The organism is Streptococcus equinus, assembly GCF_900104225.1.
In the GTDB taxonomy this organism is placed as follows: domain Bacteria; phylum Bacillota; class Bacilli; order Lactobacillales; family Streptococcaceae; genus Streptococcus; species Streptococcus equinus_D.
In genome coordinates this window covers 346,028-461,370 of sequence record NZ_FNJK01000001.1, presented here as the reverse complement: position 1 = coordinate 461,370, position 115,343 = coordinate 346,028, and the positions used below count along the sequence as shown (strand labels likewise).

General features: G+C 36.9%; 113 protein-coding genes, 2 tRNA genes, 4 pseudogenes and 2 other annotated features (1 of these 121 cut by a window edge). Of the genes and pseudogenes, 15 read left to right on the top strand and 104 right to left on the bottom strand.

The annotated features are described in order from the left end of the window. Positions 1-76 carry the 5' portion of an ABC1 kinase family protein gene (locus tag BLP98_RS02235; RefSeq protein ID WP_074481704.1) on the bottom strand. Its footprint begins 1,493 nt before the window's first position, so 76 of the gene's 1,569 nt are visible here — the first part of the coding sequence; its start codon is at positions 74-76; its stop codon lies beyond the left edge, outside the window. A gap of 15 nt (positions 77-91) precedes the next feature. Further along, on the bottom strand, positions 92-379 hold the full coding sequence (locus BLP98_RS02230) for a phasin family protein (RefSeq protein ID WP_074481703.1): 288 nt from the start codon (positions 377-379) through the stop codon (positions 92-94). Between the two features lie 433 nt (positions 380-812). Here BLP98_RS02230 and BLP98_RS02225 point away from each other — a divergent pair, with 433 nt between their 5' ends. Further along, positions 813-1,718, top strand: coding sequence for a helix-turn-helix domain-containing protein (locus tag BLP98_RS02225; protein WP_074481702.1), 906 nt, complete (start codon positions 813-815; stop codon positions 1,716-1,718). A 122-nt stretch (positions 1,719-1,840) separates the two neighbouring features. Here the strand turns inward: BLP98_RS02225 and BLP98_RS02220 are convergent. From BLP98_RS02220 to BLP98_RS02145, 16 genes and pseudogenes are all read right to left on the bottom strand, one after another. Next, positions 1,841-2,212 (bottom strand): annotated as a pseudogene (locus tag BLP98_RS02220) (CAT RNA binding domain-containing protein); the annotation flags it as partial. A 202-nt stretch (positions 2,213-2,414) separates the two neighbouring features. Continuing rightward, the gene (locus BLP98_RS02215; protein WP_074481701.1) at positions 2,415-3,947 is read right to left on the bottom strand and encodes a ClC family H(+)/Cl(-) exchange transporter; all 1,533 of its coding nucleotides are present in this window, start codon (positions 3,945-3,947) and stop codon (positions 2,415-2,417) included. Positions 3,948-4,093: 146 nt separating this feature from the next. Continuing rightward, entirely contained in the window at positions 4,094-5,167 is a 1,074-nt protein-coding gene (locus BLP98_RS02210) for an ABC transporter substrate-binding protein (protein ID WP_074481700.1), read from the bottom strand. Further along, entirely contained in the window at positions 5,160-5,951 is a 792-nt protein-coding gene (locus BLP98_RS02205; RefSeq protein WP_074481699.1) for an ABC transporter permease, read from the bottom strand. Before BLP98_RS02205 ends, BLP98_RS02210 begins: the two co-directional genes overlap by 8 nt. Beyond that, a complete protein-coding gene (locus BLP98_RS02200) occupies positions 5,948-6,739 on the bottom strand; it encodes an ABC transporter permease (protein ID WP_074481698.1) in 792 nt (263 codons plus the stop codon). The genes BLP98_RS02205 and BLP98_RS02200 overlap by 4 nt, the downstream gene beginning before the upstream one ends. Further along, positions 6,726-7,877, bottom strand: a complete 1,152-nt coding sequence (locus BLP98_RS02195; RefSeq protein WP_074481697.1) for an ABC transporter ATP-binding protein — start codon at positions 7,875-7,877, stop codon at positions 6,726-6,728. Before BLP98_RS02195 ends, BLP98_RS02200 begins: the two co-directional genes overlap by 14 nt. A gap of 27 nt (positions 7,878-7,904) precedes the next feature. Next, entirely contained in the window at positions 7,905-8,807 is a 903-nt protein-coding gene (murB, locus tag BLP98_RS02190) for a UDP-N-acetylmuramate dehydrogenase (protein WP_074481696.1), read from the bottom strand. Between the two features lie 174 nt (positions 8,808-8,981). After that, a complete protein-coding gene (gene folK, locus BLP98_RS02185; protein ID WP_074481695.1) occupies positions 8,982-9,461 on the bottom strand; it encodes a 2-amino-4-hydroxy-6-hydroxymethyldihydropteridine diphosphokinase in 480 nt (159 codons plus the stop codon). Next, the gene (gene folB, locus BLP98_RS02180) at positions 9,458-9,820 is read right to left on the bottom strand and encodes a dihydroneopterin aldolase (protein WP_074481694.1); all 363 of its coding nucleotides are present in this window, start codon (positions 9,818-9,820) and stop codon (positions 9,458-9,460) included. The genes folK and folB overlap by 4 nt, the downstream gene beginning before the upstream one ends. A gap of 66 nt (positions 9,821-9,886) precedes the next feature. Beyond that, complete coding sequence (gene folP / locus BLP98_RS02175) at positions 9,887-10,687, bottom strand: dihydropteroate synthase (protein WP_074481693.1); 801 nt, start codon at positions 10,685-10,687, stop codon at positions 9,887-9,889. 26 nt (positions 10,688-10,713) lie between these two features. Next, a complete protein-coding gene (folE, locus tag BLP98_RS02170) occupies positions 10,714-11,277 on the bottom strand; it encodes a GTP cyclohydrolase I FolE (protein WP_074481692.1) in 564 nt (187 codons plus the stop codon). A gap of 36 nt (positions 11,278-11,313) precedes the next feature. Continuing rightward, positions 11,314-12,567: a bifunctional folylpolyglutamate synthase/dihydrofolate synthase gene (locus BLP98_RS02165; protein ID WP_074481691.1), complete on the bottom strand. Its 1,254-nt coding sequence runs from the start codon at positions 12,565-12,567 to the stop codon at positions 11,314-11,316. 184 nt (positions 12,568-12,751) lie between these two features. Then, entirely contained in the window at positions 12,752-14,467 is a 1,716-nt protein-coding gene (pabB, locus tag BLP98_RS02160) for an aminodeoxychorismate synthase component I (RefSeq protein ID WP_074481690.1), read from the bottom strand. A 12-nt stretch (positions 14,468-14,479) separates the two neighbouring features. Then, positions 14,480-15,364 (bottom strand): EamA family transporter RarD, encoded by an 885-nt coding sequence (gene rarD, locus BLP98_RS02155; RefSeq protein WP_074481689.1) that lies wholly within the window; start codon positions 15,362-15,364, stop codon positions 14,480-14,482. Further along, on the bottom strand, positions 15,351-16,217 hold the full coding sequence (gene thrB / locus BLP98_RS02150; RefSeq protein WP_074481688.1) for a homoserine kinase: 867 nt from the start codon (positions 16,215-16,217) through the stop codon (positions 15,351-15,353). The genes rarD and thrB overlap by 14 nt, the downstream gene beginning before the upstream one ends. A 55-nt stretch (positions 16,218-16,272) precedes the next feature. Beyond that, positions 16,273-17,559 carry a homoserine dehydrogenase gene (locus tag BLP98_RS02145; protein ID WP_074481687.1) on the bottom strand — a complete coding sequence of 429 codons (1,287 nt, stop codon included), beginning with the start codon at positions 17,557-17,559 and terminating at the stop codon, positions 16,273-16,275. A gap of 220 nt (positions 17,560-17,779) precedes the next feature. Here BLP98_RS02145 and BLP98_RS02140 point away from each other — a divergent pair, with 220 nt between their 5' ends. Continuing rightward, on the top strand, positions 17,780-18,724 hold the full coding sequence (locus BLP98_RS02140) for a polysaccharide deacetylase family protein (protein WP_074481686.1): 945 nt from the start codon (positions 17,780-17,782) through the stop codon (positions 18,722-18,724). Between the two features lie 543 nt (positions 18,725-19,267). After that, positions 19,268-19,813, top strand: coding sequence for a TetR/AcrR family transcriptional regulator (locus BLP98_RS02130; protein WP_234792771.1), 546 nt, complete (start codon positions 19,268-19,270; stop codon positions 19,811-19,813). 34 nt (positions 19,814-19,847) lie between these two features. Here the strand turns inward: BLP98_RS02130 and BLP98_RS02125 are convergent, their stop codons facing one another. The 3 genes from BLP98_RS02125 to rplJ all read right to left on the bottom strand — a co-directional run bounded on the left by BLP98_RS02125 (position 19,848) and on the right by rplJ (position 21,261). After that, a complete protein-coding gene (locus BLP98_RS02125) occupies positions 19,848-20,174 on the bottom strand; it encodes a hypothetical protein (protein ID WP_074481683.1) in 327 nt (108 codons plus the stop codon). Between the two features lie 147 nt (positions 20,175-20,321). Then, complete coding sequence (gene rplL / locus BLP98_RS02120; protein WP_009854351.1) at positions 20,322-20,690, bottom strand: 50S ribosomal protein L7/L12; 369 nt, start codon at positions 20,688-20,690, stop codon at positions 20,322-20,324. Between the two features lie 67 nt (positions 20,691-20,757). Next, positions 20,758-21,261, bottom strand: coding sequence for a 50S ribosomal protein L10 (gene rplJ / locus BLP98_RS02115; protein ID WP_074481682.1), 504 nt, complete (start codon positions 21,259-21,261; stop codon positions 20,758-20,760). Between the two features lie 29 nt (positions 21,262-21,290). Then, positions 21,291-21,427, bottom strand: a sequence feature (ribosomal protein L10 leader region). Positions 21,428-21,827: 400 nt separating this feature from the next. Between rplJ and BLP98_RS02105 the strand changes: the two genes are divergently transcribed. Together BLP98_RS02105 and BLP98_RS02100 are read left to right on the top strand one after the other, a co-directional pair. Further along, positions 21,828-23,936 carry an ATP-dependent Clp protease ATP-binding subunit gene (locus tag BLP98_RS02105; RefSeq protein WP_074481681.1) on the top strand — a complete coding sequence of 703 codons (2,109 nt, stop codon included), beginning with the start codon at positions 21,828-21,830 and terminating at the stop codon, positions 23,934-23,936. Positions 23,937-24,153: 217 nt separating this feature from the next. Continuing rightward, the gene (locus BLP98_RS02100) at positions 24,154-24,822 is read left to right on the top strand and encodes a DUF1275 family protein (RefSeq protein WP_074481803.1); all 669 of its coding nucleotides are present in this window, start codon (positions 24,154-24,156) and stop codon (positions 24,820-24,822) included. A 33-nt stretch (positions 24,823-24,855) separates the two neighbouring features. On the opposite strand, the gene mmuM is transcribed toward BLP98_RS02100, so the two are convergent. The 6 genes from mmuM to BLP98_RS02070 form a co-directional block, all read right to left on the bottom strand. Then, on the bottom strand, positions 24,856-25,800 hold the full coding sequence (gene mmuM, locus BLP98_RS02095; RefSeq protein WP_074481680.1) for a homocysteine S-methyltransferase: 945 nt from the start codon (positions 25,798-25,800) through the stop codon (positions 24,856-24,858). Positions 25,801-25,810: 10 nt separating this feature from the next. Beyond that, positions 25,811-27,187: an amino acid permease gene (locus BLP98_RS02090; RefSeq protein WP_074481679.1), complete on the bottom strand. Its 1,377-nt coding sequence runs from the start codon at positions 27,185-27,187 to the stop codon at positions 25,811-25,813. Positions 27,188-27,323: 136 nt separating this feature from the next. Further along, positions 27,324-27,917, bottom strand: a complete 594-nt coding sequence (gene yihA / locus BLP98_RS02085; RefSeq protein WP_074481678.1) for a ribosome biogenesis GTP-binding protein YihA/YsxC — start codon at positions 27,915-27,917, stop codon at positions 27,324-27,326. 10 nt (positions 27,918-27,927) lie between these two features. Then, positions 27,928-29,157, bottom strand: coding sequence for an ATP-dependent Clp protease ATP-binding subunit ClpX (gene clpX, locus BLP98_RS02080; RefSeq protein WP_074481677.1), 1,230 nt, complete (start codon positions 29,155-29,157; stop codon positions 27,928-27,930). A gap of 226 nt (positions 29,158-29,383) precedes the next feature. Next, positions 29,384-29,878 carry a dihydrofolate reductase gene (locus tag BLP98_RS02075; protein WP_074481676.1) on the bottom strand — a complete coding sequence of 165 codons (495 nt, stop codon included), beginning with the start codon at positions 29,876-29,878 and terminating at the stop codon, positions 29,384-29,386. 83 nt (positions 29,879-29,961) lie between these two features. Then, positions 29,962-30,801, bottom strand: coding sequence for a thymidylate synthase (locus BLP98_RS02070; RefSeq protein WP_074481675.1), 840 nt, complete (start codon positions 30,799-30,801; stop codon positions 29,962-29,964). Between the two features lie 328 nt (positions 30,802-31,129). Between BLP98_RS02070 and BLP98_RS02065 the strand changes: the two genes are divergently transcribed. The 4 genes from BLP98_RS02065 to trhA all read left to right on the top strand — a co-directional run bounded on the left by BLP98_RS02065 (position 31,130) and on the right by trhA (position 34,803). Next, positions 31,130-32,305 carry a hydroxymethylglutaryl-CoA synthase gene (locus BLP98_RS02065; protein WP_074481674.1) on the top strand — a complete coding sequence of 392 codons (1,176 nt, stop codon included), beginning with the start codon at positions 31,130-31,132 and terminating at the stop codon, positions 32,303-32,305. Then, positions 32,295-33,569, top strand: a complete 1,275-nt coding sequence (locus BLP98_RS02060) for a hydroxymethylglutaryl-CoA reductase, degradative (RefSeq protein ID WP_074481673.1) — start codon at positions 32,295-32,297, stop codon at positions 33,567-33,569. Before BLP98_RS02065 ends, BLP98_RS02060 begins: the two co-directional genes overlap by 11 nt. A gap of 144 nt (positions 33,570-33,713) precedes the next feature. Then, entirely contained in the window at positions 33,714-34,157 is a 444-nt protein-coding gene (locus tag BLP98_RS02055) for a DUF1836 domain-containing protein (RefSeq protein WP_074481672.1), read from the top strand. Next, positions 34,147-34,803, top strand: coding sequence for a PAQR family membrane homeostasis protein TrhA (trhA, locus tag BLP98_RS02050; RefSeq protein WP_074481671.1), 657 nt, complete (start codon positions 34,147-34,149; stop codon positions 34,801-34,803). The genes BLP98_RS02055 and trhA overlap by 11 nt, the downstream gene beginning before the upstream one ends. 24 nt (positions 34,804-34,827) lie before the next feature. Here the strand turns inward: trhA and fni are convergent, their stop codons facing one another. The 13 genes and pseudogenes from fni to BLP98_RS01985 form a co-directional block, all read right to left on the bottom strand. Then, on the bottom strand, positions 34,828-35,826 hold the full coding sequence (fni, locus tag BLP98_RS02045) for a type 2 isopentenyl-diphosphate Delta-isomerase (protein WP_074481670.1): 999 nt from the start codon (positions 35,824-35,826) through the stop codon (positions 34,828-34,830). After that, positions 35,823-36,821 carry a phosphomevalonate kinase gene (locus BLP98_RS02040; RefSeq protein ID WP_074481669.1) on the bottom strand — a complete coding sequence of 333 codons (999 nt, stop codon included), beginning with the start codon at positions 36,819-36,821 and terminating at the stop codon, positions 35,823-35,825. Before BLP98_RS02040 ends, fni begins: the two co-directional genes overlap by 4 nt. Then, on the bottom strand, positions 36,808-37,758 hold the full coding sequence (gene mvaD / locus BLP98_RS02035; protein ID WP_074481668.1) for a diphosphomevalonate decarboxylase: 951 nt from the start codon (positions 37,756-37,758) through the stop codon (positions 36,808-36,810). Before mvaD ends, BLP98_RS02040 begins: the two co-directional genes overlap by 14 nt. Further along, positions 37,740-38,618, bottom strand: a complete 879-nt coding sequence (mvk, locus tag BLP98_RS02030; protein WP_074481667.1) for a mevalonate kinase — start codon at positions 38,616-38,618, stop codon at positions 37,740-37,742. The genes mvaD and mvk overlap by 19 nt, the downstream gene beginning before the upstream one ends. Positions 38,619-38,784: 166 nt before the next feature. Then, the gene (locus tag BLP98_RS02025) at positions 38,785-39,660 is read right to left on the bottom strand and encodes a cysteine ABC transporter substrate-binding protein (protein WP_074481666.1); all 876 of its coding nucleotides are present in this window, start codon (positions 39,658-39,660) and stop codon (positions 38,785-38,787) included. A 32-nt stretch (positions 39,661-39,692) separates the two neighbouring features. After that, positions 39,693-40,457: an amino acid ABC transporter ATP-binding protein gene (locus BLP98_RS02020; protein ID WP_074481665.1), complete on the bottom strand. Its 765-nt coding sequence runs from the start codon at positions 40,455-40,457 to the stop codon at positions 39,693-39,695. Next, positions 40,445-41,121 (bottom strand): annotated as a pseudogene (locus BLP98_RS02015) (amino acid ABC transporter permease). The gene BLP98_RS02020 and the pseudogene BLP98_RS02015 overlap by 13 nt, the downstream one beginning before the upstream one ends. Further along, entirely contained in the window at positions 41,081-41,764 is a 684-nt protein-coding gene (locus tag BLP98_RS02010; protein WP_074481664.1) for an amino acid ABC transporter permease, read from the bottom strand. Before BLP98_RS02010 ends, BLP98_RS02015 begins: the two are co-directional and overlap by 41 nt. Positions 41,765-41,901: 137 nt before the next feature. After that, entirely contained in the window at positions 41,902-42,660 is a 759-nt protein-coding gene (locus BLP98_RS02005) for an amino acid ABC transporter ATP-binding protein (protein WP_074481663.1), read from the bottom strand. Between the two features lie 20 nt (positions 42,661-42,680). Further along, entirely contained in the window at positions 42,681-43,361 is a 681-nt protein-coding gene (locus BLP98_RS02000) for an amino acid ABC transporter permease (protein ID WP_074481662.1), read from the bottom strand. A gap of 10 nt (positions 43,362-43,371) precedes the next feature. Beyond that, complete coding sequence (locus tag BLP98_RS01995; RefSeq protein WP_074481661.1) at positions 43,372-44,064, bottom strand: amino acid ABC transporter permease; 693 nt, start codon at positions 44,062-44,064, stop codon at positions 43,372-43,374. A 9-nt stretch (positions 44,065-44,073) separates the two neighbouring features. Then, a complete protein-coding gene (locus tag BLP98_RS01990; protein WP_074481660.1) occupies positions 44,074-44,952 on the bottom strand; it encodes a transporter substrate-binding domain-containing protein in 879 nt (292 codons plus the stop codon). A gap of 60 nt (positions 44,953-45,012) precedes the next feature. Further along, entirely contained in the window at positions 45,013-46,038 is a 1,026-nt protein-coding gene (locus tag BLP98_RS01985; RefSeq protein ID WP_074481659.1) for a uroporphyrinogen decarboxylase family protein, read from the bottom strand. A gap of 573 nt (positions 46,039-46,611) precedes the next feature. Between BLP98_RS01985 and BLP98_RS01975 the strand changes: the two genes are divergently transcribed. Together BLP98_RS01975 and BLP98_RS01970 are read left to right on the top strand one after the other, a co-directional pair. Next, a complete protein-coding gene (locus tag BLP98_RS01975; RefSeq protein WP_074481657.1) occupies positions 46,612-47,526 on the top strand; it encodes a LysR family transcriptional regulator in 915 nt (304 codons plus the stop codon). Positions 47,527-47,592: 66 nt separating this feature from the next. Then, complete coding sequence (locus BLP98_RS01970; protein WP_074481656.1) at positions 47,593-48,438, top strand: aldo/keto reductase; 846 nt, start codon at positions 47,593-47,595, stop codon at positions 48,436-48,438. A gap of 46 nt (positions 48,439-48,484) precedes the next feature. On the opposite strand, the gene BLP98_RS01965 is transcribed toward BLP98_RS01970, so the two are convergent. The 9 genes from BLP98_RS01965 to gdhA form a co-directional block, all read right to left on the bottom strand. After that, positions 48,485-49,711: a sensor histidine kinase gene (locus BLP98_RS01965; protein ID WP_074481655.1), complete on the bottom strand. Its 1,227-nt coding sequence runs from the start codon at positions 49,709-49,711 to the stop codon at positions 48,485-48,487. Between the two features lie 8 nt (positions 49,712-49,719). Then, positions 49,720-50,400, bottom strand: a complete 681-nt coding sequence (locus tag BLP98_RS01960; protein WP_074481654.1) for a response regulator transcription factor — start codon at positions 50,398-50,400, stop codon at positions 49,720-49,722. A 5-nt stretch (positions 50,401-50,405) separates the two neighbouring features. Continuing rightward, positions 50,406-51,038: a GTP pyrophosphokinase gene (locus BLP98_RS01955; RefSeq protein WP_074481653.1), complete on the bottom strand. Its 633-nt coding sequence runs from the start codon at positions 51,036-51,038 to the stop codon at positions 50,406-50,408. A 383-nt stretch (positions 51,039-51,421) separates the two neighbouring features. Beyond that, positions 51,422-53,194 (bottom strand): ABC transporter ATP-binding protein, encoded by a 1,773-nt coding sequence (locus tag BLP98_RS01950; protein WP_074481652.1) that lies wholly within the window; start codon positions 53,192-53,194, stop codon positions 51,422-51,424. After that, positions 53,184-54,998, bottom strand: coding sequence for an ABC transporter ATP-binding protein (locus tag BLP98_RS01945; RefSeq protein WP_074481651.1), 1,815 nt, complete (start codon positions 54,996-54,998; stop codon positions 53,184-53,186). Before BLP98_RS01945 ends, BLP98_RS01950 begins: the two co-directional genes overlap by 11 nt. A 3-nt stretch (positions 54,999-55,001) precedes the next feature. After that, on the bottom strand, positions 55,002-55,442 hold the full coding sequence (locus tag BLP98_RS01940) for a MarR family winged helix-turn-helix transcriptional regulator (protein ID WP_074481802.1): 441 nt from the start codon (positions 55,440-55,442) through the stop codon (positions 55,002-55,004). A 153-nt stretch (positions 55,443-55,595) separates the two neighbouring features. Beyond that, positions 55,596-56,006, bottom strand: a complete 411-nt coding sequence (locus BLP98_RS01935) for a peptide deformylase (protein WP_074481650.1) — start codon at positions 56,004-56,006, stop codon at positions 55,596-55,598. Beyond that, a complete protein-coding gene (locus BLP98_RS01930; RefSeq protein WP_074481649.1) occupies positions 56,003-56,512 on the bottom strand; it encodes a GNAT family N-acetyltransferase in 510 nt (169 codons plus the stop codon). The genes BLP98_RS01935 and BLP98_RS01930 overlap by 4 nt, the downstream gene beginning before the upstream one ends. Before the next feature lie 155 nt (positions 56,513-56,667). Further along, positions 56,668-58,017 carry an NADP-specific glutamate dehydrogenase gene (gene gdhA, locus BLP98_RS01925; RefSeq protein ID WP_074481648.1) on the bottom strand — a complete coding sequence of 450 codons (1,350 nt, stop codon included), beginning with the start codon at positions 58,015-58,017 and terminating at the stop codon, positions 56,668-56,670. Positions 58,018-58,253: 236 nt separating this feature from the next. Here gdhA and BLP98_RS01920 point away from each other — a divergent pair, with 236 nt between their 5' ends. Continuing rightward, positions 58,254-58,751 carry an HdeD family acid-resistance protein gene (locus tag BLP98_RS01920; protein ID WP_074481647.1) on the top strand — a complete coding sequence of 166 codons (498 nt, stop codon included), beginning with the start codon at positions 58,254-58,256 and terminating at the stop codon, positions 58,749-58,751. 39 nt (positions 58,752-58,790) lie between these two features. Here BLP98_RS01920 and queF read toward each other — a convergent pair whose 3' ends face one another. From queF to BLP98_RS01780, 28 genes are all read right to left on the bottom strand, one after another. Further along, entirely contained in the window at positions 58,791-59,282 is a 492-nt protein-coding gene (gene queF / locus BLP98_RS01915) for a preQ(1) synthase (protein WP_074481646.1), read from the bottom strand. 151 nt (positions 59,283-59,433) lie between these two features. Next, the gene (queE, locus tag BLP98_RS01910; protein WP_074481645.1) at positions 59,434-60,147 is read right to left on the bottom strand and encodes a 7-carboxy-7-deazaguanine synthase QueE; all 714 of its coding nucleotides are present in this window, start codon (positions 60,145-60,147) and stop codon (positions 59,434-59,436) included. Then, complete coding sequence (queD, locus tag BLP98_RS01905) at positions 60,148-60,585, bottom strand: 6-carboxytetrahydropterin synthase QueD (protein ID WP_074481644.1); 438 nt, start codon at positions 60,583-60,585, stop codon at positions 60,148-60,150. It abuts the gene before it with no gap. Next, positions 60,585-61,235: a 7-cyano-7-deazaguanine synthase QueC gene (queC, locus tag BLP98_RS01900; RefSeq protein ID WP_074481643.1), complete on the bottom strand. Its 651-nt coding sequence runs from the start codon at positions 61,233-61,235 to the stop codon at positions 60,585-60,587. Before queC ends, queD begins: the two co-directional genes overlap by 1 nt. A 171-nt stretch (positions 61,236-61,406) precedes the next feature. After that, positions 61,407-63,176 (bottom strand): ABC transporter ATP-binding protein, encoded by a 1,770-nt coding sequence (locus BLP98_RS01895; protein WP_074481642.1) that lies wholly within the window; start codon positions 63,174-63,176, stop codon positions 61,407-61,409. A 2-nt stretch (positions 63,177-63,178) separates the two neighbouring features. Continuing rightward, entirely contained in the window at positions 63,179-64,918 is a 1,740-nt protein-coding gene (locus BLP98_RS01890; protein WP_074481641.1) for an ABC transporter ATP-binding protein, read from the bottom strand. A gap of 47 nt (positions 64,919-64,965) precedes the next feature. Further along, the gene (locus BLP98_RS01885) at positions 64,966-66,834 is read right to left on the bottom strand and encodes an ABC-F family ATP-binding cassette domain-containing protein (protein ID WP_074481640.1); all 1,869 of its coding nucleotides are present in this window, start codon (positions 66,832-66,834) and stop codon (positions 64,966-64,968) included. After that, a complete protein-coding gene (locus BLP98_RS01880; protein WP_074481639.1) occupies positions 66,831-68,036 on the bottom strand; it encodes a CCA tRNA nucleotidyltransferase in 1,206 nt (401 codons plus the stop codon). Before BLP98_RS01880 ends, BLP98_RS01885 begins: the two co-directional genes overlap by 4 nt. Continuing rightward, a complete protein-coding gene (dapB, locus tag BLP98_RS01875) occupies positions 68,033-68,800 on the bottom strand; it encodes a 4-hydroxy-tetrahydrodipicolinate reductase (protein ID WP_039696742.1) in 768 nt (255 codons plus the stop codon). Before dapB ends, BLP98_RS01880 begins: the two co-directional genes overlap by 4 nt. A gap of 25 nt (positions 68,801-68,825) precedes the next feature. After that, on the bottom strand, positions 68,826-69,674 hold the full coding sequence (locus BLP98_RS01870; RefSeq protein ID WP_074481638.1) for a DegV family protein: 849 nt from the start codon (positions 69,672-69,674) through the stop codon (positions 68,826-68,828). Then, positions 69,674-70,054 carry a DUF1149 family protein gene (locus tag BLP98_RS01865; RefSeq protein ID WP_074481637.1) on the bottom strand — a complete coding sequence of 127 codons (381 nt, stop codon included), beginning with the start codon at positions 70,052-70,054 and terminating at the stop codon, positions 69,674-69,676. Before BLP98_RS01865 ends, BLP98_RS01870 begins: the two co-directional genes overlap by 1 nt. Positions 70,055-70,172: 118 nt before the next feature. Next, complete coding sequence (locus tag BLP98_RS01860; protein WP_074481636.1) at positions 70,173-70,832, bottom strand: glucosaminidase domain-containing protein; 660 nt, start codon at positions 70,830-70,832, stop codon at positions 70,173-70,175. Positions 70,833-70,943: 111 nt separating this feature from the next. Further along, positions 70,944-72,704 (bottom strand): 1-deoxy-D-xylulose-5-phosphate synthase, encoded by a 1,761-nt coding sequence (locus tag BLP98_RS01855; protein WP_074481635.1) that lies wholly within the window; start codon positions 72,702-72,704, stop codon positions 70,944-70,946. Positions 72,705-72,757: 53 nt separating this feature from the next. Continuing rightward, on the bottom strand, positions 72,758-73,228 hold the full coding sequence (locus BLP98_RS01850; protein ID WP_074481634.1) for a flavodoxin: 471 nt from the start codon (positions 73,226-73,228) through the stop codon (positions 72,758-72,760). 241 nt (positions 73,229-73,469) lie between these two features. Beyond that, complete coding sequence (locus tag BLP98_RS01845) at positions 73,470-75,326, bottom strand: bifunctional homocysteine S-methyltransferase/methylenetetrahydrofolate reductase (RefSeq protein ID WP_074481633.1); 1,857 nt, start codon at positions 75,324-75,326, stop codon at positions 73,470-73,472. 13 nt (positions 75,327-75,339) lie between these two features. Next, positions 75,340-77,574 (bottom strand): 5-methyltetrahydropteroyltriglutamate--homocysteine S-methyltransferase, encoded by a 2,235-nt coding sequence (metE, locus tag BLP98_RS01840; protein ID WP_074481632.1) that lies wholly within the window; start codon positions 77,572-77,574, stop codon positions 75,340-75,342. 270 nt (positions 77,575-77,844) lie between these two features. After that, on the bottom strand, positions 77,845-79,773 hold the full coding sequence (locus BLP98_RS01835; RefSeq protein ID WP_074481631.1) for a PTS fructose transporter subunit IIABC: 1,929 nt from the start codon (positions 79,771-79,773) through the stop codon (positions 77,845-77,847). After that, positions 79,770-80,681, bottom strand: coding sequence for a 1-phosphofructokinase (pfkB, locus tag BLP98_RS01830; RefSeq protein WP_074481630.1), 912 nt, complete (start codon positions 80,679-80,681; stop codon positions 79,770-79,772). The genes BLP98_RS01835 and pfkB overlap by 4 nt, the downstream gene beginning before the upstream one ends. Then, positions 80,678-81,430: a DeoR/GlpR family DNA-binding transcription regulator gene (locus tag BLP98_RS01825; RefSeq protein WP_327084533.1), complete on the bottom strand. Its 753-nt coding sequence runs from the start codon at positions 81,428-81,430 to the stop codon at positions 80,678-80,680. The genes pfkB and BLP98_RS01825 overlap by 4 nt, the downstream gene beginning before the upstream one ends. Positions 81,431-81,596: 166 nt before the next feature. After that, a complete protein-coding gene (locus BLP98_RS01820) occupies positions 81,597-82,598 on the bottom strand; it encodes an NAD(P)/FAD-dependent oxidoreductase (RefSeq protein ID WP_074481628.1) in 1,002 nt (333 codons plus the stop codon). Then, positions 82,599-83,111 carry a GrpB family protein gene (locus BLP98_RS01815; RefSeq protein ID WP_074481627.1) on the bottom strand — a complete coding sequence of 171 codons (513 nt, stop codon included), beginning with the start codon at positions 83,109-83,111 and terminating at the stop codon, positions 82,599-82,601. Positions 83,112-83,171: 60 nt separating this feature from the next. Beyond that, positions 83,172-83,900 carry a tRNA (guanosine(37)-N1)-methyltransferase TrmD gene (gene trmD / locus BLP98_RS01810; protein ID WP_074481626.1) on the bottom strand — a complete coding sequence of 243 codons (729 nt, stop codon included), beginning with the start codon at positions 83,898-83,900 and terminating at the stop codon, positions 83,172-83,174. Continuing rightward, positions 83,890-84,408: a ribosome maturation factor RimM gene (gene rimM / locus BLP98_RS01805; RefSeq protein ID WP_074481625.1), complete on the bottom strand. Its 519-nt coding sequence runs from the start codon at positions 84,406-84,408 to the stop codon at positions 83,890-83,892. The genes trmD and rimM overlap by 11 nt, the downstream gene beginning before the upstream one ends. An 85-nt stretch (positions 84,409-84,493) precedes the next feature. Then, positions 84,494-84,565, bottom strand: a tRNA-Glu gene (locus BLP98_RS01800). Positions 84,566-84,590: 25 nt separating this feature from the next. Next, positions 84,591-84,662, bottom strand: a tRNA-Gln gene (locus BLP98_RS01795). 259 nt (positions 84,663-84,921) lie between these two features. Beyond that, a complete protein-coding gene (locus BLP98_RS01790) occupies positions 84,922-85,170 on the bottom strand; it encodes a KH domain-containing protein (RefSeq protein ID WP_003065320.1) in 249 nt (82 codons plus the stop codon). A gap of 17 nt (positions 85,171-85,187) precedes the next feature. Further along, a complete protein-coding gene (rpsP, locus tag BLP98_RS01785; RefSeq protein WP_074481624.1) occupies positions 85,188-85,460 on the bottom strand; it encodes a 30S ribosomal protein S16 in 273 nt (90 codons plus the stop codon). A gap of 136 nt (positions 85,461-85,596) precedes the next feature. After that, complete coding sequence (locus BLP98_RS01780) at positions 85,597-86,346, bottom strand: class I SAM-dependent methyltransferase (protein WP_074481623.1); 750 nt, start codon at positions 86,344-86,346, stop codon at positions 85,597-85,599. A gap of 6 nt (positions 86,347-86,352) precedes the next feature. On the opposite strand from BLP98_RS01780, the pseudogene BLP98_RS09640 reads away from it, so the two are divergent. Next, positions 86,353-86,418: pseudogene (locus tag BLP98_RS09640) on the top strand (hypothetical protein); the annotation flags it as partial. On the opposite strand, the pseudogene BLP98_RS01775 reads toward BLP98_RS09640, so the two are convergent. The 19 genes and pseudogenes from BLP98_RS01775 to BLP98_RS01685 form a co-directional block, all read right to left on the bottom strand. Beyond that, a pseudogene (locus BLP98_RS01775) lies at positions 86,416-86,955 on the bottom strand (VTT domain-containing protein); the annotation flags it as partial. The pseudogenes BLP98_RS09640 and BLP98_RS01775 sit on opposite strands and share 3 nt — an antisense overlap. An 86-nt stretch (positions 86,956-87,041) precedes the next feature. After that, positions 87,042-88,271, bottom strand: a complete 1,230-nt coding sequence (locus BLP98_RS01770) for an ABC transporter permease (RefSeq protein ID WP_074481621.1) — start codon at positions 88,269-88,271, stop codon at positions 87,042-87,044. Positions 88,272-88,283: 12 nt separating this feature from the next. Further along, a complete protein-coding gene (locus tag BLP98_RS01765) occupies positions 88,284-88,994 on the bottom strand; it encodes an ABC transporter ATP-binding protein (protein WP_074481620.1) in 711 nt (236 codons plus the stop codon). 14 nt (positions 88,995-89,008) lie between these two features. Then, positions 89,009-90,223 (bottom strand): efflux RND transporter periplasmic adaptor subunit, encoded by a 1,215-nt coding sequence (locus BLP98_RS01760; protein ID WP_074481619.1) that lies wholly within the window; start codon positions 90,221-90,223, stop codon positions 89,009-89,011. A gap of 207 nt (positions 90,224-90,430) precedes the next feature. Next, on the bottom strand, positions 90,431-93,610 hold the full coding sequence (carB, locus tag BLP98_RS01755) for a carbamoyl-phosphate synthase large subunit (RefSeq protein ID WP_074481618.1): 3,180 nt from the start codon (positions 93,608-93,610) through the stop codon (positions 90,431-90,433). A 106-nt stretch (positions 93,611-93,716) separates the two neighbouring features. Continuing rightward, positions 93,717-94,805: a carbamoyl phosphate synthase small subunit gene (locus tag BLP98_RS01750; RefSeq protein WP_074481617.1), complete on the bottom strand. Its 1,089-nt coding sequence runs from the start codon at positions 94,803-94,805 to the stop codon at positions 93,717-93,719. Positions 94,806-94,877: 72 nt separating this feature from the next. After that, entirely contained in the window at positions 94,878-95,804 is a 927-nt protein-coding gene (locus BLP98_RS01745; protein ID WP_074481616.1) for an aspartate carbamoyltransferase catalytic subunit, read from the bottom strand. A 4-nt stretch (positions 95,805-95,808) separates the two neighbouring features. Further along, entirely contained in the window at positions 95,809-97,041 is a 1,233-nt protein-coding gene (locus BLP98_RS01740) for a solute carrier family 23 protein (RefSeq protein WP_074481801.1), read from the bottom strand. A gap of 61 nt (positions 97,042-97,102) precedes the next feature. Beyond that, positions 97,103-97,624, bottom strand: coding sequence for a bifunctional pyr operon transcriptional regulator/uracil phosphoribosyltransferase PyrR (pyrR, locus tag BLP98_RS01735; RefSeq protein WP_039696718.1), 522 nt, complete (start codon positions 97,622-97,624; stop codon positions 97,103-97,105). 287 nt (positions 97,625-97,911) lie between these two features. Continuing rightward, positions 97,912-98,808: an RluA family pseudouridine synthase gene (locus BLP98_RS01730; protein WP_074481615.1), complete on the bottom strand. Its 897-nt coding sequence runs from the start codon at positions 98,806-98,808 to the stop codon at positions 97,912-97,914. Then, positions 98,792-99,265 carry a signal peptidase II gene (gene lspA / locus BLP98_RS01725; RefSeq protein ID WP_074481614.1) on the bottom strand — a complete coding sequence of 158 codons (474 nt, stop codon included), beginning with the start codon at positions 99,263-99,265 and terminating at the stop codon, positions 98,792-98,794. Before lspA ends, BLP98_RS01730 begins: the two co-directional genes overlap by 17 nt. Next, entirely contained in the window at positions 99,262-100,179 is a 918-nt protein-coding gene (locus BLP98_RS01720; protein ID WP_074481613.1) for a LysR family transcriptional regulator, read from the bottom strand. The genes lspA and BLP98_RS01720 overlap by 4 nt, the downstream gene beginning before the upstream one ends. A gap of 148 nt (positions 100,180-100,327) precedes the next feature. After that, positions 100,328-100,621, bottom strand: a complete 294-nt coding sequence (rpmA, locus tag BLP98_RS01715; RefSeq protein WP_004232221.1) for a 50S ribosomal protein L27 — start codon at positions 100,619-100,621, stop codon at positions 100,328-100,330. A 21-nt stretch (positions 100,622-100,642) separates the two neighbouring features. Then, complete coding sequence (locus BLP98_RS01710; RefSeq protein ID WP_074481612.1) at positions 100,643-100,978, bottom strand: ribosomal-processing cysteine protease Prp; 336 nt, start codon at positions 100,976-100,978, stop codon at positions 100,643-100,645. 12 nt (positions 100,979-100,990) lie between these two features. Then, positions 100,991-101,305 (bottom strand): 50S ribosomal protein L21, encoded by a 315-nt coding sequence (gene rplU / locus BLP98_RS01705; RefSeq protein WP_004232223.1) that lies wholly within the window; start codon positions 101,303-101,305, stop codon positions 100,991-100,993. A 35-nt stretch (positions 101,306-101,340) separates the two neighbouring features. Beyond that, positions 101,341-101,416: a sequence feature (ribosomal protein L21 leader region), on the bottom strand. Positions 101,417-101,500: 84 nt separating this feature from the next. Then, positions 101,501-102,046 carry a GNAT family N-acetyltransferase gene (locus tag BLP98_RS01700; RefSeq protein WP_074481611.1) on the bottom strand — a complete coding sequence of 182 codons (546 nt, stop codon included), beginning with the start codon at positions 102,044-102,046 and terminating at the stop codon, positions 101,501-101,503. Further along, positions 102,037-103,242, bottom strand: coding sequence for a CapA family protein (locus tag BLP98_RS01695; protein ID WP_074481610.1), 1,206 nt, complete (start codon positions 103,240-103,242; stop codon positions 102,037-102,039). The genes BLP98_RS01700 and BLP98_RS01695 overlap by 10 nt, the downstream gene beginning before the upstream one ends. Before the next feature lie 125 nt (positions 103,243-103,367). Further along, a complete protein-coding gene (thiI, locus tag BLP98_RS01690; protein WP_074481609.1) occupies positions 103,368-104,582 on the bottom strand; it encodes a tRNA uracil 4-sulfurtransferase ThiI in 1,215 nt (404 codons plus the stop codon). A gap of 41 nt (positions 104,583-104,623) precedes the next feature. Further along, a complete protein-coding gene (locus BLP98_RS01685; RefSeq protein ID WP_074481608.1) occupies positions 104,624-105,769 on the bottom strand; it encodes a cysteine desulfurase family protein in 1,146 nt (381 codons plus the stop codon). A gap of 196 nt (positions 105,770-105,965) precedes the next feature. Here BLP98_RS01685 and BLP98_RS01680 point away from each other — a divergent pair, with 196 nt between their 5' ends. Then, the gene (locus tag BLP98_RS01680; protein ID WP_074481607.1) at positions 105,966-106,418 is read left to right on the top strand and encodes a DUF6556 family protein; all 453 of its coding nucleotides are present in this window, start codon (positions 105,966-105,968) and stop codon (positions 106,416-106,418) included. A 69-nt stretch (positions 106,419-106,487) separates the two neighbouring features. Continuing rightward, a complete protein-coding gene (locus tag BLP98_RS01675; protein ID WP_074481800.1) occupies positions 106,488-107,732 on the top strand; it encodes a bifunctional folylpolyglutamate synthase/dihydrofolate synthase in 1,245 nt (414 codons plus the stop codon). A 30-nt stretch (positions 107,733-107,762) separates the two neighbouring features. On the opposite strand, the gene BLP98_RS01670 is transcribed toward BLP98_RS01675, so the two are convergent. From BLP98_RS01670 to BLP98_RS01635, 8 genes are all read right to left on the bottom strand, one after another. Next, complete coding sequence (locus BLP98_RS01670; RefSeq protein ID WP_074481606.1) at positions 107,763-108,680, bottom strand: L-lactate dehydrogenase; 918 nt, start codon at positions 108,678-108,680, stop codon at positions 107,763-107,765. A gap of 92 nt (positions 108,681-108,772) precedes the next feature. Further along, positions 108,773-109,111 (bottom strand): YlbF/YmcA family competence regulator, encoded by a 339-nt coding sequence (locus tag BLP98_RS01665; protein ID WP_020916975.1) that lies wholly within the window; start codon positions 109,109-109,111, stop codon positions 108,773-108,775. 11 nt (positions 109,112-109,122) lie between these two features. After that, a complete protein-coding gene (locus BLP98_RS01660) occupies positions 109,123-110,229 on the bottom strand; it encodes a prephenate dehydrogenase (protein WP_074481605.1) in 1,107 nt (368 codons plus the stop codon). 81 nt (positions 110,230-110,310) lie between these two features. Next, the gene (gene aroC, locus BLP98_RS01655) at positions 110,311-111,477 is read right to left on the bottom strand and encodes a chorismate synthase (protein WP_074481604.1); all 1,167 of its coding nucleotides are present in this window, start codon (positions 111,475-111,477) and stop codon (positions 110,311-110,313) included. Between the two features lies 1 nt (position 111,478). Continuing rightward, positions 111,479-112,546 (bottom strand): 3-dehydroquinate synthase, encoded by a 1,068-nt coding sequence (gene aroB / locus BLP98_RS01650; protein ID WP_074481603.1) that lies wholly within the window; start codon positions 112,544-112,546, stop codon positions 111,479-111,481. Between the two features lie 19 nt (positions 112,547-112,565). Continuing rightward, positions 112,566-113,435, bottom strand: coding sequence for a shikimate dehydrogenase (locus BLP98_RS01645; RefSeq protein WP_074481602.1), 870 nt, complete (start codon positions 113,433-113,435; stop codon positions 112,566-112,568). Continuing rightward, positions 113,425-114,102 carry a type I 3-dehydroquinate dehydratase gene (gene aroD, locus BLP98_RS01640; RefSeq protein WP_074481601.1) on the bottom strand — a complete coding sequence of 226 codons (678 nt, stop codon included), beginning with the start codon at positions 114,100-114,102 and terminating at the stop codon, positions 113,425-113,427. Before aroD ends, BLP98_RS01645 begins: the two co-directional genes overlap by 11 nt. After that, entirely contained in the window at positions 114,099-115,262 is a 1,164-nt protein-coding gene (locus tag BLP98_RS01635) for a class I SAM-dependent rRNA methyltransferase (protein ID WP_074481600.1), read from the bottom strand. Before BLP98_RS01635 ends, aroD begins: the two co-directional genes overlap by 4 nt. Positions 115,263-115,343 lie beyond the last annotated feature (81 nt).

Genomic DNA, 115,343 nt, shown 5'->3' with positions numbered 1-115,343 from the left:
TTCCTTTTTCAATTAAAGAGGTTAGCCCTACTGAACTGAAGGCACCAATGATTTCTCTTAAACGTCTCCCTGACATAACCCACCAATATTTCTAATGTAAGATATTTGATTGCTTCAAAAGTGCATCAATTTTGTCTTCAAGACGAGAAACATCTTCTTTGGTAGCGTATTGAACGTTTTTAGTTTTAGCATCTAATTGACTAAGAAATTCTTGAGCTTCATCTTCACTTTTACGTTTTAGCTCAGATTGCAATTCTTTTCCTTCATCAACAGTGAGGCGACCTTTTTCAACTAATTCTTTTACAAAAGCATCTGCTTTTTCCAAAGTCATAGACGTCAAACCAATACCAGCTAAGAGAACATTTTTCAATTCTTCCATGATTAATTCCTCCTTGAATGACTAAATAGTATTATGTTTACCCTTTCATTCTACTACTTTTACTATAAAATTTCTAAAAGAAACAGTTGTTTCATAAAAGAATACTTTTTCAAATCAAAAAGCCCCACAGCAAACAAAGGAAAGGAAATCGTACTGTGGAGCTCTCTAAAAAGTAAACAATTGTGTCAAGAACACTATAAAATCATTATCTAGTTCGATCTAATTAAGGTCTTACTATCTGATTTTATAGGCTTATTATAATCGCTTGGTTTGCGACATTCTAGCATTATCCTTCTCAATTATAATACTTTCATCTGATATTTTTTGATGTTTTTTATGAAAACCTTTTCTAGTATACGCTTCCATTTTTAAACCAATTGTGCTACAATATAGAAGAACTATAATACTATGATATGATTAGAAGGGTTATTATATGAAACAACCAGACTCCGCACAAGAAATAAAAATAGATGAGAACAAACACCTTCTCCCTTATGATTATTACAGTACAGTGGTTGAAAATGGCCGTCCTGACGTGCTTTTTCACTGGCATCCAGAAATTGAAATCAATTATATCTACGAAGGTTCTGCTCGCTTTCACATTGATTATGATTACTTTAATAGTCAAGCAGGTGATATTATCCTCATAAGACCCAATGGCATGCACTCTATTCATCCTTTAGAAAATCAAAGACATGTCACTGATACTTTCCGATTTCACTTAGATATGATTGGCTATTCTATTGTTGACCAGGTAAGCTTGCGTTACTTACAACCTTTGCAGACTAGCCTTTACAAATTTGTTCCGCGTATTCAACCAGGAATGGAAGGTTATGAAGAAATCAAAGAGTGCCTCTTCACGATTTTTGAGCTTTCAAAAAACGAAGGACGTCACTTTGAACTCATGCTTAAATCAAAACTCAATGAGTTCCTCTATCTACTCTTTTATCATCATTACGTCTTACGAAAAAATACCGATGATACCTACCGAAAGAATGAACAAATTCGTGAACTGATAGATTTTATTAATAATAATTACCAAAAGAATCTATCGATTGACTACCTTTCTCAGTTTATGGGATATAGTAAAACACACTTCATGGCAGTCTTCAAACAACATACTGGAAGTTCGTGCACTGAATTTATCATTCAAGTACGTTTAAACAAGGCTTGTGATATGTTGATTAATACCTCAGATCCAGTCCTTGAAATTGCTACAGCTGTTGGATTTAATAACTTATCAAATTTCAATCGTCAATTCAAACGCTACTATGAATTGACACCAAGTCAATACCGGAAACAATTTAAAAAGAAGCATTATATTGGCCTACATCCATAAAAATTAAAAAAAGCTAAGCATATCAATTCTTGCTTAGCTTTTTGATACACCAGTAATCCTTCTTGTAAAAAGCCAATTATAACAAGAAAAGAAGCTAGGCATTTTGCCTTAGCTTCTTTCTATTTGCGAATTTCCCAAGACAAAGGGTTTTGAATAACCAAATTTTCACGAGTTCTCTGCAGCGTGTAGTGCAAATGGTCAGCAAGAGCAATATAAAAAGCTGTATCAAATGTCATTTTTAATACTTCTTGCCCATGCTTAATAATATCAAGAACTACTTCTGTCTCTAGTGGTGACAAGTCAATGTAGACACGCGTTAATTCATTTGTAGCAGTACTATCTTGCATAACAAATGTTTTTTCAACTAAAGCAGGCTCAATTTCATCGCCAGATTTCTTTTGAAAACCAAGACCTCTTCCCATAACAATGATTTCTTCTCCTTGGTCACCTTTAGCCAAGACAACATTGTTATTATAGACTTTATCTATCTTCATTATATCTACTACTCCCTCAAAAATTTCGGAAAGAAAAGGCAAAACTAGCGTACACAAAAGGTAATGTGTTTCGAAACACAATGACTTCATATGTACACTAGGTTTTGCCTGCTTAACCAGTAACAATCCTCTTACTGATATCCATTGTACCAAAACTCCCTTCAAAATGAAAGGGGATACAAAAAAGATTTTATAACTCAAATTACATTAACAATTTTCGAACCTTACCAATTTCTGGCTCATTAACGACTAAGAAAATCGTATCACCAGCATTTAAAATAGTACTTCCACAAACCACTTCTGATTTTTTGTGATGAATTTGTGTTGTAATGAGCACATTCTTAGGCAAGGTTAAATCACGAACACGTTTACCTGCAATTTTACCTGATACAGTTAATTCAATTAACGTTGGTTCAATCACTTCACGATCTTTTGGAACTGATAATTTTGCTAACATTGCTTCATAGATTGGTTCACCTTTTAGCACATCCATAATGATATAAGCCACAAGCGTCACAATCGCAATCGTCATCAATTGACGGAAATCTCCCACCATCTCAGTCACCAAAATAATACCGGTTAGCGGAGCTTTAGAAATAGCCCCAAAGTACCCAGCCATACCAAGAACAATAAAATTAACCAAAACCGATGTTTCAATTAAACCTAGTTGCTGCGCACCAAGACCAAAAGCAAATCCTAATAGTGACCCCAAGGTCAAAATGGGAAGGAAAATACCGCCTGGTAAACCACTAGCATAGCTGAGCGTGCTCCATACAAAACGAATAATGAAGTAAAGACAAACAACTGCTAAGGTTAAATGACTTGTCGAAAGAGAAGTAATTAAGCCATTTCCACCACCCAATAATTGTGGGTAAAAATAACCAATTGGTAAAATCAGAACCGCTGCAAAAATACCATAAAAATAATTTGGAAGATGGCAGATTTTACCTAAGAAATCATAAAAAATACTTCCATTCAAAGTTACTTTTTCATAAAAATAACCCATTACTCCTAAAAAAGCACCCAGTAACAAAAGAATCCAATAATCATTTAAGGGTAAAATGGCAAGATCGCTTGGCATTGCAAGAACAGGAGTTAAACCAAAAATGTTCAAAGAAATAAAATTAGCCACCAAACTAGCAACAAGAGCTGAAATCCAGACCAATCGTGAAAATTGATGATAAATTTCTTCAACCACAAAAAGTAAGCCAGCAATTGGGGCATTGAAAGCAGCTGACAATCCTGCTGCCGCACCACTTGCAATAAAAACACGTTGTTCTATTCGTTGAGCTTTCAATGATTTTGCCACACCTTTTCCTGCCATGGCACCTAATTGAATACTTGGACCTTCACGCCCTAGCATAAATCCCATTGAAATCGCAAGGACACCACCGACAAATTTTTTCCAAAGCACAGACCACCAGTCAGGGTGAAGCAAGCCTTTTAACTCACCTTCGACATGCGGAATTCCGGAACCTTTTATATCCGGATCTGACTTAACTAGAAAGCCAATGATTATAACAATAACGACACTGACTAGCAAAATCAAGCCTAACAAGGCCGGCTGTTCATGTGATAGCTCATAACATTTTACAACTTGTGCAAAAATTTTAGCAATCAAGAGACGAAAGAGACTGACCACACTTCCTGAAACACAGCCTACAATAACACCACGCCATACAAAGCTTAAAATTGAGGACAGTGAAAATTCGTACTCTCTACGATAACTTTCCATTTTAGACTCCTAACTAATCCTATTGAAAATGCCAAAATAATTTCAAACTTTTTTCAAAAAATATCTCACTACTATTTTATCAAAACTTTAAGCTGATTTCGACCTCATCAAAAAAAGAGCTTGGAAAAATCCAAACTCTTTAATAATCATTTACGATACATCTTAAATTGTAAGTACAAATCATTGTAAATACCAAGCCATTTTTGGCCAAGATTATCATAAACCTCTAAATGTTTAAATGTTTCTGTTGGCGGATAAAATGCTTTATCTTCCTTAACCTCATCAGGTAAAAGCTTTTTAGCCTCATCATTTGGAGTGGCATAGCCAATGTATTCCGCATTTTGTGCAGCATTTTCAGGTTTTAACATGAAGTTAATGAAAGCATAAGCTTCTTTGATGTGTTTAGCTGTTTTTGGAATCACCAAATTATCAAACCAAAGATTTGATCCCTCGCTAGGCACCACATAATGCAAATGCTCATTAGAATCAAGCATTTCACTAGCTTCACCGGAGAAAGTAACGCCAATTGCAGCATCACCATTTATCATATAACCTTTCATCTCATCACCAACAATAGCTTTGATATTTGGCGTAAGATCATCTAATTTCGCTGAAGCTGCATTTAATTCTTTCATAGACTTGGTATTTAAGCTATAGCCAAGTGTTCCAAGACCGATTCCCATCACTTCTCGAGCACCATCGACAAGCATGATGTCATTCTTATATTCTGGCTTCCACAAATCTGACCAATGTTCTGGAGCTTTATCAACCATGGTATCATTGTATACAATACCAAGCGTTCCCCAGAAATATGGGACTGAATAATCATTATTCTTATCAAAACTCATGCCAAGATATTCTTGACCAATATTATCTAAACCAACAATTTTTGATTTGTCCAATTTGATCAGAAGATTTTCTTTGCGCATCTTATCAATCATATAATCAGACGGAACGGTAATATCGTAAGTTGTTCCGCCTTGTTTGATTTTAGTGTACATTGATTCATTGGAATCAAATGTCTCGTACTGCACTTCAATTCCAGTTTCTTTGGTGAATTTTGTAATTAAATCTGGGTCAATGTAATCTCCCCAGTTGTAAATCACTAATTTATCAGATTGACTTGAAGAACTTGAGGTCTTTTGCATGTATATTGAAACACCAAATAAGATAAGGGTTACCGCAATAAGTCCAAAAACAAATGAATATAATCTACGCATCACGTTCTCCCTTCTTATCTTGTGAAATAAAGTAATAGCCAATTACAAGCAAGACACTAAAGATAAAGACAATCGTTGAAAGTGCATTGATTTCAAGGGAGATTCCTCGTCTTGCACGTGAATAGATTTCAACAGAAAGCGTTGAAAATCCATTACCAGTAACAAAGAAGGTCACGGCAAAATCATCTAGTGAATAAGTAAACGCCATGAAGAAACCTGATATGATACCAGGTGTAAGATATGGCAACATAACCTCTTTAAGCATTTGCCATGGTGTTGCCCCTAGGTCATAGGCAGCATTAATCATATCATCATTCATTTCCTTAAGTCGTGGCAAGACCATAAGCACGACAATTGGAATTGAAAAGGCGATATGACTAAGCAAGACTGTCATAAATCCAAGATTGAAATGGAAAATATCAGCCAAACGAGTAAAGAGAATCAAGAAACTTGCACCAATCATAACATCCGGTGCCACCATCAAGATATTATTCATCGAAAGAATTGATTGTTGGTGTTTACGACGTGCTTGATAGATGAAGATTGCTCCAAATGTTCCAATCGCTGTTGCAATAATCGAACTCAAAAAGGCTAGAAAGAAAGTTTGCACCAAAATCAGCATCAAACGATTATCAGCAAACATTTCTGAATAGTGTTCCATGGTAAAACCAGTGAAACCATTCATATCACCGCCTTGATTGAATGAGTAGAAAATCAGATAAGCAATTGGAATGTATAGGATGATAAAGACAAATGTCAAATATAAATTCGCAAATTTTTTCATTTTCGTCTCTCCTTAGTCATCCACATAATCACAAGCATTGCCATGATCAAAATCACACCAATGGTTGAACCCATTCCCCAGTTTTGTGTTGTTAAAAAGTGTTGTTCAATAGCCGTACCAAGAGTAATGACTCGGTTACCACCAATCAAACGTGTCAACATGAACAAACTCAAACTAGGAATAAAGACTGACTGAACACCACTTCTTACACCATTTAATGATAGTGGAAATATAACCTTAGTAAATGTTTGGAAATTATTCCCACCCAAATCATGGCTGGCATTGATAAGATTATCATCGATGTCATCCAATGCATTAAAAATCGGTAAAATCATAAATGGAATTTCAATGTAAGAAGCAACAAAGATAAATGAAAAATCTGTGAATAAAATTTGTTTTGGACCAATACCGACAAATGATAAGAAGGCGTTAACGCCACCATGTTGTCCAAAAATCCCCATAAAAGCGTAAGCTTTTAACAAGAGATTAATCCAAGTTGGCAAAACCACAAGCATTAACCATAACTGTTTGTGCTTTAGCTGCGTTAAAAAATAGGCAGTTGGGTAAGAAATCAACAAAGTTACTAAGGTAATAATAGCTGCGTACAAAATCGAGTTAAAACTCATTCTTAGATAAGTCCAAGAACTAAAGAAAGTCTTGTAATTAGCCAAAGTAAAATGACCTTGAATATCAAAGAAAGACTGCCATAAAATCAAAATGACTGGAGCAATAACAAACAGCAGCAACCATAAAATATATGGAATCGAGAAGAAACTATTTTTCTTCATTTCGCTCCTCCTCAATTGCATGAATCAAACCATCTTCATGCTCTTCCATTTCAACATATTCCTCAAGACGGGCATCAAATTCTTCTTCTGTTTCATTAAGGCGCATGATGTGAATGTCCTCAGGTGTAAAATCAAGACCAATCACTTCGCCCTCAATCGCCTTACGAGTTGAATGAATCATCCATTCATTGCCAAGCTCATCATGTGCGATAATTTCATAATGCACACCACGGAAAAGCTGTGTATCAACTTTAACACGTAATTTTCCTTCTTCTGGCATGGTAATTTGCAAATCTTCTGGACGAATCACCACTTCAACGGCCTCATTTGGTCGCATACCACCATCAACAGCCTCAAAACGTTTTCCATTAAATTCAACCAAGTAATCTTCAATCATCTTACCTGGTAAGATATTTGATTCTCCAATAAAGGTTGCTACAAAATGGTTAATTGGTTCATCATAAATATCAACTGGTGTACCAGATTGTACGATTTCGCCATCGTTCATGACAAAAATCCAGTCTGACATTGCTAGAGCTTCTTCTTGGTCGTGTGTAACAAAGACAAAAGTAATACCAAGACGTTGTTGCAATTCACGAAGCTCGTATTGCATCTCTGTACGTAGTTTTAAATCCAAGGCTGATAAAGGCTCGTCCAGCAAGACAACACGAGGCTCATTGATAATAGCACGCGCAATCGCAACACGTTGACGTTGACCACCAGATAACTTCTGAATTGGACGTTTCTCAAAACCAGCCAAACGTACCATTTTTAACGCTTCACCCACACGTCGTTCGATTTCTTTTTTGTCAACTTTTTTTAATTTTAGAGGAAAAGCGACATTTTCAAAAACATTCATGTGTGGGAAAAGAGCGTAATTTTGAAAAACGGTGTGAACATCACGCTTATTAATGGGAATATCATTGATACGTTCTCCATCAAGGAAAACATCACCAGTTGTTGGTTTTAACAAACCAGCAATGATATTTAAAATCGTTGATTTTCCTGAACCAGAAGCACCAAGTAAGGTATAAAATTTTCCTTCTTCAAGTTCAAAATTAATGTCCTTTAAAACAACAGTACCGTTATCTTCAAATACTTTTGATACGTTTTTAAATGCAATAATTGGATTAGTCAATTCTCATAAAACCTCCATGGAGCTTCTTTAATCTTTTTTCTCGCCGATAATGCGAACTTCACGTTCTAAGCGAACGCCTGAATTTTTCTCAACAGTGTCAATAACGTAAGCAATCAAGTCTTCATAATCTTGAGCTGTACCGTCAGCGACATTTACCATAAATCCGGCATGTTTCTTACTAACTTCAACACCACCGATGCGATGTCCTTTCAAATTAGCTTCTGTAATTAATTGACCGGCAAAGTGTCCCACAGGACGTTTAAATACTGAACCGCAAGATGGATACTCAAGAGGCTGTTTTAATTCACGTAAGTGAGTCAAACGTGCCATTTCTTGTTCAATCAAGACATAATCACCTGGTTTAAGGCCAAATTTCGCTGAAATCACAACATCTCCGCTATCTTGAACAGCTGAATGACGATAACCAAATTTCATATCACGTGCTTCAATTGTCTTAATTTTACCTTCTTTGGTAAGGACTTGTGCTGAAACCAAAACGTGTGAAATTTCACCACCGTAAGCACCAGCATTCATAAAGACAGCACCACCAACGCTACCTGGAATACCACAAGCAAACTCAAAACCTGTTAAGCTATGGTATTTGGCAATACGTGTTGTCTCAACCAAGTTAGCACCAGCTTCTGCTTCAATAACATAACCGTTCACTGTAACGGTATTTAATTTATCAAACATGATAACAAAACCACGGATACCACCATCACGAACAATGATATTACTAGCATTTCCAAGTACCATCCATGGAATATCATTTTTGTTAGCGAATTCAACAATACGAATTAATTCATAACGATTACGTGGAAAAGCGAGATAGTCTGCTGGACCTCCCACTTTAGTGTACGTATATTTTTTTAAAGGTTCGTTAACACGAATATCAATTCCTTTTAGTTCATCATTTAAAAATTCTAACATTTTCTTCCAACTCTAAAACTATTAATCAAAATTATAGTAACCATTTGATTAAAATCAACTAATACCTTGAAAATATTATTAGCTCATTTACGATCAAATGATTTTTTTATTTACTAAAAAAGTCGGCATAAAGCCGACCTTAATTATAACAAAAAAATCAGCTTTTGACGATATTTAAGACTGAAGTTTTCGCACTTCTTCAAGATTTAATGTTTTTAAATAAGATGTAATCGATTCGCCACAAAGCTTAAGTGATGGGGCAATCTCATGAAGAGGCACAAGAACAAATGCACGCTCTGTCATATATGGGTGCGGTACTTTAAGATTATCTGTTTCAATACGTTCTGTACCATACAAAAGAATATCAATATCAATCGTACGTGGACCCCAATGTTCATGGCGAACACGATCCAAGTCTTTCTCAATTTGCTGGCAATCTAACAATAACTGCTGCGCAGATAAGCTTGTCTCTAATTCACAACAGATATTCAAAAAATCATCTTGGTCAGTCTTACCCCAAGCAGCTGTTTCATAGAATGAAGAAACAAGTGTAACCGATGTTTGGGGAAGTTGATTTAGTCTATCAAGAGCCGCATCAAGATAAGCTTTTTTATCTCCTATATTGCTACCTAAACTCAAATAAACTTTAGTCATGCTCGCTCCCGTTCTAACTCAACCCCAACAGAATCATAATGTCCGTTAATCGGCGGATTTTCTTTAGAGATTTTTAAGGTGATTGCTTGAACAGGTGGAAATTGATCAAAGATATCTTGGCAAATCGCACCAGCTAAACGTTCAATTAATGCATATTTGTTTTCTTCCACCTGCTTTTTGATGGCTTCAAAAACTAAGCCATAGTGAACAGTATCTTCAAGATGATCTGATTGTGATGCCTTTTGTAAATCTACAGATAACGTACAATCAATAACAAAAATTTGACCCAAAGTCTGTTCTTCCTTAAAAGCCCCGTGATATCCGTAAAATCGGCAACCCTTTAAATGAATTTTATCCATATTCTTGCTAACAAAGAAGAAAGTCTGAGAAAGCTTCTCAAACTTACCCTTCTTCTCTTACTCCTTTCAAACGAGTTGACTAATCACTTTAACGATGTCTCGATTGACATCAACATTATGAACTCGGACAATTTGGCAACCCTTAGCAATCGCCCAAGCAGATAATGCTGCTGTTCCCATATCACGTTCTGTTGCAAGAGTGCCACCACCTAGCAGATAATCAACTGTGCGTTTACGTGAAATACCAAAAAGAACTGGATAACCAAGCTGACAAACAGCCTCTAAACCTTGTAAAAGTTCAATGTTTTGTGCTTCATTTTTAGCAAAACCAAAACCAGGATCAATCCAAATATTTTCACGTGCAACTCCAGCATCAAGTGCTGCCTGAGCACGCTCAGTCAAGAAATCACAGACTTCTTTGGTGATATTGTCATATTTTTCTTCTTCCTGATTATGCATCAAGATAATTGGAACATTTTTTTCGGCGGCTAGTGCCAGCATCTGACCATCATAAAGACCTGCCCAAACATCATTTAAAATATCGGCACCAGCTTCTAAGGCTGCACGGGCTGTTTCAGTCTTATAAGTATCAATACTAACCAAAACATCAAATTTTTCTTTTAATGCTTTGATGACTGGTACAACACGATCGATTTCTTCTTGAGCTTCAACAAAGGTATAACCTGGACGTGTTGATTCGCCACCAACATCAATGATTTTAGCTCCTTCAGCAATCATTTTTTCAGCTTGAGCAAGGGCTTTCTCAACCGATGTATACGACCCACCATCAGAGAATGAATCTGGAGTAACATTTAAAACGCCCATAATACAAGCTTTTCCATCAATATCGTGTTTACCAATTTTCATAACAGTCCCCTTAGCAATCTATCTAACTATTTTCCTAAAATCAAAGATAAAATTTCTTTACGTTCTTCACGATCTTCTTTAAAAATACCTTTAGCAACGGTTGTCACTGTTTTGCTGCCTGGTTTTTTAATACCACGCATTGTCATACACATATGCTCAGCTTCAATCATCACAAAAATACCTTTTGGGTGAAGCGCTTCTTCCAAAGCTGTAGCTACTTGCTCAGTCAAACGTTCTTGCAACTGAGGACGTTTACTAGCCACTTCAACAGCACGCGCTAATTTACTAAGACCAGTTACACGACCATCACTTGGCAAATAAGCAACATGAGCTTTCCCATAAAAAGGAACCAAGTGGTGTTCGCACATTGAGTAAAACGGAATATCTTTAACGAGAACAACTTCATCATGATTTTCAGTAAATACGGCTGTAAATTGATCTTTTGGATCTTGATTTAACCCTGAAAACATCTCTTGATACATTTTTGCAACACGTTTAGGAGTATCTAATAACCCTTCGCGTTTTGGATCTTCTCCTAAAGCTTCTAAAAGTTGGTAAACTGCTGCTTCGAGTTTTTCTTGATTTGCCATTTTCTTTTCCAATCTTTTTATTTTTTCTATTATAGCTTAATTTTGCTGTCTTGACAAAAGTACAGGACGTACTTGAGAAATGAAGTAAAGTGAGCCAGTAATAAGATAAAAATCTTCTTGACTACCAAAGTCAATCTGATCAATCCAATCTTGCCATTTAGCAACTTTATGGTATTGACTTGGGTATTTTTCTAGCGGTAAAGCATTGTGATAAACAAAACTTGTCACATCAACATCAGATAACTGACTGAGTAATTCAAGCATTGAATCAATAGGCTTGGTATCGATCGCTGCAAATAAAATATGCAAGTGTTTATCTTTATATTTTTGCATAACATTAACAAGAGCTTGAACACTTTCATTGTTATGAGCCCCATCAATCATGACATTAGGAAAGACTAATTCTGTACGTCCTACCCAATGCGTTTGAGCTAAACCAGCCTTGATAAACTCCTTAGTCACTTTCGGATACTGATCACGTAACATAAGTGCTGCTGTAATCGCAAGACTGGCATTACTGATTTGATGTTTTCCTGGCATAGCTAATTCAACTTGTCCAAGAGTGTCTTGTCCTTGATAGTCAAAACCATTTTCATTTTCTTTTACTGAAAAATCTTTACCAAATTCGTAAAGTGGGCTATGACAAGCCTCGGCTTTGTCTGCAAAAACCTGACAAACATCCGCACGATCTGTTGCAAAAATAAATGGTACCTTTTCTTTTAAAACACCAACTTTTTGCGCAGCAATTTCTGCATAAGTTTGCCCTAAAACATTCTGGTGATCTAAACCAATTGACGGGCAAAGGACTGCCAAAGCCTTAAAGAGATTCGTTGAGTCATAAAGGCCACCCATTCCAGCCTCAATAATCGCAATGTCTACTGGATGCATGTGACCAAAATATTCAAACATTAAGACAGTAATAACTTCAAACTCTGTTGCAGGTTCCAGATCAGTTTCAACAGACAATCGTTCCACAACTGGACGAACACGTTCAACCAATTCAAGAAAATCTTTTTCTGAAATCATTTGCCCATTTAAGCTGATACGTTCACGAAAATCGACAATATATGGTGACGTAAATGTCCCAACTTCATAGCCAGCCAGTGAAAAAATATGTTGTAAATAGCTAGTAACTGATCCTTTACCATTTGTCCCGACAACATGAACAGCGGCAAGCTTCTCTTGAGGATTACCAAGTTTTTCTAGCATCCAAGCCATTCGCTCTAATCCAGGCTTAATACCAAATTTTAACTTGCCATGAATCCAATCTAAAGCTTCTTGATAATTCATTTGATGAATGTCCTACTATGACCAAAAGTTGTTGACATTAAAAATAAGATTGAGACATTTACCTCTAAATCTTTCAATGATAAGCTTTTAGCGCATATACCTTTCTCTTATAAAAATACAATAACACTTCTATTATAGCACAAGCAAGCTCAATCTAATGATTTTAGACAGAGCTACTTGCTATTTAAATGACAGTAATTTCATAAACACCACGAACACTGTTACAAGCATATAGATGACTGGCTCTTGCTAAATCAGCTTCTGTCAAATAACGCTCAACAACACGTCCTTCTTTTATAAGACGCTGACGACAAATACCATTTAAAATGCCAACGTCAACTGGTGGTGTGTACCATTTACCGTCTATTTCTAAAATTAGATTGCCAATGCTCGTCTCTTGAAGATAACCATTTTCTGAAATATAAATACTCTCATTTTCACTACTTGGAAGATGAGGACGATAAGACGTCTTAAAATAGGTAAATGGCGTTTCAATCGACTCATTACGCTTAACAAGCCTAGCTTGCAAATATGATTGTGGCAGTGCTTGAAGTTTCACAGTTTCAAACTTAAATATTCCCTTACGATTCAGTGACAGTCTCATACGATAATCACAATCATCTAGTTTTTTAAGCTGACTTGACAAGTTGGCATAAAACATCTTTTCTGAAAATGGATAAGCAAAATACCTTGCTGATTCTTTCAAGCGCTTAATATGCTCCTCTAAATAGATGACTTGCTTGCCAGATACTTTTGCTGTGGTAATTAAATCGAATTTTGGTTGATTACGATACAAAACCGCAGATTTATCACACGTTTCCTTAAACTCGTCTTTCCAATTACTACCCCAAGTAATGCCGCCGCCAGCACCATAAATCGCTTGACTGCCATGCTTTTGAATGGTACGAATACCAACATTGAAAATAGCATCATCATTGGGTAGACAAATTCCGATTGCTCCACAGTAAACACCACGAGGATGGGGCTCTAGCTGGTCGATAATCGACATGGTAGCAATTTTCGGAGCGCCTGTGATTGAACCACAAGGAAAAAGAGCAGAAAAAACATCTAAGAGAGTTTTATCGGTCTGTAACTGGCTTTCTATAGTTGAGGTCATTTGCCAAACTGTTGAATATTGCTCAACATCACAAAGTTTGGTAACCTGAACACTACCAATTTCTGAAATACGTCCCATATCATTGCGTAACAAATCAACAATCATCATGTTTTCAGCACGATTTTTACTATCATGTGCTAGCCATTCTTTGTTAGCCAAGTCTTGCTTGTCAGTGTTACCACGGGCAACTGTTCCTTTCATCGGACGTGTCACTAACTGTTGCCCCTTTTTCTTAAAAAATAACTCAGGACTGACAGACAAAATGGCAAAATCATCGTGTTCAATATAACAATTATAAGCTGCTTCTTGTTCAACCACTAAATGATTATATAACTCAAAAGCATCACCCTCTAATTGACTCGTTAATTGCAAAGTATAGTTTACTTGATAGGTATTTCCCTGCCTGATTTCTTCTCTAATCTTATGAATAGCTTTCTCATAATCAGCTTTTTTTATTTTTGACTGCCAATGTTTTGGCAAAAAGACGGATTTCTGTGATTGATTGGGAAAAGCTTCTTTTTTGGCAGCCTGATGGACCGTAAAATAAGCAAGATACTCACCAGAAAGAGGCTGCGATTTGAGTGTAAACTTTTCATCAAAGGTTTTTCCAGCCTCATAACTTAGATAACCAACAACATAGTAACCTTGTTTTTGATAATCTTCTACTGCTTTTAAGATTTTCTTAACATCAGCTACTGATTTTGTTGCTAGCTCTGCTAAAGGTTTCTCGAAAATCAAACGCTGACCTAGTTCCTTAAAATCAACAACAGTCTTTTTGTGCATATTAGCTCCAAACTACTTATTTTTTCGCATGACAATTAATTGTCCAAGAACAAAAACAACAATGGCTATCCAGATAAAGACAAAACCTTTGAGCTGTCCTGAAGCTATTGTCTCCTTAAAAATGAGAACTGCAATAATCAATTGAATGGTTGGATTAATGTATTGAATGAACCCAATAATGTTTAACGGTGCCCGTTTAACAGCTTCGGCAAATAACAGCAAAGGAACAGCTGTTACCACGCCAGAAAGTATTAATAAACTATTTTCAAGCCAAGTATAATCCAGCATACTTTCTTTACTAAAGGCTAATAAATAGATTAAAACAAATGGTGTCACTAGGCTACTCTCAACCAGCATCGCCACATCACTTGAAAGCCTAATATTTTTCTTGACCAATCCATATAGACCAAAAGATAGGGCTAAAATGATTGATACAAGTGGTATTTGGCCAGTGTCAAAGGCTAAAACGCCTACACCTATTCCTGCAATGATAATAGCTAGAGTCATCCATGGACTCAAACGCTCGTGTAAGAAAATCATAGCCAGTAAAATCGAAAACAGTGGCATAATATAATAACCAAAACTTGCTTGTGTCGCCTGGCCATGAGCTACCGCATAAATATAGATGAGCCAGTTAATGGCAATCAAAAAACTTGCCATTACCATCTGAAACAATTTTTTCTTGTTGGTTAATAAGTCATGTATTTCGCTTCGATACCGCTTTTGATTACGTGAGAGCACCATATAAACTAGCATAGTAAACACCGTAAAAATAATACGATAAGAAAAGGTGTTATATGAACTAACACCTGAAAGTAATTTCCAATAAAGGGATAAAAAGCCCCATAAAATGTAGGTTACTAAACCAAGTAGAAAACCTAAATTAGTCTTTTTCAACAAAAACTCCTTTAGTATCTACATGTAAAGCAACAACTTCACCATTTAAATGAAGTGATTTAATAGCTTCAAAAACATCTGTTTCTTGCTCTTTTGATGCCAAAACCATAATAGTTGGTCCTGCTCCTGAAAGATAAGTTGCATAAGCTCCAACTTGATGCGCTTTTTCTTTAATCTGAGCAAATTCTTTAACTAATTTTTGACGGAAACGTTCATGGAAAAGATCTTCTTCAATAGCTTTCCCAGCTTTTTCCAAATCACCTGTCAAAAGCGCCGCAATAGCAACATTGGCAATTGATGAGGCTGCTACTGCTTCTTTGTAAGAAAATTGAACAGGTAAAACATTACGGCTATCGCTTGTTTTTAATTCATAGTTTGGGATAAAAGCAACAAATGATGCTTCTGGGAAAGTAGCCACTGTGCTATTTACTTTTCCGTCAACGTATGATGACACCACTAGATTACCAAAAATAGCTGGCGCTACGTTATCTGGATGCCCTTCAATTTTAGTTGCAAGTGTCAATTTTTCATCATCAGACAGGTTCAAGCCAGCCAATTGATTGGCTAACTCAATTCCTGCAACAATAACAGATGATGATGATCCTAAACCACGTGCCAAAGGAATGTCAGAAATCATCTTAATACGATGAGGTTTTAAATCTGATTTCACTTGCAAAGCAGTTGTAATCAAAAGGTTGTTTTCATCACTTGGAACATCACCTAAATCATGCAAGACTTCCCAATGGTCAGCAGGCTCTAAAACCTCGATAGTCAAGTACTTAGAAACCGCAACACCGACAGAGTCAAAACCTGGTCCAACATTAGCAGAGGTTGCTGGTACTGTAATTTTCATATCACTATTAACGCTCTAATGAGCTTTCCTTTCACTTTTAAACTGTTACGTTTTCTTATTCACCCAATACTTTAAGTGTATTCAACACTTTGAAATCTTCTTCAGCTTCCAATTTTTCAGTAACTGCAGCCAATTGTGTCTTGCTCATTGAATGAGTAATGATGACAACACGTGCACGAGTACCATTTGCTTTTTGTTGAAGCACTTGTTCAAATGAGATATTTTCTGAATTGAAAATTTCAGCCAAACGAAGCAATTGTCCTTTTTTGTCAGGTGTATTGATGGCGAAATAGTAATGGCTAGTCACTTCAGATGGGTCTGCCAAACGTGTTTCACGAGCAAATTCGTTAAATGATTTACCAACATTACCATCTTTGATACGACGGCAAATACGAATAATATCTGCTGTTACAGAAGTTGCTGTTGGTTTTTGACCAGCACCTGGTCCATAGTACATTGATTCGCCGATGCCGATAGATTCAACAAAGACAGCATTCATAACGTCGTTTACGCTTGCAAGTGGATGAGCTTTTGGCAAGAATGTTGGAGACACTTCAGCTGAAATACCTGATTCCACTTCACGAACATCACCAACAAGTTTAATCACATAACCAAGTTTTTGAGCGACAGCAACATCATCAGGTGTAATTGTTGTGATACCTTTGTGAGCCACATCATCAAAATCAATCGTCATACCAAAACCAAATTGACTAAGAATAACGGCTTTATAAGCGGCATCAATACCTTCAACGTCATTTGTTGGGTCGCTTTCAGCATATCCAAGTTCTTGAGCTGTTTTCAATGCATCTTCGTAAGTCCAACCTTCATCGACCATTTTAGTCATCATGAAGTTTGATGTTCCGTTAAGAACGCCCAAAATACGAGTGACTTTATCAGAAGTAAGTGAATTAGCAAGAGTACGAAGAATTGGAATACCACCAGCAACTGCAGCTTCATAATAGAAAGCTACACCCTTGTCTTTTGCAAGAGCAATCAATTCTTTACCATGTGTAGCAATCAAATCTTTGTTTGCAGAAACGACATTTTTACCAGCTTCTAGAGCCTTAGTAATAAAAGTACGAGCTGGTTCGATACGTCCCATCAATTCAATAACAATGTCAATGCTATCATCACTTAAAATCTCATCAACGTTTGTAACAAAGTTATAATCATTTCCGGCAGCCAACAAACGATTTTTTTCTTCATCGTCTTTGACAAGAACCTTAGCGATTTCAATGGTGTCGTGAGCTGCTTCAGTAATTTTTGAATGATTTTCTTTCAAAAGGAAAGGAACACCACTAGCAACTGTACCAAAACCGAGTAAAGCAATTTTTATTGACATCTTATTCTCCTTAGTAAGTAATTTTCGAACGGAAGTCGAGCTAAAGCACTCAACTTCTTCTCAAATAAAAACATTTTCTACATTATACCATAAAATTATTCAGAATTTACAGAAAAATAACGAAGTCTAAAAATCTTTCCCTAATTTAAGGTAAATTCTTTATTCTGTACTAAAAAAGTAGTACAATAAAAGCAGATTTTTATCTACAGGGGAGATTTCCATGAAAAAACGACACAAACACGAAAAAAAGAGCAAGAAACCACTTACCCTCATTAGCTTTATTCTCTTAATAACATGCATTGTCGCAGGTGCTCTGCTCTTTTTTACACTAAAAGAGAGCCACATGATTTTATCATCAGAAAAAACTGAGCAAGTCTCATCAAAATCAACTAAAAATTCCTCAACACCATCATCAACTGAGCAAACCACAATTCATCAAAATACTACTAATGACAATGATACCGTTAATTGGGTTCAACAAGATTCTGATGTTTCTCTTCCGATTTTAATGTACCATGCTATTCACGTTATGGCTCCCGAAGAAGCTTCAAACGCTAACCTCATCGTTGATCCTACAACATTTGAAAGCCATATTCAACGTCTATCTGATGAAGGTTACTACTTTTTAACACCCGAAGAAGCCTATAAAGTCCTTACGGAAAATGTCCTTCCAAACGGAAATCCTAAAATCATTTGGTTAACTTTTGATGACAGTTTATGGGATTTCTATGACAATGCTTACCCCATTTTAAAAAAATATAAAGCCAAAGCAACTAATAACGTTATCACAAGTACTGTTGGAAATAGCGGTAATCTCACACTTGATCAAATATTAGAAATGAAAGATCAAGGCATATCCTTCCAAAGCCACACTTCTAGTCACCCTGATTTATCTGCTAGCAATGCTGACACTCAAAAAACTGAAATGTCCAACGCTAAAAACTATCTTGACGATAACCTTTCACAAGATACAATGACAATTGCCTATCCAGCTGGACGTTATTCAGATACGACACTTCAACTTGCAGCTAGCCTAAACTACAAACTTGGTATCACAACTAATGAAGGAATCGCAAACAAAAACAATGGTTTGTTATCTTTAGACCGTGTTCGCATATTACCAAGCACTAGCGCTGACAGTTTGATTGCAAGTATCACTCAATAATAAAGGCCCATATTGGGCTTTTTTGTATTAAAAAAGAAGTCAGTCAAGACTTCTAAATTATCAATCAATTTTTATGATTTCTTAGTTGCTTCATAAGGCTATAGATAACAAAAGCAAAATTTCCTAAAAAGACTGCCGACCAAAGATAAACGAATATCTTATGATGATGCTCGATATTATAAAAAATTGCAATTAAATAGATTGCCATATAAACCAGTGACATAACATGAAACGAATTTTTCTTTTGCCGCATAACTTACTCTCCCTTTTTTGACCGTCATATGATAACATATTTTCAGATTTATGTCCATTATCAATCAAAAGTAATCATCTTCTATCATAAATACGTTTACATTTGTGGAAAACGTTTTAGAATTATCTTCTTTTCCCCATCACTGCTAAGAGAGTGCTATAATATCTTTAACTAATACTGACTTATATTCCCAATTTTGCCCCAAAAGAAAGGATTATATCATGGTATGCGGTAAGATTAAACAAATTAAAGATACCAAAGACAGACTTTTCTTTGCCCTAATCTGTCTTATGAAAGAAAAGAAATACGAAGATATCAAAATCAAAGAGATTCTTGAACGCTCTGAAATTTCCCGCCGAACATTCTACCGTCATTTTTCAAATAAACAAGAGCTTCTCAACTATTACTTCGAAAAAGTTATTGAAGAATACCTTCAGAAACGTCAACAATTTGCTCAAACACAAAGTTTTGAAGATATGCTATCTGGTTCATTAGAATTTTGGTATAAAGAGCGTGATGTGTTATCAATCTTGATTAAACATCAACATTTTGACCTCTTCTTCCACCAATTCAATCGACGCGCTAAAGAAGTATATGATAGCATTACCCTCCCTTGGTTTGCCTACAGTAGAGATGTTACCAAAATTAGTTATGCCATGGATTTTATCATTGGAGGCTATTACAACGTTTTACGCTGCTGGTTAAAAAAAGAAAATCCTGAAGGGCCTGACGTTATTGCCAAAGACGTCAAAAAGATGATTATCAAAATAACAGAATTTTTCAATCTTGATGTTAGTCAAGAGCTAGAAGATAAGACACTTACAAAAGAACTCTGAAAACTTTCAGAGTTCTTTTGTTTGATAAAGACAACTAGAAAACTTGATGTAACATTGCTAGAATAAAAATCAGAACAAGCAATGATAAAGTCTGTATGAATTTAATTTCACTGGATAAAAGTATCGGATAATTTTTTAGTTTAAGCTTGCTTCGGTACCACTTTGACCAAAGAATCCCTCCTTCTCCAAGGATAACTGTAAAAATTGGATAAATAAAAAGATTTGTTTTACTACCACTTTCATCTACTAAACTATTATTAAAGTGAAGAGCAATCTCTTTCGGTGAAAGGAAAGCTAAGATTATTGTCACTAATATAACCCCTACATACAACAATCGAATATAAGTTGAGAATCTCTTCATTTGACTTCTCCTAACAGCTACTTTTATTCAAATTTTAGTCTTCCATACTATAAATGTCAATTAATAATCTCTTTTCAAAGAACAAAAAAACCGCTAGTCCAAAGACCAGCGGTTCTGTGTTATTAGGCTACTTGAGTAGTTACCTTATTATTTAAGAGTAACTGAAGCTCCAGCTTCTTCAAGTTTAGCTTTGATTTCTTCAGCTTCTGCAGTAGCAACACCTTCTTTAACGTTAGCAGGTGCACCATCAACAAGAGCTTTAGCTTCTTTAAGACCAAGACCTGTAACTTCACGTACAGCTTTGATAACAGCAACTTTTTTGTCACCAGCTGCAGTCAATTCAACGTCAAATGAGTCTTTAGCAGCACCAGCGTCTGCAGCACCAGCAGCAGCTACAGCTACAGGAGCAGCTGCAGTTACACCAAATTCTTCTTCGATAGCTTTTACAAGATCGTTCAATTCAAGGATTGAAGCTTCTTTAATTTCAGCAATAATGTTTTCAATGTTCAATGCCATTGTAGATTCCTCCAAAAATATTAATGTTTATTAGATAATTGTTGGTAGCCTCAGGCTACCATACGCATTAAGCAGCGTCGTCTTCTTTGTTGTCTGCAACTGCTTTGACAGCAAGTGCAACGTTGCGAACTGGCGCTTGAAGTACAGAAAGGAGCATAGATAGAAGTCCTTCGCGGTTTGGCAATGATGCAAGGGCAGCGATTTCTTCTTTTGAAGATACAGCGCCTTCGATTGCTCCACCTTTGATTTCAAGTGCTTCAGCGTCTTTAGCAAAGTCACTAAGAACTTTTGCTGGTGCAACAACATCTTCGTTAGAAAATGCTACTGCAGATGGTCCTACGAAAAGATCTTTCATTTCAGCAAGACCTGCTTTTTCAGCTGCACGAGTCAAGATTGAATTTTTGATAACTTTAAATTCAACACCGTTTTCGCGAAGATTACGACGAAGAACTGTATCTTGTTCAACTGTAAGACCACGTGAATCAACTACAACGATAGATGCAGCGGCTTTCATTTTTTCAGCAACAGCATCAACTAGTTCAGCTTTTTTAGCAATAACTGCTTCACTCATTAGTTTTTACCTCCGTTATTATTTTTGGGCTAGGCACAAAAAAATTCGCACCTAAACCTAGACACGAAAGTACAAATACGTTATTTTCATCATTACGTTTTGTGCCTCGGCAGGAATATTACGAGCACGGCTCCCCTGCTGTCTTAGGTCAGTTTCATTACAAAACCTTAATCATTATAACTTAGATTCTAGAAGGTGTCAACACTTTTTGATTATTTTTTATTAATTTTTTTATTTTTAAGATTTTCTACTATTAAATTACAGGTATATAATCCTTATTCAAAATTTAATTTTTCTTTTGAAATCATATTATAGTATCACTTTAAAAAACATCAAACGCTTACGGTTTAAAAAAATCGTATTTTCTGCGCATAAATCTTTGACTTTTACTGACCAAAGGTGTATTATATCCTCAGAAGGTGATTGATAGGAACAATTGATAGTTCTCTTTAAATACGACCTCTCTACTCCGATATGTAAAGACTAAAGAGAAACTACCTTCAATCTTCCAAATCATAGCATAATATCATTTGGAACTACTTTAAGAATGAAAAGAGGTAATATATATGGCAAACAATCAATTTTATGGAAGAGATCCTTTTGGAAACATGGATGATATCTTCAATCAACTAATGGGCAATATGGGTGGCTATAATTCAGAAAACAAACGCTACCTCATTAACGGACGTGAAGTGACTCCTGAAGAATTTGCACAATATCGACAAACAGGCAAACTTCCAGGGAACCCTGAATACCAGGAAGGCACTCCTACTTCAACTCCTAAAGAAGATGGCATCTTGGCAAAATTAGGAACTAACTTGACTGAACGTGCCCGTAATAACGAACTCGATCCTGTTATTGGACGCAACAAAGAAATCCAAGAAACAGCTGAAATCTTGTCACGTCGTACAAAAAATAATCCTGTTCTTGTTGGTGATGCCGGTGTTGGTAAGACAGCTGTCGTTGAAGGATTAGCGCAAGCTATTGTCAATGGTGATGTCCCTGCGGCAATTAAAAATAAAGAAATTATTTCTATTGATATTGCTGGTCTTGAAGCAGGTACACAATACCGTGGAGCTTTTGAAGAAAATATCCAAAACCTTGTTAAAGAAGTTAAAGATGCTGGTAATATCATTCTCTTCTTCGATGAAATTCACCAGATTCTCGGTGCTGGTTCTACTGGTGGTGACTCTGGTTCAAAAGGTTTAGCTGATATTCTTAAACCAGCTCTTTCTCGTGGTGAATTAACTGTTATCGGTGCAACTACTCAAGACGAATATCGTAACACTATTTTGAAAAATGCTGCACTTGCACGTCGTTTTAATGAAGTAAAAGTTAATGCGCCGTCAGCTCAAGACAGCTTTAATATCTTGATGGGTATTCGTGACTTGTACGAAAAACATCACAATGTTATCCTTCCAGATAATGTCTTAAAAGCTGCCGTTGACTTTTCAATCCAATACATTCCACAACGTAGCTTGCCAGATAAAGCAATTGACTTGATTGATATGACTGCTGCTCACTTAGCTGCACAACATCCTGTTACTGATGTGAAATCTTTGGAAAAAGAAATCGCAGAACAAAAAGAAAAACAAGAAGCCGCTGCCGCTAAAGAAGATTACGAAGCAGCTCTTAATGCCAAAGTGCGTATCGAAGAATTGCAAAAACAAATCGATAATCACACTGAAGACAAGAAAGTTACTGCTACCGTTAATGACGTTGCTGAATCCGTTGAACGTCTAACTGGTGTTCCTGTCTCAAACATGGGAGCTTCTGATATTGAACGTTTGAAAGAATTGGCTAGTCGCTTGAAAGGTAAAGTTATTGGCCAAGACGAAGCTGTTGAAGCTGTTGCTCGTGCCATCCGTCGTAACCGTGCTGGTTTTGACGAAGGTAACCGACCAATTGGTAGCTTCCTCTTTGTAGGACCTACTGGTGTTGGTAAAACTGAACTTGCTAAACAATTAGCTCTTGATATGTTTGGTTCAAAAGATGCTATCATTCGTCTTGATATGTCTGAATACTCAGATCGTACTGCAGTTTCAAAATTAATTGGTACTACTGCTGGTTACGTTGGTTATGATGACAACAACAACACTCTTACAGAACGTGTTCGTCGTAATCCTTACTCAATCGTCCTTCTTGACGAAATTGAAAAAGCAGACCCACAAGTTATCACACTTCTTCTTCAAGTTTTGGATGATGGTCGTTTGACAGATGGTCAAGGTAATACAATTAACTTCAAAAATACTGTTATCATTGCTACTTCAAATGCTGGATTTGGTAATGAAGCTTTGACTGGTCAAGAAGACAAAGACATGAAGATTATGGACCGTATTGCTCCTTACTTCCGTCCTGAATTTCTTAACCGTTTCAATGGTATTATCGAATTCTCTCACTTAACTAAGGAAGATTTGAATGACATTGTTGACTTGATGTTGGCAGAAGTCAGCAAGACTATCGCTAAGAAAGGTATTGATCTAGTTGTCAGCGATGATGCTAAAAAACACCTTATCGAAGAAGGTTACGATGAAGCCATGGGTGTTCGACCACTCCGCCGTGTTATCGAACAAGAAATTCGTGATAAAATCACTGATTTCTACCTTGATCACACAGATGTTAAACACCTTAAAGCTGATATGGTTGACGGAGAACTTGTTATCAGCGAAAAATAAGCCATGTAGTGGCAATTCCAACTTTTCTAAGCACTCCTAATCTCCTAATATCCCAACCTAATTTCCTTAGGTTGGGATATTTTCTACTATATTATACTCTCATATGGTTTTAACAAGATTTTTCTAAAAATCCCCTAGTACCTTATCATATAAAATGTTACAATAAGTCTGTTGACTCTATTAGAAAGAAGGACATGGTGTGAATGATTTAGAATACATGCCTCAGAACAGTCGTTTTGAAGCAGTCTTACTCGGATTTTTAGGTGGAGCCCTAGATGTCTATTGTCAGATTCAATTTGATACACTAGTTGCCACCCAAACCGGAAATATTCTTTTTCTTATCGCTGATATTGGTCATAGCTCACTTCATCAAACACTTATCCGTTTCTACTCAGTTTTCTTCTTTTCACTCGGATTTATGTTTGGATTACGTGTACGTGCTAAAGCAAAAACAGCTTTTTGGCGTGCCTACGCCATCTTACCGTTATTGTTTGTAACCATTGTTTTGCCCCTATTACCAGAAAATCGTTTACTTTGGGTAATTCTACTAGCGCTAGGTACTGGTTTGCTAACCTTAACCTTCTCTGGTAGTCAAATTGAATCGCATGCTTATTCGATTTTGATGACTTCTGGAAATTACCGTAAAATGATTACAGCATGGCATAACTACTTAACCGTTGAAGACAAGACCGCTAAAATGAAACGTCAAGCTGTTAATTACTCTCTAGTTGTTGTTAGTTTCATCTTTGGTGCTGTTTTTGTTGCGATTATCCACCATTTCATTCAAGTCAAAACAATTTGGATAGTATCACTCACATTAGCCACAATCATTTATCATTACACAAGCGTGGTTATCCGCTATCGTCTTCAAAAATCAAATATCTAATAAATAAAAACGTTTGGAAAAATCCAAACGTTTTTATTTTAATTTCGTAGCTAACAATTTAATATCTTCTGGTCTTGTACGACAACAGCCACCAACAACTTTTGCACCTAATTGATGCCATACTTGGCTATTTTCACAAAGCGTGTGTGAATTATCTGGTGATGATTTCCAAGTTTGTGTTGCTCCGTCATAAACTTCACCTGAATTTGGGTAAGTAACCAAAGGTTTCTGAGTGGCAGCACGAAGACCTTTTAACAAACCTGAGATAATAGCTGGTCGACTACAATTGATTCCTAAAGCCAATACTTGCTGACTGCTATCACATAAAGCTGCCACCTCTTCAATCGGTGTCCCATCAGAAATGCTGATAGTATTTTGTGCCGTGAAAGACATGTAAGCTTCCGTATCAGGAAATTCATCTGCTAACAGTTCAATCAAAGCCTGCGCTTCCACTACATTTGGAATCGTTTCGATAGCCAAAAAATCACTACCTGCTGCAAGCAGCGTTTGAATACGTGAGCGATGAAAGTCTTTGAAAGCTTCTTTAGACAGCTGATAATCTCCAGTATACTCTGAGCCATCTGCTAAATAGGCAGCGTAAGGACCAACATCGCCAGCAATCAAAGGATACTGACGCTTTTCTTTCTCATCATCAGATAAACTTTGCCAAAAGTTATCACGAGCATTTTTAGCTAAGTCGACTGTCAAAGCAATCGTCTTAAGTGCTTCTACTTCAGATAAGCCATAATCTTCAAGCCCTTGAACAGTTGCCTGATAGCTTGACGTTGTCATAATATCAGCACCTGATTGCAAGTAATCTTTATGCAAATCTTGGATAACTTGAGGATTTTCAAGCAAGTATTTTGCCGACCAAAGTTTTCCAGAAACGTCATATCCACGATTTTCTAACTCAGTACCTAGCGCCCCATCCAAAATAACATAATCATTTGACGCTAATATTTCTTTAAATTTTCCCATAAGATTTTTCCTACCATTTTTTAAAACGTAAATAATGATACAAATAACACAAAACAATAAACGGAATACCAAAATACAAACCAGCACGCTGTGAAGCATCCCAAGCGATTCCAACAATAGAAATCAATAATAGAATAATTGTAACGTAAGGCAAAACTGGTGTAAATGGTGTTTTATACGATAATTCATCCAAAGAATGATTTTTCAAAAAAGCTTTTCGAAAATGAATCTGTGCTAGTGGAATTGATAACCATACAACCACCACCGCAAAACCTGCAATAGATACCAAAGCAAGATAAACCGTATCAGCCGCATAGATACTTGAAAATAAAGCAAGTACCGCACCAACCATTGATAACAATAAGGCACGCATCGGAACTCCATGTTCATTGATTTTAACAACTTTCTGAGAAAGCATGCCTTCATTTGCCAGGGACCACAGCATACGACTTGATGCATAAAGTCCTGAATTGCCAGCTGATAGAATCGCTGTTAAGATAACAAAATTCATCAAATCAGCTGCAAAGGGAATCCCCATTTTATCAAAAACATCAACAAAAGGGGCCGTTGAAACGCCTGCTTCCTTCATCGGTAAAAGCGAAGCCAAGACAACAATGGTCAAAACAAAGAAAATCACTAAGCGTCCAATAGTTGTTTTAATAGCTTTTGGCACAGCTTCTTTAGGATTATCGGTTTCACCAGCAGCAATCCCAATCAATTCTGTCCCAGAAAATGCATAGTTAACAGCCAACATAACTGAAACAACCGCGGCAAATCCCTTAGGAAAAGCACCATTAGCTGTTAAATTAGTAAATAAAATTGCCTGATGTTGCCCATCAAAACTAACCAACCCAAACATAGCACCAAGTCCTAAGATGATAAAAATGATGATTGCAATAACTTTAATCGAAGCAAAAAATGACTCAGCTTCCGCAAAACTTCGCACACTTAGTGCATTAATGGCAAAGATAACCAACGCAAAAAATGTCGCAAAAATCCAAGTTGGCACTTCTGGAAACCATCGTCCCATTAACATCGCTGCTCCTAAGAACTCTGTTCCAAGTGCTACCGTCCAACAAATCCAGTATAACCATGCCACTGTAAATCCAGTTCCTGGACTGATGAATTTTGTAGCATAGGTATGAAATGACCCTGTAACTGGCATAGCAACTGCTAATTCACCTAAGGATAGCATCACCAAATACACAACAACCGCGCCAACCAGATAAGATAAAACAGCTCCTAAAGGACCTGCCTGAGCAATCGTGTAACCAGAACTTAAAAACAAGCCTGTCCCAATAACCCCACCTAAAGATAACATAAACAAATGTCTACTAGTCATCTTACGCTGGAATTGACCTTCATTTTCAAAATTATGATTTTCCATATACGCCTCTCAATCCGTAATATATCTATCATATCACAAGATTTTAAGAAATGATAATAGTGTTTAACTATCAATCCATTAGTTAAAAACTATAACAATGAAAAAAGCCTGAATCTTTTCATTCAGACTTTCATTATTACAATTCTTCTAAAATGCTATCCCACGCTTCATCCAAACCAGTACGGTCGACTGATGAGAAGACAACAAACTTATCAGATTTATCAAAATTCAATTTTTTCTTAATAGCTGATTCGTGTTTATTCCATTTACCACGTGGGATTTTATCAGCTTTTGTTGCTACCACAATAACTGGAATTTCATAGTACTTCAAAAATTCATACATCTGAATATCATCCGCACTTGGATCATGACGAAAATCAACCAAACTAACAACAGCACGTAAGTTATCACGGCTAACAAGGTATTCTTCAATCATTTTGCCCCATTTAGCACGTTCAGCTTTCGATACCTTAGCGTAACCGTAACCTGGAACATCGACAAAACGCAATTTATCATCAATATTGTAGAAATTTAACAATTGCGTTTTACCAGGTTTACTAGAAGTACGCGCTAAGTTCTTACGTCCTAAAAGCGTGTTGATAAAACTTGATTTTCCAACATTAGAACGACCAGCCAAAGCAATCTCTGGTAGATCATCTTGCGGATAATGTGATTTATTAGCTGCACTTAACAGAAGTGAGGCATTATGGGTATTTAAATACTCAGTCATTCTCTTCTCCTTAGGCAATCTCTAAGATAGGTTTATCTTTACCTTCAACAGCATCTTTGGTGATACGAACCTTAGTAACTTCATCACGACTTGGAATTTCAAACATGATATCCATCATCGTTTCTTCAATGATAGAACGAAGTCCACGCGCACCTGTCTTACGTTCGATAGCTTTGTTTGCGATAGCTTGAAGGGCATCTTCATCAAATTCCAATTCAACACCATCATAAGACAATAAGGTTTGATATTGTTTCACCAAAGCGTTACGAGGTTCAGTCAAGATACGTACCAAATCATCTGTAGTCAATTGTTCAAGAGCTGCGACAACAGGTAAGCGTCCGATAAATTCTGGAATCAAACCGAATTTTTGAATATCTTCTGAGATGATTTCTTGCATATAAGAAGCACCTTCATCAATCTTACGGTTATTTTGTCCAAAACCAATAACTTTTTCACCAAGACGTTGTTTGACAATGTCTTCGATACCATCAAAAGCACCACCAACGATGAAAAGAATATTCTTAGTATTGATTTGAATCATTTCTTGGTTAGGGTGTTTACGACCACCTTGTGGTGGAACACTTGCAATTGTTCCTTCAATAATTTTAAGAAGAGCTTGTTGAACCCCTTCACCTGAAACATCACGAGTAATTGATACATTCTCACCTTTTTTGGCAATTTTATCAATTTCATCAACGTAAATAATACCACGTTCTGCGCGTTCAATATTGAAGTCAGCTGCCTGAATTAATTTCAAAAGGATGTTTTCAACATCTTCACCAACATAACCAGCCTCTGTCAATGATGTCGCATCAGCAATTGCAAATGGAACGTTCAAACTTTTAGCTAGGGTTTGGGCAAGGAATGTTTTCCCTGAGCCAGTTGGTCCGATTAATAAGATGTTAGATTTTTGCAATTCAACATCTTCTTCATCACGACTTTCGGCAAAAGAAACACGTTTGTAGTGGTTGTAAACAGCCACTGCGAGGGCACGTTTTGCGCGTTCTTGACCGACAACATATTCATCTAGAGTAGCTAATAATTCTTTTGGTTTTGGAACTTCCGCCAAATCTGCGAGAACTTCTTCTGCTAACTCCTCTTTAATAATCTCTTGGGATAAAGCCACACATTCATTACAGATAAAAACATTGTTTCCAGCAATAATTTTTTTAACTTCATCTTGGCTTTTTCCACAAAATGAGCAATATACTTTTACATCATTTGTTCGATTTCCAACCATTTTTTGTTCTCTCTAACTCTATTCTTTCTCTATATATTAATTAAAACAAGGTACCATACACGGCATGAATGGTATTTACAACATTAGTAAATGCATTCAAAAACAAAAGGGCAGCCAATCCATAGCGTTTTTTTCGAAGTGCTGGGAGAGCACACAAAAAACAGATAACTGCTAGTAGAGCCGTGAATACACCGAAAATACTTCTTTGCATTCCTTTCTCCCTGTGTTATTTTTCAAAAACTGTAATCGTAAAATCGTAGGCGTTTTTGTCATCTTTTTCATTAAATGACTCAGAAACCTTTTTAAAGTCTTTTAAGTCGACCTCTGGGAAATAAGTATCTCCTTCAAATTCACCATGAACTGTTGTTTTAATAATGGCGTCACAGTAAGGTAAAAAGGTCTTATAAATACTTGCTCCACCGACTACGAAAAGTGTCTTATCATGGTTCTTAAACCACTCAAATACGTCATCCATATCATGAACAACTGTTACACCGTCTGCTTCAAATGTTTTATCACGTGTCAAAATCAAGGTTTCACGACCTGGCAAAATACGACGCTTCATACCGTCAAAGGTCACACGCCCCATCAAAAGAGCTTGTCCCATCGTTGTTTCTTTAAAATGCTTCAATTCTTTTGGGAGACGCCAAGGTAAACCATCATTTACCCCGATTAAGCGATTTTCATCTTCCGCCCAGATAGCAACGATTTTCTTTGTCATATTATCCTCTCATTCATTACCTTCATTTTATCAGATTTCCCATAATATTGCTGAGATATGATACGAAAATCAGATGAAAAAGATTAAATAGCCAAATCAAATTTCAATTGCGGTTTCACTGGATCGTAATCAACTAATTCAAAATCTTCAGGTTTAATATCAAAGAAATCTGTTCCATCTGGCACATTCAAGACCAAACGTGGCTTGCAATCTGTTGGTTCGCGACGCAACAATTCTTTTGCTTGTTCAAACTGGTTATCATAGATATGTAGATTGTTAACAAAATAGAAGAATTTACCAACCTTCCAACCAAAGTGTTTTGCAATCATCATTTGAAGGGCGACATATTGCATGGCATTAATATGGTGTGAAACCAACATATCGTTTGAACGTTGTGTCAATGTCGCATCAAGGTAAATATCACCGTCAACACGACGAACATCGTACATGGTTTGGAAAGCACATGGCAAAAGACCATCTGTATTTTCAAATGCCTCATAATCCCAAAGCGAAATAACATTACGACGATTCCATGGATTTTCTTCAAGTTGTTTTAAAATTTTTCGAATAATATCATGTTTTTTAACAACTGCACCATAACGTTCACCGATTGTACCAGTCCCATCAACTTCCCAGTCATTCCAATATTTTACATTGTATTTGTCGTTTAAGACTGAGAGATCGTTGGTTTGATCTTGGTAAATCCAAAAGATTTCTCGGATAGCACTTTTAATAGGAATAGGACGAAGTGTTGTAATTGGGAACTCACCCTTACTAAGGTCATATTCCGCAAAAGCACCTGTTACATATTTTGAATTTGCTTGCCCACCACTTTGGTAAACAGGACGTGCATTCTCTGAAAATACCCCTTCATTCATAATTTTCTTGATATTTTCTTTAAAAATAACATCTGCTTTAGTCATGCTATCCATTCTCCTTTGATTTTATTGATTTAAAAAAATCATTCCTTCCTATTTTATCTGAAAAACACTAAAAAAGCTAGTATTTTTACCGAATTTGGCTGAATTTACTATTACTTTGAAGATTAAAACAAACAAATTTTTTATAGGGATTTTTGCATACTTTGTGGTAGAATTATGAATGGACAATTATTCGTCACGCCGTAATTTGATAAAAAAGGATTTCTTTTTTAAAAGGACTTCCCCGCCTTTTAATAACTTGTTAGGTAAGAAAGTATGAATTTAACCCCCTAACATTTATTGGAAATTCAATAAAGAGAAAGGTTTTTTCATGAAAATTGGTATTGATAAAATAGGATTTGCAACAGCACAATACGTGCTGAATATGGACGACTTGGCCGAGAGCCGTAACGTTGATCCAGATAAATATAGCAAAGGTCTCCTATTAAATAACCTAAGTATCACTCCAGTCAATGACGATATTGTGACACTTGGAGCTTCTGCAGCAGAAAGTATCCTAAACGAGGAAGACAAAGAAACTATCGATATGATTATTGTGGCAACTGAATCATCTGTTGACCAAAGTAAAGCTGCTTCTACTTATATTCACAGTCTCTTGGGCATCCAACCTTTTGCTCGTAGCATTGAAATGAAAGAAGCTTGTTATGGCGCAACAGCAGCGCTTGATTATGCTCGTTTGCACGTTCAAAAACACCCAGAATCAAAAGTTCTCGTGATTGCTTCAGACGTTGCTCATTATGGTGTTAACACACCAGGTGAACCAACTCAAGGTGCTGGAAGTATTGCTATGTTGATTTCAAAAGATCCACGTATCCTACTTCTTAACGATAAATCAGTTGCTCAAACACGTGATATCATGGATTTCTGGCGTCCAAACTATTCAACGACACCTTTTGTTAATGGTATTTACTCAACAAAACAATACCTTGATATGTTGAAAACAACTTGGGCAGAATTTCAAAAACGTTTTGACACTTCACTTGCTGACTTCTCAGCTTTCTGTTTCCACCTTCCATTCCCTAAACTAGCTCTCAAAGGCTTCAACAAAGTAATGGATAAAAACCTACCAGAGGACCTTAAAGAAAAACTCAAAGAAAACTTTGAAAGTTCTATTATTTATAGTAAACAAGTTGGTAACATCTATACAGGGTCAATTTATCTAGGGCTTCTTTCACTCCTTGAAAACTCTAAAAATCTTGTAGCTGGTGACAACATTGCATTCTTTAGTTATGGTAGCGGTGCTGTAGCAGAAATCTTCTCAGCAACACTGGTCGATGGTTTTAAAGATATGCTTCAAACAAATCGTCTCGAAACACTTAAAAAACGTATCCGTTTATCAGTTGAAGACTATGAAAAACTATTCTTTGAAGAGCCTGTGATTGATTCTGAAGGCAATGCAACTATTGCTGAATATAAAACTGGAGCCTATGCTCTCAAAGAAATTCGTGAACATCAAAGAATCTATGGTAAAGTAAATGACAAATAAAGTGACTTGGGGAGGATTCTCCAAAAAAACGTTGGCTGAACGCCTTGAACATCTGGAAAATAATGAACTTATCAGTGCTGATAACTTAGAACACTTAAAAGCTAATAAACTTCTGTCACTTGAAACGGCTAATCAAATGACTGAAAATCTTTTAGGAACTTTTTCATTGCCATTTTCATTGGCACCAGATTTTCAAATTGATGACAAAGTATTTAATGTTCCTATGGTAACCGAAGAACCTTCTGTGGTTGCTGCTGCAAGTTTTGCTGCTAAAATCATCAAACGTTCTGGAGGTTTCAAAACTCAAGTTCACTCACGTAAAATGATTGGGCAAGTTGCTCTTTATGACGTTCCAAATAAAAGCGCCGCTAAAAAGGCTATCGTCGAACATTCTGAACAATTGCTAAGCTTAGCTAACGATGCTCACCCTTCTATTGTAAAACGTGGGGGTGGTGCTCGTGAATTGAGTATCGATGAAAAAGATGATTTCCTGATTGTCTATTTGACAGTTGATACTCAGGAAGCCATGGGTGCTAACATGGTCAACACCATGATGGAGGCTTTAGTACCAAGTCTTGAAGAACTCTCTGGCGGAAAAAGTTTAATGGCAATTCTATCAAACTATGCGACTGAATCTTTAGTAACTGCAGAATGTCAAGTTGACCTACGTTATCTCAGCCGTAATAAAGAAGAAGCTCATGAATTAGCTCGCAAATTCCATTTAGCAAGCAAGCTTGCCCAGGAAGATGTCTATCGTGCAAGCACTCACAACAAAGGCATTTTCAACGGTGTTGATGCTGTCGTTATGGCAACTGGAAATGACTGGCGTGCCATCGAAGCAGGCGCTAATACCTATGCTTGTAAAGACGGTCAGTACCGTGGTCTAGCCACTTGGATTTTTGATGAAGATGAGCAAGTCCTTCGAGGTCAATTGACGCTGCCAATGCCAATTGCAACAAAAGGCGGTTCTATCGGTCTTAATCCAACTGTTAAAATCGCTCATGATCTTCTTGGTCAGCCAGATGCTCGTCAACTCGCACGAATCATTGTCTCAGTTGGTTTAGCTCAAAACTTTGCTGCTGTTAAAGCTTTGACATCTACTGGTATCCAAGCAGGTCACATGAAATTGCAAGCAAAATCACTAGCACTTCTTGCTGGTGCCAAGGATAAAGAAGTTTCTGAAGTGGTTAAAGCTCTTTTAGAAGCACCACATATGAATCTAGAAACTGCTCAGCATATCTTACTAAATCTTAGAGATAACTAAAAAACTGTCCACTGGACTTGACTCGCTTTCCTATTTCTAGGCTCGTGAAAAAACTGTCCACTGGACAGTTTTTTTCTTGACTTTAATTTTTGATAATTATATAATCTAGTTATCAATACTAGATAAAGAGGTAGATATAACTTTATGAAACCAACTTATCCAAAATGGTCTGAATTACCAGAAATTGATTTGTACTTAGACCAAGTACTGCTTTACGTTAATCAAGTTGGACAAGCCAACCAGCAAGATGGCAAAGGCTTAACAGCTTCAATGATAAATAATTATGTCAAACATGGACATCTCGAAAAACCAATAAAAAAGAAATACAATCGCAAACAAGTTGCTCGATTGATTGTGATTACAAGTTTGAAAAATGTCTTTTCTATCCAAGAAATTAGTCAAACGTTAGCACTTTTGACAGCTGATGACCAGTCGCAAAAACGTTATGATGATTTTGTAGCTTGTATGAACGGTGAAAAAGTTGATGATTTACCACCTGTGGTTGTCTCTGCTTGTCAAACTTTGAAATTGTATTTTCAAACCCATGAATTGGTCCACAAATTAGAAGGAGAATCTCATGAAAGCTAGCATGACTCTTAAACTCAGTAAACGCCTTTCTTTTGGTGAAGAAGTCGCAAATAGCGTCACTCACGCAGTTGGTGCGGTAGCAATGCTTGTTCTTTTACCAATTACTGCTATTTACAGTTATCACCACTATGGCATGCAGGCTGCTGTTGGGATGTCAATTTTTGATATTAGCCTGTTTTTGATGTTTCTATCATCAACCATTTACCACTCAATGCAATATGATTCACCTCAAAAATTCATCTTGCGTATCATTGATCACAGTATGATTTATATTGCAATTGCAGGTTCTTATACTCCTGTCGCTCTTTCACTTGTTGGTGGCTGGTTAGGTTACTTAATTATTATATTGCAATGGGGTGCTACAATTTTTGGGATTCTTTATAAAATTTTCGCCAAGAAAATCAATGAAAAATTCTCACTCTTTCTTTACTTGTTAATGGGATGGTTAGTCATCTTCATCATTCCAAGTATTATTAGCAAAACTGGAGTTGTTTTTTGGAGTTTAATGGTCGCTGGTGGTTTAGCTTATACAATTGGTGCTGTTTTCTATGCTAGAAAACGTCCATATGATCATATGATTTGGCATCTATTTATCTTGCTTGCTTCTGTACTTCAATACATCGCCATCGTTTACTTCATGCTATAATAAAAAAACGTTGATTCCCATGAATCAGCGTTTTTTTGTGACTTCTTGCAATTTTCCATACAAAAGATAATCAACTTGTCTTAGGTCTTTAATTGTTTTACAGTTAAGAGCACACATGATTAGTCGCAAATCATCTTTCCAACCGTTAATGATATCAATGGCTTTCTCAACTGGGTATTTTTCTACCAACTCTAAAACCGTACGTGATAGTCCAACGGCTTTAGCACCAAGTACTAAACATTTCACCATATCAAGCGGATGACGAACTCCACCAGATGCTAAAATCTCAGCTTTATCGACCATAGATTGAGTATTCAAGAGACTTTGAACAGTCGTTTGACCCCAATCATTAAGATAGGAGCGATTGTCCCCACGTTGATTTTCAATATAAGCAAAACTTGTTCCACCACGTCCTGAAATATCAAAAGTTTTAATCCCCAGCTCAAAAGCAGTTTCAATCGTTTTTAAATCCATACCAAAACCAACTTCTTTCAGGATAACTGGAACAGGCATTTTTGTCGCGTAATCAACTAGATTTTGTTTCCAAGAGCGGAATTCACGCTCTCCTTCTGGCATCAAAAGCTCTTGCATTAGATTCACATGAACCTGCAAGAAAATGGGTTGCATTTCTTCAATAGTTTGTAATCCAAGCTCATAGGATTTATCAATCCCAATATTTGTCGCTAACAACAAATCTGGATAATCTGCCTTACTTGGATAAGAATCATCACCAGGATTTTTCAAAGCAGCACTATATGATCCCGTAACCATAACAAGACCAGTCGCTTGAGCAACTTGAGCTAATTTACGATTAACGGCTTTTGCTTTTTCTGAACCGCCAGTCATAGCATTGATATAAAAGGGAAAATCAAAATCTCTTCCTGCAAAGTGCGTATGCAAATCAATCTCACTTAAATCATAATCTGGAAGAGAATGATGAATCAACTCCATATCATCAAATGAGTTATAAGGTGATTGGTATTTAAGAGCGTACTTGATATGCTCATCTTTACGGTTCATCATGCGAGTTCCTCCAAATCTAGTAGCTCAATACCAGCTTCTTGCCAACGTTTGATAAGTTCTTTACTATCATTAGGGCTAAATGATATTGCAATACCACAGTCGCCTCCACCTGAGCCTGATGATTTAGCAATCACGTCTAAACCTTTTTCAGCAGCTTTTAGAGCTTTTAATTTATCGTTATAAATAGCTGAGCTTAAGCCAAGCAGTAAATCACTAACTTTTTGAAGTGATGTTTTAACAGTTTCTTTGTCAGCACTTTTTAGAGCCTTTTGACAAATCAGTACTTGTTTTTGTGTCTCTGCTAAAAACTCAGGTGTGATAGCTGATTTCACCAGATTAATCATATCTCTTGAAATCGATGGTTGCATGGTCCATCCGACTAAAAACTCACAAGGCAATGCTGGTTTAATTCTTTCGATCCGATAACCCCAATCTTTGTCAAGGACATCTTGAATAGATTCTTCAGCAATCCACTTTGCGACTTTTTGACGGTCAAATGAGGTAAAAGCAACTAAATCATCATAAGCAATACAAGCAATGTCACCCATTGACCCATTATCGCCCATTTTTAACAATGTGTAAGAAGCTAATTTAAATAACAAATCAGCTGACAGATTCAAATCATAAAAGGCAGATAAGGCTTTAAGGGTTAGGACAGTAACCGAACCACTTGATCCAATGCCATACTTCTTGCCATCACGCTCCATCTTTCCAGTAATGCTTAACTCAAAAGGAGGCATTGCTTCAGCTGACTTCCCTAAATAGTCAAAAAGTGTCACGATTGTTTGCTGAATAAGAGCATAATTGTTATCTTCCGTCATGCCAACAGCATAGTCAAACATATCAGAAAAAAGTTTAATCTCTTGATTTTCTTTGACTTCTGCTGTCATATGAATGGGAATATTTTTTATGATAGCTGTTTGACCTGGTGTTAAGATGGCATACTCACCAGCAATGTAGAGCTTTCCGCCAGTTTGAACCTTAATCATTTTCATCTGGTAATTCCTTAGTTCGTGAAACAATGACACGATAGTTTTCCTCGAAGCGTTTTGTCAAACGTTCCAAATCTTCTTCAAGACAAAGAACTTTGACATTTGGACCAGCATCCATTGTGAAATAACATTTTTCACCTTCAGCACGCAGTTGTTTGACAAAATCCATTGCTTGATAGCTTTCATCTGTTAAATAGTTAAACGGAGGGTTAGCATGAGTGTTAGTATCATGCATAGCAAGGGCATTACGCTCAGTCAATTCTCCAACTTTTTCAAAATCATTAGCTTTCAAATAAGCAAGCATATCCTTATAATCTTTTTCAGATTGTTTCACCCAGTCCGCAAATGTTGTTGACGTTTCTACACAACGTTTCATACCTTCTCGGCTAGAAATTGGTTTCTTGCTGTCGCTTAAAACTAGCATAATCATTGCCAATTTAAGATCTGTTTGAACAGGATAAACGTCACCAGTATCCTTATCCCAAGCAGCAAGTGGTCCAAAGAAGGAACGTGAAGATGAACCTGAAGCGAATTTTGCTTTTTGAGCTAATTCAGCTTGGCTTAAACCAGTTTCAAAGAGTTCATTACAGGCTTTAACAAGTGCTGAAAGTCCACTAGAACTTGATGAAAGACCAGCAGCTGTTGGCATATTATTGCTTGTTTCAACTTTAACATATTCCGAACGCTGCCCACGGTACTGATCGATAATAGCAGAAATTTTAGCATGTTCTTTTTCATCTTGTAAAACACCATTGATGTAAAATTCATCATGCGTCGCTGAGTCTGGTAAAAAGGAAACACTTGTTGTGGTAAACATATTTTCCAGTGTCAGTGAAATACTGCTGGTTGCTGGAATCATCTTGGCTGCGTCAGCTTTCCCCCAGTATTTGATAATAGCGATATTGGCATATGATTTTACCGTTACAATTTTTCGATCCACGTTTGAACCGCTCCTCCTTCTGTTAATGCTTTACTAATTTTTTCTGCGGCAGCTTTTGTTTCTGCAAGGGCAATAATACACCCCCCAAGTCCGCCGCCACTCATTTTGGCACCAAGGGCACCATTTTCTAAAGAAATCTCAACTAATTTATCGGCTTTATCGATACTAACTCCGATAGCTTGAAGTTCTGTGTGAGCTTTTGTCATCAAAGGTCCAATTTTTTGGATATTTTTTTCTTTGATAGCTTTTTGAACTAATTCTGTCAAATCACCTAAAGCAGCCAAATGTGGTAAATTAGCTTCTTCTGCTTGGGCAACTTTCTCAACAGCTTCTCGTGTATTGCCATAAATGCCCGTATCAGCAATAACCAGATAAGCTTCTAAATCCAAATCAAGCGTGTTAAAACCAATATTACGAATAAAGGTAATGGCTTTGTCACTCAAACAAGTCTTAGCATCCAGTCCGCTTGGATTTGAATGTGCAATAATTTCTGCCTTATTGACCAAAATTTCAAGCGTATCCATGTCAATGCTTTGCTCAAAATAATCAAAGACAGCACGAATAGCTGCAATTGAAACAGCAGCTGATGATCCCATACCACGTTTTTGCGGAATTTCTGAACGAATAGCATAAGTAATGGAAACATCTGTGTGATTCAAATACTCTAGTGCTGCGTAAACAGCCGTTGATAATGTGTCATAATAATCGAAGTGAATCTTTTCATCAGCTGGATAGATACGGCATTCAACCTCAATTCCTTGAAGTGGAATAGCAATGGCAGGATAACCGTAAACAACTGAATGTTCACCCATCCAAATAATCTTACTATGCGCCTTTCCGACGCCAATTTTCTTAGTCATTTTCTTCTCTTATATTTTTTTAGTCTACACTCCATTTTATCATCAATAGCAAAAAAAAGCGACTTTTACTAAAAAATGTTGGGAATTAAAATTTAAAGGCATAGTAAAAAGTCCGAGATGTTAAGCTCTCAGACTTTATCAGTTTCACAATGCTATCTCAAAAGATTTATTTGTCAACTTTTCCACCTTCAACAACTAAATCATCTGCTTTAGCGGCATCGCCGTAAACTGGGGCAAGGGTTTTGTCATAATCTTTGTGGAAGAAGTCTTCTTTTCCTAATGTTTTAATCTCATCATTAATCCAATCAAGAAGTTCAGTGTTTCCTTTTTGGACTGCTGGCGCAATAGTGTCAGTATCTCCCAAACTTGTAATACCTACTTGGTATCCTTTATTTTCTAAAGCCCAAGCTAGTACTTCAGTATTATCTGTAGAAAGTGCATCGCCACGACCATCTAAGAGAGCTTGGTAAGCTTCACTATATTGATCATATTTTTGCAAATTGACTTTTGGATAATTCTTTTCAAAGTAAGTTTCAGCTGTTGTTCCTTTACCTACAATAAGTGTTTTACCTTCTAAATCATCAACAGATGAAATCAAATGATCGCTCGGAGAAACGACACCAAGTGCTACTTTCATGTATGGCAAAGCAAAGTCAACTTGTTTAGCACGTTCATCAGTCACAGTAAAGTTTGCAAGAATAATATCTACTTTTGCTGATGTCAAATATTCAACACGACTGGCGGGATCAACTGATACATATTTGACCTTCACACCTAGATCTTTTGCCAAACGGTTAGCAAAGTAAACATCATATCCCTGATATTTCCCTTTATCGTCCACATAACCAAATGGCTTTTTATCAGAGAAAACGCCAATTTTGATAATACCACTTTTCTTAATTGCATCAAGAGAACGAGCTTTAGCTGTATTTCCAGATGATGACGAACTTGATGCTGTTGATGATTTCGATGCTGAACATCCTACCAACAAAACAAGGAATAATAGACTAGCAAGTGCCAAAAAACGTTTTACAATTTTCATATATATCTCCTTTATAAAAATAATCACACATATTAACCAACCGTTGAAAAATCAAAGACATTTAAGAAATCTCGAGCACGTTGGGTTTTCGGTTGAGAAAAAAATGTTTCAGCATCACTTTCTTCAACGATATGACCTTTCTCAAGAAATATCACACGGTCCGCGATTGCTTTAGCAAATTGTAATTCATGGGTCACAATAATCATTGTCCGACCTTCGTTTGCTAATTCACCAATCAACTCTAAAACTTCTCTCACCATTTCTGGGTCAAGCGAAGCTGTCACTTCATCGAATAATAAAACATCTGGATGCAAGAGCAAACTTCTTATAATAGCAACACGCTGCTGTTGTCCACCAGATAATTCATGCGGATAGCTATTTTCTTTTCCAGATAGCCCAACACGTTCTAGCAGCTGCAAAGCTTCTTTCCTTACTTCATTTGCTGAGCGCTTTTGAGCTCTAATCGGTGCTAGCAATAGATTTTTCAAAACAGTTAAATGAGGAAAAAGGTCATAAGACTGAAAAACCATACCTATTTTTTGACGAATCTGTGGTAAATTTTTAGGGTTTGTTAAAATATTTTCTCCTACTAAACGAACTTTCCCAGATTGGATTGGCTCTAAACCATTAATACAGCGAAGTAAAGTTGATTTCCCACATCCAGAAGGACCTAGAATGACTAAAACTTCACCCTCGTCAACTGAAAAAGACACATTGTCCAAAACAACTTGACTGTCATAAGATTTCTTTATTTTCTTGAGTTCTAAAACTTTTGTCAATTCTGTTACTCCTTCCATACAGTTTCTAGGTACATTGACAATCGCGAGATTGGAAAACAGATGGCAAAATACAAGATGAAAATAAAGCCATAAATCCAAATTGCTGTACTTGGAACTGTTAATCGATTAGCTTCAATAATCTCTTGCCCAACTTTGACCACCTCAACAACTCCAATCAAGACAACCAATGAAGTCGTTTTAATCATTCTTGTCATTAAATTTACAGCTTGGGGTAATAAGCGACGTAAAATTTGTGGAATAATCACATAGATAAACAATTGCCGTTTAGTTAACCCCAAAGCTAGACCACTTTCGAATGATGCTTAGGCAAGGAAGTTAGTGCCCCACGGACAAGATCTCCCATCTCAGCTGTCCCCCACATTGAAAAAACAATGACTGCTGCAAGTTCTCCAGATAGGTTTAAATTAAAACTCCTAGCAAGTCCAAAATAAACCAAAAACAAAAGAACCAACTGTGGCATAATCCTAATAAATTCTAAATAGAGCTGTGAAAGTATCCGAATAATGCGAAATCGCGATATCATCACAAATCCAAAAGCAAACCCTAAAATCAATGAAATCACAATTGACAGTAACGAGATATCAATGGTTACAAGTAACCCCTTAAACAAGCGAAGAAGATTATTCCCCTGAAAAAGCACTTGAAGGCCTGAATCCTGCATGACGTAACCTCCCTTCTACTAGTCTTGCTAGCAATGAAATTGGTAGCAGGACTATCAGATAAGCGAGCACTAGCATCAAAAGAGCTTCATCTGTTTCATAATAAAGTCCAATCAAATCTTTAGCTACATACATCAAGTCTGCTAAAGCAACAATTGAAAAAACAGAAGTTTCCTTAATTAAAAAAATGACATTAGCAGCTAAAGACGGTAGAGCCACAGCAAGTGCTTGAGGAAATATCACATAAAAGACATTTTGAACTGGCGTCAAGCCTAGACTTAACCCTACTTCGTACTGCCTTTTTGAAACAGCCTCAAAGCCTGAACGAAATGATTCAGCCATATAAGATCCCCCTAAAAAAATTAGCCCTACAACCGCACAAAGCTCTGATGATAAGACCAAACCAATCTTTGGTAAACCAAAGTAAAGAAAATAGAGTTGTATCAAAAGTGGTGTATTTCGTGACAGTTCTATGTAAATTTGACAAAGCTGACTCAGAATTGGAATCCGATAGAATTTAATCAGACTAATCAAAAAACCTAGAACAAACGCTCCTAAAATACCAAAACAAGCCAGCCTAACCGTTAACCGCAAAGCTTGTTGGTACAAAGGAATATTCGCATAAATAAACTCCCAATCTAACATGATATCCCTCCAAACGTTATAAAGGTATTATAGGAAAATATCCCAAACTCGTGTACTCTAAATTATTTATGCTTCGCCATAAAAAATATTTATAATCTAACTAAAAAAATATCGGCATAAAAGCATGCCGACATTTTTCAAATCACTGGGTCTATATTAAGTTCTGGAATAATACGCGTTAAGAATTGTTTGGTGCGTTCTTCTTTTGGCTTACTGAAGAATGTTTTTGGATCTCCTTCTTCAATAATGTGTCCACCCTCCATGAAGATAATGTGTGTTGCCACATCACGCGCGAAGCTCATTTCGTGGGTCACCACAACCATTGTCACGCCTTCTTCAGCTAATTCCTTCATCACGTCAAGAACATCACCAATCAATTCTGGGTCAAGCGCTGACGTTGGTTCGTCAAAAAGGATTACTTCTGGTTTAACAGCGATGGCACGCGCAATCCCAATCCGTTGTTGCTGTCCACCTGATAATTGACTCGGATAAAAATCTCTTTTTTCTAAAAGTCCAACTTTCCTTAAAGCATTTTCAGCAATCGGAATAGCTTTTTCTTTGGGCACTTTCCTAGCAATCACTAAGCCTTCTAAGATATTTTCAAGTGCTGTTTTATTGGCAAATAAATTATAATTTTGGAAAACAAAAGCTGTTTTCTTTCGAATTTCAAGGACATCTTTACGGCTGATTTTTGCTAAATCATAAGATTTTCCGTCTAATTCTAATTCTCCCGCATCCGCATGTTCAAGGTAATTTAAAGACCTAAGAAAAGTTGTTTTCCCTGACCCTGATGGTCCCAAAATCACCACAACATCTCCTTGATTAACTGTCAAACTAATGCCATCTAAAACTTTCTTATCTCCAAATGATTTTTCGATATTTTTCACTGTTAACATAACAAACTCCTCACTTCAGATCAACCAATTTGTGCTTGTTTTTCCAAGATTTTAAATCCATATTGAATAAGCCCGCAAATCACAATATAAATAATAAAGATAACAAAATAGGATTCAAAATAATGGTAGCCATAAGCAGCTTCAATTTTCGCAATCGCTGTAATATCTTTTACTGTCATTACAAAAACAAGAGAGGTACCTTTGACAAGATTAATCACTAAATTACAGAGATTTGGCAAAGCCTGACGAATTGCTTGAGGAAAGACAATCCTGAGATAAGCTTGTTTTTTTGACAAACCAATAGCAAGAGCTGCCTCTAACTGCCCCTTATCTACCGTCAAAATTGCCGAGCGAATAATTTCAGAAAGACTTCCAGTCGTCATTAGACCGAAGATAACAAATGCATAATAAATTGGATTAATATCAAAAACGTTAAAACCTGATGCTTTCAATAATTGATTAATCAAACTTGGAAAAAGGCTGTAGAAAAATAAAATCAATAAAATAGCCGGTGTTGATCGAATAAAAGCAAGGTAAATCACTGAAAATGTTGTCACCCCTTTGACCCTATAAATACGCCCCAAGGCCAAGAAAAGTGCTGGAAAAAAACTCAAAAGAATCGAAACCACCATAATTCCCAACGTCACCGGAATACCAGCAAGAGTTTTCACAAATGTTTCTAAAATATAAGAAAAATCCATAATCTCCTCCTTAACCCTCTCTAGTATCCAAATCATTTTCAATCACATGAGTAACAACAGACAAAATCAGTGCAATAACCCAGTAAATAATGGCAACTGCGGTATAAGTTTCCAAAGAATAATTGCCCATATTGCGCGAAATGATAAGATTGCCTTCACCCATCAAATCTACCAATCCAATGGTATAAGCTAGAGCAATATCCTTTAATAAATTAATCACGGCACTTGTAATATTAGGAAGGGCTATTCTAAAAGCTTGAGGCAAAAGAATACGCACAAAAGTCTGAGAATCCGTTAGGCCAATACTAAGGCCAGCTTCTAATTGCCCTTTTGGCAAGGCTAAATACGAAGATTTAAAGACTTCTGAAATACTCGCCGCAAAGAGCAAAGTCATTGCAAGAATGACAAATATCGAACGAGACCAGCCATTCACATCAATTCCTAACCACCATTCTAAAAAGCGAGGTAAACCATAAAAAACAAGGAAGATAAGAACAATTGGTGGTGTACATCTTAGTGTAAAAACATAGCCTCTAGCTAAGGTTGAAAAGCCACGTTCATCTGCTAATTGCGCATAAGCTAATAGAAAACCTAATAAACTTCCTAATATAACAGTTAATGCCAAGACCCATAAGGTAAGAGGTAGAGCTGATAAAATATCTGGAATTACTCTTATTACACGAGACGGTTCATAAGAAACCATAGCTACCTCCTAATCTGTTACATAACTAAAGACATCTTCTCCAAAGTATTTTTGTGAAAGTTTAGCAATTGTACCATCTTTTTGCAATTCTTTGATGGCTTTATCGTATTCTTTTGCAAATGTTTTATTAGTATCGTTTTTATGAATCAATGGGTAAGTTTCAATACCTTTATATGGGAACCATGTCAATTGGTCTGCGTACTGATGGTAAGCCCCATCTCCTTTTTGGACAGCTTCTTCAAATGACAATTTAATTGAGAAATAAGCGTCATAACGACCTTCAAGCACCCAAGCATAGGCATCCGCAACTGAGAAGCTTTCAGATTCTTTTAGTTCAATTGGGTGTTTAGCTTTTTTGTTGTACTCTTGAATCACATTATATTGAGCATTTTGTGGTGAAATTGGAACCAACTTACCACCATCTTTGGCAAATGAATCAATGTCTTTGTATTTTCCTTCATCAGCTTTACGAATGGCAAAGCCAATTACACTAGCACCAATGGCTTCATCAGGAATAATGAATTTTTGCGCACGTTCTTCGGTGTACCAAGCCCCTTTGACACCAATATCATACTTGCCTGATTCAAGACCAATCAATAAATCTTCATCACTTGTTCCCGTATAATCAAACTTATAATCTTTTAGCTTGTCATCAACAGCTTTTAAGACTGCAACTTCAAATCCATCACTTTCACCTTTGTCATTGACAAAATCATATGGAACATAATTTTGTGTGTGAGCAACTTGCAAAGTCGTTACTTTATTTGACTTGCTCGATGAACTGTCTGCACTTGCTGATGTCTTACCTGTTAATTGACGTCCGACAACTGTCGCTGCAACAAGTGCTACAATAACACCACCAGAAATAATCCATTTTTTCTTACTCATATAACCCACTCCTTTTCTTTTTACCTAAAACTTTTCTTTCATTCCTAAAAACTCTTAAAATCAAACGGCTGCTTTAACAAGAACCTCATCAAGAACAGCTTCTTTCACCCAAGCAATACGTTCTGAGGCAATATCACTTGGCACTGTGCAATCAGCACCGATAACAACGCCTTGACGTCCCGCTTCTTCAAGCAACTGTTTAACTTTGTCTTGAATGGCTTCCTTACTTCCTCGATAAAGCAAATCATTTTCAGTATTTCTAAAGCCACCGAGAACCGTTTTCCCACCAAATAACTGACGTCCTTCTGATAGGCTAACACCTTCCAATTCAACAGCCCAATTAATGACATCAGCTGGATAATCAGTGTAGTACGAAATATCATTTGTAGCACCTTCATAACCGCAGATATGAAGAATATTAGTTCCACCGGCTGAAATAGCTCGGTTTAAAACATGCAATTCGCCCGGTCTGATAACATGGTCATATTCAATGCGACTCAATCGTGAATCCTGCAAATTCTGAACACTGAGGTAAATCCCATCAACGCCAGCTTCTTCAATCAAACGTTTTGTTAGAAGTGCAATATCAAAAGCAATCACATCGAGAACTTTCTTCGTTAATTCCGGATCTTCTTTGATAAAATCTTCAATAATTTTATCCCCATTGCCACCTTTTCCATCAAGATGCCATTTGAGATAAGTTGCTGGAGCAAAGATATTATAGAAAGATGCAATATCTTCATGGAAATCTTCACGAATTTTTTTAGCAAGTTCAACTTGCTTTGTAATCCATGGATGATTTTCTCCGATAGAGGTAATCCCTTCAAGTTCATGAATCGATTTAATACCTTCATGAATAGCATCATTTGGATAAGTAAAGAAACCATCACTCATGATTTTTACAAAATCTGGATCGACATCTGAGATAAATCGTTTGTGCCCAGCGATATTTTTATTAAAAATAACAGGATTGAAACCATCGCTCCGTTCATCATCTGTTGTAAAATGATACCAAAATCCGACTGGAACTCTATCAACTTTTTCATTTTTAAAGGCTTTTAAAACCCACTCTCTTTTTGTTGTCATTAGCGTAATCTCCTTTGCATTTGGTATGGCAATTATACTATCACGCTTTATCTGACTTGAAAAATCTATTTTATTTATACTCGGCCATAATAATGAGTTATGGTATAAAAAAGAAAAAAGTTGGAGACAATTTATCTCCAACCTTTTTACTCGTAAGGTAAATGTGTCAAACTCTTAAGACTTTGAATTCGAACAATATCTTCCTTTCGAATATGAGATGATCGTTTACTAGTTTGATAGGCTTTGAAGGAAGAACAATTTAAAAAAATAAGAAGAGATATGACAAGAATAATTGTAACAGCAATTGAGCTATTTCTTAAGTGCTTTTCTGTTATGAGCATTAACACGTCACCTCCGAGTAGCTTTCTAAGCTTATTGTATCAGCTTTAAGCTCTTTAGAAAAATCTATTCTTTTTATTACCAGCCATAAAATCGGCTAATAATTAGACGTATTTATCGCAGGTTATAGGATTTTTTTATCAGTACTTAAGATATTCTTATCAGAATTTTGCTGATTTTTTAATGTATTTTCACTATAATATTAACAATTATTACAAGAAGGTATGATGTTTTATGAATTTCCAACAATGTCGTTATGTCGAAGTCGTCGCTCGCGTAGGGTCTTTTAGCCAGGCCGCTAAGGAATTATACATGACTCAGCCCAACTTGTCTTGCTCTATTAAAGATTTAGAAACTGAATTAGGGGTTCAACTTTTCACGCGCTCTAACACAGGAACACGTTTAACTGAGGATGGTCATGATTTTTTAAAGTATGCTAAACGCATCATTGGAGAATTAGATTTATTACAACAACGCTACCATGATCAATTTAAGAAAAGTTTTACGGTTGCTTCTCATCACTACGACTTTTTATCTATTCCACTTGCTAAAGTCGCCCAAGAATTTAAACAAGATTATCAAGAATTTCAAACAATTGAAACAAGTACCAAAAAAATCCTTGATAGTGTTGCTTCTTTTGAAGCTGACTTAGGAATTATTTACCTGGATGATGACAACAAACACATTTTAAAATCGTCACTAGAACACCATGATTTGGAATTTACCTCTTTAGGAGAATTCCCGACACGTGTCTTTCTCCGTCGTGACCACCCACTTGCTAACAAAGCAGTAATTTCAGAAAGTGACCTAAAAGGTTATAATCAAATTCGCTTTCGTCAAGAACAATCAGGTCTGAATTTTGATGAAGATGCTCTTGATATCCATGATGAACAACGTATTCTATACAGCAATGACCGAGGAACTGTGATGAATTTACTTTGTGCTACGAATGCTTATGCCTCAGGGCTTGGCATTGTTAATAGCTTTGTCAAAGATCAGATTGTTCTTATTCCACTGAAGAATAGTCCAAAACACACCCTCGGTTATGTGACCAATCGCAAGAAAAAACTATCTGATATCGGAGCTAGTTTCATCAATGAAATCAAGCTTAGTTTAGAAGAATTTGAAGACAACAGTCAGCTAATCTAGTTTGAGTCGTATCTTTTAAGATTACAAAACTTTTGTGTTAGAATGAAGAAAAAATGGAGGACGCTTATGGAATTTAAAACTCTCAATAACGGTGTTAAAATCCCAAAACTTGGTTTTGGAGTATGGCAAATTTTTGACCAAGATGAATGCCAAAAGTCAGTCGAAGACGCTCTTGAAGTCGGTTATCGTCTTATCGATACAGCAGCTCTTTATCGAAATGAGGAAGCAGTCGGTAAGGCTATTAAAGCTTCAGGTATTAAACGTGAAGATGTTTTCATAACTACTAAAGCTTGGATTAACCAACTTGGCTATGATGAAACCCAAAAAGCATTTGAAACAAGCCTCAAAAAACTAGGAACTGATTATCTAGACCTCTACCTCATTCACCAACCATACGGTGATACTCATGGAGCTTGGCGTGCAATGTCTGATCTCTATAAAGAAGGTCGTATTCGTGCCATTGGCGTCTCAAATTTCTCAACAGGGCGGCTGACAGATTTTGCTATCAATACTGAAATTGTTCCAGCACTTAACCAGATTGAACTTCATCCATACAAACAGCAACCACTTCTCCGTGCAGCTAACCAAGAATTTGACGTTGCTACACAAGCATGGAGTCCCTTTAATCAAGGAAAAGATGATATTTTCAAAGATTCTATCCTAACAAGTATTGCAAAAAAACATGGTAAGTCAGTTGCTCAGGTCATTCTTCGCTGGCAAATTCAAAATGACATTTTGACCATTCCAAAATCAGTTCACCTCAATCGTATCAAAGAAAACTTTGACATTTTTGATTTTGAACTTAGTCAGGAAGATTTAGCCAAAATTCAAACTCTTGATCGTTTTCCTGACAACTACGGACCAAACGAAAGTGTCGAACAAGTAAAACGCCTATCAAGCTACTCTGTCTAAAAAAGCGTAAAAAAGCCGAGACTTCTTGTCTCAGCTTTTTCTTTTTCTACAAAGTCACAACAAATGTAATCGTATCATCCTTATAGGTAACTGAAATGTTGCCTTTAAAAAGTTTGACCATCGTTTTTGCCATTGAAAGTCCAATGCCATAGCCTGAATTCTTATTATTGTGGGATTCGTCTTCTCTATAAAACCGTTCAAAGAATTTTGTGTAATCAACATTTTTACCTGCTTTGTAGGTATTGGAAATTTCAAGACGAGCTTTAGAAAGGCGATTCTTACTTAATTTAACCGATACCGTTCCACCTGGATCGCAATATTTATTAGCATTATCAACCAAAAGCGTTACCAATTCAAATAATGACTTTTCTTCAGCTTTAACATGAATACCTGATTGAATCCCCATGATAAAGTGTTTGCCATCCTTGATAACTGGTCCTTTAAAATCTTCTGCAGCATCTCTAGCAATATCAGAAAAATTAACACTTGTTAAGACCAACTCAGGCTGTTCTTCTAAACGCGCCATAGCTACTAAACCATTAATTAAGCCTGTCATACGATCGATTTGATCGTTAGTACTTTTAGTCCATTCAGACTCTCCATTCATCAATTCAACAAGTTCATTATTCGCAGCAATAATCGCTAACGGAGTCTTTAATTCATGACCAGCATTGGTGATAAATCGTCGTTGACGTTCATAGTTACGAATAAACGGTTTGATAACTTTGCCAGATACAATTGAGATAACCAAGACAAAGAAAATAAAGCTAGCACCTGACATCCAAATAGACAAGTGCACCAAAGCAAGATTATCTCTAAATTGATTAGTCGAATCTAATACCACAATCAAATCCGTATGTCGACTTTCTTCTGTCACCAAGTAAGAATAAGTGTGTTGATGATAAGAAAAATCAGCTCGAGTATCCTTAGATTGGTTAATTTTCTCCAAAAACTCTTTGACTTCTTGATCAGTCAAATCAGAAATATTGCTCGCATTTAAAGAAATAATCTTCCCATCACTATCCATTTTAGCACTAAAATATCGGTATTGAAAAAGGGTATCTACTGAAACCGTATCGCCTAATTCACTAGTCGTTTTTGAAATACTGGGAAAACTTCCTCCATTATCAGCAAGTAAGGTTAGAATTTTATTGATTTCATCCACTGTCTGAACATGCCTAGCAGAATTCAAAACGCTAACAACCGAAAACAAAACAAGTAAAATCGCTAAGGAAGCAATGGCAATAAAGCGGAGGCGAAGCTTTCGAAACATTGAACCACCTACAATTCTTTCAACTCATAGTCTCCCATTTCTTCTCCTTCAATCACAAGATTTGCCCCAATTGCTTGAAGTTTTTGACGAAGATAGGAAACATAAATAAAAACATAACCAGTATCAATATCTGGATCATCCTTATCACTTGCCCAGACATGATTAAAAATTTGCTCAGTTGATAACTTCTTACCTGGATTAAGCATAAAGAATTCAAGCATTTTTGCTTCTTTCCCTGCCAAACGAATGGTATTTTGGCTAACCAATTCCTGCTCACCAACATTTAAAGTTACAGTCCCAAGTTTTAAAATATTCGATGTGAAATTAGTATCTACACGACGAGACATTGACCGAAGTCGCGCCAATAACTCTTTTAAAGAAAATGGTTTGGTCAAATAATCATCAGCACCAGCATCAAGTCCCATCACGCGGTCATCAATTTCAGACATAGCTGTCAACATAATAATGTGAGCTTGGTTACCACTTTGACGAATTTCTTGAACAGCTTGAATCCCAGTTTTTCTCGGCATCATAATGTCCATGACCATCACGTCATAAGCATTCTCATTAGCTTTATCTATAGCTGCTTGACCATCATAAACAGAATCAACATCATAACCTTCATGAGTCAATGCTGTTGTCAAAACTCGGTTCATCTGAATTTCATCTTCTGCAATAAGTACTTTCATAGTTTTTATTCTCCTTCATCTTGAGAACTTTCTTGAATCAAGTTGCGGATGGTTTGCATGGTTAAATCACACGAAGCTAATTCATCAGCACAACGTTTTAATTCCCTCACAATACGCTTAGGGTCTTTAATATCATGTTTATATTTCATCTGATGTTCAAGACTAGCCCATGAATCCATAGCAATGGTGCGGAGCTGAACCTCAATAAAATATGAGCCTTGCTCGTTTCCCAGACAGTCAGGGTAAGGTGTCCTAACTTCTACAATCATGTGATAAGAACGGTAACCATTTGGCTTAGCTTGTTTAATGTAATCTTTTTCTTCAATCACTCGACAATGGTCAAAAGAATGAATCACATCAACCAAGCGATAAATATCATCAACGAAACCACAAATAATGCGCAAACCAATACTATCACGAATCAGCCTCAAAGCTGATTCAGTGCTCACTTCATATCCTTTTCGTTGACACTTTTCAATCATACTTTCTTGTGTCTTAACACGCGCAATAAGATGCTCAAATAATTTATAACCTGTTTCTTTCTTAACCAGGTCATTTTTTTCTTGAATACGCTGACTAAAGTCCTCTAAAATCAAAGGAAGGTAGTCTGCGTACTTTCCGTAAATCGTTTCTGTCATATCTTTTCCTAACTAGATGTTAACTTCATTATAACAAAATTCCTTAAAATAAAGATAAAACAAGTCCTTACAAAAAAGAGACCATACGGTCTCTTCAGAATGTAGACAAACCTGCTTTCAACCTAAAATAAATTCTAACTTATCATTGCAATACTTCAATTTTAGGATTCATTTGCGAGCAAAGCGAGCAAGAAAGCGATACTTTTCGCCGTGGTGAAAGTGGCTGAAGGCTAATTACATCAGCCACCCGGGAGTTTTGAGACCTTAGACTCAAAACTTAAGCATGGAATTCCGCAGGAAGTCGCTGCCGACGGCACCACCTAAGAAAAGTATCAAAAAAAGACTTTTTATTCAGTCTAAAGAGACCTTACGGTCTCTTTTAATTAGGCTACTTCAAATTGTGAGTTGTAAAGGTCTGCATAGAAACCACCTTGTGTCATCAAATCATCGTGATTACCTTGCTCAATAATGTTACCATCTTTCATTACAAGGATTAAATCAGCATTTTTGATTGTTGACAAACGGTGGGCAATAACAAAGGATGTGCGACCTTCCATCAATTTATCCATGGCTTTTTGAATCAACTCTTCTGTACGAGTATCAACTGATGATGTAGCTTCGTCAAGAATAAGAAGCGGAGCATCTTTCAAGAGAGCACGTGCAATAGTCAAGAGTTGTTTTTGACCGATAGAAAGTGTCACTGAATCATCAAGATAAGTATCGTAACCATCAGGCAATGTCATGATAAAGTGGTGAACCCCCACTGCCTTAGCTGCTGCCACTACTTGTTCATCAGTGATATTTTCTTGATTGTAAATCAAGTTTTCTTTAATTGTTCCTTCAAACAACCAAGTATCTTGAAGCACCATTGAGAACTGATCATGAACTTCTTCACGTGACATTAAACGAGTATCAACACCATCGATGGCAATTTGTCCTTTATCAATTTCATAGAATTTCATGAGCAAGTTAACAATAGTTGTCTTACCAGCACCTGTTGGACCAACGATAGCCACTTTTTGACCAGGTTTTGCAACTGCAGAGAAATCATGAATGATTGTTTTATCTTTAGAATAACCAAAGAAGACATTATCAAATGTAACCTCACCTTTAACATCTGTCAATTGGCGTTCTTTATCAGAATCGTCTTCCATTTCATCTTCTTCAAGGAATTCAAAGACACGACTCATGGCAGCTGTAGCAGATTGCATTTGTGTGAAGGCTTGGGCAATTTGTGATAATGGTTGTGAGAAGATACGCACGTATGTCATAAAGGCAACCACATCACCCATTGTGATATCTCCATTAATCACCTTAACAGCCCCAACCACACAGACCATAACATAACCAAAGTTACCAATGAAAATCATTAGGGGCATCATAATTCCTGATAAGAACTGTGACTGCCACATTGATTTGTAAAGGTTTGTGTTCAATGTTTTGAAAGCTTCACTGGTTTCATTTGAAGCATTATAACTTGTTACCACATTATGACCAGAATAAATTTCTTCAACATAACCATTAACTGCAGCCAAGTTATTTTGTTGGCGTTTGAACAATGGTTGAGATGATCCCATAATCACAACCACCAACAAGAATCCGATAAAGACAGAACCAATAGCTGTTAGCGCCATACTAACATTTGAATGGAACATCATGAAAATAGAACCAATCAAAAGCACTGTTGAAGTGACCAATGTTCCCAAACTTTGGTTAAGAGATTGGCCAAGCAAATCCACGTCATTTGTCACACGAGAAAGGGTATCCCCTTGTGAGTGGCTGTCAAAATAGTTGAGTGGCACACGGTCAATTTTTACTTGAATAGCTGTACGTAAACGTTGTGTAAATCGTTGAACAATTGTTGCTACAGTAAAGTTTTGAATGTAACCAACCACTGCTGAAATCACATATAAAACCGCAAGGGTTAAAGCAATTTGACCAACCTTATCTAAGTCAACACCTGGGATTGTACCCATTTTTGTCGGTGTCAAACCTTTCATGATGGTGTTTGTGATTTCTTTTAATTTATCAGGTCCAATAACTGTAACCGTTGCTGAAACCATGGCTCCAATCACCGCAAGGATAAATGGAAATTGGAAACCTTTGATATATGGCTTCATTCTACTATAGAAAGATGCTTTTTTCTTATTTTCCATTTTCTAATTCCTCCTTAGATAATTGTGAGTAGGCAATTTCACGATAAACATCATTTGTTGCAAGAAGTTCTTCGTGAGTACCTTGACCAACCACTTTACCTTCATCCAAGACTAAAATTTGATCGGCATCCATGATTGTTGAAATACGTTGTGCAACAATCAATTTTGTCATATCTGCTGTACGTTCTTTCAATTGTGAACGAAGGATTCGGTCAGTCTTATAGTCAAGAGCTGAGAATGAATCATCAAAGATGATAATCTCAGGTTTACGAGCAAGGGCGCGAGCAATTGCCAAACGTTGTTTCTGACCACCTGAGAAGTTTTGACCCCCTTGAGATACTTGAGCCTTAAGTTGTCCTTCTTTACTTTCAACAAAGTCTTTACCTTGTGCTAAGTCGAGAGCTTCCCACATTTTATCATCATCAAGTGGTGAACTATTACTATCACCCATGTCCATATTTGAAGCAATATCTCCACTAAAGAGGACAGCTTTTTGTGGAATATAACCCACAATCTTATGAAGGGTATCATGATCGTAATCACGAACATCAACACCATCTACCTTAATCGTTCCTTCTGTTGCATCGTAGAAACGAGGAATCAAGTTTACCAATGTTGATTTACCTGAACCAGTTGATCCGATAAAGGCAACAGTGTCACCTGATTTAGCCTTAAAGGAAACATGTTCCAAAACAGCTTCTGAATGGTCGCTGTAACGGAAAGAAACATCATTAAATTCTACAGAACCTTTTTCAGCTGGTTGAGACTTACTTTCCTCAGGATAAAGAACTGATGGTTTTGTATCTAAAACTTCATTAATACGACCAGCAGCAACAACTGCACGAGGAAGAATGAAGAAGACAATAATCATCATCATAAATCCAATAACCACCTGCATGGCATAAGATGAATAAACCACCATATCTGAGAAGATATTAACTTTATCTTGCATAGCTCCAGCGATTTTTGTTGGATCTTTTGGAATAGCGATATCTTCAATCAAGAAGGCACCAATCCAATAAATAGCTAAAGTCATACCACTTGAAATACTTGTCATGACTGGTGACATCAAAGCCATTGAACGGTTAATGAAAAGGTTAAAGTTTGTAACATTGTCGTTAGCTTTTGCAAACTTACCATCTTGGTAATTTTCAGCATTATAGGCACGAACGACACGAATACCTGTCAATGACTCACGTGTAATACTGTTCAATTTATCAGTTAATTTTTGAATCATACGTTGTTTTGGCATAACCATCATTAACAAGAAAATCAACATCAAAATCATAACAGCTACGGCAACAACAAGCACTAACAACCACTCATGGTTTTTATCAGCAATCTTTGTGATCGCCCAAATTGCCATAATCGGTCCCTTGGTAATAACTTGAAGTCCCATTGTAAAGACTAATTGAATTTGTGTAATATCATTGGTTGTACGTGTCAAAAGACTTGGAATTGAAAATTTCTTGATTTCCGCATCTGAAAAATCAAGGACACTGTGGAAAATATCATCACGCAAGCGTGTACTAAAACTTGCTGCGATACGGGCTGCTAAGAATCCGACAACTACTGATGCAGCAAAGCTTCCTAAAGAAAGCAAGACCATACGCATACCGGGGGCATCTAGATTCCAAGCAAAAATATCCTTGGCTTTTGTTCCTTGAGTTGAGAGCAAGGATGTGATATCAGACATGTAATCCGGAATTTTTAAATCCAAGAAAACATTCAAACACACAAATAAGACGGCAACAAGCATCATAACGATTTCTTTTGCCGTTAAACGTTTAAAAATTTTTAACATGCGTTACTCCTTGTTTTCTAAGTTTTTCAAAATGCGATCAAAGACACTCATTGAGAGTTCCAATTCTTCACGACTAATACCTTTCAAAATCTGCTTATGAATGGCTTCATGAAAAGCATCGATATCTTTTGATTTTGCTTTACCAAGTTCTGTTAAAACAACACGCTTGTAGCGTTTATCAACCTCTGATGGAACAACCTTAATATACCCATTCTTTTCCATTCGCTTAATTAAATTACTGGTTACAGATTTTGAAATTTTAAGTTTACACTCAATATCTTTAATGAAAACTTCTTTATCTTCATTCTCACGTAAATATAAAACCGCAAATCCTTGTGGACCAGCAAGATTTTCAACGCCATGAGCCTCTCCAACCTCATGAACACGATTTTCCATCAAATTAATAAAATATCGAAATTGTGAAAACGGATCTCTTTCTCGCATTTTTTCCTCACTTTCTGAAAAGTTTTCAAGATTTATTCTTGTAGAAATCATTATAGTTCTTATGAGAACTAATGTCAAGAAAAAAGTTCTCATGATAAGTATTTTTTTACACATACAAAAAGAAACGCTGATATATCAACGTTTCTATTACTTTTAAATAATAATACCTTCTAAATGATCCAACTCATGTTGACAAATTTGTGCTGCTAACCCTGTCAACGTTAGACTTTGCTGATTCCAGTTTTTATCTCTGAATGTCACATCAATTTTTTGATAACGACGTGTCGGACGTGACCCTAGCAAGGACAAACAAGACTCTTGTGTATCAAAAGGAAGGGATTTATTGGTCATGACTGGATTAAACATAACCAAATCAGCCACACCCATATTAACAATAATAACGCGCTTCTTAACACCAATCATATTTGCAGCCATTCCAACACAATTAGCACGGTTAGCATTTAAAGTATCTTGTAAATCTTGCGCCAAATATAAATCTTCTTTTGTTGCTTCTTCTGACTTTTGCGCCAAGAAAAAAGTATCTCTTACAATGTCTTTAATCATGATTTCTCCAAAAATAATTCCATAATATCAAAGTCAACGGCTTTTCCATTAATTTCCATAAAATGTTTAAAGGTTCCAATCTTTTGGAAGCCTAAGCTTTCATAGAGGTGAATAGCTCTGCTATTATCAGAACGAACTTCAAGCGAAAGAACTTTCAAGCCTGATTGCTTGGCTAAAGCAATTAAACGTGTTAAAAGCTTGCGACCAATTCCTTGATTCCAGTAATCTTTTTTCACTGCAATACCAATCTCGGCTCGATGAGCTAGACGAGCCTTACGAAAGCCACAATAATTACAAGTTCCAACTAATTCGTCAGCCTCTTTGGCAACTAAAAAGTAGGACCTTTCATCTTCATGGACCTTAGTCAATAGCTTTTCTTCATCAGAAACAGAAATCCCTAAACCTTCTTGACCATAAGACAAATTGTCTGATTCTGAACCAATTTGCTGGCAAAACGTCAAAATATCCCTAGCATCACTAGCTAAAGCTTCTCTCACTATCACCATAAGCAAACCTCACTTTCAATAAAAACATTATAACAAAAAACTAAGGTAACCAAAAGAGCTCACATAAGTGAGCTCAATTCGGTTATTTGATATTAGAGAATTAATTTAAGATAAAAATGGCTTGTTGAATCCGTCTGTACGATTCTAAAAATGTTTTAGACAATACCTTGTGCTGACATAGCTTCAGCAACTTTAAGGAATCCAGCAATATTGGCACCAACAACAAGGTTACCTTCTGCATCAAATTCTTTGGCTGCAGCTGCTGCATTTTCGTAAATGCCTTTCATGATGTTGTAAAGTTTGGCATCTACTTCTTCAAAAGTCCAAGGTGTACGTTGGCTATTTTGTGCCATTTCAAGGGCTGAAACAGCTACACCACCAGCGTTGGCTGCTTTGGCAGGACCAAATGAAACACCAGCTTTTTGGAAGACTTCGATAGCTTCCAATGTTGAAGGCATGTTTGCACCTTCAGTAACAGCAATGACACCATTGTCAACAAGCATTTTAGCTTGTTCAGCATTGATTTCATTTTGTGTAGCACATGGGAAAGCAAGGTCTGCTTTGATTGACCAGATAGTCCCTTCGTTAGCAGGTGTGAAAGTTGCACTTGGACGAGCTTCAGCGTATTTCACGATACGTGCACGTTCAACTTCTTTCAATTGTTTTAGAAGTGGAACATCGATTCCTTCTGGATCGTAAACAAAACCAGATGAATCTGAAACAGCAACAACTTTAGCACCAAGTGATTGAAGTTTTTCAGTTGCATAAATAGCAACGTTACCTGAACCTGATACAAGAGCTACTTTACCAGCGAAGTCTTCACCGCGAGCTTTAAGCATTTGTTCAGCAAAGTAAACAGCACCATAACCAGTTGCTTCTGTACGTGCAAGAGAACCACCGTAAGTAAGTCCTTTACCAGTAAGAACACCTGTATATTCATTACGAAGACGTTTGTATTGGCCATAGAGGTAACCAATTTCACGACCACCAACACCGATATCCCCAGCAGGAACATCAGTGTCAGCTCCAATATGTTTGCTCAACTCTGTCATAAAGCTTTGGCAGAAACGCATGATTTCGTTATCTGATTTACCTTTAGGATCAAAGTTAGAACCCCCTTTACCACCACCGATTGGTTGACCAGTCAATGAATTCTTAAAGATTTGTTCAAATCCAAGGAACTTGATGATTGATTGGTTTACTGATGGGTGGAAACGAAGACCACCTTTGTAAGGACCAATTGCTGATGAGAATTGAACACGGAAGCCACGGTTCACTTGAACGTGACCTTTATCGTCAACCCATGGAACACGGAATGAAACGATACGTTCAGGTTCTACCAAACGTTCAAGAAGATTTTCTTCAACGTATTTTGGGTATTTATCGAAAACTGGAACAAGTGATTCAAACACTTCTTCGACAGCTTGTAGAAACTCGGGTTCGTGAGCATTTTGAGCTTTAACCTTTTCAAAGACGCCAGCTACATACTCTTTACCTGTAGTCATATATATATTCCTCCAAAAACGAGATTGTAATTATGTATTACATTAAATATTATAAATTTTCTGAATATTTCTGTCAAGCACTTACTGTAACTTTTTGAAAATTTTTCCATTTTGATGTTATGAAATATTACACGCTATGTTATAAATCGTTTCAAGACCTTATTTAATGCATGTTTTAACAATCTTTTTTCTATAAAATGTGATATGATAAGGGTGACAATATAGGAGGTATCATTATGAAACGTTTATCACTATGGTCAGGGATTATTGCCCTGCTAATCGGACTTTTCCTCTTTATTCATCCATTCACAACAACTGCTATGATTGGTTGGATTATCGCCATTATTATTTTTCTATCTGGTTTCACAAGTCTTTTCATGTATTCAAGTAGCGTCAATCGTTCTCTTTGGTACTTACTACAAGGTATCTTATCCATTGTCTTTGGGATTATCTTGTTATCTAGCTCAGCCATGTCGCTATCAAACGCCGTTATGACCATTGCAGCTTATTGGATTTTAATCAGTGGTTTCTTACGCTTGATTGGTGGATTCCAAATGCGAAAAGCTGATTTCTATGATGCTAACCGTTTCCTATCATCGGCTGTTATTGCCATCCTTCTAGGTTTGTTCCTTCTATTCAATCCAACCCTATCTGCTATTTTTATTGGTAGACTTGCAGGTCTTCTTCTCATGGCAATAGGTGTTTCTGGAATTACTTTTTCATTTAAAATATAATCAATAAAGCCTTCGGAAATATCCAAAGGCTTTTTATTTTTAACGATTATCAATGGTTTCAGGATACAAATCATGATTCATCAGACGGTAATCAGCCATTTTCTCATATTTTGTTCCTGGTTTTCCATAATTGAAATAAGGGTCAATCGACAAACCACCACGTGGCGTAAACTTACCCCAAACTTCTAGATAACGTGGTTGCAAAAGCGCAATCAAATCCTTACCAATCGTATTGATACAATTCTCATGGAAATCGCCATGGTTTCGATAACTAAAAAGATACAGTTTTAGCGATTTTGATTCAACGCAAAGTTTATCTGGAATGTAAGAAAGATAGATTGTCGCAAAATCAGGTTGCCCAGTAATCGGACAAAGTGATGTGAATTCTGGACAATTGAATTTGATAAAATAGTCATTATCGACGTGACGATTATCAAATGATTCCAGAATGCTTGGGTCATAGTCGTATTTATATTTTGTATTTTGATTTCCCAAAAGGGTTAAATCTTTCATTTCATCTGTTCTAGTCATTTAAATCTCCTGTTTAAATTCTATTTTCCTTATCAAATATATGTGTAATTGTGACAAAACACCCATGATTTGTCACTTTAATCGGTTATAGTATTTCTCCCAAAACTAGCGCATACAATCAAGCAGCGCTTCTATTTATTTAAATCTCCTATTAAACACCACGTTTATTATCATATAAAAGCGTGTGTAGTTGTGGTAATACGCGAACACTCTTCCATTCAGGATCTGCTGCAACTGTCTCCCAAAGTTGGCGCAAGCGATCAAGCTGATGCTCTACAATATTTCCACTAACATATGGTTCAGGATTTCCAGCTGACAAATACAAAACGTCTGGCTGATAGCGTTTTTGAATCATCTTAGCAAAAGCCAAATCAGCAGCGTCAAAAACTGGAATTTTAAAAGTAACTTGATTTTTATCCAATTGTGACACGATAAAATCTAAAGTCTCAAAATTGACAGTCATCTGACTTGATGGTGGTTTAGGACTAAGCGTCACCTGATCAATGTCTTTTAACCATGTTTGCCAACGTGAACCTTGCGTTTCAATGGCTAAAGTGACACCACGCGCCTTTAACTTAGCAACCAAATCAGCCATATTTGCACCTAAAAGACAAGGATTTCCTCCAGACAAAGTTACATAATCATAAACTCCTAATCGATCAAGTTCTGCAATGATTTCATCAGCTGTCATACGCTTAGCTTTTTCTGAACCATCCCAAGTAAAGGCCGAATCACACCAAGCACAATGATAATCGCAACCACCAGTTCTAACGAACATAGTCTTTTGACCAATGGCACGTCCTTCTCCTTGAAAAGTTGGTCCGAAAATTTCAAGAATTGGCAACTTCAATTGCCTTTTAGTCATTTACTCCCACTCCCTTCTGAACTCCGCAAATGACGTTGGCGTTTCATACAAGCGCACATATTCAATTCTTATCTCACGTTCTTTTGGTAAATGCTGAGCCACTTGCTTAAAAATCCAATAAACCATATTTTCAGCTGTAGTGTTCATATAAGGCAAACTTTCATTAAGGTAACGGTGGTCTAAATGCGGTTCTAAATACTCTTTATAAATCTCTTTTATATCTCCAAAATCAACTGCCATTGCGCGATCATCAAGCATGCCAGAAACAGCAATCTGCAAACGATAAGTGTGACCGTGAAGTGCTTTACATTTACCATCATAATTAAACAAATGATGAGCAGCATCAAAAGTAAATTCTTTTGAAACCATAACACGACGATGACAATAAACCAAAGACTCACCTGTTGGTTTTTTTAGTTCTTTTGGTACTGAAAACATTATTTCCCTCTTCTAGCTAAATATTTTTCCAGACCAGCTTGACGAAGTTTACAAGCAGGACACTCTCCACAACCGCTGCCTTTAATGCCATTATAGCAAGTCAATGTATTTTCACGAACGTAATCAAATTGACCAAGTTGATCGGCCAACTCCCAAGTTTCTGACTTATCAAGCCACATCAATGGTGTTTGAATCACAAAATTGTAATCCATAGCAAGATTTAAAGTGACATTTAGTGATTTGACAAAAGCGTCACGACAATCAGGATAACCTGAGAAGTCTGTTTCACACACCCCAGTAATAATATCTGTAATACCAAGACGTTTTGCTAGCACCGCAGCAAATGATAAAAACAAATGATTGCGTCCATCAACAAAAGTATTTGGCAAATCATCATCAGGATTTTCAATTTCAATGTCACGAGTTAGAGCATTTTCTGTTAACTGTCCAAGTAAAGACATATCTAACAAGTGATTTTTGACTCCTTGTTCTTTAGCAATCTTTTTTGCCACTTCAATTTCTAAACTATGACGTTGACCATAATTAAAAGTAACTGTTTCAACATGGTCGTAATGTTTTAAAGCCCAAAATAGGCATGTTGTCGAATCTTGTCCTCCACTAAAGACAACAAGTGCAGATTTGCGTTTCATCTTAAATCTCCTCTATATCTTTTCAGATATCTGGGCAAAAGAAAAGCCCTTACGGGAATCCATAAGGGCGCTAATTTCAGTCATTAGGCTGGTTTTTTTTAGCGATGGCTTTTCCCAAACATCGTTATATTACTTAATAATCATATCATCTTTGCGAAAGATATTCAATGCCTAATTATTTTTAGCAAATTGACTGTTGTATAGGTCATAATAGAAACCTTTAGCCTCTAAAAGACTTTCATGGTTACCTTGTTCAACAATTTGTCCGTTATTAAGCACAAGAATCTTATCAGCATCTTGAATAGTTGATAGACGGTGAGCAATGACAAAGCTTGTACGACCTTCCATTAATTTTTCCATGGCTTTTTGAATTAACAATTCAAGGCGTGTATCTACAGATGAAGTTGCTTCATCAAGAATCAAGATTTTAGGATCTGCTAACAAAGCACGCGCAATAGTTAACAATTGTTTTTGTCCTTGCGAGACATTGCTTGATTCTTGATTCATTTCCATATTGTATCCACCAGGAAGGGTACGAATAAAGTGATCAACATTTGCTGCTTTGGCTGCTGCTACAATCTCATCATCAGTAGCTTTTAGATTACCAAAACGAAGATTTTCTTTGATACTTGCTTCATAAAGCCAAGCATCTTGTAAAACCATTCCAAATTGTTTACGATATTCTTGACGTGACAAGTTACGGATATCATGTCCATCAATCTTAATCGAACCATCAGTCACATCATAGAAGCGCATCAAAAGATTAATCAATGTTGTCTTACCAGCACCAGTTGGTCCAACGATTGCAACCATTTCACCCGGCTTAACCTCCAAATTAAAGTTGCGAATTAATGGTTTATCAGCTGAATATTGGAAAGATACATTTTCAAAGCTAACTTGCCCCGTTAAATCATGGTCTAAGTGTTCTGTCACTTCAGAAACTTCATCTGGTTCATCAAGCACTTCAAAAATACGATCTAGTGATGATTTAGCACTTTGGAGAACACTGGCCAATTGAGTGATGGTTTGAACTGGCTGGCTGACTTGCCATACGTATTGTACAAAAGCTTGCATATTACCAACTGTTAATTGACCTGCTAGAACTTGCAACGCCCCCAAAACAGCAATGATTAAGTAAGCCATATCAGAAATGGTGCTAAGCACCGGCATCATAATCCCAGAAATAAAGCTTGCTTTAAAACCAACCTCTTGTAAATTCTGAGTGATGTCACGGAATTCTTCACTTGAAATTTCTTCACGTCCATAAAGTTTAATGACGTTAAATCCTGTCAAATTTTCCTGAACAAAACCATTCATATCACCAAGCGCATCTGCTTGTTTTTTGAAATATGGCTGTGATTTACCCAAAATAAATTTGGCACTAAAATAGGTCAATGGAATAATCGCAATCACTACCAAAGCCAAGCGCCAATTGAGATAAAGCACCATGCAGATAACTAAAGTAATCGTTGTGAAAGCTTCAATGATACGTAGGAAACTTTGTTGAAGAGCATTTGATACTGTTTCCACATCTGACGTAAAACGTCCCAAAACATTACCAAATTGTTGACTATCAAAGTAAGAAACCGGAATCTTATTAATCTTTTCACTCAAATCACGACGCAAATCATGAATAGTATTTTGTACCGCTTTTGTGATGAAGAAGTTTGAACCATAACTACTCAACTCATAGCCCATACCACGCACAAAGTAAAGCACCAAAATGATAGCAATATATGAAACATTAATATGAGCACCAGCTACACCACGAGCCATATCTAAAAGATTTGAGGTCAATTCTGTGATTGCAAGTCCTAGGACAAAAGGCTCAAGAACACTCATGACACTGCTAAAGATTTTTAGAAAAATAGCTAAGAAAAGCGCACCTTTATATTGTCGGAGATAATCCCATAAACGTAGAAAAACATTTCGTTTTGACATTCTTATTCTCCTTTCATCTCTTTGGCTTTGTTTAGTTGTGAATTGGCAATTTCACGATAAATGTCATTTGATTGCATCAATTCCTCATGCGTTCCGCGTCCAACGATTTCACCTTTATCAAGCACAATAATCTGATCAGCATCCATGATTGTTCCAACACGTTGAGCTACAATCAAAACCGTTGCTTCTTGTGTCACTGCTTTCAAGCGCGCACGTAACTGAGCATCTGTCTTATAATCGAGTGCTGAGAATGAATCATCAAAGATATAGATGTCTGGTTTCTTAACCACTGCACGCGCAATTGACAAACGTTGCTTTTGTCCTCCAGACAAATTACTTCCGCCTTCAGCCAAATGCGTTTGATAACGGTCATCACGACTTTCGATAAATTCCTTAGCCTGAGCAATATCTGCTGCTTCTTGCAACTCTTCCTTAGTCGCATCTGTCTTACCGTATTTCAAATTTTCTTCGATTGTTCCAGTAAATAGCAAAGCTTTTTGCGGAATGAAGCCAATTTTTTGACGAAGAGCTTTTAGTTGATAATCTCGAACATCAACACCATCAACCAAAATTTTACCAAGTGTTACGTCATAAAAACGTGGAATCAAGTTAACGAGTGATGATTTACCAGATCCAGTTGAACCGATGAAGGCAATGGTTTCACCAGGTTTAGCCTTAAAAGAAATATCTTTTAAAACAGGACTCTCAGTTTCACCAGGATAAGCAAAAGTGACATTATTAAACTCCAAATAACCTTTTGTAGCAGTTTCAGTCACACCATCCTCATTTGGATCAATTGAAATTGGCATTGCCATCACTTCTGAAATACGTTCACTTGAAACCACCATACGTGGATACATGGTAAAGAAATTGGCAAACAATAAGAATGAAAAGAGTGCGTGGAAGCTATATTCAATAAAAGCTACCAAATTACCAATTTGCAAATCCCCACGAGAAAGTGGATTCAAAGCAAACCAAACAATCGCAACAATCATTGAAATAATGATTAAAACAAATAATGGCTCTGTCAAACCAGTTAAGATAAACAAGCGACTTGACAAATCCTTGTACTCATCATTTTTACGACCAAAACGTTCTTCTTGGAAATCTTCTCTAGCAAAGGCACGAATAACACGTAAGCCAGTCAGATTCTCACGAACGTACTGGTTGATTTTATCAAGTGTTGCTTGTTGATTTTCAGATAATGGACGAGTTCGTGTTGCCACATAATAGACAACCAAGACCAAAAATGGAATAGCAATAACTACAATCCAAGCAAGGGATGGGCTTGTCACCAAAATCATAACCACACTAGATATCATCATCAAAGGTGTAATGACACCCATTCGCAGTGTTTGCTCAGCAAATTGCATCAAAATAAAGGCATCACTTGTCATACGAGTGACTAAGGAAGACACACCAATTTGTTCATATTCTTGATGTGAATATTGCTGTAACTTATCATACATATCGTTACGCATGTCCTTAATCATGTTCGTCGTAATTTTCCCAGCTGCATAGGCAAGGACAACACGACCAATTGTCCCTAAAACAATGACAATAAGCATAACAATTGCCCAGAAATAAACTTTTTCCTTATTTCCTACTGTAACCCCCTGGTCAATCATTCGAGCAAGAGCCGTCGGCAGACCCAGGTTTACCACAACGAGAGTCAATGCCCCAATAACATCGAGTACTAGCCATTTGGGATATCTTTTCAAATAAGTCCAAATTAGTTTCATAGTCTTCCCTTTCTATATGTTTTTTTATATGAAAGAAGTGACCTTGCTTATTCAGCTAAGTCACTTAGGTATTCATATCTTTCGTATTTTTCAAGGAGAGTTTCATTTGTCTCATCCAATGAACGTTGAAGTTCAGCTAGTTTGCCATAATCACTAGCATTTTCTTGCATTTGAGCTTCAATAGCTTCGATGTCTTCTTCAAGTTTGGCAATTTCATCTTCGATGACTTCCCATTCTTGTTTTTCAAAGTAAGACATGCGTTTTTTCTTAGTTTTTTCTTTTTCAGTCTTTTGTTGCGCTTCTTTCTTAACTTGAACAGCAGCATTTTCTTCAAATGCTTTTTCATCAAGATAATCTGTATAGTTACCGAAGAATTCTCTCACATGACCATTTTCAAATGCCAAAATTTTATTGGCTACTTTATCAAGGAAATAACGGTCGTGACTAACGGTAATTACAGGACCAGAAAATGTTTGTAAGAAACTTTCAAGCACTGTCAAAGTTGCAATATCAAGATCATTTGTTGGTTCGTCAAGAAGAAGAACATTTGGTTTTTCAATCAAAATCTTCAAAAGGTATAGACGCTTTTTCTCACCGCCAGATAGTTTTGAAATCAATGTGCCATGAGTTGAACGCGGGAACAAGAATTGTTCTAACAAGTCTGTAACACTAGTTGTTCCGACACTTGTCTTCACTTCATCTGCTACTTCTTGTAGATAATTGATGACACGTTTGTCCTCATCCATGTCTTTTGGCAACTGTGAAAAGTAACCAATGCGAACCGTTTCACCAATCTCAACTTTACCGCTTGTTGGTTTCAAATCACCATTAATTAAGTTTAGAAGAGTTGATTTTCCGACACCATTATCACCAACAATTCCGATTCGGTCTTTATTTTGAACTAAAAGGTTGAAGTCTGTCAAAATTTGTTTATCAGTATAAGCAAAAGAAACATCTTCAAAATTGATAACTTTTTTACCAATACGGCTTGTTTCAAAATTGATTTCAAGCTCAGATGATTGTGTTGCTCCTGACAAATCAGCTTTCAAATCATTGAAACGATTGATACGAGCTTGTTGTTTTGTAGCACGTGCTTGTGGTTGCGTACGCATCCAAGCCAACTCTTGCTTGTAAAGTTGTTTTTTCTTATGAAGGGTTGCCGCATCACGTTCATCTTGTTCTGCACGCAAGCGTACATAATCTTGATAATTTCCTTGATATTCTGTCAGTTGGCTGTTAGCCAATTCAAAAATTCGTGTTGCCACATTATCCAAGAAATATCGGTCGTGGGTAATGAAAAGTACCGTTTTCTTAGATGTTTTCAAGAAATTCGTCAACCAAGCAATGGTATCAATATCCAAGTGGTTGGTTGGTTCGTCAAGTAATAACAAGTCAGCATCATTCAACAAGACTTGGGCTAACTGAACACGACGACGAAGTCCACCTGACAAATCGCCAACTTTTTGTGACAAGTCTTCCAAGCCCAACTTCGTTAAAACAGTCTTGACTTCACTCTCAATTGCCCAAGCATCAAGTGAATCCATTTCGGTCATGACTTTTTCGAGCTTATCTTGATTAGCCTCATCATAATTAGCCATCAATGTTTCATAAGTCTTGATTAAAGTCATCTCACGCAAATCAGAAGACAAAACAGTATCTAAAATCGTCTTGTCATCATCAAATTCAGGTTCTTGCGTTAAGTAGGCAATTTTATAGCCATTTTTTGCTGAAAATGGTGACACATCACCATCAAAACCAAGTCGACCAGAGATAACATCTAAAAGTGTTGTCTTACCAGTTCCGTTAACCCCAATAATCCCGATACGATCAAAATCATGAATAATAAAGGAAATATCACGAAATACGGTTTTATCCCCAGCGGATTTCGTTAAGTGTTCTACGATAAAATCGCTCATTTGCTTTCCTTTCTAATAAATTCAAAAATAGCTTTTTTATCATTGGCAAGCTTACCAAGTACAATATGTTGTTCGATTGCTTTTAGAATTTGACCAAGCTCAGGTCCTGGTTTGAATTGCATTTCTTTAATCAGCATACCACCGTTGACCACAATCTCATGTTTGTCATGAATGGTTAATTCCTTATCCAAGCGCTCAATCGTCGCAAAATCAACTGGTAGACCAAAACCTAAACGAAGGTCTTCTGCCTGCTCAATCAGATTACGACCATAGCAATACATTTCCATCTTATCAAGTTCATTTGTCAAACGGAAACGATAGATTGACACAATCTTTTCAACGTCTTTTTGGAATTGACTTGATGTTTTCCAAGCTCGCAAAAAGGCACGAACATCTTTGACATCCAACGCTAATAGCAAAGCTGCCCAAGCTTGTTCTGATGTTTTAAAGTGATAATCGTCTGCCAAATCATCCAAGAATTGTTGCAAATGATCATGAGCATTCTCAAGATAAGGAAGGTATTTTTGAGCTTCACTTGCAATCATGGCTTTAATCCCTTTACGCCAGAAAGGTGCCATCAATAATTTGTCAAATTCAATAAAAGAGCGCTCTACTGAAATTTTTTCAAGTAAGGGCGCATGTGCTGCCATGGCAGCAAAAGTCTCAGGTTCAATATCAAAATCAAGACTAGCTGAAAAACGAAAACCACGCATGATGCGAAGGGCATCCTCATTAAAACGCTCAGCTGGATTTCCAACCGCACGTAACAATTTGGCTTTCAGGTCAGCTAAGCCATTAAATTTATCAATAATCAAACCTGTTTCATCAAGTGCAAAAGCATTTACCGTAAAGTCACGACGTTTTAAATCCTCTTCAAGTGAGCGAACAAAAGATACGCTACTTGGTCTACGATAATCTACATAAACATCTTCCGTACGGAAAGTAGTGATTTCATACTCGCCACCTTCTTCAAGAACAAGCACAGTCCCATGCTCAATCCCAATATCAACGGTACGGTGAAAAATACTTTTTGTTTCTTCTGGGTAAGAACTTGTTGCAATATCTACATCGTGAATTGGGCGATTTAGTAAGACATCTCGAACGCTACCGCCAACGAAGTATGCCTCATAGCCTGCTTCACGAATTTTTTTTAAAATTGGTAAAGCCTCCTGAAATTCAGAAGGCAGATTGTTTAATTTCATAGTAATTTTTCCAAACCATAAACAAGTTTATCTTGTTTCACAACTGCTTTAATTCCAATATTAACGCCACTCATAAATGAAATACGATCATATGAATCATGACGAAGTGTTAACCCTTCACCTTGTGCCCCAAAAATAACTTCTTGGTGAGCAACCAGGCCAGGTAAGCGAACACTGTGGATACGCATACCATCAAAATCAGCACCACGCGCTCCCTTAAGTGTTTCAACTTCATCTGGAGCACCTTGTTTCTTAGCTTGACGCACTTCGCGAATCAATTCAGCTGTTTTCACAGCCGTTCCTGAAGGAGCATCCTTCTTCTTATCATGATGTAATTCAATAATTTCAAGGTCCGGAAAATATTTGGCTGCTTTAGCAGCAAATTCCATGAGTAAAATTGCACCGATAGCGAAGTTAGGGGCAATGAGTCCACCGATTTTCTTGTCTTCAGAAAGAGCAATCAATTCGGCAATTTCGTCTTCAGAAAATCCTGTTGTCCCAACAACTGGAGCAAAGCCATTTTCTAAAGCAAAACGAGTGTTTTCATAAGCAACAGCTGGCATTGTAAAATCAACCCATACGTCAGCATCAAAACCAACTAATTGTGATTTATCAGTAAAGACTGGAACGCCATCAACTTCTTTTTCTGTTGCAAATGGATCAAGCAAAGCTGCTAAGGTTAATTCATCATCTCCCTTAACCATGTTTACTGCTGCTGAACCCATTCTTCCTTTAAAACCTGCTACGATAACTTTAATACTCATGTCTTTTCCTTTTCCTCTCTAAGACTTAGACAATTGGTGTGAAACCAAATGCAACTGCGCCTTCCCCCAAATGAGTAGCAATTACGCCATCAAATGTTACAATTTCAAGATTCTTCGTTTGACCTCTTTCAGCCAAAGCTTGATAGAAGTGTTGTGCTTTTTCTTCAGCACGAGAGTGAATGATGAAGACTTCGTACTCCCCATCTTTTGTCACATCTGATAACACATCGACAAGACGTTTAATGGCTTTTTTCTCAGTTCGTACTTTTTCATAAACTTCAATAACACCTTGATCATTAAAGTAAAGAATTGGTTTAATGCTAAGCAAATTACCAATCAAAGCAGAACCGTTTGACAAACGACCACCCTTTACCAAGTGGTTCAAGTCATCCACCATGATAAAAGCACTTGTTCCATCAATTTGTTTTTGCAATTTAGCTAAAATCTCATCAAATGAAACACCATTTTCAGCCCAATTTAAGGTATTTTTTACCATGCTACCAAGTGGTGCTGACGTGATTTTACTATCTGGAAATGCAATCGTTAATTCAGGATAATCGTCAATCAAAAATTGGATATTCTGCCAAAATCCTGAGATGCCTGATGACAAGAACAATCCAACAACGTGAGTATAGCCTTCAGTTGAAAGTTTAGTCAAAATTTCATCTAATTTAGCTAGACTTGGTTGGCTTGTTTTAGGAAGGGTTGGTGACATAGCCATTTTTCTGTAAAAATCATCCAAGCTTAAATCCTTACCTTCAACGTAAGAAATCCCACCAATCATGATTGGGATATCTAAGACAAAAAGATTCTCTTTTGCCTTAAGGTCATCTGACAAAACTGCGGTTGTATCTGTTATAACTGCTAATTTCATTAATTTCTAAACTCCAATTTAACCCCTGGACGATCGAGGGCAATTTCGGTTACTTCGTATGTTAGGCGTTGCACGATATCCAATAACGGCGCTGCCAAATATTCAACTTCGTCCTTAGTGAATTCGCTAGGTTCATTAACAATACGATTTTGAATGTGAACCATTTGTGAGACAACTCCACTGATAACAAACTCTTGTTTCACTACAATAAATTGTAAAACAGAAACAATTGTTGTTTGGTTACTTTCTGTGTCTTTCTTCACTAATTGAAATGTGACTTCAAAATTAGTCTTCGGTGTACCATTTTCTTTTTCCCATTCGAGATTTCTTGCATCATAATGGTATTGGTTGACAAATTCTTTTTCACGTACTAATTCCATACTTATCTCCTCTTTGTATATCATTTCCCATTATAGCATATTTCAACACTATTTTGCACGCTTTTCTTTGAACTTTGAAATTCTTTTCACTAACTAAAAACCATACCAAAAACAGGGCTTACCAACTATCATAGATGGTCAAATCATATTCTGAAATAATCTGATTTAATTTATCACCATAAGACGTGTCTGTAGCATAGGTTCCTGTTAGTGCTGCGGTAGCTTCTTGATAAGAAGTCGTCTGTGATTTATGCACTCCTGCATACAAATCTTTTTGGAGAAATTGCGCATAATCTTGTAGTGACTCCTCTAAACTTCCATAAGACCGAAACTGCGCATCAATCGTATAAGCATTCCCACTACCATCATCTTCCCAAGTCTTCATAGTTACCGTTTGCCCATTATAATCACCTTTAATCCCAAAGAAATTATAATAAGGTGGCTGACTGAGTGCTGACTGACCACTATTTGATTCCAAAACAGCTTGAGCAATCATGACTGAAGCATAAAGATCATTTTGAGCAGCAATTTGACGAGCTGTTTCACCAATTGTTTGAATAAATGTTATAGTCGTCGTGTCTTGAGAGGATTGACTCGTATCTGTAGATGCTGCTTGTGCTCCTTCTTGTGAGTGATAGGCATAAAAAAGCAAGGTTGAACAAGCTAAAAACGCTAGAAAAGCCATGCCATACAAAACTGACTGTGGTAAATTTTTTCGACGCCTTTTTCTACTAACTTTTCTTCTTTTCTTCCTTTTTCTTATATTTGCCAAATACAATACAGTCCTTTCAAAAAGTCACCTCTCAGTATAACAAATTTTTGCTAAAAAAGAGACTTTAAGCCATTGAAGATAAAAAGAACCTGAGACAAATGCCTCAGGCTACAGTTATTAATCCAAAAGCTTAATAATAGTTTTGACAATATTGTCAACGGTAATGCCGTTTTCAGCTAAAAGTTCTTGGGATTTATAGCGGTCATGAAAGGCTTTTTCAACTCCATAATTTTGGACTTTAAGGCCAGTATCTCCAAGATAACTTGCAATCATTTGACCATAGCCGCCTTCAAGAACGCCATCTTCCAAAGTAACCACGACTTGGTGCTCAGCTTTCAAACTGTCAAGCAATTCTTCGTCCAATCCTGTGATAAATTTTGGATTAACAATTGTTGCTGTAATGCCATGTTTGGCAGCCAACTCTTTAGCTACTTCCTCTGCTAAAGCATAGAAATTACCAAGTCCAAAAATCGCAACTTTGTTACCATTTTGAGTCACTTGGTTTTTATTAAGAATTGAATAATCTGTTGTGTCCACAAGACCAGTTTCACGAAGTGGACCAACTGGGATGCGGATAGCTACCGGATGTTCATTTTGCTCAACAGCCCAATCAAGCATAGCTAAATGTTCTTCTTTGCTAGTTGGCGCAAGATAAACCACATTTGGAATATGGGCTAAAAATGGAATATCAAAGAAGCCAAGGTGACTTTCGTCATTCATGGCACTAACAGATGCCGAATAAACAAGAGTTGTCACCGGAAGATTGTTCAAAGCGATGTCATGTGACCACTGGTCATAAGTACGTTGCATAAATGGTGCTGCTACGTACCAGATTGGTTTTGCACCATTTTTAGCCAGTCCAGCTGCCATTGTTGCTGCTTCTTCCTCAGCAATTCCGACATCAACAAATTGTTTTCCAACTTGCTTTCGTTGGTCTTGATTCAACATAAACATTGGTGTTCCAGCATTGACAGCAATTACTGTTTGGTCATTTTTAATCTTATCCAAAACAAAATCAGTTGTGATGCTATTATACGTTTCAGAAGCATTTGAAGCTCGAAGATATTCTCCTGTTTCAGGATTGTATGGTCCACCCGCATGGAAAGCTTCACGATTTTCTTCCATGAATGACACACCATGACCTTTTTGTGTATGAATGTGTAGCAAAACAGGGTGATTAGTATCTTTAACCTCTTCAAATAAAGCAATTAATTGGTCGAGATCATTTCCCGCATCAAGATAATAGTAATCAAAACCAAGAGCTTTGAAAATATTATTATCAGCTTGACCCTTGCTTTCACGTAAATCACGAAGAGCTGTGTAAATACCACCAGTTGGGTTGATTGCGATTGATTGCTCATTATCATTAACAATGACAATGGTATTTGTCCCTTCTGTTGCGATTTGGTTTAACCCTTCGTATGCCATACCACCTGAAAGAGAACCATCGCCAATGACAGCCACAACATTGTAGACTTCATCTTTCAAATCACGCGCTTTAGCCACACCAGAAGCAAGTGACAATGACGTAGAAGTATGCCCGATAGTGAAAAGGTCGTGTTCACTTTCTTTAGGATTGGTGTACCCTGACACATCATCATAATGCGCTGGGTCAAGAAAAGCTTGCGCGCGACCAGTTAACATTTTATGAACATATGATTGGTGTGACACATCAAAAATAAATTTATCTACTGGTGAATTAAAAACATAGTGCATAGCAACTGTCATTTCAACCATACCAAAGTTTGGTCCATTGTGCCCACCATGTTGACTTGTTTTTTCAAGAAGCGCTTGTCGTGCTTCATCAACAACACGGTGCAAATCTTCACGTGATAATTGTTTTAAATCTTGCGGTGATGAAATTGTTTCAAGTACCATATATTCTCCTTTTTTATCCTATATAAGTTACTTGAAAAGAATAGCTTGTCAGCTTATTTAAGAGCATTGCCCTCAAGCCACTGATCAATTGATTGGCTATCAGACAAGATATCTCCTTCAATAAACAAATCATCTAACAAAGCATCCATCTCAGACTGAGATTGTTTGTAGCTAGTTCCATCAGATGTTCCAAAAACAGCGATTGTTTTATTGTTCAAATTTAATTTTTCAATAACAGTATACATGATTCTTGGCGGAATCCCCCACCAAACAGGATGACCAAAAATAATCCTATCATATTCAGAAACATCTGGGAGGCTTCCTGAATATTGGGGGCGACAAGATTTATCTTTTTGCTCATTATTAGCTCTAGAATTAGCACACATCCAATTCAAATCATCTAACTGATAGGGTTTCTCAGATTTGATTTGATATAAATCAGCACCTAATTTATGTGCCATTAATTGAGCGACTCGTTTTGTACATCCAGAAACCGAAAAATAAATGACAAGTGTTTTTAACATTACTAACTTTCTCACTAAATTATATTTTACAAATGAAACTATTTTACTATTTTTGTTTACTTTGTGTCAATATCTTGTCAAATAAGAAAGCATTTACTTTATGATATTTTTGAACATCCAGAAAAAATACAAAAATCCTTCTCAAGTATTCTTATCATACACCTTAGAGTAAACTCTAAGTCAAGCCAAAAAATGAAGATTTTAATCAAAAAAAGAGAGATAATCTTTATCTCTCTTTTTATTAAGATATTATTTGGTTTCTTTGTTCAACTTTTTGATGGATATAATCAATTAGTTCAACCGTTAAATCATAGCGCATAAATGGTGTAATGAGGTAAATTCCGTTAAAGAATTCTAAAGCGTGGTCAATTAATGCCTTACTCTCTTCTAAAGCTAATCGTTGGCATTTTTCCTTGTCATCTTTGACAGCTTCTAATTTGGCTAAGAAGTCATCTGATAATTGAATACCAGGAACTTCATTGTGAAGGAAAACGGCGTTATTGTAGCTAGTAATGGGCATAATCCCAACAAAAAATGGCGTTTCATAATCTCGTGTTAAATCCGCTAGATTTTCAATAATTTCACTGTTAAAAATAGGCTGTGTAATAAAACAATCGGCTCCAGCAGCAATCTTTCTCTCAATCAAACGACCGCAACGTGATAGATTTTTGACATTAGGATTGAAAGCCGCAGCTGCTGTAAACGTTGTTTCTTTTTTAATACTGGCACCACTGTAGCCTTTTCCTTTGTTGAGTTGCTTAATCAACTCTAATAGTTTAAAGCTAGTGGCATCGTATACGCTGGTTGCTCCCGGAAAATCTCCTATCTTAGATGGGTCCCCTGTAATCGCTAATACCTGATGGAATCCCAACACATCCATCCCCAAAAGACGTGATTGAAGTCCAATCATATTATGATCACGACAAGATAAATGTAGCAAAAATGGCGTTGAAATCTCATCTTTTAAAAGCGAAGCAATGCTCACATTACAAATTCGAGTTTTTGCTAAAGAATTATCTGCCAAGGTAATCGCGGATATCCCCGCCTCATCTAATGCTTTTACCCCTTCAGTAAACTTTTTAATATCAAGCGTTTTTGGTGGGTCAAGCTCAGCTATAATGGTCACTTTTCTTTTAACTTTGTCAACGATTGTTTCTGACTGCTTAACTGCTTTAATCAGCTCTGCTTCTTCAACCATTGGCGTAACGAATTTTCGAGTAACTGGTTTTAAACCTTTAATAGCTCGTTTGACTGCTCTGATGTGGTCAGGAGTTGTTCCACAACAGCCGCCAATCAAACGTGCGCCTTCTGCAACAAGCAGCTCTGCGCTTTTTCCAAAATAATCTGCATTCTGGCTAAATCCATACTGCCCACTACCATTGTCATCAACGAAAGATAACAAACTAGCATTTGGATAAACAGCTAAATAAGATTGGGCAAAAAGAGGTACTTGTTTCAGAGATTGAATCATATGATATGGTCCCAAGTGACAATTCAATCCCACAACATCTGCCCCAAGCATGACAAGTTTACCAAAGATTTCGACCAAAGGACGACCATTTTCAGTAATTCCAGCTTCATGAAGAGAAATATTAGTAATAATCGGTAAATCCGTCAAAGGCCTAACTGCTTTTAAGACCTCGATAATTTCTTCTTCATCATAATAAGTTTCAAACAAAAGACCGTCAATTTCCTTAGTCTCAAGTAAATAACCAACTTGTTCCAGTGTTTCTTGAATAATTTCATCAAGTGTTAAATCACACTGTTTGAGACCCCTAAGTGCCCCAACAGTTCCTAAAACGAAAGTATCCTCACCAGCTGCTTGCCTTGCAATCCTAACACCGGCTTGATTGATTTCCTTAACCTTATCATCAAAGCCATAACCACTCAAGCGGTGTCGTTTAGCTGCATAGGTATTTGTCTGAATGACATCAGCACCAGCGTCAATATAAGCTTTATGAATCGCTAATACTTTTTCTGGATGTGTCAAATTATAAGCTTCGTAACAATTATCAAGACCATTAGCATAAAGAAGAGTTCCCATAGCACCGTCAGCGACTAAAATATCTGTTTTTAAACGTTCTAATAATCGTGACATAGCTTAACCTTCCTTATTTTCCGTATTTTGCTCGAACTTCCTTAGTTGCTTCAACTAATACTTTAAGTGAGGCAATTGTTTCTGGTTCGCGACGTGTTTTAAGACCACAGTCAGGGTTTACCCAGAATTGTTCTAATGACAATTGACGAAGTGGACGTTCAATATTTGCAATCACTTCTTCTTTTGTTGGTACACGTGGTGAATGAATATCGTAAACACCAAGACCAATACCAAGTGGGTAGACAGCTGTTTCAAATGATTCAATCACATCACCATGACTACGGCTTGTTTCGATTGAAATAACATCAGCGTCCAAAGCGCGAATAGAGTCAATGATTTCATTGAACTTAGAGTAGCACATATGCGTATGAATTTGTGTGTCATCTTTTACAGATGATGTCGCAATGCGGAAAGCATGAACCGCATCATCAAGATATGCTTTTTGCTTAGCTTTACGAAGCGGTAATCCTTCACGAAGAGCAGCTTCATCCACTTGAATAATGGCAATTCCAGCATCTTCAAGCAATTTGATTTCATCTTTGATAGCTAGTCCAATTTGATTGAAAAGATCTGCGCGTGAAATATCAGAACGTTCAAATGACCAGTTAGTAATTGTAATTGGTCCTGTTAGCATTCCTTTAACCGGACGGTCTGTTAGGCTTTGAGCATAAACCACTTCTTTCACTGACAATGGTTGAATGTGTTTAACATCACCGTAAATAATTGGTGGTTTAACTGCACGTGATCCGTATGATTGAACCCAGCCAAGTTTGGTTGTGGTAAATCCAGCTAATTTTTGACCAAAGAACTCAACCATATCCACACGTTCAAATTCACCGTGTACCAAAACATCGATATCTAAGTCTTCTTGAATCTTAATCCAACGTGCGATTTCCGATTTGATAAATTCTTCATATTCTGCATCTGAGATGTCACCACGTTTCCAAGCCAAACGAGTGCGACGAATTTCTGGTGATTGAGGGAATGATCCAATCGTTGTTGTTGGAAGAGTTGGCAAACCAAGTTTTTCTTGTTGGACTTTGCGACGAATCTTATAGTCAACGCGTTCTGTTGGTACGTTGTCCAAACTTTCAAGCGTAACATTACGGAAGTCTGCTGCTTGCAAGGCATCAAAATCAGCCACATGCTGTTTATAAGCTTCAGTTTCTTGACCATCTAGGTATTGGCTCAAAAGTTCAAGTTCTTGTAGTTTTTCATCAGCAAATGCAAGACCATTTTTCAAAACTGGATCAAGATCAGTTTCATTTTTAGTTGTGACTGGCACATGAAGTAGTGAACAAGATGGTTGGATCACAAGATTACCAACTTTTTCTTGGATTTTTTTAAGCAAGGCAGATGTTTTTACAAAATCAGTTGCCCAAATATTACGTCCATCAACAACCCCTGCAAATACTTCTTTTCCTTCAAAATATCCTGCTTCAATAGCTTCAAGGTTTTCTTCAAGACCATGAACAAAATCAAGACCAAAGGCAGCGACAGGAAGTTCTGACAAGTCTTTAGCATCAATCAAAGCTTCAAAATATGTTTGGAAAATGATTTTAGCTTGAGGAACTTCTTTGGCAAAATAAGCATAAACATATTTAGCAGCTTCAAGAAGATCCGCACCTTCATCAGTGACAAAGATTGGTTCATCGACCTGGATGTATGTAGCGCCTGCTTCTACCAACTCTGTGAAAACTTGTTTGTAAAGTGGCAAAAGTTTTTTAACTGCTGATGTAAAATCAGAAACCTCAGCTGACACTGCTACATAAGTGATTGGTCCTGTGATGACTGGTTTTGCTTTATCACCAACTACTTCTTTTGCTTCAAGATACAAGTCAAGCAAACGTGTATTTGTCAAATGTGGTTTAACCTTTGTCCATTCTGGCACAATGTAGTGATAGTTTGTGTTAAACCATTTTTTCATTGATGATGCAACATTTTCTTTATTCCCACGCGCAATAGCAAAAAATAAATCAAGATTGATATCTTCTTTAGCAAAACGATTCGGAATAACGCCAAATTGAACTGACAAATCCAAAATATGATCGTAAAGAGAAAAATCACCAACAGGGATTAAATCAAGACCTGCATCAGCTTGTTTTTTCAAGAATGACAAGCGCAATTCTTTGGCTTGTGCTTGAAGCTCGTCTTGTGAAATATTGCCAGCCCAATATGATTCAATCAATTTTTTCCACTCACGATTTTCACCTAAACGCGGATATCCCAAATTCGAAACCTTAACCATAGTTACCTCCTATAACCGTATTAGTTAAAAACTATACAATTCAAAAATTTTATAGTTAAGATTTTAACCGATAAACCCTTATTTTTCAATGGTTCTAGCCATTCTATCTTTTTATGTTTTGCTATAGTTTTTAACTATGCACTTAGAGTTTGTTATAGTTTTTAACTATAACAAAAGCATTAAAAAACTCAAAAAAGGATTCCCGAAGAAACCCTTTTTATGGTTATTAGATTAATAATTTTTGTATGAGTTGTATTGTAATGACTTTAATTATTTAGCTTTTTTAAGGGCTCCAAAGAGAAGACCAGCAACGATTGCACCAATGATAACAAAGACAAGGTAAAGAATTGGAGCGCTTGTCAAAGCAATAACAAAGATACCACCGTGTGGAGCCATCAATTTAATACCAAATGCTCCAACAAGACCACCAGCTACAGCTGAACCAACCATAAAGCTTGGAATAGCACGTGCAGGATCCGCTGCACCAAATGGGATAGCACCTTCAGTAATGAATGAAAGACCCATGATAATATTTGTCAAACCTGAGTTACGTTCTTCTTCAGTAAATTTATTTTTGAAAAGAAGAGTTGCAACAAATACTGCAAGTGGTGGAACCATACCACCAGCCATAACTGATGCCATAGCAACTGAACCACCTGTTGCTACTGACGCAGCAAGTGTACCTGTACCAAAGACATAAGCAGCTTTGTTAAATGGTCCACCCATATCGATAGCCATCATACCGCCAAGAATAGCTCCTAGAAGAACTGCTGAAGCACCTTGAAGACTTCCAAGGAAGTTATTCAAACCAGTGTTAATTGCAGCCATTGGAATATTGACGAACAACATGACAAAACCAGTCAAGAATACACCAAGTAATGGGTAAAGCAAGATTGATTTAATCCCTTCAAGTGAACGTGGTAAACCAGAGCAAGCTTTTTTAACAAGGTTAACCAACCAACCAGCAAGGAAACCACCTACAAGAGCACCAAGGAAACCTGAAGGTGTTCCTTCTAGGTTACCCCAAGCAAATCCTCCTGAAGCAATAGCACCAGCTACGAAACCAGCTACAAGACCTGGTTTTTCAGCAATTGAGTAAGCAATGTAACCAGCCAAGATTGGAAGCATGAAGCCAAAGGCAGCATTACCAATTGTTTTGAAGTAAGCAGCTGCTTGGTGATATGTACCCAAGTTAGAAAGTTGATCTTTTGGCACACCCAAAATGTTATCAATCAAGAAAGCAAGAGCAATCATGATACCGCCACCGATAACGAATGGCAACATTTGAGAAACACCACTCATCAAGTGTTTATAGAAAGCAGCACCAAGGCTAAGTTTTTCACCTGATTCTTTTGATTCAACCGCTGATTCTGCAGAAGCTTTGTAAGTTTCTGCTTTACCATCAAGGATGATGTTAATCAATTCTTCAGTTTTCTTGATACCGTCAGCAACTGGACGAGACACCAATGGTTTACCATCAAAGCGAGCCATCTCTACTGCTTTATCTGCAGCTACAATAACACCTTTGGCACGTGCAATTTCGTCTGCTGTCAATCGGTTACCAACACCAGATGCACCATTTGTTTCAACACGAACAGTGACACCCATTTCATCACCTTGTTTGATAAGAGCTTCTTCTGCCATGTAAGTGTGAGCAATACCAGTTGTACATGCTGTCACAGCAACAATAAGCGGTTTGTCATCAGAAACAGGAGCTGCTTTTGCGACTTCTTGAGCTTTATTATCTTCTTCAGCTGCGTTGAAAGTTGCAATGACTTCATCAGCTGTAGTCACTTGACGCAATTTATTAGCAAAACCATCTTTCAGAAGGTATTTTGACAATTCAGCAAGGGCAGCCAAGTGAGTATCATTTGCTCCGTCTGGTGCTGCAATCATGAAGAATAGGTAAGTTGGTTGACCATCCAAGGCTTCATAATCAACACCCGCAGCAGATTTTGCAAACAAGACTGTTGCTTCCTTTACAGCTGCATTTTTGCTGTGAGGCATGGCAATACCATCACCTAAACCAGTTGATGTTTGAGCTTCACGATTCATGATACCTTGTTTGAATGTATCAAAGTCAGTTACAACTCCATGTTCAACAAGGCTTGTGATCATTTCATCGATAGCAGCTTCTTTTGAAGTTGCTTTCAAATCAAGAATCATGACTTCTTTTCTAAGCAAGTCTTGAATTTTCATAGTTTTTCTACCTCTACTTTTTGATATGTTTCTTTAATGAATTCAGCTGTTGCTAAATCATCTGAGAATGTAGTTGCTGTTCCACATGCGACACCCCATTTAAGAGCTTCGATTGGATCACCAGATTTAACGTATTCACCAGTAAATCCAGCTACCATTGAGTCTCCAGCACCTACAGAATTTTTAACAGTACCTTTGATAGGTTTTGCAAAGTATGCTGCTTCTGGTGTAACTAGCAAAGCACCATCACCAGCCATTGAAATAATAACGTTTTTAGCACCTTTAGCAAGAATTTCACGAGCATATTTTTCAATATCTTCAAGGCCCTTCAATTCTACACCAAAGATATCTGCCAATTCGTGATTATTTGGTTTAACCAAAAGCGGTTGATAGTTCAATGAATCCAAAAGTGTTTGACCTTCAAAATCACAAACTACTTCTGCACCAGCTTTTTTAGCAATTGGAATCAATGTGTTGTAAACTTGGTTACCAAGGCTACTTGGAGCTGAACCTGCAAAAACAACAGTATCATCACTTGAAAGACCAGCAAGAATTGCTTTTAATTCTTCAAGTTTTTCATCTGAAATTTTTGGACCAGCACCATTGATTTCTGTTTCTTCACCAGCTTTGATTTTAACATTGATACGTGTATCTTCAGAAACTTGAACAAAGTTTGTTTTGATACCTTCTGCAGTCAAGCCATCTTCAACAAAACGTCCAGTAAATCCACCGATAAATCCAGTTGCCGTATTATCAACATCCAAACGTTGCAAGATACGACTAACATTGATACCTTTACCACCAGCGAATTTGTCATCGCTAGTCATGCGGTTAACGCTACCAAGTTCTAAATGATCCAAACGTACGATAAAATCGATTGATGGATTCAGCGTTACTGTGTAAATCATACTTCAATTACCCTCGTATTTTCTTTTATTTTTTTCATCAGTGCTCCGCTAGATTGATTGGTAATAATGGTAACATTCTCAATCTTATCGACCTTGGCAAAGGATACCCGACCGATTTTTGATGAATCTGTAACGATGTATGACTTTCTAGCATTTTCAATCACAGTTTTCTTGATAACAGCTTCCTCCATATCTGGTGTCGTTAAAAATTCCTCATCGATACCGTTGATACCTAAAAAAGCCTTATCAAAGTTCAACTGCTTAATTTGCTCATAAGCCACAGCTCCAATGCTGGCATCTGTTGATTTTTTTACATGACCACCAATAATAATGGTCTGAATGTTTTTATCAACCAACTTAGCCGCATGGTGAATCGAGTTGGTTACAACAGTTAAATTGTCTTGGTTCAAATAGCCTAACAACAATTCATTGGTTGTCCCTGCATCTACAAAAATAACATCATCATTTGAAATCAAGGATGCTGCTTTTCTAGCAACCAGCATTTTTTCTTGAATGTTTTTGATAGATTTTTGTTGATTGGTAAATTCCTCTTGGAGAGAGTGAGGAAGTTCTGCTCCACCATGTACTCGATGAAGTTTACGCTCACTTTCAAGTTCATCTAAATCCCTGCGAACAGTGGATTCAGAGGTATCTAAGAGGCTCACTAAATCATCTAGTCGAACAAACTTATCATGAGAAAGTTTTTCCATGATTAACTGTTTTCGTTTAGATTTTAGAATCCTCGCCACCTCCTTTTGAAATCGTTTACAGATAGAATTATACTATAATCCCAGTCAATGTCAAGCACTTTCTCTCAAATTCTATCATTTTTCGATTAGAGCGTCAATTTTCTGAAAGTATTCTTGATAGTTACAGAAAAAGCCCTGCAAGAAAATTTCTTACAGAGCTTTTTTCTTATTCATTAATTAATGATGTTGAGTGAACCACACGATTATCACGATCTGGGAAGATATAGTTAATAGCTTGATTGATGGCAGTTGGTGCTTCACCAAAACCAGTTGCAATCAAATCAACTTTACCTTCATAATCAGCTGCATCACCAATAGCATAGACACCTGCTTGACTTGTTTCAAACAATGGTGAAACTGAAATGCTTGAACGTTTGTAATCGACGTTCCAGTTTTTAAGATTTTTATTTGATGTTGAGAAACCAAAGCTAACAATCAAAGCATCTAGTGGCAATTCAATGGTTTCATCAGATTTCACTTTTTGAACAGTCAGACTCTTAACAAATTGTCCATCACCAGAAAGTTCAAGTGGCACATAAGGTGTTAAAATGTTAACATTTGACTCTTTCAAAACTTCAACACTGTGTTCATGAGCACGGAAAGCATCGCGACGGTGGACAATTGTAACACTTTTAGCCAAACCATCTAGATGGTTTGCCCAGTCAACAGCAGAATCACCACCACCACAGATAACCACATCTTTACCTGCAAATTGATCTAGTTTGTGAACATTGTAGAAAAGGTTATTATCAGCGTATGCTTCTTCCCCTTCCAAACCAAGCGTACGAGGAGCAAAAGCCCCGTTACCACACGCAATCACAATTGCACGTGAAAAATGTTGTCCTTTCGTTGTTTCAATAGTAAAGATATCGCCATCTTTTTCAAAAGTTTTCACTTCTTCTTTAAGGCAAATAGCCGTACTATCTTTAAAACGATCTAATTGTTTGATTAGATTTTCCGTCAAATCAGCTGCTGTAATTCCAGGGAAACCAGCAACGTCATAAATCATTTTTTCTGGATAAAGAACCGCAGGTTGGCCGCCAAGTTCAGATAAACTTTCAATGATTTTCACTGAAACTCCACGTAAACCAGCATAAAAAGCTGCAAATAAACCAACAGGTCCACCACCAATGATGGTAATATCATAGATTTCACGATTTTCTGACATTTATTTTTCCAACTCCTTGTATATTTCTTCAATAATTGATGATTTATAGGCAATGTAGCTGTCAATATCTTTAGGAAATAGCTTTGCTGCTTTTTCTTTAACGTTACCATAAGCCAAAACAGCTTCAGGATGACTTCGCAAATAATCACGAAAAGCCAGATGATGCTTTAACTCAGGTGAATCTTCCGGACAAACATAGAGATGATGAACTTGAAGATGCTCTTTACCTGAATAAGCAAAAGCTTCCCTGCCTTCAATCCCTAGATTTCCTTCATGAATGTAGCCAATCGCTGCTAAAGCCTTGATAACCTCAGATAAATCCGTATCACAAGCAATCACCAAGTCAATATCAATAATTGGCTTAGCAGAAAGTCCTGGAACCGAGGTGCTACCTACGTGTTCTATTCTAAGAATTAAATTTCCAAGAGCTTCTTGCAACTCTTTTGCAATCTTCTCAAAATCATCTTTCCAACTCTCTTGATAGGAAAGAACAAGAACTTCCTTCGTTCGCATAAAACCTCCATAAAAATAAAGAGACATACAGCCTGCATGTCCTCTATTATATCACATATTCTATTCTTTCGCGTCTTTCTCTTTGAGAATCTTACAGAAAATAGCCTCTTCCTCTTTAGTGAAAGCATAATTTTCTAGCAAATCTGGTCGACGTTCCAAAGTCTTACGAAGACTTTGTTCAATACGCCATTTGCGAATATTTTCATGGTGGCCACTCATCAAGACATCTGGAACTTTCATTCCACGGAAATCATAAGGGCGTGTGTATTGAGGAAATTCTAGTAAACCTGATGAGAAAGAATCATCTTGGTGACTCGCTTCTTTTCCAAGAACATTGGGAATCAAGCGAACTGTCGCATCGACAATTGTCATCGCTGCTAGTTCTCCACCTGTCAAGACAAAATCACCTAATGAAATTTCATCAGTTACCAAAGTTTTGATACGTTCATCATAACCTTCATAATGCCCACAGATAAAAATCAACTCTTCTTCTTGCGCTAATTCTTCAGCATAGCTTTGATCAAAAGTACGACCCGCTGGATCTAACAGAATAACACGAGGTTTTTTAGCATCGATTTTATCAATTGTATCAAAAATTGGCTGAGCACGAAGCAACATTCCTTGCCCACCACCATAAGGTTCATCATCAACATGACGAGCTTTTTCAGCATTATCACGGAAATTATGATAATTAATGTCAAGTAAACCCTTTTCTTTAGCTTTACCGACAATCGAATATTCTAGCGGTGCAAACATTTCTGGAAAGAGGGTTAAGATATCAATCTTCATCGTCTAGTCCTTCCAACACATCTACATCAATACGGTGACCAGCAACGTCAACATTTAAAACAACTGGTGGAATGTATGGCAATAGCAAGTCGCGTTTACCTTTACGTTTAACCACCCATACGTCATTGGCACCAGGTTGCAAAATTTCTTTTACTTGTCCGATTAAAACATCATTTTCATAGACATCAAGTCCAATAATTTCATGATAATAAAACTCACCATCTTCGAGATCTGACAAGTTTTCCTCAGCAACTTTCAAGGTACAGCCTTTATATTTTTCAATATCATTAATATGATACATGCCTTTAAACTTGATAATATCGAAATTCTTTTGTTTACGATGGCTAGCAATTTCAACATCAAGCAAAAGACGGTCTTTATCATCAAAAACAGATAATTTTGAACCTTTTTTAAAACGTTCTTCAGTAAAATCAGTCACTGACAATACTCGCATTTCCCCTTGAAGGCCTTGAGTATTAACAATCTTTCCAACATTATAGTAATTCATTTTAACTCCACATAACTTAATCTCTATCATTTTACCACAAAAATGGTAAAGAAAAAACCAGCTGCCACTCTGCAACTGGTCAAGATAGTCCGTACGGGATTCGAACCCGTGTTACCGCCGTGAAAAGGCGGTGTCTTAACCCCTTGACCAACGGACCATATTAACAAAACCTTTGAGGTTTACTGGGGTAGCTGGATTCGAACCAACGCATGAGGGAGTCAAAGTCCCTTGCCTTACCGCTTGGCTATACCCCATAAACAACATAGACTATTCTATCGCAATTTCAACTGCTTGTCAAGAACTTTTTAAAACTTTTTTTTAATCTTTTTGAAGCTCTAATAGTCATTTGCTGAAGTCAAAGATCTTTTAAACATCTCCTAAATCAGCACAAGAAATATTCTATCATAAACACCATGGTTTGAAAACCCCTTTTCCGATTTTTTTCAAAAAAATTTTCAATTTGGCAAAAACTAAATTTTTTTATTGAAAATAAGAAAAAAGAGCAGCTAGTTGCTACTCCTCTCCTTTTTCGTCAATAACGAGTCTTACTTTTTTACCTTGCGTTGGTACCGAATAGACAATCGATCTTATCGCTGTAATGGTACGACCTTTTTTACCGATAACACGACCGATGTCCTGTGCATCCAAATCAAGATGATATTCTAAAAACTCAGGTGTATCTTCAATTTTAATGGTAAGATTATCTGGTTGTGAAATCAAAGGTTTCACAATAGCGATAATAAGATTTTCAATGGTATCCATAGGCTTAGTCTACTCTATTATTTTGAGAATTTTGAATCGTGGAATTTTTTCATAACGCCTTCACGTGAAAGGATGTTACGAACTGTATCTGAAGGTTGTGCACCTTTTGACAACCAGTCAAGAACACGATCTTCTTTCAATGTTACTTGGTTTTCTTCGATAAGTGGGTTGTAAGTACCAACTGTTTCGATGAAACGACCATCACGTGGAGCACGTGAATCAGCTACGTTGATACGGTAGAAAGGTTTTTTCTTAGAACCCATACGAGTTAAACGGATTTTTACTGCCATTAGTATAAAGTCTCTTTTCTATATTTTTTGTTTAGGTTAATAGCTCTGCTACTAACTCACTTAATTTATTATATCATAAAAAGATAAGGTGTCAAGAAAAAAACTTGACACCTTTTAAAATTTTTTCAAATGCTATTTAAATCTCAATTACACCATAATGGAACTTCTGATTCGGTCGTACAAATTGCTTAAAGCCATATTTTTCAAAGACATCATCTCTAAAGTGTGCTTTAATGATAATCTTCTTTCTAGCCACACGCTTAGCTTCTTTCAAAAATTCTTCTGAAAAAGCCTTGTTATTAGCATACTGACGTAAGCCGTCTAAATTTTTTGATTCTGTGATTCTTTCCGAAAACATCGGGTCACAATAAACCACATCAAAAGAATCATTCGGTAGTTCCTTTAAGTATGCCAGATTCTCAGCGCAAACAGTTTTGATAGAGCGCATAACTTTATTCAAAGTATCAGAGCCAGATTGATAACTTTTTAAGCCTTCTGAAACAATAAAATGAATCATTAGATTACTCTCAACTGCTGTTACATCGTGACCAGCGTATGCCATAACAATACTATCACTAGCTAAGCCCATTGTAGTATCAAGAATTCGCAAAGGCTCTTTTCCCAACAAATCACTTAAAGCATCATGTGAACTCTTGATACGTAACATTGCTGTATCTGGATGAAATACAAGCTCACTGCCATCTTGGTTAACCAAGCAAAGCTTTGTTTCATAAACCAGAAGCACTCCTTCTCTTCCCTTTAAAAGTTTTGTTACAGATTGTTTTTGTCGCTTAATGACAGGTAAAGAAAGCTTTTCACCAATAGCTTGGGCTTTTTTTAACAAGTCATCATTTTCTCTTAAACTCGTTGTAATTGCAATTGTCATACTTATATTATAGCAAAATCACAAGAAACTTCGGATAAAACGACCACCATATATCCAGAAGTAGCTAAAAGCAACAATCGAAATCGGTTTACAAATCAAAATAATATAAAGAAATCGTTTAAAAGACATTTTCGATAAACCAGTAATCATAACCAGAATATCAGCTGGCGAGATTGGTGAGGCCATATTTAGTGCAAAAATTGTTTCATACGTTGACGACGCCAATCTCTGTTCATATTTTGAATAAGTATCTTCATCAATAAAGAGCATGATGAATGGTTTTCCGTAGCGACGTGTTAATAAGAATAGAATAATACTCCCAATGACTATTCCAACATAATTTAAAATGAATCCTAAAATGGGACCAAATGCCATGAACCCTACAACAGTGGTCACTCCCCCAGGAATAATCGGAATAACAACTTGAATAATTTGTAGAAGAAGAAAAGCGAAACTTCCAATAATTAAATGACCTTTTAGAGCTCTTGTCAGAGCGTCCGGATCATTTAAAATATCCAAATTTTTAAACAGATAGACTAGAAATAGAACCGTTAAAACAATTGAAAAAATTCCTAAAAATTTAATCAGTTTTTTTAAAGTACCATACATCGTATCACCCTTTATTGTTATTTGTCACTTTAAGTCCATTATACAAGTGTCACTCCCATTAAACAAGAATTCTTATAACTTTCTCACTACTCATAACGAAGCGCTTCAATTGGATCCAATTTACTTGCTTTATTAGCTGGTAAAAGACCAAAGGCAATACCAATCAAGGCTGAGAAAATCAAACTTCCTAAAGCGATATTTAATGAAATTGATGGTTTCATGTTTGGAATGCTGCTACCCAATAATCCTGTTAAACCTACTGCCAGAGCAAGCCCAATCAAACCACCCAAAATCGTTAGAACCATTGATTCAATCAAGAATTGTGTCAAAATCTTTTGACGTGTTGCACCTAGAGCTTTTCGTAAACCAATTTCCCGTGTGCGCTCTGTAACAGATACCAACATAATATTCATCACACCAATACCACCAACTAGAAGTGAAATACCAGCAATGGCTCCAATAACTGTTGTCATCATGCTATAGGCAGATTTGATTTGAGAAACAATTTTTGACATGTCATAGATTGTAAAGCGGCCAGTTCTCACAGCTGATAAACGCGTCATCATGCGAGCAGCCTCTTTCCCAACTTTTGTTGATGTTTTTACATCGTTAACGTGAACAAACGCAGACTGTACTTCATCTACATTGAATTCAGCAGCCAATTGAGTATTAGTCATGACAGCATTACCACCAGATTGCATGCCATACTGTTCAGAACCAGAATTTGGATCTTTATAAACTCCAACTACTAAATACGTTTTTGAACCAATGGAAACATGTTGATTTAGAGCATTTTCATTGCTACCAAATAATTTAACAGCAAGTTTTGTATCTAGCATGACAATTCGTGAAAAACTTGAATAGTCATTGGTTTCAAAACTTCGTCCAGCAAGAACTTTGTATTTTTTAACACTGAAGTAAGTTCTATTAACCCCTGTTATATTAACATTTTTTGACTTTTTCTGATTTCCTTCAACTGTTGAAGTGGTTGAATTTGTTAAATAGTAATTATTGACCCCAGGAAGTTCACTTTTGATTTTTTGAAGCCATTCTTCCTTAATTGCAGGGCCTTTATCAGCCGTTGTTGGGTCTTCATCATCAAAAATATCAACATCATCAGATTTCTTAGTTGTATAGTAAATTTGAACATCTTTACTATCTGATGCAAACATATTAGTGATTTGATTTGTCATTCCTTGACCTAAAGCCATAATAACGACAACTGACGCCACACCAATAATAATTCCTAATGTCGTCAAGAAAGAACGCATTTTGTGCCCCATGATTGATCCAAGGGCGAATTTCCAGTTTTCCATCATATTCCTCCCTTAGTCAATTCTGACACTTTCTGTTGTATCACGTGTAATTTCACCATCACGAATGACAATTTTTCGTGTCGCAAAATCAGCAATTTCTGGTTCGTGAGTAACCATAACGATTGTCTTTCCTTCACGATTAAGTTCAGTCAATAACTGCATGATTTGAACACTTGTTTTTGTGTCAAGGGCACCGGTTGGTTCATCCGCAAGAATAATAGACGGATCATTCACCAAAGCACGCGCTATTGCAACACGCTGTTTTTGTCCACCTGATAGCTCTGATGGCAAGTGCTTCATTCGTTCACTTAACTCAACTTTTTCTAAGAATTGCTTTGCTAATTGACGACGTTTTGAGGAGCTTACTCCGGCATAAACTAGAGGAAGTTCAACATTTTGCAAAGCTGTCATTTTTGAAAGGAGGAAAAATTGTTGGAAAACAAAGCCGATTTCTTCATTTCTGACTTTAGCTAATTCTTTTTCTTTTAAGTCTTCGACTTGTGTTCCATTTAAACTATAATCGCCCGAAGTTGGTCTATCAAGCAGGCCAATGATATTCATAAGAGTTGATTTACCTGAACCAGAAGGTCCCATAATTGCTACGAATTCTCCCTCATAAACAGTTAAATCAATTCCCTTTAAAATGTTCAATTCCTGATCACCATTACGGTAGGATTTTATAATATTATTTAATTGGATTAATGGTCTTTTTTCATCTCTCACTACTCACTCACCTCTTAATCTTTTTTTGCAGCGGCATCATCAGTAGTTACGTTATCTAACTTTTCACCATCCTTCAATGTTTTGGCAGGATTTGAAATAACAGTTTGTCCGACTTCCAACCCACTCAAAATTTCTTGTTGCGAAGCATCAGCATTACCAACAGCTACTTCAACTTTGCTAACTTTCTTAGATTTCTTGTCGAAAGTCCAGACAAATTTCTTATCACCTTCCGAAACAACTGCGTTGACTGGAACTAATTTATTTTTATTTTCATTAACAACTTCCACAGAAACCGTAAATCCTTGCTGTAGATTTGAAGTGTCCCCTGTCAAATCAATCTTGTAATCATAAGAAGCGGCGTTATTTGATGAGCTACTTGAATCAGATGCAGCGGCATCAGCTGTTTGATTTGGATAGTTTGAAATGTATGAAATCGTACCAGTCCATTCTTTATCAGGATAAACTTTTGATTTAATTTTGACGTTTTGACCAGTTTTAATATTTGCCAAGTCATATTCTGTCAAAGTTCCTTTGATTTGAAGTTGACCTTCTGTAGCAACGTGAACAAGTGTTTGACTATTTTTAGATGATGGATCAATATCGTTGTTAACTTCAACAACAGTACCAGAAACATCACTTGTAATAATCGTTTCATTTAATGCTTGTTGTGCCTTATTAACTTCCCCTTGAGCATCAGCGTAAGAATCATTCAAATCTTGTAGCTGTTGGTTATAACTAGCATTTTGCTCTGGACTTGGTTGCGTCGTAACAGTTTTTTCTTCCCCAGTTTCTTCATCAGTAGTTGTTGAGGTAGCTGGCAAATTACCATATTTCTTCAGATAATCAATTTGACGGCCAACCTTATTAAGATTACGAACAGCTGAGTCATATGCTGTTTGAGCAGTTGTTGTATCGTATTGTACTAACTGCTGACCAGCTGTAATTTGATCACCTACAGCAACTGTTGGTTTTGCTGAACTCCCCTTACTGCTATCAAAGTATACATACTGTTCTTGAAGTGCTGTTACTTTTCCTGTCAACAAAGTAGATGATGAAATAGTACCTTCTGTTACATTAACCGCATCATAAGATACATCAGCTTTTGAAGCAGATGATTTTGAATTTTGTAATAGCATTAATCCACCACCAGCAATAACAAAAAACGCAGCAGCAGCGCCAATCATAATCTTAGTCTTTTTTGACATGCTTGATTTACTTCTTCTAGACATAATTATCCTCATTTTCTTTTTGTATAGTTGTATCACTCAGATAGAACAATTATACATTTTTGATTTTTTACTGTCAAGAACAAACCTAAGTTTATCTTTATCACCCATTATAGAAGTTTTTTCAGGTTTTAACCTTACAAGTTTGTAAGCAAAAAAATCCTGAGACAGAAATGCCTCAGAACTTTTGTTGTATATTAAGACTTAAACTTAAATGGCTTGTGTTGTAAAGCCTCGACTTTCAAGTACACGAATCATCGCATCAACAGTATCAAGCGCCGTAAAGAGTGGAACTCCATGTTCAATAGCTGAGCTACGAATAATCGCTCCATCTTCATCAAGTGTACGTTTTGTACCGACAGTATTGACAATAGCTTGGACTTTACCTGTACGAACAAGTGCTGGGATATCATTATCGTCGTCATCTCCAAGTTTGTCAACAATAGTTGAATCCAAACCGTGTTTTGCAAAGTACGCTGCTGTACCATGTGTCGCAAAAATGCTGTAGCCAATATTTGCAAAACGTTTGGCTAAACCAAGTGCTTCTTCTTTAGTATCATCAGAAACCGTAAAGACAACATTACCAAATGAAGGCAAGTGGAAGTATGAAGCTTCGAATGCTTTGTAAAGAGCCTTTTCTAGCGTCAAATCAGATCCCATAACTTCACCGGTTGATTTCATTTCAGGCCCAAGTAGGCTATCAACTTTAGCGAGTTTTGTGAATGAGAAGACTGGTGCTTTCACATGAACAGATTCAGTTTCTGGATATAGACCATCTTGATAACCAAGATCAGCAAGACTTTGTCCAAGAATCAATTTAGTTGCAACTTGTGCCATTGGAATGTTAGTTACTTTTGATAAGAATGGAACTGTACGACTAGCACGAGGGTTAACTTCGATAACATAAACTGTTTCATCTTTGATGACAAATTGAATGTTCATCATACCGTAGCAGTTCAAACCAATTGCCAAACGTTTTGTGTAATCCGCAATGGTTTCTTGAACTTTCTTAGAAAGTGTTTGTGGTGGGTAAACCGCCATTGAGTCACCTGAGTGAACACCAGCTCGTTCAATATGTTCCATGATACCTGGGATAAGCACATCCTTACCATCAGAAATGGCATCAACTTCACATTCACGACCTACAATATATGAGTCAACAAGAACAGGGTGATCAGGACTAGCTTTAACGGCTGTTCGCATGTAAGAACGAAGATCTTCTTCATTTTCAACGATTTCCATCGCACGTCCACCGAGTACGTATGAAGGACGAACAAGTACTGGAAAACCGATTTTACGAGCTGCTTCAACCGCTTCTTCTTCATTTGTTGCAGTTTGTCCTGGTGGTTGAGGAATATCCAATTCTTTCAAAGCTTGTTCAAAGAGGTCACGGTCTTCGGCGCGATCAAGATCAGCAACCTGTGTACCAAGAATTTTGACACCAGCTTTAGAAAGTGGCTCAGCCAAGTTAATAGCAGTTTGACCACCAAATTGAACGATAACACCTTTTGGTTGTTCAAGTTCAATAACATTCATTACATCTTCAAATGTAAGTGGTTCGAAGTAAAGTTTATCTGAAATTGAAAAGTCAGTTGAAACTGTTTCAGGATTTGAGTTCATGATAATAGCTTCATATCCTGCTGCTTGGATAGCTTTAACTGAGTGAACAGTTGCATAGTCAAATTCAACCCCTTGACCGATACGAATTGGGCCTGAACCAAGTACAATAATTGATTCTTTATCTGACTTGATTGATTCATTTTCCCATTCATATGTTGAATAGAAATATGGTGTAGCTGATTCAAATTCAGCCGCACAAGTATCAACCATTTTATAAACTGGAATAATTTTGTTTTCTGTACGAATAGCTCGCACTTCAGCAGCAGTCATGTTCCATAGTTCAGCAATCTTAAGGTCAGCAAAACCATTACGTTTAGCTTCTTTAAGAACTTCAACATCTCCAATATGACTTGCCAACTCTTGCTCAAGTTCAAAAATGTGAAGTAATTTATCAAGGAAGAAGAGATCAATTTTTGTCAATTTAGACAACTCTTCAATTGTATAACCGCGACGGATAGCTTCAGACAGGTAGAAAAGACGATCATCTTGAGCACGAACAATCTTGCTTACCAATTCATCATCTGAAACTTTGGCCAAATCTGGCATTTCATTGTGATGAACACCGATTTCAAGCGAGCGACATGCTTTTAAGAGTGATTCTTCAATGTTACGACCAATTGCCATAACTTCACCTGTCGCTTTCATTTGTGTTCCTAAACGACGTTCACCATTTTCAAATTTATCAAATGGAAAACGTGGAATTTTAGCAACCACATAGTCGAGAGCTGGTTCAAACATAGCATATGTTGTTCCAGTTACTGGGTTCACCATTTCATCAAGTGTCAAACCAACAGCAATTTTAGCTGCCAATTTAGCGATTGGATAACCTGTTGCTTTTGAGGCAAGAGCTGATGAACGTGATACACGTGGGTTAACTTCGATAACGTAGTATTTGAAACTATTTGGATCAAGTGCTAGCTGAACGTTACAACCACCTTCAATTTTAAGAGCACGAATGATACTTAGACTAGCATCACGCAACATTTGGTTTTCAATATCTGAAAGAGTTTGTGTTGGCGCAAAAACGATTGAGTCACCAGTGTGAATACCAACTGGGTCAAAGTTTTCCATGTTACAAACAACAAGTGCGTTATCTGCAGCATCACGCATCACTTCATATTCAATTTCTTTAAAACCAGCAATTGAACGTTCAATCAAACATTGTGTTACGGGTGATAATTTCAAACCATTTTCAGCGATTTCGCGAAGTTCTTCTTCATTATCACACATACCACCACCTGTACCTCCAAGAGTGAAGGCAGGACGAACGATAACTGGATAACCAATTGATTCTGCAAATGCAACAGCTTCATCAACAGTATTGACAATTTCAGATTCTGGAATTGGTTGATTGAGTTCTTCCATCAACTGTTTGAAGAGATCACGATCTTCTGCGCGGTCAATAGCTGATAATTTTGTTCCTAACAACTCAACACCGAGTTCATCTAGGATACCAGCTTTTGACAATTCCATTGCCATGTTAAGACCAGTTTGTCCTCCCAATGTTGGAAGAAGGGCATCTGGACGTTCTTTGCGAAGAATACGAGTAACAAACTCAGTTGTCAAAGGTTCAATGTAAACCTTATCTGCAATCTCTTTATCAGTCATGATTGTTGCAGGGTTTGAGTTAACAAGAACAACGCTATACCCTTCTTCTTTGAGGGCTAAACAAGCCTGTGTTCCGGCATAGTCAAATTCTGCTGCCTGACCGATAATAATCGGACCAGAACCAATCACCATAATTTTTTTAATATCTGTACGTTTTGGCATTATTTTCTCCTATTTGTCAACTCTCTGATTGACTTTAAATATGTTAATGACCTTGCTGTCAGTCATTTTGCAATTTACCGACAAGATTTTGATGTCGAATGACTTTTTAACGATTAGCTTTTTCAGCTTGGAAAGCATCAATCAATTCGATGAAGTCATCGAAAAGATAGCTTGCATCATGTGGTCCAGGCGCAGCGTCTGGGTGGAATTGAACTGAGAAAGCTGGGAAATCACGGTGACGAACACCTTCAACAGATTTATCATTAATTTCTTCATGAGTTACCATAAGGCAATCAGGAAGTGTGTCGCGATCAACTGCATAACCATGGTTTTGACTTGTAAAATCAATACGTCCAGTTGCAATTTCTCGAACAGCATGGTTAAATCCACGGTGACCAAATTTCATCTTATATGTCTTAGCTCCATTAGCTAAACTGAACAATTGGTGTCCCATACAAATACCAAAGATTGGAATTTTGCCTTGAACACCACGAATCATGTCAAGCGCACCAGGAACATCTTCTGGGTTACCAGGACCATTTGATAACATTACACCATCTGGGTTAAGATGAAGAATTTCTTCAGCTGAAATATTGTATGGAACGACTGTTACATTACATTTACGTTTTGAAAATTCACGTAGAATGGAATGTTTAAGTCCAAAGTCCACCAAAACAATATTTTTACCAACACCTGGTGCTGGGTAAGCAGTTTTAGTTGATACTTGTTCGATGTTATTGGTTGGCAACACTGTAGCTCGCAATTGATCTTGTAAATGCTCAATCGTATCACCAGCATTTGCAAGAGTCGCTTTCATAGTACCATGCTTACGAATGATTTTTGTAAGGGCACGAGTATCAATTCCTGATATTCCTGGAATATTTTTAGCCTTCAAGAACTCATCCAAAGTCATTTGATTACGCCAGTTATTTGCTCGACGAGCATTTTCAGAAACTACGACACCTTTACAAGTTGGTGTAATTGATTCGTAGTCATCTCGATTAATACCATAATTACCAACTAGTGGGTAAGTAAACGTCAAGATTTGACCATTGTAAGATTGGTCAGTGATTGATTCTTGGTAACCAGTCATACCTGTGTTAAACACAATCTCACCAGTCACATCGAGGTCAGCTCCAAATGCCTTCCCTTCAAAAATTGTTCCATCTTCTAAAATTAAAAGTCTTTTTGCCATTTTTATTCCTCTCGTTTGCTCTCACGGGAGCACTTTAACGTTTATTAGCAGACACTTCAAAATAATAAGTTATCAAGCCTTACCATTAAGTACGGCTTCTAGAATTGCCATTCGTACAAAAACACCGTTTTGCATTTGTGTAGCAATTCTTGATTTTGGTGCTTCTACCAAGCGATCAGCTATCTCAACATCACGATTAACTGGTGCCGGGTGCATGATGATGGCAGAAGGTTTCAATTTATCATATCGGTCATATGTTAGGCCGAATGTTTTGTGATAAGTTTCTTTTGAAAAACCACGTTCACTATCATGACGTTCGTGTTGGACTCGTAACATCATCATGACATCAACTTGATCAACAATCTCATCGATAGCCACGTATTTTCCATACACATCAAATTCACTTGAATACCATTGTTCTGGACCTGCAAAATACAACTCTGCTCCTAAACGTTTTAGGATTTGCATGTTAGATTTTGCAACACGTGAATGCGTAATGTCACCAACAATAGCTACTTTTAGATTTTCAAAACTACCAAACTCTTCATAAATCGTCATCAAGTCTAACAAACATTGACTTGGGTGTTGACCTGAACCGTCTCCACCGTTAACGATTGCCGTCTGAATTGTTCGGCTATCAATTAATTCTTTGTAGTAATCTTCCATTGAGTGGCGAATCACACAAATATCAATTCCAAGAGAACTCATTGTCAAAATCGTGTCATACAAAGTTTCCCCTTTGTTGACTGAACTTGTTTTAGCATCAAATTCGATAACATCTAAACCAAGTTTTCTTTCTGCAACTTCAAATGATTTGTGTGTACGCGTTGATGGTTCAAAGAAAAGATTAGCTGCAAAATACTGTCTGTCCAAACTAAAGTCGGCTTCATTGTTCTTAAACGCGATTCCGCGTTTAATCAAGCCTAGCACTTCTTCATTTGATAAAGTTTCCATTGTTACCAAATGCTTTAGTGAAACAACGCCATCTGTAATTGCCATTTTTTTAGTCCTTTTCTGGAAGAATTTGATACAAGATAATACCTAGAAGTGTTGAGAAAGCAACACCTGTGATTTGTAAACCAGCAACTTGCAATGTCAAACCACCGATACCAGACACTAAGATAACACTTGCAATCAAAAGATTTTTCTTATTATCAAAATCAATTTTATTTTCAACTAAAATTTTAAGACCACTTGATGCGATAACACCAAAGAGTGCAATTGAAATACCACCAATTACTGGTGTTGGAATTGATGAAAGAAGAGCTGAGATTTTTCCGATAAAGCTCATCACTACAGCAATCACAGCTGCTCCAGCAATAACATATACTGAGTAGATTTTGTTAAGGGCCATCACACCAATATTTTCACCATATGATGTTACCGGTGGAGCACCGAAGAAACCAGCGATAATTTGTGCCAAACCATCACCTGTAAGCGTACGGTCAAGACCTGGATCTTTAAAGAAATCACGTCCTGTCAAACTGTTAAGAACCATTACGTGACCAAAGTGTTCAGTCATTGTTACAAAAGCGATTGGAGCCATTGTCAAAATAGCACTTGGATAAAGTTTGAAGTGATAATCCACAAAAAGAATATCAAAACTTGGAACTTGGAACCAAGCTGATTTTGCAACACCTGACAAATCAACAATGCTTTGACCTGTCACAGCACCAACTACCAAGGCAAAAATGTAACCAACAATTAAACCAAGTAAAATTGGAATAACACCGATGATTTTTTTACCGTACATGTTAAAGAGAATAACCGCAAGAAGAGTTACCATCCCAACTAATAGGTAAGTAAAATTGTAAGCACCATCTTTTAGCATAACATCGTTAACAGCTGTTGTCGCAAGACTAAGACCAATAACGATGATGATTGGTCCAACCACAATAGGTGGAAGAACTTTGTCAATCCATGCATTTCCGGCAAATTTTACAATCAAGGCAACGATTAAGTAAACCAAACCACCTGCGATAGCCCCCTGTGCTACCGCTGCAATTCCATCTGTTTTCATTAACATTTGCATTGTCGCAATGTAAGCAAAACTTGAACCCATGTAAGCTGGAATTTTATATTTGGTTACTGTCAAATGTGCTAGAGTACCTAAACCACTTGAAAATAAGGCAATTGCAGGATCAATTCCAACTAAGATTGGAACCAAAACTGTTGAACCGAACATTGCAAACAAATGTTGGAATGATAGTCCAAACAGCATCCCTGGTTTTGGCATATCATGCACATCGTATCTTACGTTTTCCACTTTTTATCATCCTCCTCAATTCTAATACTGCTTAGCTTGGATCAACAATGCTAACGCGATCTTTACCATCTACTTCGATCACTTCAACAATGATTTCCTCGATAGCACTTGTTGGGATGTTTTTACCAACATAATCAGCACGAATTGGGAGTTCACGATGTCCACGGTCAACTAATACAGCAAGACTTACACGCGCTGGTCGTCCAAGGCTAACCAAATTATCGATAGCTGCACGAATTGTACGTCCTGTATAAAGAACGTCATCAACCAAAATGACATCTTTGCCAGTAATATCTACAGGCATATCTGTTGTATCTTCTTCAACTTTCATATCATCACGGAAAGGTTTTGTATCAAGTTCCCCAAGAGGAATATCAATGCCTTCCAATTGTTTCAAGCGATCTTGAATACGGCGAGCAATGAAGACACCACGTGTCTTAATTCCTGCTAGGACAATATTGTCAAGATTTTTATTTCGTTCAATAATCTCATAAGTGATACGTGTAATCGCACGTTTCATTGTTACGTCATCAACAATTTCTTTTGTTTTCATAAACAAACCTCTCTTAATATACAAAAAATCTCCTCGTTACCAAGGAGATTCCACAAAATATAGGTACAACTATACCAGTTGCACGCTTCTTTTACCGTTCTCTCCTTGCCTGCCTCACGGGACAGTATTAAAGGATAATATTTACTCTTATATAATACCAAATCGTTCATCATTTGACAAGGAAATTATGATTTTCATCAAAAAATATCTGACACATTTTTTGTAAAAACAAATTAAAAAAGCAGAACTCCCCAAAAGGTTTGTTACTGCTTCTTTCATCTTCTCTTTTAAACTCTTCCGCTTCTCAATTTTTCAAGCGTTTCTTTAAAAATTTCTGGAACTTCAGCTGTAAAGGTCATTGTTTCACCAGTTTTAGGGTGTGTAAAGCCAAGGGTTTGAGCATGCAAGAATTGGCCATTACCTTTCAACGTTTTACGTGGCCCATATAAAGGATCCCCAGCGACAGGATGGCCAATGTAAGCCATGTGTACACGGATTTGGTGAGTACGTCCTGTTTCCAAAGTCAATTCAACCAAAGTATAACTTCCAAAACGTTCTAATACTTTGAAATGAGTTACTGCAGGTTTTCCTTTAGCCGTAACAGCTTGTTTTTTACGATCTTTCTCAGAACGTCCAATCGGCGCTTCAATGACACCACGATCATTCGGGATGTTACCATGAACAATTGCTACATATTTACGAAGTGATTTTTTATCCTTCAATTCAGCAGCAAGTGCATTGTGAGCAGTATCATTTTTAGCAATCATCAAAAGCCCTGATGTATCTTTATCGATTCGGTGAACAATTCCTGGTCGAATCACACCATTGATAGATGACAAATCTTTGATATGATACATCAAAGCATTGACCAAAGTACCTGACGTGTGACCGACAGATGGATGAACAACCATGCCTTGAGGTTTGTAAACCACTGCGACATCTTCATCTTCATAAACAATATCAAGTGGAATATTTTCTGCTTTATATTCAAGTACCTCTTCTTCTGGTACTTCATAAGTCACAACATCGCCAACTTTGACAGCATATTTTGCTTTAACAGCTTTGCCATTTACCAAAACCGTTCCTTTTTTAATTTCATCATTAGCTTGGCTACGTGACAAGTCTGTTAAATCTGCTAACGCCTTATCCAAACGAGCGCCAGCTTCTTTAATGATTAATTCCATTTTCCTCCTCTTTCCATAGGGCGATAAATAAAATCACGACCCCAACTGTTAAATACGAATCCGCCACATTAAAAATAGCAAAATTCATAAAATCCAAATGAACCATATCAACAACGTAACCAAGTCGCAAACGGTCAATAAAATTACCGATTCCACCTGAAATAATCAGCAAAAGTCCAAATAAGAACCAAAAATTGCCATTGATATTTTTAATAAAATAATAGCAAGCGGCTCCGACAACAGCAAGTGTAATCACCGTAAAAAACCACTGCTGATTCTGCAAAATAGAGAAAGCTGCACCATAATTACGTAAATAAGTTAAGCTAAAAATACCTGGCACACATTTGCGAATGGTATTTAAAGGAATATGATTGACAATCCATTGCTTGCTTAATTGATCCAACAAAATCAACACCACTGCAGCTAATGGGAAATAAAGTTTTCTATAGTTTTTCATTTGGTCACCTTTGGACTGAATTTTTCAAAATAATCTTTCATGACAGCGATGAATTTCAAAGCACAGGCTGATAAATTTTTATCACGACGTTTGATATAAACCATTTTATTATCTAGCTTATCTTCAAGCGGAATAACGGTAATACCATTGAAACTACGGCTATCTAAGAAACCAGAACCAGTTGCGTAAGCATCTGTCCGCTCTAAAATACCATTTAAGGTTGCACGGTCAGTCACATTGAAAACATGCGGACTATCACTGGTATCAACAAAATTCTCAGAATAATAAAGGTACTCGTCTTTTTCTTGGGTGAAACGTACCGTTGGTAGCTCCTTCAAATCCTCCATTACAAGACTTTCTTTTTGTGCCAAAGGATGAGTTTTAGCCAGATAAATATGAGTTTTAAAAGGAATCAACTCGACAAATTCCAAGCCAAGTTTTTCCATACGCTGTAAAAGTCCCTTACGATTTTGATTATTTAAATAAATAATTCCAATTTCGCTATCACCCTGAGCAACCTCATCAAAAATTTGAATCGTTGTTGATTCAAAAATACGAAAATCTTTATGTTCTGGATGTGCTTTTGAAAAAGCAGTTATCAACGGTGGCAAAAAATCATAGTGTTGACTAGCAATTGAAAACTCATCAGAATCTGAAGCTGATTGAGAAAATTGCTTCTCAAACGAATCAAAGCTCTTAACAACTTCCAAAGCTTTTTCATAAAATGTCATCCCATGACTAGTTAAAACAGCACCTGTTGTTGTACGTGTGAAAATTTGAAAACCTAATTCACCTTCAAGGTCTTTAATAGCTACTGACAAACTTGGTTGACTGACAAAAAGCTTTGAAGCTGCTTCACGAAAGGTCCCACTGTTTGCAATAGCTACAACATATCGTAGTTGTTGTATATTCATTGTCAATCATTCTTTCTAAAAAATCAATCACCTTTATTATAGCAAATTATAACTAATGGCGCTATATCAAGTAAAGCAAGACAATTACCATAAATCTCACTTTTGCGACAAATCAAAAAAAGCCTGCAAAAGCAGACTTTCTGTTAAATTATTTTGCGATTGGATAAACTGATACTTGACGTTTATCGCGACCTTTACGTTCGAAACGAACAACACCTTCAACTTTAGCGAAAAGTGTATCGTCACCACCGCGACCTACGTTCACACCTGGGTAGATGTGAGTACCGCGTTGACGGTAAAGGATTGATCCACCTGAAACAGTTTGACCGTCAGCTGCTTTAGCACCAAGACGTTTTGCTTCAGAATCACGACCATTTGATGTAGAACCTCCACCTTTTTTGTGGGCGAAAAGTTGCAAGTTAGCAAGATTCATTTTTAACATATGTAGTGTCCTCTTTTCAAATTAGTTTGCAATGACCTTAACTGACACAAACTCTTTCGAATTTTCAGCCAAGTTTGTCATTCCTAAAAGAAAGCTTTCAAATAAAAGTTGAACTTTCTCATCTGTCTTTTTAGTCATATGAGAGATATCAATCTTCATATAACCACCATCAATCTCATTGATAGCTAAATCAACGTCACAATCTGTCAAAACTTCTAACGAATTAACTAGGTTAATCGAAAGAGTTGAAACAGCTGCACATACGATATCAAAGCCATATTCACCACTGCCGGCATGACCAGTCAGTTCAACACTTTCTAAGTTGCCTTGATGACGAATAAAAGTTGCTTGAATCATGAGAATGCTAAATTAAGCGTTGATAGCGTTGATAACAACTTTAGTGTAAGGTTGACGGTGACCTTGTTTACGGTGTGAACCTTTTTTAGGTTTGTATTTGAAAGTAACAACTTTCTTTTGTTTTCCTTGTTTTTCAACAGTACCAACAACAGAAGCTCCTTCAACAACTGGTGTACCAACAACAGTTTTTTCACCACCAACAAGAACAACTTCGTTAAATGTTACTTCTGAACCAGCTTCAACATCAAGTTTTTCAACATAGATAGCTTGACCTACTTCAACTTTAACTTGTTTTCCACCAGTTTTGATGATTGCATATGTGCTCATCGTGCACCTCCTATAAAATTTTGTTGCGGATTTTTCCGCTTGTGAAGACTCGCCTAAATCGTGAACCTCTAGAGTTGCTTAATAACGATTTTCGTGCGGTTGCACAGGATGTGCATTTAGTCAACGTTCATATTTTAACATGTTAAGATGATTAAAGCAAGAAATATGCTGGCTTTTTTTACTTATATTGCGTTTTCATTGACCTTTTTGATGAAAAGAAACTGGAACTAGGCCAAGAACAGCCTTTTTAGTTAAGGTTTCAACCGACTGAATATCAATATTAGCATCAGTTGCCATCATTTGATAGACTTCTTTTCCTTCATGATAATAATAATCAGTGATTGAAAAGCCATTTCTTTCGTAAAATTTGACACGTTTAAGACGTTGCTCATAATTCTCAGCTTTCTCATCTAAAGGTTCCATAGCTAGAATTATTGGTCTTTTATTGGCTAGATGCTTGATATCTTGTAAAATAGCAGAGCCATAACCGCGAGAACGGATTTGCGTGTTAACAGCTAGAAAGAAGAGGTAAACAACCTCTTCATTTTGTAAAATATAAGCCAACCCCACAAATGTATCACCATCGTAATAAGCATAGAAATCAGCTAATCCTCGATAGCTATTTAAAACTAAAGGAAAATAAGGTGCTCGTTCCACAGCCGGAAAGGCAGCTATGTATAATTGCTTAACATCACGATAACTTTTTGAAAATAATGTTACTTTTTGTTTTCTCAATTCCATTTTAAATTTACTAGTTCGTTCATTTCTTGGTAGGCAGTATCAACTTTTTCTTGCATATTAGCATCAAGTTTGTCACGATACTTACCACCCTTGATAAAATCTTCTAAAATAAGCGTGCGATAATCTGAAAGCACAAAGCCTTCTGATCCTGTCACGCCCTTGCTCCAAACCCAAACCATTGTTGGGTGAGCTTTGACAGTTTTGATTTTGGTTTTTTGATTTTTCTTTTCAAATGTCACATCCATCAACAGACCACGTTCTGTCCAAATGTCATCTACTGTTTCTAACCGTTGATTCGAAATAAAGTTCCCCATTGAGTAGATAATGAATTTCTTTTCACCGCCTTTTTCAATAGTCTCAGAAGGCTCAACAACATGTGGGTGTCCACCAAAAATAACATCTGCTCCCCAATCGATCATCTTATGGTAAAGCGTAACTTGTTCTTGAGTGGGTTCACGTTGATACTCCACACCCATTTGTGGCATGACAATCGTTACATCTGCTTTCTTTTCAGCTTCCTGAATTTCTGCTTTCATCTTATCTTCATCCAAATCAGACATATGTTTTTCATAATCTTCAGATGACAGATTTGCTTCTAAACCATTATAAGCATAAGAATAACCTAAAATAGCGATTTTGATACCATTAACATTTTTAATTAAAATATCTTCTTTATCACGGTCTTTCTTATAAACACCGATACTTGGCATGCCCAACTTATCAAATGTTTTTACCGTATTAATGGCACCAGAAAGACCTGAATCTAGGATATGATTGTGAGCCAAATCAACCACATCATATCCTGTATCTTTCATAGCGTCCGCAATTTCACTGGGTGCATTAAACAACGGATAGCCAGCTAAAGGATAATCTGGGCTGATTGTTCCCTCATAATCGCCAATAGCTAAATCAGCACTTGAAATCCAGTCTTTGGCATATTCAAAGAAAGGTTTGAAATCATAAGTCCCATCAGCCTGTTCAGCACTACCGTAAAGGCCATTATGAATAAGAATATCGCCATTAGCCATGACACGCGCCGTTTTCACCCTACTTGGATGAGCTTTTGACTGGTGAGTCTTATCACTTGGGGAATGCTTTTCAAAAGCTAAACCATAAAAAGCTGCTCCCAATAAGCTAAGCAAAATAAATGCCAAGCAAGCAAAAGTTGTCTTTTTATAAATTATCCTATCTAACATCCTTAATCACACCTCCATGTGGTTATTATACCATTTTATGATTAGGCTTTCAGGATTTCACTGGTAGTAAAAAAGGCTAGGACAAAAATCCTCAACCTCTTTTATTTATGTAATTATTTATGTAATTATAATAAATCTTCAATCAAATCGTCGACTTCATCATGTTCTGCTTGTGGTGTAATGGTTGTCACTTTAATTCCGGCAACCGCACGTTCAACAAGACCTTCAACATCCATACGTTTTTCATATTGTTCAACATTTTTGATTTTTGGATTTGTTTTTGGACGATCTGGTGCAAAAATCGTACAGCAATCTTCAAATGGTTGGATAGAAATATCAAAGGTATCGATTTTTTGTGCGATATCAATGATTTCTAATTTATCCATTGTTACAACTGGACGGATAATTGGTGTAGCTGTTACAGCATTGATAGCACGCATGCTTTCAAGCGTTTGACTAGCAACTTGCCCAAGGCTTTCACCATTAATGATGACCAAACCATTACGTTCTTCACGAATACGGTCAGTAATACGCATCATAAAACGACGAGTCAAAGTCATCAAGTAAGCTTCAGGAGCTTTTTCTTTGATTTCTTCTTGGATTTCAGTAAATGGCACTTCGATGAAATCAATGTTACCACCAAATTTTGTCAATTTGCGTGTCAAATCTTGCGCTTTTTTAAGAGCACCTGGACTTGTGTATGGAGGGCTGGCAAAGTGAACTGCTTCAATATCAACCCCACGTTTAAGGGCAAGGTAACCAGCAACTGGTGAATCAATACCACCAGACAGCATCAACATTCCACGGCCAGCTGTTCCAACAGGAAGACCACCAGCACCTTTAATATTTTCATATGAAAGATAAGCTGCTTCTTCACGAATCTCAACTTTTAGGTTGACATCTGGACCTTTCATTTGAGCTTGAATATCCGGTAAAACTTCAAATACTGCTGAACCAAGGAATTGGTTCAATTCGCGACTGTCCATTTCAAAATTGTGGTCACTACGTTTACTTGTGATTTTAAAAGTTAATCCTTCATGATAAACGTCTTTCATGACATCTTGAACAGCTTTTTTGATAGTTTCAAGATTCTTTTCAACTTTGTAAGAAGGTGAGAATGCTTGAATACCAAAGATTTGTTTTAATGATTCAGCAACTGGGACATAATCTGTTCCATTCAAGAAAATGTGAGCACGGTCGCGATCAGCCACAACACGCACATCAGGATAAATAGAAAGAACGTGTTTCATATTACGTTTCAATTTGTTGATGAAACGCATGCGGTTCTTTCCTTTAGTTGATAATTCGCCGTAGCGAACCATAATTTCTGAGTATTGCATAATTTATTAAAGAGAAGTCTCTCTTTATCCTTTCTTATTGATTATCTTACTTTTTTTGTCTTTTCGTAAACTTGTTTGAAAATTGTTAAGAATTGTTCCACTTGTCCCATATCATTGTCGTCATCAAGACTGATGCGAACAGCTGATTGAGCCAATTTTGTCGGAAGTCCCATAGCAATCAAAGTGCCTGCTGGTTTTCCAGCTTTTGATGAACAAGCTGAAGTTGTTGAAATATAAATTTCATGCTCTTCAAAGGCATGAACCACAACTTCTCCACGAACACCTTTAATGCCAAATGTTAAAATGTTTGGTGCAAATGTATCATCCTTACCAGAGAAAATAAGGATATCTTCATGTTTAGCAAGTTCATCGAAGATGATTTCTTTCATTTTCGCGATTTTTGGAAGTGCATAAGCTTCTTTATCAGTCACCAAACGAAGAGCTTTAGCTGTCGCTGCAATCCCTGCCACATTTTCAGTAGTTGAACGAAGATCACCTTCTTGACCACCACCAGCTAGTAAGGGATTAAGTTTTTTACCTTCTTTTTTATAAATGAAACCGACACCACGCACACTGTGGAATTTGTGTCCAGAAAAACTTGCAAAATCAACACGATCTGTTAGATAATCAGCAGCTGGAATTTTCCCAATTGCTTGGACAGCATCCACGTGGAATGAAATTCCTGGTTTATCAGATAGTAATTCTGAGATAGCTTTGATTGGTTGGATAGAACCAATTTCGTTATTAACAGCCATAATTGATACAAGAGTTGTATCTGGACGTAAAAGCTCTGCTAATTTATCAACATCAACAAACCCTTTTTCATTAACAGGTGCATAAGAAACTTCAAATCCGTGTTCTGCTAACCATTTTGCAGATTCTTTTACAGCTGGGTGTTCGATATCTGATACGATAATGTGTTTTCCATAGCGCTCTTTTTCAAAAGCAACACCTTTAAGAACCCAGTTGTCACCTTCTGTACCGCCAGAAGTGAAAATAATCTCTGTGCTTTTTACCCCAAGTAAATCAGCAATTTGTTTACGACTTGCTTCTAAGATACGACTAGCTTTTGTTCCTAGATTGTGCAAGCTTGAGGGATTTCCATAAATTTTACTTGCCACTTCCTGATAAGTTCGTAATACTTCAGGATAAGGAATTGTTGTGGCAGAGTTATCAAAGTAAATCATTTTTTCTTCCTTCACCAAAAAATCAATACTACCATTATAGCACAGTCTCTTATAAGTGTGAAAGCTTTAATCCTAAGTTTTTTAAGGCTATTTTTAAGAAAATGCTTTAAAATATTTTCTGAAAGAGCCTCATCTCATACTGGACTTTTAAAATGAAAAAACTATAATAGAATCATACGCGAAAAAGGAGTTAAAAATGTCTCAACATTATTCAAGACGTCAAAAAAAATCACAAAAAGATAAGGAACAAGCCCCATCAAAGCACATTAAAAAAGGCTTTTCAGCCTTTCAAAAAACAATTGCACTTATTGGTTCTATCCTTAGTATTATCGTAGCCAGCATTACAATCACTAATGCTGTGAAAGGTTCTTCAAATCAGAAACCAACTGATAAATCAACAACAACCGTTGTTATTAAAGAAGGCAACAAAGGAAACAATAGTAAAACCGATACATCAGCATCAACTACTTACTCAAGTTCAGCTTCAGCTAATACAACTTATAACGATGACGCTGACACAAGCTACAGCTCAAGTTCAGATACAACAACTTATAGTTCAAGTGCTGATACAACTCAAGACAACACTCAAACAAGTTCTCAAGCAACATCTGATACTACAGCAGGAAGTGCTACTGAAACAAATCAATAATATCAAAGAGGAATGGGCTCAAAAGAATTCCTTACCAGCCCACCTCTTTTTTACTAGGTAAATCAAATGATGTCTTATACTGAAACACTAAATTGGATTCACTCTCACAAAGCTAACGGACGCAGACCAAGTTTAGAGCGTATGCGATATCTCCTAAACTTGCTTGACAATCCCCAAGACAAGTTTCCTGCTATCCACATCGTTGGAACAAACGGAAAAGGCTCAACAACAAGTTTTCTACAACACATTTTAACTGAATCTGGTTATAAAACAGGAACATTCACTTCTCCTTTTATCACGCGCTTTAACGAGCGAATTGCTATCGATAGCAAGGAAATTTCTGACCAGGATTTGGTAAAAACTGCGCAGGCTATTAAGCCTATTGTCGAAAACTATGATTTTCAAAATAAAGTCGGTAAAGTGACAGAATTTGAACTTGTTACTGTGCTCATGTTCTACTATTTTGCCAAAATCAATCCAGTCGACATAGCTGTCATAGAAGCAGGCATCGGCGGAACTTACGACTCAACTAATGTCTTCACAGCTAAAGCCGTCATTTGTCCCTCAATCAGCATTGACCACCAAGATACCCTTGGAGATACTTTGACAGAAATTGCTAGTCACAAAGCTGGCGTTCTAAAAACTCATGTTCCTTTTATCTTTGGTAAAATGGCACCAGATGTTCAACAAGTTTTTTATCAAAAAGCCAAAAACTTGAATTGTCCGACCTTTGAGATTAATAAAGATTTTTCAATCAGTGAAAACGGAAGAACTTTTACATTCACATACAAAAATACAACTATCTCAGACATCACTTTATCGATGCTTGGGCACCATCAAAGGGCTAATGCTTCATTGGCGGCCATGGCGGCTAATATCCTGAAGCCTGACTTCACTAAGATTACTGAAACAAGTATCAAAAAAGGATTACAAAAAACAGTCTGGGCTGGACGTTGTGAACTCATTCAAGATAATCTCATGTTGGATGGCGCTCATAATGAGGATTCCATTGCTAAATTAGTCGATGTTTTAAAAAGTGATTTTTCAAATAAAACCATCCATATCCTTTTTGCTGGACTAGGGCGTAAACCCCTCAATCAAATGCTTGAGGAGTTATCAGCCTATGACTTAGCTGTTACAAGCTTTGACTTCTATCAGGCACAAGCTCTATCAGATTACCCTGAGCAATATACCAAAATTGCCAATTACAAAGATTGGCTCAAACAAGCTAAACAAAAAACCGATGACCTCTTTGTTGTCACGGGTTCTCTTTATTTCATTTCAGAAGTTCGAAATTATTTGCTTAATCAATAATCCCACCTGATTTTCAGATGGGATTTTTCTTTATTTTAGACTTTCAGCAAATTTACGTTTGATAAAGTTAGCTGAGTTTTCTAGCTTAGCTTCTTCTTCTGCAGGTAATGTCAATTTAATTTGTTCAATAATACCTTCTCGTCCAACAATAGCTGGATAGCTAAGGTAAGTATCTAATGGTTCATAGTAATTTGAAACAGGAAGTTCTTCATGACTATCTGAAACAACGGCAAGTGCTAAACGAATCGCTGCGCTTGCAATACCATAACTAGTGTATTTCTTACCATAAAAGACAGTATGACCACCAATCATAGCCTCATGAGCAATTTCGTCAAGTGTTTCATCGTCAGTAAATTTTGAAATAGGTTGACCTTTAACCCGAACTTGACTCCAAGCTGTAAATTGTGAATTACCATGTTCACCCAAATTGTAACCATAAACACTACGAGCATCAACACCAAATCGTTCTGAAACAGCACGTTTCATACGAGCTGTATCAAGTAGGGTACCAGTTCCAATAACACGTTCTTTTGGAAGCCCTGAATAATGTTGATAAAGGCTTGTAATCACATCAACTGGATTTGAAATAGCAATAATAATGCCTTTAAAACCAACTTCTTTCAATTTTTTAGCAACACCAGGCACTTCTTTTGCAGTAAATGGCAACTCAGCAAAACGGTCTGCATTAGGATTATCTTGGAGTTTAATATTCCCTAAAGCAGAAATCACCACATCAGCATCTGCTAAAGCTTGATAATCATTAATTACAATATTAGCATGTTGATTCAAATTTGCTGCTGCATCACGAAAATCGACGGCATCCGCTGTCACTTTCTTTTCATCTATATCAATTAGTACATAATCATCAAATGCTCCCTGAGCAATCAGCCCATGAGCAACTGTTGAGCCGACATGACCCATTCCAATAATTCCGACCTTACGTGACATAAAACAACCTCCTTATAAAGTTATCAATCATTATAGACCTTTCATCCTAAAAATACGAAAAGAACCTAACAAGAAATGTTAGGTTACAATAGTTATTTCAAAAGATCTTGTAGTGGTCCAAAAATGATTTTTTCAAGATCTGCTACATACACTGATAATGATTGTTGCGCACCAAGATAGGCTTTCAAAACTGGATTTGCTTCAATTTTAGCCCCTAGTTCTTGCATTTTAGTTTGTTCATCACCTGTAGGCATTTGGCCAGATTGCAATTTTGCATAAAGCCCTTGTTGGAATTCAGTAAATTCTTTAAACAAGGCTTTGGCTTCTTCATCAGCATCAATGGCAGCACGACATTCTTGTGCTTTTTTGTATTCTGGAAGAACACGAATTTCGCGTTCCAATTCGTTTGCTAAATCATAAATATTTGCCATAGTATCTCTCCTTAATTAATATGAACTTTATAATTAGTATTTTCACTAATAACCTTTTTAGCATGCTCTAAATCTTTAGCATTCTTAAACGAAATCTGTAAGATACCATTGATATCTTCACGATTTTCCTCGTTAACGTGAATGTTAACCAAAGACGTTCCACGAAGTAATTCCAAGATTCTTAAGATAACATCTTCTTCGTCAGGAACATCCACAAAAAGATCAAAGGCGCTTTCTACACCACCACGTTTATGAATTTGCATTTCCTTACGTGTCTCTTTAGCATGGTTGAAGTAATTCCAAATGGCATCACCGTCGCTTTTAGAAATAAATTCTTTAACCGCATCAAGTCTCTCTTTAAAATCATCAATGCGGCCTATAACTGCTTCTTTATTTGTCAAAAGAATGCTGGTCCACATGCCTGGCTCACTTTCGGCAATACGTGTCATATCTCGAAAAGCACCAGCTGCAAAATGATTAGCCATTTCGTGTTCAGTCGCATAATCACCCGCTTGTTCCATCAAGCTTGCAGCAAGAATGTGAGGAAAATGCGAGATTTGACTGGTCACACGATCATGCTCAGCTGCATCGATTTCCACATAACGTGCGTGCAAGCCAGACAAAATTCCTTTAAGTTCATCGATTGTTCCATCAAGCGTTAAAGAAGATGGTGTAAAAATATAATAAGCATTCTCAAAAAGATTAACATCGGCAGCAATAGCACCTGATTTGTGTGAACCTGCCATTGGATGTGAGCCAACAAAACGAACCTTTTTACCAGCTAAGTACTTTTCACCTGCTTCAACGATTTCACCTTTGGTTGAACCAGCATCAGTAATGATGACATTATCTTTCAAATCCATCTCAGAAAGAATCTTAATAAATTCAATCGTCTGTTTAATAGGAACCGCCAAAATAATCACATCAGCTAGTGGAGCAAATTCTTTAAAATCTGCTGTCGCTTCATCTACAATACCACGTTCAAGAGCAACATTACGCGATTTGTCAGAACGGTTGTATCCTAGGATTTTATAATCAGGATGGTCTCGTTTAATCCCTAAAGCCAGGGACCCACCAATCAAACCTAAACCTGCTACATAAATCACTTTATTTTTCATAGTTTCTCCATTTCCGGATTACAATTCCTTATAGAAAGAAGCTGAGCACCCTAGTCTCAGCTTCAGTCAACTGTTTATGCATTAAAAATGTTTGACATAATCACGATGACGAGCGACAGCTTCTTTTAATTCTTCGAGATTGTCAGAAGAGAATTTTTCAAGAATCTCATCAGCCACAACTGTTGCTACAACAGCTTCCATAACAACACCAGCTGCAGGAAGAGCCGTTGGATCTGAACGTTCAACAGTTGCTTTATAAGGTTCATGTGTTTCAATATCAACTGACATCAAAGGTTTATAAAGCGTTGGAATAGGTTTCATGACACCGCGAACAACGATTGGTTGTCCATTTGTCATTCCACCTTCAAAACCGCCAAGATTATTAGTGCGACGAGTGTAACCTTCTTCTTCGTTCCAAAGGATTTCATCCATTACTTGGCTTCCTTTAAGGTAACCATCTTTGAAACCTAAACCAAACTCTACACCTTTAAAGGCATTGATAGAAACAACCGCACCAGCAATCTTAGCATCAAGTTTTTTATCCCATTGAACGTAAGAACCAAGTCCAACAGGAACGCCACCGACAACTGTTTCAACCACACCACCAATGGTATCCCCATCTTTCTTGATTTGGTCGATATAATCTTTGATTTCTTGCTCACGTTCTTGGTTAACAATTGAAACTTCAGATTGACTTGCTAATTCTTTAATTTGTGAAACCGTAAGGCCTTCTGGAACATCGATTTCTTTGCCACCAAATACCACCACATGGTTAGCAATTTCGATATCAAGTTCAGCCAAAATACGTTTAGCAACTGCACCAACTGCTACACGCATTGTTGTTTCGCGTGCAGACGAACGCTCTAAAGAATTACGCAAATCCTCAAATCGATATTTCATACCACCAACAAGGTCCGCATGACCTGGTCGTGGATGAGTAATTTTACGTTTTGTTTTTAAGGCATCATCAATATCTTCAACAGCCATAATATCTAACCATTTTTGATGGTCTTTATTAATAACGTTGAGGGTAATTGGAGCACCAGTTGTCTTACCGTGACGTACACCAGATGTGATTTCAACTTTATCTGACTCAATTTTCATACGTCCGCCGCGGCCATAGCCGCCTTGGCGACGTTTTAAATCAACATTAATGTCGTCAGCAGTTAAAGGAAGTCCTGCAGGAACTCCTTCAATAATTGCAGTTAAACGCGGTCCGTGAGATTCACCAGCTGTCAAATATCTCATATTACTTCTCCAAATACTCTTTCATCTCTTCAAGGGGGATCTGATTAATCGCTGCACTACCAAGCTCTGGTACGATGACGGTCTTAATCATTTTACCGCGAGCTTTCTTATCATGTACTAAAGCACCATAAAGTACTTCAACATCCCATGGTTGGTAGTCTGTTGGCAAACCAAATTTTTGGCACATATCATAAATATCTTTAGTGATGCCTTTAGGCATTAAACCTTTCGCTTCGGCAACACGAGAAATTTGTACCATACCAATCGCTACAGCTTCACCATGCATCACTTTACCATAACCTGCTGTTGCTTCCACAGCATGTCCAATGGTGTGACCAAAATTAAGATAAAGTCGAACGCCATTATCAAGTTCATCTTCAACAACGACTTTACGTTTTACATTACATGAACGGTAGATAATGCTCTCAGCATGATTTAAAATGCTTTCTGGTGAACCATCCATAGCAGATAGTTCATCCCACAATTCAACATCATCGATCAAACCATATTTGATCACTTCTCCCATCCCTTCAATGAGCTCACGTTTTCCAAGAGTTTGAAGAGTTTCAGGATCAATTAAAACACCATCCGGTTGCGTAAAAGTACCAACCATATTTTTGGCAAATGGCGTATTGACACCAGTTTTACCACCAATTGATGAGTCGACTTGAGCAGTCAAACTTGTCGGAATTTGTAAGAAATGAATGCCACGCATATAAGTAGACGCAACAAAACCAGCTAAATCTCCAACGACACCACCACCAAGGGCAACAATACCATCGCTACGTGTCATGCCGTTTTTAACCAAGAATTCATACGCTTTATTAACTGTCTGAAGATTTTTTGAAGCTTCACCTTCTAGAAAATCAAAAACAATCACTTCAAAGCCAGCATTTTCAATACTAAGCTTAACTTTTTCAGCATACAAACTTCCAACATGGTTATCTGTAATAAGGGCGATTTTTTGAGGTTGCCATAATGACTTTACCCAATCACCGGCTTTAGCTAAGACACCTTTTTCAATCACAATATCATAAGGTGTTTGAGGGAGATTAACATTCAATTTCATTAGCGTCACCTATATTATCCTATTTTGTATTGTACTTTTCTTCTAAAGCTGACCAAATTTCAGCTGTTGGCATAGTCTCACCAGTCCAGATTTCAAATGCTTCTGCAGCTTGGAACAATAACATTCCCAAGCCATTAAGCGCTTTGAGACCTTTGCTTCGTGCTAATTTCAAGAATGGTGTTTCAAATGGTTGATAAATCGTATCAGCTACCAACAATCCTTCAGGAAATTCAAAATCTTCTGTGATAATCATTGATTTTCCATCCATTCCAACACTTGTCGCATTGACAAAAAGTTGTGATTTCAAAACCTTTTCTTGAATTGTTTTCAAATCTTCGACTGGATAAACTGTGATAGATACACCAGTTTTATCAGATAGTTCTTTAGCTTTATCTCGAGTCGCATCCAAGAACTGTGTCTGATTGAAAATGTTAATATGACCAGCACCATTTAGTGCTGCTTGTGCAATAAGAGCCGTTGCAGCTCCTCCGCCACCAAGAATCGTCATTGTTTTGCCTTTTACATCAAAATCAGCAAAAGTAGACAGACTTCTAAAGAAGCCAATACCATCTGTATTATGGCCAACCAATTTGCCGTCACGATTAATAACAGTATTAACCGCACCAATCAGAGCTGCTGAATCAGTCAACTCATCCATATAAGGCATGACTTTTTGTTTGTATGGCATTGAAATATTAACACCAAACATGTCATAACGTTTAACATTTTCCAAAGTAACCGCTAGATCTTCCTCAGGAATATCCCAGGCAACGTAAACACCATTAACGCCTGTTTTATCAAAAGCGTAATTATGAATAAATGGTGAAATAGAGTGTTTAATCGGCGTTGCCACAACAGCGGCTAAGCGAGTGTATCCATCAATCTGCATCAAGTACCTCCCTAATACGTTTCATATCGGCAAGAGCAACCTGTCCAGGTGCACTTGTTTGGTCTAGGCTTGCAAAAGACCATGATGAGCCAAAAACATCAACAGCAAAACGCGAAACACGTCCAAGTATGCCCATTGACATCGTTGCATACTCTTGTTCTGGATTTAAGGTTTTAAATCCACGAGTATAGTTCATCAAGTCAATAACATCTTGTTCACTCTGCGGCATAACAGCAACTTTTACCACACGAGGAGCCAGTGCTGTTAGCTCAGAAAATGATTCCATCAAGTTTTCAGGAGTCTCTTCAAAATTATGATAAGACAAAACTAGATTTGGAAACTCTAACATTTGTTGAAAGGCTTTTTTATGTGAAAAATATTCAAAGTCAATGTAATCTGGATGATAAATAGCATTGATATTTTTCAAAAGCTCAACATATTCGTCATCAGATAGATTAAGATTACCACCTTCTCTATCTGTACGAATAGTAAAAATAATTTCTCTGCCAGAAAATTTTTCAAAAATAGCTGGCGCAACCGTCATAATATCTTCTTTGGCTAAGTAATCTGCTCGCCATTCGATAATATCGACATCTTCAAACCTCGAGATGTCAATCGACTGCGCCTCTTCTAAATCTTTCGGCATAATAGGTACTACTATCTTCATTTCTCAACCTTTATTGTAAATACTTTCAAATAATTACTGCTCATATCTGCTTTGTTAACCGTGAAATCACTTGGCAATTGTTGCAAGCGAATATACTCATGCTTAACAGAAGCAAATCCTTTTTCCAATTGTTTCTTAAATTGTGCCACAGTTAAATTAGCTGCATTCGTAGATGCAATGATTGTGCCATCATCTGATAAAACATCTAGTGCTTGGCTAATTAAACGGTGATAGTCTTTAGCAACTGAAAATGTTTGTTTTTTATTACGAGCAAAACTTGGTGGATCGATAACAATCAAATCAAAAGTCAAGTTTTTACGTTTAGCGTATTTGAAATATTCAAAAACATCCATGACCACAAAATGATGATTAGTCAAATCAAGGCCATTGGCTTCAAAATGCGCTTGAGACAATTCACGAGAACGTTTCGCTAAGTCTACAGAAGTTGTTTCAGTAGCACCACCCATAGCAGCTGCAACTGAAAAAGCTGCTGTATATGAAAACATGTTCAGAACACGTCTTCCCAGACCTAGTTCATTAATTAAAGCATCACGGACTTCATGTTGATCTAAAAAGATACCTGTCATCAGACCATCATTCATGAAAACACTGTATTTGACACCATTTTCCAAAATAGTAAAGGTTTCAGGTGCTTCTTGACCATAAATGTGAGCTGACTCATAATCAAGTCCTTTAAAGCGAATTTTTTCATATCCGCCTTTTACCGTAGGATAAACTTTTTGAAAGGCTTCGACAATGATATCACGATACTGATAAACAAAAGTGTTATACCAAGAAAATACAACAAAATCAGCATAACGATCTATCGTCACACCACCGAAATTATCGCCATCTTGATTAAATAATCGGTAAGCCGTTGTTAAATCAGAATTCTCAAAATGTTGTCGCTTTTGCTTAGCCTTGCTAAACAAGCTAACAAAATAAGACTCTGTTAAATCAATCTTGCTTGTTCCTAAGAACCAACCAATTCCTTTATTCTGTCGAGAAAGGTAAGCTGTTCCCAAAAACTGCCGTGAATGATTATAAAGTGCAACTAATTGATTATCTAAATCAAGTTGATGAAAATCTTTTCCATCCAAAAGTTGAATACCACGCTTAATTTTCTTTTCAACGAAAGAATCCACGTATAGTTTGTTCATGAAGTCTATTATATCAAAAATTCTGAATTTTTCCCACTAAATTTTATATTTCTTACCTATTTTACAGTGCAGTAAACCATA

Coding starts and splice junctions, on each gene's coding strand:
- BLP98_RS01975 (WP_074481657.1), top strand. CDS start 46,612: ATGAATTTCCAACAATGTCGTTATGTCGAAGTCGTCGCTCGCGTAGGG.
- BLP98_RS01985 (WP_074481659.1), bottom strand. CDS start 46,038: ATGACAACAAAAAGAGAGTGGGTTTTAAAAGCCTTTAAAAATGAAAAA.
- BLP98_RS01695 (WP_074481610.1), bottom strand. CDS start 103,242: ATGTTAGATAGGATAATTTATAAAAAGACAACTTTTGCTTGCTTGGCA.
- BLP98_RS02090 (WP_074481679.1), bottom strand. CDS start 27,187: ATGGAAAATCATAATTTTGAAAATGAAGGTCAATTCCAGCGTAAGATG.
- BLP98_RS01850 (WP_074481634.1), bottom strand. CDS start 73,228: ATGTTAAAAACACTTGTCATTTATTTTTCGGTTTCTGGATGTACAAAA.
- queD (WP_074481644.1), bottom strand. CDS start 60,585: ATGTTTTCAGTACCAAAAGAACTAAAAAAACCAACAGGTGAGTCTTTG.
- folB (WP_074481694.1), bottom strand. CDS start 9,820: ATGGATAAAATTCATTTAAAGGGTTGCCGATTTTACGGATATCACGGG.
- BLP98_RS01995 (WP_074481661.1), bottom strand. CDS start 44,064: ATGGTTTCTTATGAACCGTCTCGTGTAATAAGAGTAATTCCAGATATT.
- BLP98_RS01935 (WP_074481650.1), bottom strand. CDS start 56,006: ATGATTAAAGACATTGTAAGAGATACTTTTTTCTTGGCGCAAAAGTCA.
- BLP98_RS01665 (WP_020916975.1), bottom strand. CDS start 109,111: ATGGCAAATATTTATGATTTAGCAAACGAATTGGAACGCGAAATTCGT.
- BLP98_RS01730 (WP_074481615.1), bottom strand. CDS start 98,808: ATGGAATTAATCATTAAAGAAGCTGGCGCTCGTTTGGATAAGGCGTTA.
- BLP98_RS01750 (WP_074481617.1), bottom strand. CDS start 94,805: ATGGCAAAAAGACTTTTAATTTTAGAAGATGGAACAATTTTTGAAGGG.
- BLP98_RS01815 (WP_074481627.1), bottom strand. CDS start 83,111: ATGCGAACGAAGGAAGTTCTTGTTCTTTCCTATCAAGAGAGTTGGAAA.
- BLP98_RS01950 (WP_074481652.1), bottom strand. CDS start 53,194: ATGGAAAATAAGAAAAAAGCATCTTTCTATAGTAGAATGAAGCCATAT.
- BLP98_RS02055 (WP_074481672.1), top strand. CDS start 33,714: ATGAAACCAACTTATCCAAAATGGTCTGAATTACCAGAAATTGATTTG.
- BLP98_RS02070 (WP_074481675.1), bottom strand. CDS start 30,801: ATGACTAAAGCAGATGTTATTTTTAAAGAAAATATCAAGAAAATTATG.
- trmD (WP_074481626.1), bottom strand. CDS start 83,900: ATGAAGATTGATATCTTAACCCTCTTTCCAGAAATGTTTGCACCGCTA.
- yihA (WP_074481678.1), bottom strand. CDS start 27,917: ATGACTGAGTATTTAAATACCCATAATGCCTCACTTCTGTTAAGTGCA.
- BLP98_RS01955 (WP_074481653.1), bottom strand. CDS start 51,038: ATGACAGAAACGATTTACGGAAAGTACGCAGACTACCTTCCTTTGATT.
- pyrR (WP_039696718.1), bottom strand. CDS start 97,624: ATGAAAACAAAAGAAATTGTTGATGACGTAACAATGAAACGTGCGATT.
- BLP98_RS01940 (WP_074481802.1), bottom strand. CDS start 55,442: ATGCGAGAAAGAGATCCGTTTTCACAATTTCGATATTTTATTAATTTG.
- BLP98_RS01680 (WP_074481607.1), top strand. CDS start 105,966: ATGTCTCAACATTATTCAAGACGTCAAAAAAAATCACAAAAAGATAAG.
- BLP98_RS02205 (WP_074481699.1), bottom strand. CDS start 5,951: ATGAAAAAATTTGCGAATTTATATTTGACATTTGTCTTTATCATCCTA.
- BLP98_RS02020 (WP_074481665.1), bottom strand. CDS start 40,457: ATGGAAGGAGTAACAGAATTGACAAAAGTTTTAGAACTCAAGAAAATA.
- BLP98_RS02105 (WP_074481681.1), top strand. CDS start 21,828: ATGGCAAACAATCAATTTTATGGAAGAGATCCTTTTGGAAACATGGAT.
- rplJ (WP_074481682.1), bottom strand. CDS start 21,261: ATGAGTGAAGCAGTTATTGCTAAAAAAGCTGAACTAGTTGATGCTGTT.
- BLP98_RS01790 (WP_003065320.1), bottom strand. CDS start 85,170: ATGGATACCATTGAAAATCTTATTATCGCTATTGTGAAACCTTTGATT.
- BLP98_RS02210 (WP_074481700.1), bottom strand. CDS start 5,167: ATGCGTAGATTATATTCATTTGTTTTTGGACTTATTGCGGTAACCCTT.
- mvk (WP_074481667.1), bottom strand. CDS start 38,618: ATGACTAAGAAAATTGGCGTCGGAAAGGCGCATAGTAAGATTATTTGG.
- BLP98_RS01890 (WP_074481641.1), bottom strand. CDS start 64,918: ATGAAACTAATTTGGACTTATTTGAAAAGATATCCCAAATGGCTAGTA.
- queC (WP_074481643.1), bottom strand. CDS start 61,235: ATGAAACGCAAATCTGCACTTGTTGTCTTTAGTGGAGGACAAGATTCG.
- folK (WP_074481695.1), bottom strand. CDS start 9,461: ATGACTAAAGTTTATTTGAGTTTAGGTAGCAATATAGGAGATAAAAAA.
- BLP98_RS01865 (WP_074481637.1), bottom strand. CDS start 70,054: ATGGAATTAGTACGTGAAAAAGAATTTGTCAACCAATACCATTATGAT.
- BLP98_RS02005 (WP_074481663.1), bottom strand. CDS start 42,660: ATGTTAACAGTGAAAAATATCGAAAAATCATTTGGAGATAAGAAAGTT.
- rplL (WP_009854351.1), bottom strand. CDS start 20,690: ATGGCATTGAACATTGAAAACATTATTGCTGAAATTAAAGAAGCTTCA.
- BLP98_RS02145 (WP_074481687.1), bottom strand. CDS start 17,559: ATGTCAATAAAAATTGCTTTACTCGGTTTTGGTACAGTTGCTAGTGGT.
- rplU (WP_004232223.1), bottom strand. CDS start 101,305: ATGAGCACATATGCAATCATCAAAACTGGTGGAAAACAAGTTAAAGTT.
- BLP98_RS02165 (WP_074481691.1), bottom strand. CDS start 12,567: ATGAATTATCAAGAAGCTTTAGATTGGATTCATGGCAAGTTAAAATTT.
- BLP98_RS01740 (WP_074481801.1), bottom strand. CDS start 97,041: ATGCCAAAACCAGGGATGCTGTTTGGACTATCATTCCAACATTTGTTT.
- BLP98_RS01880 (WP_074481639.1), bottom strand. CDS start 68,036: ATGAAATTAAACAATCTGCCTTCTGAATTTCAGGAGGCTTTACCAATT.
- murB (WP_074481696.1), bottom strand. CDS start 8,807: ATGTTAGAATTTTTAAATGATGAACTAAAAGGAATTGATATTCGTGTT.
- BLP98_RS01930 (WP_074481649.1), bottom strand. CDS start 56,512: ATGGTGATAGTGAGAGAAGCTTTAGCTAGTGATGCTAGGGATATTTTG.
- folP (WP_074481693.1), bottom strand. CDS start 10,687: ATGAAAATTGGTAAACACGATATTGATGGAAAAGCTTGTATTATGGGC.
- BLP98_RS01635 (WP_074481600.1), bottom strand. CDS start 115,262: ATGAACAAACTATACGTGGATTCTTTCGTTGAAAAGAAAATTAAGCGT.
- aroB (WP_074481603.1), bottom strand. CDS start 112,546: ATGAAATTGAATGTTAATCTCCCTCAAACACCTTATGATATTGTGATT.
- BLP98_RS01720 (WP_074481613.1), bottom strand. CDS start 100,179: ATGAATATACAACAACTACGATATGTTGTAGCTATTGCAAACAGTGGG.
- BLP98_RS02010 (WP_074481664.1), bottom strand. CDS start 41,764: ATGTTAGATTGGGAGTTTATTTATGCGAATATTCCTTTGTACCAACAA.
- BLP98_RS02060 (WP_074481673.1), top strand. CDS start 32,295: ATGACAAATAAAGTGACTTGGGGAGGATTCTCCAAAAAAACGTTGGCT.
- queF (WP_074481646.1), bottom strand. CDS start 59,282: ATGACTAGAACAGATGAAATGAAAGATTTAACCCTTTTGGGAAATCAA.
- BLP98_RS01675 (WP_074481800.1), top strand. CDS start 106,488: ATGTCTTATACTGAAACACTAAATTGGATTCACTCTCACAAAGCTAAC.
- BLP98_RS01990 (WP_074481660.1), bottom strand. CDS start 44,952: ATGAGTAAGAAAAAATGGATTATTTCTGGTGGTGTTATTGTAGCACTT.
- BLP98_RS01670 (WP_074481606.1), bottom strand. CDS start 108,680: ATGTCACGTAAGGTCGGAATTATTGGAATGGGTCATGTCGGCTCAACA.
- BLP98_RS01700 (WP_074481611.1), bottom strand. CDS start 102,046: ATGGAATTGAGAAAACAAAAAGTAACATTATTTTCAAAAAGTTATCGT.
- trhA (WP_074481671.1), top strand. CDS start 34,147: ATGAAAGCTAGCATGACTCTTAAACTCAGTAAACGCCTTTCTTTTGGT.
- queE (WP_074481645.1), bottom strand. CDS start 60,147: ATGACTAAAAGGCAATTGAAGTTGCCAATTCTTGAAATTTTCGGACCA.
- BLP98_RS02230 (WP_074481703.1), bottom strand. CDS start 379: ATGGAAGAATTGAAAAATGTTCTCTTAGCTGGTATTGGTTTGACGTCT.
- fni (WP_074481670.1), bottom strand. CDS start 35,826: ATGATGAACCGTAAAGATGAGCATATCAAGTACGCTCTTAAATACCAA.
- BLP98_RS02200 (WP_074481698.1), bottom strand. CDS start 6,739: ATGAAGAAAAATAGTTTCTTCTCGATTCCATATATTTTATGGTTGCTG.
- aroC (WP_074481604.1), bottom strand. CDS start 111,477: ATGAGATATTTGACAGCTGGTGAATCTCACGGACCGCGTTTAACTGCA.
- BLP98_RS01645 (WP_074481602.1), bottom strand. CDS start 113,435: ATGCAGATTGATGGATACACTCGCTTAGCCGCTGTTGTGGCAACGCCG.
- BLP98_RS01885 (WP_074481640.1), bottom strand. CDS start 66,834: ATGAGCGATTTTATCGTAGAACACTTAACGAAATCCGCTGGGGATAAA.
- BLP98_RS01870 (WP_074481638.1), bottom strand. CDS start 69,674: ATGAAATTAGCAGTTATAACAGATACAACCGCAGTTTTGTCAGATGAC.
- BLP98_RS01710 (WP_074481612.1), bottom strand. CDS start 100,978: ATGATTCAAGCAACTTTTATTCGTCATCAAGGCAACTTAGAAAGTGTT.
- dapB (WP_039696742.1), bottom strand. CDS start 68,800: ATGAGTATTAAAGTTATCGTAGCAGGTTTTAAAGGAAGAATGGGTTCA.
- BLP98_RS02075 (WP_074481676.1), bottom strand. CDS start 29,878: ATGACAAAGAAAATCGTTGCTATCTGGGCGGAAGATGAAAATCGCTTA.
- BLP98_RS01960 (WP_074481654.1), bottom strand. CDS start 50,400: ATGAAAGTACTTATTGCAGAAGATGAAATTCAGATGAACCGAGTTTTG.
- BLP98_RS01660 (WP_074481605.1), bottom strand. CDS start 110,229: ATGAAAAATAAAGTGATTTATGTAGCAGGTTTAGGTTTGATTGGTGGG.
- carB (WP_074481618.1), bottom strand. CDS start 93,610: ATGCCAAAACGTACAGATATTAAAAAAATTATGGTGATTGGTTCTGGT.
- BLP98_RS02040 (WP_074481669.1), bottom strand. CDS start 36,821: ATGAAAATGATTAAGGTTCAAACTGGCGGAAAGCTCTACATTGCTGGT.
- pabB (WP_074481690.1), bottom strand. CDS start 14,467: ATGCACAAAAAGACTGTTGTTGATTTTAAGGAACTAGGTCAGCGTTTG.
- clpX (WP_074481677.1), bottom strand. CDS start 29,157: ATGGTTGGAAATCGAACAAATGATGTAAAAGTATATTGCTCATTTTGT.
- folE (WP_074481692.1), bottom strand. CDS start 11,277: ATGGCAAATCAAGAAAAACTCGAAGCAGCAGTTTACCAACTTTTAGAA.
- rimM (WP_074481625.1), bottom strand. CDS start 84,408: ATGAATTACTATAATGTTGGAAAGATTGTTAATACTCAAGGCCTTCAA.
- BLP98_RS01845 (WP_074481633.1), bottom strand. CDS start 75,326: ATGTCACGATTATTAGAACGTTTAAAAACAGATATTTTAGTCGCTGAC.
- BLP98_RS01855 (WP_074481635.1), bottom strand. CDS start 72,704: ATGGTACTTGAAACAATTTCATCACCGCAAGATTTAAAACAATTATCA.
- BLP98_RS02100 (WP_074481803.1), top strand. CDS start 24,154: ATGCCTCAGAACAGTCGTTTTGAAGCAGTCTTACTCGGATTTTTAGGT.
- gdhA (WP_074481648.1), bottom strand. CDS start 58,017: ATGACTACAGGTAAAGAGTATGTAGCTGGCGTCTTTGAAAAGGTTAAA.
- BLP98_RS01780 (WP_074481623.1), bottom strand. CDS start 86,346: ATGACAATTGCAATTACAACGAGTTTAAGAGAAAATGATGACTTGTTA.
- aroD (WP_074481601.1), bottom strand. CDS start 114,102: ATGAAGATAGTAGTACCTATTATGCCGAAAGATTTAGAAGAGGCGCAG.
- BLP98_RS01965 (WP_074481655.1), bottom strand. CDS start 49,711: ATGTTTCGAAAGCTTCGCCTCCGCTTTATTGCCATTGCTTCCTTAGCG.
- BLP98_RS01835 (WP_074481631.1), bottom strand. CDS start 79,773: ATGAAAATTCAAGACTTGCTTAGAAAAGAAGTCATGATTCTTGATTTG.
- BLP98_RS01760 (WP_074481619.1), bottom strand. CDS start 90,223: ATGTCTAGAAGAAGTAAATCAAGCATGTCAAAAAAGACTAAGATTATG.
- BLP98_RS01895 (WP_074481642.1), bottom strand. CDS start 63,176: ATGTCAAAACGAAATGTTTTTCTACGTTTATGGGATTATCTCCGACAA.
- thiI (WP_074481609.1), bottom strand. CDS start 104,582: ATGCAATACTCAGAAATTATGGTTCGCTACGGCGAATTATCAACTAAA.
- BLP98_RS02215 (WP_074481701.1), bottom strand. CDS start 3,947: ATGGAAAGTTATCGTAGAGAGTACGAATTTTCACTGTCCTCAATTTTA.
- thrB (WP_074481688.1), bottom strand. CDS start 16,217: ATGAAAATTACAGTACCAGCAACCTCTGCTAATGTTGGACCAGGTTTT.
- lspA (WP_074481614.1), bottom strand. CDS start 99,265: ATGAAAAACTATAGAAAACTTTATTTCCCATTAGCTGCAGTGGTGTTG.
- BLP98_RS02225 (WP_074481702.1), top strand. CDS start 813: ATGAAACAACCAGACTCCGCACAAGAAATAAAAATAGATGAGAACAAA.
- BLP98_RS01945 (WP_074481651.1), bottom strand. CDS start 54,998: ATGTTAAAAATTTTTAAACGTTTAACGGCAAAAGAAATCGTTATGATG.
- BLP98_RS01745 (WP_074481616.1), bottom strand. CDS start 95,804: ATGGCAATTACAGATGGCGTTGTTTCACTAAAGCATTTGGTAACAATG.
- BLP98_RS02065 (WP_074481674.1), top strand. CDS start 31,130: ATGAAAATTGGTATTGATAAAATAGGATTTGCAACAGCACAATACGTG.
- BLP98_RS02125 (WP_074481683.1), bottom strand. CDS start 20,174: ATGAAGAGATTCTCAACTTATATTCGATTGTTGTATGTAGGGGTTATA.
- BLP98_RS02000 (WP_074481662.1), bottom strand. CDS start 43,361: ATGGATTTTTCTTATATTTTAGAAACATTTGTGAAAACTCTTGCTGGT.
- BLP98_RS01920 (WP_074481647.1), top strand. CDS start 58,254: ATGAAACGTTTATCACTATGGTCAGGGATTATTGCCCTGCTAATCGGA.
- BLP98_RS02140 (WP_074481686.1), top strand. CDS start 17,780: ATGAAAAAACGACACAAACACGAAAAAAAGAGCAAGAAACCACTTACC.
- BLP98_RS02025 (WP_074481666.1), bottom strand. CDS start 39,660: ATGAAAATTGTAAAACGTTTTTTGGCACTTGCTAGTCTATTATTCCTT.
- rpsP (WP_074481624.1), bottom strand. CDS start 85,460: ATGGCAGTAAAAATCCGTTTAACTCGTATGGGTTCTAAGAAAAAACCT.
- pfkB (WP_074481630.1), bottom strand. CDS start 80,681: ATGATTTACACAGTAACGCTGAATCCATCAATCGATTTTATCGTACGT.
- BLP98_RS01820 (WP_074481628.1), bottom strand. CDS start 82,598: ATGTCAGAAAATCGTGAAATCTATGATATTACCATCATTGGTGGTGGA.
- metE (WP_074481632.1), bottom strand. CDS start 77,574: ATGGTTAAGGTTTCGAATTTGGGATATCCGCGTTTAGGTGAAAATCGT.
- BLP98_RS01770 (WP_074481621.1), bottom strand. CDS start 88,271: ATGGAAAACTGGAAATTCGCCCTTGGATCAATCATGGGGCACAAAATG.
- mmuM (WP_074481680.1), bottom strand. CDS start 25,800: ATGGGAAAATTTAAAGAAATATTAGCGTCAAATGATTATGTTATTTTG.
- BLP98_RS01685 (WP_074481608.1), bottom strand. CDS start 105,769: ATGATTTACTTTGATAACTCTGCCACAACAATTCCTTATCCTGAAGTA.
- BLP98_RS01970 (WP_074481656.1), top strand. CDS start 47,593: ATGGAATTTAAAACTCTCAATAACGGTGTTAAAATCCCAAAACTTGGT.
- BLP98_RS02130 (WP_234792771.1), top strand. CDS start 19,268: ATGAAAGAAAAGAAATACGAAGATATCAAAATCAAAGAGATTCTTGAA.
- rpmA (WP_004232221.1), bottom strand. CDS start 100,621: ATGTTAAAAATGAATCTTGCTAACTTGCAACTTTTCGCCCACAAAAAA.